Origin of the sequence: Psychrobacter cibarius (assembly GCF_904845955.1) — a bacterium.
Taxonomy (GTDB): Bacteria; Pseudomonadota; Gammaproteobacteria; order Pseudomonadales; family Moraxellaceae; genus Psychrobacter; species Psychrobacter cibarius_B.
Map to the genome: position 1 here is coordinate 749,728 of NZ_CAJGYX010000001.1, position 114,420 is coordinate 864,147.

The window sequence follows — 114,420 nt, forward strand, 5'->3', positions numbered from 1 at the left end:
GTTGGCTGATATTTTGTTGCGTAAATCTGCTAAGCGATCTCGTGCTTGTACCAATTGCTTTAGTGGCTCAATTTGATCAGCAACCGCTTCAGGACGAAAATCGTTGATACTATTAAATGCCAAATCAACCGCGAATTCGCCACCTTTATCACTTAAGTCATTGCCTACTCGAAAGGTCGCACGCGGTGCTAGACCTGACATCACCTCATCAAAGGTATCCAAGTCCACTTCGACAAACTTTTTGTCCTTAAAGCGTGGTTGTTCAAGGGTGGAATCTCCTGAAAACTCTCCCAAAACGCCAACGACAAAAGGAATTTCCTTGGTTTCGATCGCATCGCCTACTTCAACGTCATAAGTCAGATGCACCCGAGGCGCACGTACTTTTGCGAGTTTCTTTTGTACACTGTCTTGCTTTGCCATAATAAGTTACCTCAGCAATGTCTAGTTTGAACGCAATATACTGAATGGATCAGTCGATTCGGCGTTACTTTTTTTGGTAGGTGAAGGTTTAGTAACAGGCTTAACTTTTGGTGGTCGTGGCGGTTTTTTTACGGCTGGTTTTTTCTTAATAGGCTTCGATGCTTTTTTTACAGACACGTGGGGCTGAGGTTTTGATTTAGTGCCTGATCTACCGCTTCTAGGCTTGACGACTGGCGCTGGTGGTTTCGGCAAAGACTCATCGTAATTGAAACCATAGATATCACCATATATTTTACTTAAAGCGTACTGATACTCCTTCAAAAACGCTGCGTCCACTTCATCAGTGAGATAATCTGATTGCAGCTGGCTTTGGGAGACGATAGCGCTGCTATTGAGTAGTATCTTTTTTAGCTTAGCAGTGCCTTGACCCAGATCAATGGCTTCACTGGCTGCGTAAACAGCATAAGCATGATAGCCATTGTTAGAATAAATCTGCGCCAAAATCTCCCATGCTAGCGAGTCATTAGGATTACGAGATACTCTTTGATTCAAATCCGTGACCAGTTGATGCAGTTGCGGTGATTTTGCATCAGCATTTTTGAGTGCCGAAAATTGATTTATGATGCTAGAACCGGGGTCTTTTTCTTGTATGACAAGCTCACTATGGGCGGTAGTCATTGCTGAACCCATGATGAACAGACCTGCCAAAAACGCTTTGGATAGCGTAAAACTGACTCTAATATTGCTTCTGATACTGGTCATTGTAAGTCGGTGCTCGCCATTATTGGTGTGAGATAAATACATGTGCCTGCTCAACATTATTTTAATTAGACGCGTTAACTAAAGTGGTGATATTGGTGAGCGTTTCATTCAGTGTTGCCTTATCACCACTATTCATCAAACTATTATCGTGATAAGCATCAATATTACTTTCCATCACTTTAACTGCTGAAAGCATGGCAAGCTGACGTGCATCAAGCCTTTCATTATCAACGCTTAGAGCCTCATTAGCTGCTCTCAATGCCCGTGCATAGCGTTTTGCGTCGTAGTTATTTTTGGCAATAGTCATCCACGCTTCACTGCTAAGTTGATTGCCGTTTGACAAATAGGCAAGCGAAGGCTCACTCAACTGCTTCACTATTGGTTTGCTGACCGTGGTTTGTACATTTTTCTGAGCAGTGGTGCCACAACCCGCTGTCAATAAAGACGCGCTAAGTAAGACTGATAGCAGACCTGCGGTGGCAAGTTTAGTACGATAAATAGGAACCATAACAACAGGATCATCACTAAAAATATAAAAGGATAGATTTTTTAAAAGAAATAAATATAACTAAAGTTCATTAATCATAAAAAATCAATGAGGTTGATTATACATATACTTGACAATATTTCAATAAACTCTATACTTTTCTTAATAAATAATTTAGTAAATCACCCATTCAAGCCATTTTCTTGGTATAAAATACGCAGTAACGGTACCCTTCTTATGCCTTCTAAGACCAATCGTCTACATAATATTACCGTTCATACTGATAATCCAACGATAAACACCTTTTACCCTGTTTCGTTTTGCGGTGCAAGCGGCATTAATCAATCTGACAATATTGACATTCTAGTGTTTAGTTATAATTTTATCGAATCGAACGCTTGTTTATCATTAATCAATGCTCCGATATGCTTAACCACGTTTTCCGCTGATCGTACCGCTAGCTGTCGTACTGGGCTGATACGCGGCATCCGTTATCAGCAATCTGATGGCGCGATGCACTTTTATACTTTAGAAGTTGTTAGCCCCGATTGGCAGTTGGCACAGTCGATACATACCCGCAGTTTTATCAATCAATCGACGCTCGATATTGTTACCCTCATCCTTAGTGATTACGATTTAAATTGGCAAATATCTGAGTCTCTTTTGTCATCAGATGATGAATCATCCGCACGTTTATCGGCACCTTTATCCATGCGTATACAGTCGGATGTCAGCGACTATGAATTTGTTACTGGTCTGCTCGCTGATATTGGTATATCGACTTTATGGGTGTCAGGGAATTCCGTTGATGAGCTTGGCACGTGGTGGTTGGTTGATGGTTTAGACACAGGCGAGCTCATACCGCTGACCTATAGTTATGCTCAGTCATCCGTACAATCAGGTCAAGATAGTGTCAATACGCTACAAATGAGGTCGCAGCAACTTGGCAGTGATAGGGTAATAGTACGAGCAGATGGGTTGGCGGCAGATACCATTTATGAAGGTCAAGCAGTAGATGAGTCACTGCTTGCGATAGATGACACGACGGTATTAATTGGTGCACCCTCTCGCGTGAACAGCGAGGACGCCGCTACTTATATAGCAGAGCAATGGATATCTGCCAATCGCTGTCAGCGCGAAACTTATCAAGCGACGGGTGCCCTGCGTGGTCTGAGCGTCAGTAGTCCAGTGAGTATCAATAACCTACCCTCTATTGGTAGCTTATCCACGCATTGTATCGCGGTTACCTTAATCGGTATTGAGCCTGACAACGATAGCGTGTCATACCATCATCAAGTATTTATCAAACAGTGGTTACAGCGCACTGCTCAGCATATGCACTGTCATGCAATGAATCACAATCACTTTTCAATACCCGATCATGGCTTTGACATCGCCCGCGATACTGGGGTTTGGGTATTAGCGACGTTACTTGACGCTGCTATTCCTTATTGCCCTTATCCCAGTTCTTTATCCTTTGCCAGTAGCACTTACACGGGTCTCGCCCAAGCTCGTACTGGTGACACAGGTTTATCAGCTTCCCCCAGCTATGACTCAAGTGTCAGCACTGACAATCTACAGCAAACTATTACTACGTCTGTCTGGTCAGGTATCAGCCCTCATGATGATGGCACTACCCCGCCACTGCGCTCATTGCAGCTGTCATCGGGTAGCACGCATGGTTGGCAGTTTGCGCCAAGGCTTGGGCAGTCGGTGCTGCTTAACCATTGGTACGGTGATATAGACAGTCCTGTGATTAGCAGATCGCTTTATGACGGTATCGGTATGGGTGATGTCGATGAAAAAGACATCACCACTCGTGATAGCGGACTATCGAATAGACATAACTTACAAGGCGGCGCGTCCCCTAGATGGCATGGTGGTGGTTTGGGTCATTCGCAAATTAGTGAAGATGATGGGCACAGTGGTTGGATCTCTGGTATTGCTCAATATGGGCTGACTTCTGATTCTGAGGTGACCATGAGCTTTGATGACACGCCTAATAAAGTCGGTCTCCAGTGGACGGTGAATACGGACAGCAAAGCCAATGCTGAGACACCAACCATCACTTCTAGCGCCACCTTTGCCTCTGATGAGCATGTGCTTGAGCTTGGCATACTGCGTCATCGTTTTAGCAATCATCAATCATCAACCAGTGGTCAGGGGATTAATCTAGCCACCGATCATGGACTACAGATCAGTGGTGATACAGGCGTACTGCTCTCCACTTTTGGTGTCAGGCATAGTCAAAGCGAGCATGAGTCAGCGTGGGTCAATGATGCAGGACAGCGGCAATTAGGCTTAGGAGCTGAGCTGAGTGAGACATTAAAAGAAGCCAAACAAGCACACTTGCATTCTACGGCAGCCATGCAGACCGCCAATCAATCGATAGAAGTGTTTAAAACCAGCGCACAAATCATCGATGAGACGCTAAATACGGAAGTATTGGGCGCTGCTGATGTGATGCTGGTCAGTAAAGACAGTATCTTAGCGTCAGCAAGTAATACCCTGTGGACTGCGAAAACAATCGTCAGACAATCAGGCAGCACCCAGTCGGATGTGGTGGCATGCAATTATACGCTGACGGCAAATACGATTGACTCGCTCTCTGGGGTTGGTGGTCAAGTCGATCTATCAGGCTTACATATCAGTGCCAATAGAGAGCCACTAGCGATACAAGCACAGGGTGGTGAGTTGCAATTACACAGTCAACAAAGCATGACGATTGGTTGTGAGGCTGGACAGGTGAATGTGTCGAGTCCGAAGCGGATTAAGCTGCAAACCTCAGCAGGAGCATCCATTACGATTGATGACAGCGGGATTAAGCTGGTGTGCCCGGGGGTGATTAAGATAAAAGCGGTGAAGAAGGGTTTGGTGAGTGGGGCTAAAGTGAATGCGCCAGTGGTTGCTTTACCGACCTCGGGATTGTTTAGTAAAGCGTTTGATTTAAAAAAGCTTATTCCTCAAGATTTAATAGACCAAGGTATCAGCTATAAGATTATTAATCACACAAGAGGTACTGAGATTGAAGGTAAGCTTGATGAAGAGGGTCAGACACTAAGGGTGTTTGGTGATGAGGCTGAGAAGATAGAGTTAGAGCTTGATGCGATTACTGTTAGAGAAATAGATATCAATGATTTAGATCTTGACGACAATTTTGGGGATGAAGATGAAGATTGCGGTTGCTGAAGTCCAAACATGCTCGGTATCTGTTTTACTGAGTGTTCTATTAACTATGGCTGGATGTAATACTCAACAGTCTGTTAACGGATCAAAATTGGTTAAAGATGAGCCTTTGATTATAAATTCTGATTGTCAATATGAAACTGTGTTTGATGACAGCATACCAGCGCGAGTCAGTTATTTTGATTATATGGGGAAAAAAATTAAGTTTGTACCTGATCCTGATCATTTTTGGCAATCTACTGTTGCAGGCTGCTTTAACACTAATCAAGGCTTAATTATCATCGGATTAGACCGAAATCATCCAGCAGAGTCTGTTGCACAAATGACTTTATCTACTTATTTATATAAAGATAATAAGTTTATTTCAAAGAAATACTTAAATCAAGCTTGGAGCTGCATGCCTGATCATTCAAGGGGTGAGTTTTTAAATAAATTTAACTTAACTATAAATATCAAGTGTAAAGATAAGAAAGAAGGTAATGAAAACATAACTTCATCTTTTGATCAGAAATTTAGTATAGGTCTACTATGAGCTACACTTATGAAGATAAATTGAACTTTATCGTTGATATTTATTGTCCTATTAGAAAAGTATCGTTCGAGACAGGTATGTCATGGAAAACTATGCTGGCTCAAGCGGCCCAAGAGACAGGCTGGGGTGAGAAAGTACTGCCTGGTACTAACAATATTTTTAATATCAAGCTTGACAGCAAATGGAAAGGAAAAACTAAGGTTTTTAGAGTATGGGAAGGAAAGAAAAGCAGTGGTAGGTATGAAAACTCCAAATTTCCTGTTTTTGATACGCAAGAAGAAGCTATCTATGATAGAGTCGACTTCTTAAAAAGAAATCCTAGATATTCTAAAATATTTAGCAAAGATATATTAGGAAACTTTGAAAAGGAAGTCCAAGCTCTTGAAGATGCTGGATATGCTACACATGCAGACGAAAAGACTGGTGAGTTAATTTATGCTGAATTACTCATTGCAGTTTTTGGCCCAACAATGCGAAAAGCCATAGCACGTGCAGAAGAAAAAGCAAGTTGTGTCATTACTGCGGCTGTATTTAAAAAAGGTGTAAGCGGTGAGCCCCTAGCAAACACTAAAGTTCTCATAAAAACTGATCATAATAAATATATCGATAAAAAAACTAACGGCAAAGGTATTATAGAGGGAATAACCTCCAATCTTAATGGTTCAATAAACTTTAATCTTGATAGTAAAGAATTTTCATATTCTGTTGCTAATAAAAGAAAATTGGCAATTGAAGTAAATATTACCAATGATAAATTTGTGACGAAAACAGTCAATCATCTAACTGCTGATAATAAACCGATATATGAAAGTAAGAGTACCACAACTAATAATAGTGAATCATCTACTGCTGATTCAAAAAATTCTAATAATGTGACTTTCAACATAAAACTAGTAGAAGCAGACACAGGCAAACCCCTACCAAACACAACCTATCATCTTGAGTATAAAAACAACATCAAACCCCATAAAACTGACGGCTCAGGTATCGAATCAGGTATAACAGCTGATGTTAGCCAATCTATCAGCGTCTACCTTGATGATGACAGTGGCAAGAAACAATCTATTTATAGCATGGCATTTCCCGTTATAGGTGACCTAAACGGGCAAACCAAAATACTCAAAGTTCCTGTGGTAACCCTACAACTCATATTTGTTGATAAAAACAAAAAGCCTGTCCCTAACTATGAGTACAAAACAGTCTATCGCGGTCGCATCTCTGAGATTAAAAAAGCCAATGCTAGAGGCATAGCCACTGTCAAAGCGCTAGCGGGTCAGAAACTAAAAATCATTCATGTAGCAGTAAATAAATTTACCAGTAATATCGTCACTGATGGGTCAACTAAATGGACATACAATACTGACAAGCTGATAGGAGATCCTAGCAACTCTCCTAGCTCTACTAGTAATGTAGCTACCAGTACACCCTCCTCCTCGCAAAAACCGGATAATACGAAGCCAAGCGCTACTGACAAAGGTAACATTATACGTAATGACAAAATCACGCCAAAAGGCCCAACAAATGAAATTAAAACAGATAAAGCAAAAATTACTATTAAATTTCTAGATGAAGATACAAATAAGCCTTTGTCAGGATTAACCTATTGGACTCAATCAACTAAATACGGTAAGAATGCTTCTACTACTGGTAGTGATGGTACAAGAGGCCGTACGCATGATTCAGATGTGGGTGTTAGCATTGGAGTATTAGTCAATGAGAATGGGAAGGAAGTTAAAAAAGGTACTATCGTTGCTAATAGTGATAAAAATGGTACTGCTTACGTTTATAAGGCTAAGAAGCCTAAAATACCAAATATTGAAGTTAAATTTAAGACACAAAGAACAGATGTGGTTACTGAAAAATCTAAAAACATTTTGCGTGAGCTTGCCTCCCAATATGGAATGAAAACAATATATATAACAAGTACGTTGCGAACACCAGAAGAGCAAGCTAGTGCAATGTATAGTAATATTCCTAGTGGTAAAGTCATTAGATATGCTGCGCCAGGAGCAAAAGTAACTCGTATCTGCCAGAGCGGTATAAAAAAAGGACTGGGTAGGAATAAAACTATTAAGGATATGGTATCTAGGATTTTAGAATATGATAAAAAAGGCATGAGAGTATCTAAACATTGCGTCAGTTTTGAGACTTATGCTAAGAAAAATATCATTGACCTGGGTGTCAATAGTAATGGATTAACTACCAATGCACAAAAGCAAAGATTCCAAGATATTTGTGATGTAGCTTTAAATCAAGGTAAGCTTTCAAGCTTTATATCTCCTCTTAGAGATAAAGCTGAGCCAGCTTTTCATCTCGAAATACCTCAATAGATAAAGAAGTTATATTTTATGAAAAAAACACTAGTCTTATTGGTTATGTTAGCTCTACAAGCTTGTAGTGATACTACTGCTCAGCTTTCTGTAACCGATATCCATAATGACAATGACATAAACTCAAAGTTAGAGACGAATACTACTCAATCATCTTCAGATACAGATACAGATACAGATACAGATACAGATACAGATACAGATACAGATACAGATACAGATACAGATACAGATACAGATAGTAGTATTCCAGCAGGTATCTACTTTTCTCACAAGAAATGTAGTTCACAAAAAGACTGTAAAAACTTGAATCATGAAAAAATCGATGGGAAGTACTATCTATCTCGAAATCAGGGTTCAAATGGGGCTACGTACTACTTATTAGTTAAGGATAATGCTTACTACCTTTACAGTTTACAATTTTTAGATGAAGATTTAAGAGCAGTCGGCTCTTGGTCACAAATGAAAGAAATCAATGCAGTAGACTTATCTTTTGAAATAGAGTCTATTGAACAAGTCATGGGTTCAGACTACATGGGCAGATACGACGATGATAACCTAAACAATAAACTTAATACTTTAGCTAATCAGTCTGGTTTGCTAGAAATAGGTAGCCTATTAGAAGGTAGCAAAATATCTACTCATGAAACTATCAAATTTTTGCCTACAGAAAATGGGTATAAGGTTGACTGTAACGACTATATAAAAAATTATGAGAAAACAGTGGATCAGTTATTAAAGCAAGACATGGCTGCTGGTTATCACTTCTACTATGAATGTGCAAATGGAAATGAGATATATTTTAAAAATTTAAAATAATTAATAGAGATGCTTAACTATATTCTGATATAAGTATCAAAGTTGTATAGTATAACTAGTCTTATATAGAAGCCACTATTCCATACGCACCCTACCCCTGCCTTCAAATCCGTACGGTTAAACTTAGGATATTTAGTTACGCAGCTTGACGATAATAGTCAAACCACACCTGTCTTGGCGATTTATAGCCTAAACTCTTTTAAACTCTTGTTTGGTTTTGGTACAGCTCGATATATTGTGTGATATCGTTGACTGCTGTAAACCTTGTTTTATAGTCCTGATGATATACAAGTTCATTATTCCTTGCGGAGCAGTGCTCCTCACCCGATAAGCTTTCTATGGGTGCGTTGTCGAAACAGTTGCCTTCACCACTCATTGAGCCTTTGAAATGATGCGGTTTGATGATCTTGTAGTAGGCATGACTGAGTTATGCCGAAAAAACCGTATATATAGACTTGATAATAGACTTTTCTAGTTATCACTATTGAATAGTGAATGATATTTCACCTCGATAAACATACCAATATTCTACGCCAAGCGCATTAAAACCAAACCAAAAAAAATCCGACCACATTAAGTGATCGGATTTTTAATATTTGGTGGAGATGGCGGAAACTAAACTATAGACGTAAAGCATTGATTTAAATAAATATCCATCATTCAAAATAAGACAATACCAACCATAATACCAACAATCGTTTTTGATTTTGCTGTTATTCAATCTCCACTCTATCAACTAAAGATTATTTTGTAATTGATCGTAGTATTAACAATATATTGAACGTGCCAGCAACTTAGGAATAATTTTTTCTAATTGCAACTTTCTTTCATGGGGTTGTTTTGCTAATGACTGCACGCGCTCAATAATGGCGCTTAAATGTGTGCGTTTTCTTTGCATGAACTCGCACTTACTCCTTTTATAGCGCATGCTTTTAGGGTTTTCATGCCAATTCAAACGCTTTCTTATTGCTTGCATACTTGCATAAGGTCGCTGGCACCGCTGCATAAGATGTCGCTCAATGTGTGCTTAATTCCTTCAGCTCAAGCCTCTTGAATGATACCGCCCTATCTGCTTTTGCTTCTGCACTGGACTGTGCCCAAGCTGCGAGTGCTTTTGCGTACGCTTCTGCCCTAGCTGCTTCTACTTTTACCCTAGCTGCTTTTTCTTCTGTCCTAGCTATTTCTGCTTTTGCAATGGCTGCGTTTGCTTTTGCAATAGCTGCGTCTGCTTTCGCGTATGCTTCTGCCCTAGCTACTTTTCCTGCTGCTTGTGCTTTTGCGTATGCTTCTGCCCTAGCTACTTTTCCTGCTGCTTGTGCTTTTGCGTATGCTTCTGCACTAGATGGTTCGGCTGCAACCATGGCATATTCATTATTGGCACTTGCTACTCCCAAAGAACAAACTGTTAAAACTATAATGCCTGATAGGAATGTGGATAATTGGTTTAATAATCTCATGATATTTACTACCTTAAAGTTAGTTCAAACACGATCACTATATAAGTTATCTAAATCATTGGGCAAATTTGATTTTTCTACATACCGCTTTCTGATCTAAATTTCTCTAACCGCGCCTTTGTCTGCTTGCACCTATCTAGCCCCATTCTAATAACTTCGGATAAATCAGCATTAGGCTTGATAGCGTTTGATACGGTTGGCTTCATACCAATTTCATCTTGTCTTTTCTGAGCCAGTTTGTTCAGTGGTAAGCCTACTTGCGACTCATCATTGATCGTATCATCAGGATAATATGTTACTTCGTTCAAGCTGCAAGCAATGTGACCATACTTAGTAGTAAACGGGTATGGCTCAACATTGCCATAACTTGACCAATAAATATCAGTAACCTCTATAACATCATCAGTATCATTAACTGTATTGTCTATAGGCTGGCAAGCTGTCAGTGATAGTAAGATCATAGGGATTAATTTGTTCATCTATTCGCCTACTGGTGTTCATTCAATAAACTATACCTTAGCATGACTGACAAAAGGTGTGCTTTGATTTTTTAACATGACTTTAACCTACTACTGACCGCTGTAAATCATGCGCCTACGATACTTGTCCAAAAAGTCCCTTATGCAGCCCCTCGATACCTGTTAAGAAACTACCAATCATGGGCAAAATATGCCCCGTGCGCGTACTGTTCCATAAACTAGCCCTAACGTGTCCAACAATACATTTTTAGCCCTCTTACGGTGTCCGAAAAGTCCCTTACGATACCTGTGCATAAAGTCCCTTTTATGGACTCGCAAAATTACCCTTAGTCGATTTAGAACAGTCCGAAAACAGTCCCTTTTTATGGACTCCAAAAACTACCCTCTACGATGTCCGAAAATTACCCCAGTCCTTTTAAAACAGTCCGAAAAATACCCCTTTGTGGACTCGAAGAACTCCTTTTTATAATGTATGAAAACCTCTGTCATTGTTGCTTGCCTCGCGTGCGCGCGCGATACTTGTCCGTTAATTAGCTAAGTCCTTATGCTGTATGGCTTTGTGATACTAGCAATGATGGGTGGCTGCCTTACAAAATGTCAAGTTTTGTCATATTGGGGCGGCGTGTGATTTGGTTTTGAATGTAAGGTTTTATCAGGTTTTTGGCTGTGCAAAATGTTAAGTTCTGTCAAGTCGGTGGCTGTATTAATCGGTTTTGAATGTACGGTTTTATACGGTTCTAACCTTGTGGCAATCATGGGGTGGTAGGTGCTGCCAGTAATGAAATGAATGTGAGGTTCTAACGTGTCCGAAAACTAACCGTAACCTTACCGTTTTTCTCATGCTCGTACTTGTTAAGAAACTACCCTTTGAATGCGATACGTCCAAAACTGGACTTATCTAAAACCTTAGGGAAACCTTAGTTTCTTTACACTATAAAAAGGGCTTGGTCTGTCGAGTGAGTACCACTTATTTAGTTTTAAACCTTAACATAACTTAACATGCTGGCAGTCGGCAAACTGTTTTGAATATAAACAAATGACAACATGCTGCCCATGATTTGCAAGTGAGTATTGAGCGCCTAACCTTAGGTTTCCCTTAGGTTTTTGCAGTCCATAAAAAAAGGCAGACGATAAACGCCTACCAATTTCACTTTATACCTAAGAAAACGTGCCTAAACTGCCTAAATAGCTTGTAAGCCTTACCGCGCATAGCATTAAGTTAGTAATGCCCCCGTCCTAAGCGTGCCTAAATTGCCTTTATTGTGCCTAAATGAGCATGTTTTTAGTATGATTTAGGCAAAAAAGGCACGGTTAGGCAAATGCCTTTACTAAGCAAAAGCCCCTAGCTGTATGGGCTAAGGGCTGTTTAGGCAAAAAAGGCACGTTTTCAGGTACGCACGCTTATATAAATAACTTAGGGTTAATATAAATCACTTTCTTTTTACCGTCCTCCATCTGTCTTATGTGCCCCATACTTTCTAAATTATCTAACTCGTTTTGCAGCACCTTGTTATTTTTACGCATTGGCTTAGGTGCGCCATTGTAAGCATCAGTACGATTTAACATAGGCGGATTTTTACCCCTCGCTTTATCCACTAGCCAGCTGCTTAACTTCTCACTGTCGTTCTGCTCACCTGTAGGCGTTGCATCAAGGTAGCGCAAGCGTTCGGCTGTGGAATACTCAACCAACATAAAAGCGCGCGTTATGTCGTCAATGGTAATTACCTTGCGCCCATCAAAGAACGCCATTAACGAGGCTATGCGGCTCGCATTTTCTGCCATGCGTGAGGCATACGCTTTTAGATATTCTAATGTCTGCCCGTTGGCTTGGCGGTTCTCTATACTCTGCATGTGACTGCAAAATACTTGTTCTGCCCCGTCTGCCCATTGCATTTTGATGCGCTGGGGCTGCCCTTGTGCTGTTGTAGGCTCATTGGCTGGCAATGGATCAAGTAAGGCGTTACAGCGTGACCAGTATTCTATTAAGTGGGGATTATCATAGGGACTATCATTGCGGCGCTTAGCATCGTCCCATACTCGATGACCGCGCAAGTCAGGTGGGCAAGCAATCAATGCACGGGCTAAAAATCCTTGCCCATTCATCAAGGGGTCGGTTAATGCTTGCTCTAATACTACCCGTTGACCTTGTAGCAGTAGCGTCATGCGGACGCTGTGGGCATCGGTTTGCGGTGTGGCATAGGCAGACTTTTGCGATCTTAAACGTGATACTTCGCCATCACTCCATAACTTAGTGAGTGCTGATAAGGCGCTGCCAGCGGTGTCACCTGTCATGGTATGACCATTAAAAAATTGCCCTGCTTCGTCTGTTGTCCATGATGCGTTATTCATCTCTCCACTGATAAACCTATCGAGTATCGGCTCAATAGTGGCATCATCAAACAAGGTCTTAGGGTTTTGGGGCTTTGGATTGTCCTCTAAAAACTGGGCTAACTCTTTACCTTTTAACCCTGCCTTTTCGCTGTCCCATGCTGCTATATCGTCTAGGTAGTTGCTGTATTGCTGGCGCTCATACTCTTTGATTTTAAAGTGAGTTAAGCCCATCGCTTGTGTTTTACCGCTACCGCTTTCCCCCTCTGTGATTAGTATTAGGCTGGTTGGCATGTGACTGTGCCCCATCGGTGCATCAATAAACCGCTGCCCCATGTGTGCCAATGCCCCTAAAACGCATTGCCCTGCCATTGCATCAGGTACTTGCGAGTAGTGCGCTATTGCTTGAACAACATGCTTTAGCAGTCCTTTAAACGCCTCTATTGGGTATGGTGTCGGCTTGCTGGGGTCATTGGCTAAAGGTTCAGGTTCGCCCCATATTTCAGCTTGTAGGCCAATGATGGTTGTATCGTCATCGGCAAGAATATCTGCATAAGTAGAATGATTATCTAGCTGTAGCAGTACATCAAAAACAGTAATAACCGCTTTGACGTTGCAACCTGCCAGCGGCTTACATACCTTATCTTTCTTATCTATGGTGGTAAAGATAGTAACGGGCGCTACTTCGGCAAAATGCTTTACCATGCCATTGAATAGCAGACTATCAAGGCTTACCAGTATCGTAACATTGTCATTTATTAAGCATTGAGCAAGCATTACAGCGTTCTCAAGCGTGTCATCAATCGCTATTAGTTCGCGGTTGCCGTCCAATGTGCCAATGATTAAAGCAGACGGCTGCATACGGTCAATGATTAACGGCTTTTGACTACCATTAGGCGTGACGCTGGCAAGGGTGACGGGTTCATCTTGGTTATTGCTCTTTACTAGCCCTATCGTGCCAGCTGTAGGCGCTCTCAATCCTGTATCAAAGCCTGTGGTTATGGTAATATCACTATCAAGGTGCAATAGCTTATCTTGTATGCCTAACTGCTCACATAGGTTATATAAGTTTAGTAGTGTATTGTCATCTGCCAGCCCTTGCCGTGTGGCTGCATCAAAACTACTTATCATGTCTAAGCCTGTGCTGAATGCACGGGCTTTTTCATGGGCGGCGGTTTGTGGTGTGGTAGTCATCTAGTCCCCCTTGCTTGTGACTGGTTCGGCTTACGCGCTGCTCTATATTTTTTATAGTAGCTTTTGCGTTTGGCGTGCTTACGGCTTTGCTTTGGTGGGTAGCGTTTCATTGGCTGCCCTCCTTGCCGTAACCTGTCATTGCTAGGGTGTCGTTAATGCCCTCTAATTTCTCATATAGTAGGCTTGCCCATGTATCAGTAGCATCATGTGCGAGGCGTGCCAGTGCTGGCACTGTATGCGCTTCTATCTTGTTATAGTGCATGAGTGCTAATAGCTGTCCAACATCATATAAGGCAGTGGCTGCCCCATCAATATCACAAGCAATGTCCGATAAATCAAAAGCAGATATTAAAATCACTTGTTTATCGTCTGCTTCGGTGGTGTCTATTACTGTGCGTTGGCTGGTTTGGTTGCCACTGTATAGCGTTGTTATCGCTTGGCGGTTGGCTGGCGTGTCATGGAATAATGACGGTAAAGCATCATCAGGGTTTGAACGTCCATCAGTATCAAAAGAATACTCTATATTTGCATGACGGATAACAAGGCGGTTACTGCGCTTGTCGCTACTGGGTTGCAGCTTATAGGTGTCATTGCTTACGGCTGCCCATAGAACGCTGTCACCTGCCTTGAATGTGGCTGGTGTGCTGTTAGTAGTGGTTTGAGTGTTTGAGGTCGTACGGATTGATTTAGGCATGATAGCCTCCTTGTAGTTTTTGAGTTAATGCCACGCTATACAGTAAAGATATAGGGTGACGGGTCTTACTCTCGGTTCTACAAGAAACCGCCCTGCATATTCGCCTTACGGCTATTTTATTTTGCAGCGTCAACCCGTCATAGTCGGTTAGCAAGTGATTTGCTATAGATATGAGGGAATGCCCCCTTGATGCGCTTAAATGCGCTCTTAGGGTAGTGCTTGATGGCATAGTGACAGCTTGAGAGGCTGCGCTATTATCAGGCACAAAAAAAGCCAAAAAGTCACGGCTGGCTTGTCCGCTTGTAGAATTTGAGAGGTCTATATAGTAACCGCTGTTATCATCACTTGCAATCTGTTTTGCTTGTACTGGCTGGCAAGCGATCAATGCCAGTGCTAAGCCAATACCTCCTACCCATGCCATAAATATGATAAAGCTAAGTAGTAAGCCGCGCTTATGTGGCTCATTGCGATTGTTTTTAGTATTCCCACAGTTGGTGGGTATCTGTGTGCGATTGTGTGCCCCGTCACGGGCTTTTAGATTGGTTTTGGTATGATTATCACACATAGCGCGTAACCTCCATTTCAGGCATTGACAGAACGCTGTCCATCTGTTCGCTTGCATCGGTGGCAAACAGTGAGTCCCTAAACAATGCAGCGATGACGGCTTGAATAACGCCTTTAGATACGGGGTCGTTTGTCTGCACGGCTTGCAATGCCATAGCGTAATGTTCGGTATCAATTGATAATAAGATTAGCTGCTCGTTGATATGCTCGAGCATGTCCGCTATCTGTAATAGTCTGTCGTTTGATTGGCTCATGATTGCACCCCTGTAGCTTCATGATTGCCATCGGCTGGCGTGTCTATCCAGTAGATTTTGAATGTCTTACCATTGCGCTTGATGGTCTTATCTTGAATAACCACGCCTTGCGCCCTTAGTTCACTAATGCGCTGTAAAAAGCATGTGATTTGCCATAAATCAAAGGCTTCATAAGTGGATAGGCTATTACCTGCCAGTAGGTGATTATGGATAATCTGCTTATAGCTCTTTTTTGGTTGCCGTGTATTCATGGGTTACACCTCGCTAGTGGTTGAGGTGTGAGAATTAAGCCATTCGTGAATGTCTGCATAGCTCCATGCGGTCATCGTTGGTGATAGCTTTCTGCCAGCTGGGAAACGTCCATCTTTAGACCATTCAAAAAGGGTGGTTTTGCTAAAGGGCAAAAATGGAAGTATATCCTTTGCTCTGCCCATGCCAGTAGTAGGCAGTTGCATAGCTGGACTGTTTGCGGTGGTTGGTTCAGTGTCGTTCGAGGTGACACCAGTAAAGGGAATTACTGGGGTGTTTTGGGTGGCTTGTTGCTGTGTCATTTCTACTGCTCCATATCGTGTGATTTGTATCGCTGCGGTGTACTGCGATATGGATAGAATAGACAACAAAAAACCCTCTAAATAGAGGGCTTACGGGCTGTAAAAGGGCTTTTACGGGGTTTTTATTCCGTAACGGGTAATTGTTTTTTAAATAAAAGATCAATATTTACTTTTTTCTTATCATCATCGCTTTGTCTGCCTTGCTTAAATTCTAAACCTTGTAAGTGATTATCGTATAAAGTGTTATAACTTACGGTCAAGTTATCCGCTTTTTTCTTATCTTCATCGGCAAGTACAAATGCTAATTCTTTCATGTAAGGCATTATAAAGTTGACTATATCGCCTTTCCTTAATTTGGTTTGGTAATCTAGGTCAATCAATACCGTAGCTAGGCTTCTATTAAATTGTTTGATAGCTGCTTTCTTTAGGTTCTGTATATCAGTATTTGATTGTATGACGTTATCGGCTGGCTTGTATGCTAGTTCGGCTTTAGCTTGTGCTAGTTGGTTTTCAAGTTCTGCTATTTTTTCCTCTGCTTCTTTTAACTCATTACCGCTATTTTCTAACTGCTCACTAGGTTTGTTATCAATTAAAGGCTTAGCTGGTTCTATAGCAAGCCAGTCGTTAAAGCCCTTGATGATATAGCCAGCTTTGAATAAGTATTCTTTTAGATCAATAGATGCAATGAAATTATTATCATCAAGGCTTAGCTCATCGTTTTTTACTGCTAGTTCAAGCATTAATTTATAGCTAATATATTCGTAAAACACTTCAGTAAATTCAAGGTGATCTTGATATTTTTCGATCTCTTCTTCTTTTGATCCTGATATTAAACAAGCTGCTTGTAATATACTAAAACTATCTAGCTTAAATAGTTTCCCTAAAACTAGACCTCTTGCAAAAGTCAGATATTAAGCTCAAGATTTACCAGTCCTGCGAACAGCTTCATTCTTAAATCATAACGTTGACGTCGATTACGGTAGCGTTCAGCCACAATTTTGAATAGCTTAATCAGCCCTATTTTATGCTCAACCAGAATACGACATTTTGCCAAATATTGATTGGCCTGTTTGCAAAGCGCTAGCAACTCACCGCCTTTTGGTTTCTTAAAGGGAATAAAGGTCTGATCGTGTAGCTTGGCTATACCTTGATAACCGCTGTCTGCTAGATAGCTGGTGTTTTTAGGCAGCCAATCAGGACAAGTTTGTTTATAAAGACTAAAGTCATGTACTGAACCGTTGCAGGTTTGCACATCCAATATCAGTCCTGTTTGCCAATGTACGATGACTTGCGCTTTTAAGGTATGTTGTTTCTTTTTTCCACTGTAGTACTGTTTTTGGTTTTTTGGCCGTTCAATGGGCGTTTCGGTGGCATCAATGATGACTGCTGACCAATTGATATCCTCAGGCTTACCGTGTGGCAGTTTTCGTGGCAAATCAAATCTGCCTGAGTGGATAAGGATGTCTTCTACTCTTCTGACAATGCGACTGGCAGAGGACTCATGAACGTTGAAGTCCACACCAATATGATAAAGGGTTCGGTATTCACGCCAATAGGTCAGTGCGAGTAAAATCTGCGCCTCTAAGCTAAGTTCACTTGGACGACCTGATTTGGTCTTGGAAGCTTCATGCTCTTGCATGGCTTCTAGCATTTTCTCAAAAGTGGCTTTGTGGATGCCAGTATAACGTTTAAAACCTGCATCGCTCTGTTCAAGTAGTTTGGCTATATTTGGCATATCTTTTAAATATTTAGGGTTCAGTTATAGTCTTTGAGTCTTGAAACTACTTTTGCAAGAGGTCTACTAAATAACGAGTCTCAGGAGAGTCAAAAACTCCACTTAAGACTTTATGGATTGGTTTTTCAATCTGTTCATTCCAATCTACAGCTGCGTCCTCTGCTTTTTGAATGGTAAGGCGATCAAAATCTATTTCTAAATTTTTGATACACTCAATAGACTCTAAATCCTCTAACAGATAGTAAAAATCAGCTTCTAATTCTTCAAGTTCTCTAAATAAGAAATATTTAGATACTGCATATTTTATAGAGTCGCATTTTGTTAAAAATTCTCTAGTATTAAGATCAAAACCAAAATTATCTTTATGCAAGTCTTTACTATAACTCTTACCTTTATGTGAAAAGTAAGACGTTACTTGTTTATCGAAATCTTCATTTATGAGGTATGCAGCTATACGGTCGATTTTGATGTTCGGTTTAGTACTGTATGAAATTAAATGTATAAATTCAATAACATCGATATATTTTCGCATTTCTTGATATTGCTTTGTTGAAAAATCCACAATTCACACCCTTACACCCTTTAATCAAAGTAGGTGCAAGGCAGTGACAGCATAAGGGTGTGAATAGCTGTCGTTCGGGTAATTAGTCCTAGCCTTGCATAGTTGGTGCTAAGTCTTAACCTAGCTTTTGTTTTTGTTGTCTAAAGCTGGTATGTATAACGTTATCCAATTTGCCAGCATAAGCATCATCAATGAAGTTTGCCCATTGGTGCATCATGTCTATTCTATATGGCAAGTGCTGCGCCCCGTTATAAGCTGCACTGATCTTGTTTTCTCTATCATGTGCCAGCTGTAGCTCTATAGCTTCGTGCATAAACTCTTTTTCATGCAGTGTGGTACTGGCAAGCCCTCTAAACCCGTGCCCTGTCATCTTGCCTTTATAACCCATATTCCATAGGGCATTAATAAATGCGCTTTGACTGTACGGCTTACGGGTTGAGGTATTAAAGAAAACATACTGATCCGAAAAGCCTAGCTCTTTGATCTGCTTTAATATCGCTACTGCTTGCGGTGCTAGTGGCACGATATGCAAGCGCCTAGCTTTCATCTTTTCAGCTGGGACAGTCCATAAGCCGCGATTAAAATCTATGTCCTGCCATTCCATAAAGCGCAATTCATTAGTGCGTACAAACGTATAGCATAAAAACCATAAGCCTAGTTTCACCAATACATCACCTTGATAAGCATCAATGTCTTTGAGTAGCTTAGGTAATTGCTGGATAGTGATACGGCTATGATTGACGGTTTTGTGTGGCTTGATCGCTTCGGCTAGGTCGGTGGCTGGGTTGTGTGTGGCTAGTCCATTGCGTATGGCGTGTTTGAATATCTGCCCTACTTCTCTAATGGTACGCCTTGCCATTTCATTAGCGCCGCGACTCTCTACTGCTTTACCAATAGCCAATATGTCAGGTGCGGTAATGTCGTTTATGTTCTTTTGACCAATAGAGGGCTTAACATCGCGCATATAAGCGGAATAGTTACGGGAAAAGGTGCTTTCTGCTAGGTAGGTTTTACGCTCGCTATACCATGACTGGGCTATGTTATCGAAAACATTTAAACCATCTTGGCTGGCTTGCTGTTCTTTCTTATGATCTTTGGGGTTCACACCATCAGCTATTAAGCGTTTGATCTCAATATTGCGCTGGCGTGCATTTTGTAGGCTCATGACTGGATAAGTGCCAATAGTCAGGGTTTGCTGCTTACCTTGCCAGCGGTAGGCGCTGATCCATGACTTAACGCCCGTATAACGCACCCATAATTGCAGCCCGTTACCATCACTGTGTTTGTCAGGTCGCTTTGTATCAATCGAGGTGCTACTGGGCTGTAGCTTATTGATAACGGTATGAGTTAAGGGCATTGGACTATCCTTTGTTGGTATTGAGCGCGTGTATAAACTCTAATACCAACAATAATACCAACATTCTATATGGGACGCCATACCCCTATATAACCCTTAATCCTTGAAAAACGCCCAAAATAAAGGGCTAATCGTCTATGACGGTCAGCCCTTTATCGTTGTTTGGTGGAGATGGCGGGAGTTGAACCCGCGTCCGCCAGCATTACGCTCATGAATCTACATGTTTAGTTTCTGTCTTTAGATTTAATCCGCACCGATCCGACAGTCAGGATGGATTGGACGATTCTCTACTTTTGAACCCAAGCGATTGAGACAATCACTTGTGGCGAGCCTACATGCGGACGCTTCAACTTAGTTGACTAACTGTAGGTGATCAGCAACTAAGTAAACAGGTTTAAACCATGTAAACAGGATTTAAGCTGCTAGAGCGTAATTTTCGTCGTTTGCGACTATAACAATATATGTTTGATTAACGAGAGGACATATACTCTCGACATGCATCATTGAGTTTCATTACCAGCGTCGAAGCCAGAACATCCCCAATAAGGTCATCTATTATATAGGACTTATAGGTCGACTTTCAACATATATAATATCTATATTACATTACGTTACAGCTGAACTCTCTAAGCCAGTACTTTATTGAGCCATTTACCAATATTTTGAATCTGCGGCATGCAAACTTGATGTGCCATCGGATAAGTATGATAAGCAACATTATAGCCTTTAGCGGATAATAACTGCTGCGCCTGCTCGCCCAAAATTACAGGAACAACTGGATCATGCGTACCATGCTCAATCAATATTGGCATATCTTTATTAGCAGCGCTATAGCTAATATTATCATTAGTCGCTAGATAAGTAGAGAGTGTCATCAAGCCAGCTAAACGCTGCGGGTAGCCAAGTGCCACATGATATGCCACTGCACCGCCTTGCGAAAATCCTGCGATTACAATGTGTTCAGGCTTAACACCACGCTCTATCTCACGGCTGATCAAATCACGGATTTGCTGCGCAGACTCTTCAATCTGAGCGATATCGACTTTACGCTCTAGGCTCATCTCTAAGATGTCGTACCATGCTGGCATTATCATACCACCATTCACCGTCACTGGGCGCTTTGGTGCATGAGGGAAAATAAAACGCACTGCCATATCATCCGCTAAACCGAGCTGTGGTACCACTGGCTCAAAATCATGACCACTCGCGCCCAAACCATGTAGCCAAATAACGGCTCTATCTATCTTTTTTTGCGTTGGATTATGCTCAACGATGACCGCATCTAAATAGTCACTCATATTTTTAAATTCCTTTAAATAAAAATGGTAGGTACATCAAACTTATTTTTAGTAAAACTGAAATTCGCACTATATTTCAATATTTTTTATAATAATACTGATTATTTTACAGCCTTTCATCAGAACCGCTAGTCAAAAAAGTCTTCGCTAATAATGCCAATTTCCATCAACTTTTCACATCTTTTAAGGCCTGATAGCAAAAGCGAGTGCGACTTTTGTGCTACGATAAATTCGTCAACTTAGATAGCACTCTAGCTACTACTGTATGATGCCCTACACTCATTTTTCAATGTTCGTATCTCATTAGATATTAATACCCCCTTCATCTTAAATAGTTTTTCTTTATATAGCGATATAGAGCTTATGACCCATATTTTATTGGTAGAAGACGATCCTGCTATCGCGATGTCACTGAAAGTCACTTGCAAACGTGAAGGCTGGCAAATCACTTGGCTTGATAACGCCAGTAGCGTGTTGCCTTTTCTGCGCAATTTACATAATAGTGCTGAAGCGCAAGATCTATCGGCGATTATTTTGGATGTTGGGCTGCCAGATGGCGATGGTCTCAGTCTCTGTCAACAGATACGCCACACCCCTGATATTAACGGCTTAAAAGACATTCCTATCATCTTCTTGACGGCGCGTAGCGATGAGATCGATCGTATTTTGGGTTTAGAGATGGGCGGCGATGACTATTGTGCCAAGCCATTTAGCCCGCGAGAGTTGGTCGCCCGTCTAAAAGCCATTTGGCGACGTGAGCAATTATTGTCTCAGTCCTCCACCTCCCATACAACAGAAGCCAGCGATACAACCAATCCTGCATCTCCAAATACTATGTCAGGACAAGCGTTAACGTTTGAATGTCAGTCTGGCATCTGGCACTACCAACCACTCAATTACTCCTTGATATGGCAAGAGCAGAAGCTTGAGCTAAGTAACACAGAACGCAAAATCTTATTAACCTTGTTAAAAGCCCCTAATCAAGTCTTTAGCCGTGAGCAACTGCTGAGCGCGGTAAGCGACTATCCCGATCATCGCTTGGCGAGAACTATAGACAGTCATATCAAGTCCATTCGTAAGCAGCTGGCGACCGTCGACGCGAGCATTGATGTCATTCATACCCATCGCGGCTTGGGTTACGCCTTGTGTCCAGCATAGCTGCACTGCCGATAGCCATATTTTAATTAAAACCGATATTCTATAACGTCAAATAATACACCTAAAAATATGAATCCTAAAACCAACGATAGTGCTAATAGCCATCCTAATACTCATATTAATAAGGCTGATAACAGCGCGCATGTCAGCCAAAGTAATTGGTATGCAAAACTGCATCCTATCGGCACCGCGCAGCAAACGACTAAACCAAAACGACTACTGAATTTAAGTATATTTTTTAGGATTTGGCTCGCGTTGGCGTTAGTGCTGATTATCTGCGGTGTGGTCGCATTTACTCAGCTGTTTGGTTATGTCAAACCGACGGCACAGCAAGTCATCGAAGATACGTTGTTAGATACCAGCAAATTGCTGGCAGCAAGTTTGCAGATGCCGTTATCTTCAGGACAGCTATACGATGAGCAGTGTCAAACGAAACTCGATGCGGCATTTATCGGCACGCCCACGATAAGTAAAACAACAGATCCAGAATATAAAAATAAAAGTCCTAGCAGCTTTCGGATATATGTCACCGATGATAAAGGGATTGTCATATACGACTCACTACCCGAACCTGACAATGATGAAGGACAAGATTACAGCCGCTGGAATGATGTCTATCTAACGTTAAATGGTCAGTATGGCGCGAGAAGTACAACGCTAGATCATAATCAGCGAGATGGTACGGTGATGTATGTGGCACAGCCAATAAAGGATAACGCTGACAATCTCATTGGTATCATCAGCGTTGGCAAACCTGTCGCTAGCGTGTTGCCTTATTTAGACGATACACGCAATCGCATGCTTATCCCAGCGCTGCTCATGAGTATTGCTGCCCTTATATTAGCAGGACTGGTCGCCTGGTGGCTCAAGCAAAGCATCAGCCTTGTGACCCAATATACCAGTGCACTGGCAGAAGACACCAAAAAGCCCTATTTTTACTTAGGTCATGAGCTTAACAGCCTAACGGATACCATTGAGTCTATGAAACATCGATTGGAAAATCGCGCCTATGTCACCGACTATGTTCATACCCTGACCCATGAGCTCAAAAGCCCGTTAACCGCCATTCGTGCCAGTAGTGAGTTGCTAGAAGACGATGGGCTTGATAAAGAAGATCAACAGATGCTCATCCAGTCCATTGGTGAACAAAGCATCAAAATGCAACAATTGATTGATCGGCTGCTATTACTTGCCAAAGTTGAGCAACCGACTTTTAAGCTGAATCGCCAGCTGACCCCTCTACTACCGTTGTTGCAAACCCTTGCAAAAGACAATAGCGCTAAATTGCAACAGCAGCACCTAGCGCCTATCGACATCTATCTTAATGATAAACGGGTGACTGAAACAACAACTTTATCGCCAAATACCTTGGCAAATACCAACGTCTTCGCTGACCAGTTTTGGTTGGTACAAGTGCTGCAAAATGTATTGGACAATGCCATTCATTTTGCCGATAGCACAGTCGTTATTTATCTGCAAAGCATCGCGCAACATGGCTCAGCGCAAACTGTGACTATTGATATCTTTAATAATGGTAAATTGCTCCCTGAGTATGCCGTTGATAAAGCGTTTGACCGTTATTTTAGCTTATCGCATCAGAGTCAAGCTGCTGAAAAAACCTCAGATCATCTATCAGAATTTTCAGCAGAGAGTCACTCAACATCCGATACTACGCAAACACAGTCTAGCATGGCTAGCAATACCTTAAAAAAAGGCACTGGCCTTGGTTTAACCCTTGTGAAGCAAGTTATTGAGCATCATGGCGGTCAGGTAACTATTAATAACGTCCATGATGATAACGATAAAATTGGTACTGATAAGAATCAACGTTCTGGTGTCATGGTTAGCTTAACCCTACCATTGGCTTAAAAATAAGCATCTATGCCAGTCCATGAATTTTCCATCATTCCTACACAGGTTTTCTATCTGCTTGTTTTACGATAGCGTTATTCAAATTCGTAACCCCTATTAAGGATAGAAAGACCATGAAAGACGCTATTGAACAAAACCAAATTATAGAAAACTGTTTAGGCGGTAGTCGCCATTTTTGCCTACAAGCGCTGTCAGATGAAGGGATTGATAGTATCGCTTTTGGGCATTGGTTAGCCATTCCCAGTCAACAACTACTATTGGTATTTCGCCACCAGCAATGTGTGGCAGTTGACCACTATCAAGTAGCAGCTTAAGAATTCATTCAATTTACTGATTAAATCTTATCAACTAAGTTGCTGGCTTGTTAATTATTTATAAAAAATCAGTCAAAAAAACCCTCTATCATGTCTAGTTAGAAACACTAGTTAGAAATAATAGAGGGTTTATAATTTTACGGTAAACAATCTAAGTAATAGATGCTACTGGCGGCTTAACATCCGCATTTTGGCCGCGATGGCGCAAATAGTGATCGAGTAAAACAATGGCCAGCATGGCTTCTGCGATAGGCGTGGCACGTACCCCTACACAAGGATCATGACGACCTTTAGTCAACATATCAACCGACTCGCCTTGTGTATTGATACTCTTGCCAGCCGTCGTAATACTAGAGGTTGGCTTCAGGGCAATACTGACACGGATGTCTTGCCCTGAAGAGATACCGCCCAAAATACCACCAGCATGATTGGCAGTAAAACCGTCTGGTGTCAGCTCATCACGAGAGCTATGACCGAACTGTCCTGCCACTGCCATGCCGTCGCCGACCTCAACGCCTTTAACAGCATTGATGCTCATCATCGCATGGGCAATATCTGCATCCAAACGATCAAATACTGGCTCGCCAAGTCCGACTGGCACACCGCTAGCGATAATCTCTAGGCGTGCCCCGCAGCTAGTGCCTTCACGGCGTAAACTATCTATCAAGGTCTCAAAACGACTGACAGCATCGGCATCGGCGCAAAAAAACGGATTGCTATTCACAAAGTCCCAATCAATTTGGCTTGAGTCTAGGACATTGCTGTACTCACTGCCAATTTGGGTGACATGACCACGGACTTGCACACCTAAGCGCTCTTGTAGATATTTTTTAGCGATAGCACCTGCCGCCACGCGCATCGCAGTCTCGCGCGCTGAGGAACGCCCGCCGCCACGATAATCACGAAAGCCATATTTCATGCTATAGGTATAGTCGGCATGACCGGGGCGAAACGTGTCTTTAATCTCGCCATAGTCTTTGGACTTTTGATTGGTATTACGAATCAGCAGGCCAATAGAGGTGCCGGTCGTCTTACCCTCAAACACACCAGAAATAATCTCAACTTCATCGGACTCACGGCGCTGGGTAGAGTATTTAGACGTGCCCGGTTTGCGGCGATCTAAATCGATTTGCAAATCATCTGCGGATAAGGCTAAGCCAGGCGGCACGCCATCGACGATTGCCATAAGACCTGCACCATGCGACTCACCACAAGTCGTGACTGTAAAAACCTGTCCAATGCTATTGCCTGCCATATTTATCCTTAAACAAATGAAGTCGATTTTTAAGTAATGAAGTCGATTTTTAAGTAATGAAGTCGATTTTTAAGTATCGCGTAAATCTCGATGGTTTTATTGCTCAATAGTTCTCTTGCTTGATAGCTTTGTTACTTTATAGCTCTATTGAATGCTATCTAACAGTTGTACGTAAGCATTGAACAGCTCACGATGTGCCATAAGCTCATCATAAGTAATCGCAAAGACACCGTGACCACCGTGGGCAAATTTCAACCAATCAAACTGAATTTCAGGATAGGCTTGCTTTAATGCCCACTCACTATCACCTACTTCACAAACTAACAAGCCTTCAGGGCTCAGATAATCTGGCGCTTCAAACAAAATACGATGCACCAAATCCAGCCCATCTTGACCCGCGGCTAGCGCATGCTCTGGCTCATATAAAAATTCAGGTGGCAGCTCTGCCATAATAGCCGCATCAACATACGGCGGATTGGTGACTATCAACTCATACTGGTGTTCAGCAGGAATCTTAGCAAACAGATCGGACTCAATCACATTAACCTGATGCCCAAGATCATGATGATCGACGTTAACCATGGCTACTTCAAGCGCACTTTTATCGATATCAACAGCATCAACCAGCGCATCAACAAAACGCGTCGCAAGTGCAATAGCAATACAACCAGAGCCAGTGCATAAATCTAAAATACGCTCAGGCTGCGACAGCTGCTTGACCTCTAAACCGTGATCATAAAATGCAGCAGCCTGCTCGTTGACGCTCTTACCAAGTGGTTTGGCAAGCTCATTGACATCAAAATATGGATGGAACTGCTGACGAATCAATTCTGCGATAGGCGATCTTGGAATTAGCACCCGCTCATCGACATAAAAAGGCAAATCACAGAAGTATGATAAGTTGATCAAATAGCTTAATGGTTTACGCTCAGCGATACGCTCTTCTAACAAACTCAGTACCAACTGCTTCTCTGATGTGGTCAAGCGACAATCGAGAATCTGCTCATTGGCTGACCAGTCTAAAGCCAGAGAATGCAAAACAATGGCGGATGCTTCAGCAAACTCATCGGTGGTGCCTTGTGCAACGACCACATCATAATTACGAAGCTGGGTGACCGAAAAGCGAATAAAATCACGAATACTGACCAATTGCTCGCGGGCCTCTTCTAATTCTGCAGGCAAATTGGCAAATTGCTCGTCTTCACTCAGAATCCCACTCTCTAAATCAAACACCATTTCACTCTCTAGACCATCGTCATTGAAGTATTGATTTTGAAACTCTTCTGCGCTCATTGTTTGGTCTTCTGACATATCGCACCTTGCTGATTACATGTTCACTGACTACATGCGGATGGGTTAAAACGCCTTTTATTAAAAGCCGATCTATTAAATAAAAATTTATTCACCATTATAGACATAAACGCTAAGTTGCGCCAATTTTTGCAGTTTTATATTCATAAAAATGGTTCTAAAAACAATGTGAATAATGAGGATTGTAGGTAAGAATAGCGCATCATCTTATGCATACCCTCGCTCAGTTATTGCCCAACTGTAGTGAATACGTCAACGGTTGACGTTTGGCAAGACTTTAATGAAAAAAGATGTGTCAAAAGTTTGCGAAGCATTCAAATTATGCGCATAATAGCCCCAGTAGTTATAACCATAAGTATCCCAATATGATGAAAATGAAGCCTCTTATTACCGCTATATCAATTGCTATCGTTACTACCAGTGTCAGCGCCGTTGCCGCACCTGCTGATAATACGCGCACCCTGCCAGTACGAACTGCTGACTCAATGCCTAGCATTGCCAAAAAAGTTAGCCTTGATGTACAAGAGAACCGCAGTAGCTCAATCGATGGTCGTGCGCCTGTTGTAGCCACGCCTGCCTTGAAGCCTAATTCACCTGATCGTATGACTCAGCTGATTGACGAAAAGCAGGAAGTCGATGTAGAGACAGCGCAACAAGCAGTCAGTGCTGATAATATGACGGTAGAAGAGCTGGCTCGTAAAGATGTGCAGTCTGATAGCACTGACGATATTAGTGAAGGTCAAGCTGTCGCTGCCCCTACCGCAGCCATATCTGATGCTAGCCCAGCAGATACGTCTATCAAAAGCATCGAAGATGTTAATGGTAAAAAACATACTACGCTGAATTTGTCGAATTACGCCAAACAGGTAAACGGTGCCACATGGACACCGAATATGAAAGTTAACTCGGCAATGACGATCAAAATGCAGGCACTGCTTGATTGGAACCATGCTTCTCCTGGCGCCATCGATGGCGGCTGGGGCATGAACAGTAAAAAAGCCCTCATCAACTTCCAAACCATGAAAGGTCTACCAGCCACAGGTAAAATGGATCAAAAAACATGGGATGCGTTAAATAAAAATATCCCTGCCAACAAGCCTGTGCTCGTGACTTACACCATCACTGAAGATGATATCAAGACCAACTTTGCCAGCACACCTGCAGGTTCAGAAGCCAAGTCAAAAATGAAAGGCTTATACTATCAAGACATTAAAGAGATGCTTGGTGAGCGCTTCCATATGGATGTGCGTTATTTAGATAAGCTCAATAAAAATAAGCAGTATAAAGCCGGCGAAACCATCACTGTCTTAAATACCCGTGCACCACTTAAGCAGCGCATTAACCGTGTGGTTGCCAATAAAGCCGATAAGACATTATATGCTTATAACGGCGATAAGCTGGTGGCTACTTACCCAACGACAATCGGTAGCGATGCCACACCATCGCCACAAGGTTCGTTTAAAATCATTAACAAGGTGAAAATGCCTTGGTATAAAGCAACCGTTGGTAAAGGCGCAGACAAACAAATACATATGCTACCACCAGGACCAAATAGCCCTGTTGGCGTCGTATGGATGGGCTTGTCTAAGCCTTCATATGGTATTCATGGTTCACCCAAGCCTGAAGGCATCAGTCGCCAAGCCTCTGCAGGTTGTGTGCGTTTAACCAACTGGGATGTGTTAGAGGTTTATGCCAATATCGAAAATGGCGCGACCGTTGAGCTTAAATAATAAGTTATAAATGATCAATAAAAATAGACCTTGATAGCAAGGTCTTTTTTTATGGCTGATAATCGGATTTATTGATTTAAATTGACAACATTATTCATTTTTATGCTTTATAGCCTTCTTCATTACCAGTGATGCTACCAACTTTTTTGGTAAAAAACATGCCTGCAGGGATGGACACCAAAACGCCCAATGCTACTGCTATTTGGATATGAGGTATTTCATTAAAACCTGTGACTAAAGCGCCAATCATAAAAACGCCAATGGTAACGGTTGCTGCGATTGAATAGATAACAGAGAATAATGGCCAGTTCATAACTTATTCCTCATTTTTATTGTGGATATAGTACCTTTATACACTAAACCCACAAAGAAAGTAAGTATTTCCTATAAACCTGCGAGCCAGCTATAGTAGGTGACTAAGCATAAAAAACCCTGTTAAAGTTAAGGTTTTTATTGTTATAAGTTAGTGATGCATAATTTTACTATTTTAAGTATTACTACTTAATGACACTGCGCTCTATTTAGTGGTAAAAAACCCATACGTTGTCCTCTTTTTATCATTACAATAATGTCTTTCTTTTACTTTTTAAGAAAGCTATTTGCCATGACCTCACCTGAAAACAAACCCTCTAATGATTCTTCAGTTATAAAAGATGCCTCAAGCACGGCCAATTATTCAGACAAAAAAGTGGTGCTAACTGACGCAGATGATAGCTCTGTACTAGATAGCACTGTTGAACATACTGAGTCTTCAAAAAGCTCAGAGACTCATGATGACAATGACTGTGGCGAGGATATGGCTTGTGCGCAGCCTCCTGAAACAACGATAGCGATAAAGTCCATTGGTGCTGACGAGGTAGTGGCAACGTTAGAAACCGCCAAGCCCAACAATGAGTCTGAAATAACTGGGCTTGAGACACCACTACCCAATGAATCGTTAAAATCCACAACAGCGCCCAATCATAAAAATCTAGAAAATGCATCAGCAGAACATGCTCAAGCAAAAGAAGATGACGCTTCCGAGCAAACGTCTCAAGAAGATGCTGACGCTGAGGTAACGGTAGAGGCAGAGGGTATTGCCCCCGCTGATACACAGAGCACTTATCCTATCTCTGATAACCCTCAGCAAGAAAGCAAAGCAAATAGTGACAACACAAAACCGTCCTCAATTGATAAACAGCCAGACACACCGAAAAATAATGACACTATCGTAAAAAATACTGTGAAAGATAAAGTCGATAATCAGGAAGAGCTAGAAGACGAGATTAAAGAAAAAAAAGAAGCCAAGCTCGAATCTTATAAGCAATTTGTTGCCGAGCAATTTAGCAATCAAAAGGTAGACTATCCAGAGGTACGGGTCAGAATCGAGGCCAACGCTCTGCTTAGCAAAATGTATTTCATTATGAATATACTTTCTGCCATCATCGCCAGTTATGGGTTAGTGACCAATTCAGCTGCCGTCGTCATTGGCGCCATGTTGGTTGCCATGATGTTAGGTCCCATTACTGGCATAGCGTTAGCGATTATTGATCATCGTATGCCATTACTACGTAAATCACTGATTACGGTTATCGTCGGCGTATCATTGGTGGTATTGGTTGGTTTTATCGTCGGCTGGTTACACAAAGACCAGCCACTGACCGCAGAGATATTATCGCGCACTCAGCCAACCTCGATGGATTTAATGATTGCTCTAGCGGGTGGTACTGCTGGTGCTTATGCGATGGTTTCACCGCACCTATCAGTGGCAGTGGTCGGCGTGGCGGTAGCCACTGCATTGGTGCCACCTCTTGCCGCGAGTGGGATATTATTTGCCAATGGCGAGACGCAGCTTGGACTTGGGGCACTGCTACTGGCGCTAACCAATATTATTGCTATCCAGTTTACCAATGCTTTAGTACTCTGGTTATTAGGCTTTCGCCGTTTGGTCGATGACGATTATAAATCAAGCACCTATTTGACTTTTTTACGCCGTAATGCGGTGACGTTATTATTGTTAGGTGGATTGGGGACGTATTTGACCATCAACCTACAGACCAATGCCAAACAACAGGTTTTTGAGAGTAGCGTCAAAGAAGCCATCAATAGCTACTTTATCGACAAAGGCAACGTGCTGACCAATACTCAGTTTGATACCTCAGAAGAAAATAAAGTCGTACGTGCGGTCATTCGCGGAGAGACGACGCCTACTTCATACGATGTACGGCAAATCGAAACCGTCATTGCTCAAGATATGGCAGAGAATTTCCCTGAGTATCTACCCATTAAGCTACAGCTACGCTACTTGCCAGTACAAGTCATTGAGTCCAATCCATTGAGTCAAGATAAACTGGACGAGACTGATGCGGCGATTTTAACCAATTAGTTTTTTTGACCAACTGGCTTTGATGCGCTACAAATCCATCGAGCATCTGCATGCGCAGAATAACCTAGCCGTTGTAACTCTTGTACCAAGAGCTTGGGCGTTTGTGCTAAAATCGTTTGCAAAATTATTTTACTCAATTCTATTCGCCAGTAAGGAGCCGCTGTGAGCCAGCCATTTCGCTCAGCCGATATTCGTCAAGCTTTTATCGATTTTTTCATAAGCAAGCAGCACACCCCCGTCGCCTCATCGAGTTTGATTCCACACAATGACCCGACATTGCTATTTACCAATGCCGGTATGAATCAGTTTAAAGAAACGTTTTTGGGTATGGAGCCACGTGATTATACCCGTGCGGTGACCTCGCAGAAGTGCGTACGTGCTGGCGGCAAGCATAATGATTTGGATAATGTCGGTTATACGGCGCGCCATCATACGTTCTTTGAAATGCTTGGCAACTTCTCGTTTGGCGATTATTTTAAGCAAGCCGGTATTGGCTATATTTGGGAGTTTTTAACCTCGGACGAATGGCTTGCGATTGATAAAAATCGCTTGTATGTGACCATTTATGAGACCGATGACGAAGCCTTTGATATTTGGCATAAAGACATCGGTATTCCTAGCGAGCGCATTATTCGTATTGGCGATAATAAAGGCGCGCCTTACGCCTCAGACAACTTTTGGACGATGGGCGATACCGGTCCTTGTGGTCCTTGTACTGAAGTCTTTTATGATCATGGTGCCGATATCGAAGGCGGTCTACCGGGCACACCTGAAGAAGATGGCGACCGTTATATCGAGATTTGGAACTGCGTCTTTATGCAGTTTAATCGTCAAAAAGACGGCTCTATGCTACCGCTACCAGCGCCAAGCGTAGATACTGGCATGGGACTTGAGCGTATCAGCGCCATCATGCAAGGCGTCCATGGCAACTACGAGATAGATTTATTTGTACATTTGATGGATGCGGCGGCTGAGATTTTAGAGATTGAAAACCAGCAACAATCGTCATTAAAAGTCATCGCTGACCATATTCGCGCTGTTTCATTTTTGATTGCTGATGGCGTGACACCAAGCAACGAAGGTCGTGGTTATGTACTGCGCCGTATCATTCGTCGTGCGGTACGTCATGGCAATAAACTTGGTGCTGACAGTGAGTTTTTCTATAAAATGGTCGCGCCTTTGGTTGCTGAAATGGGTACGGCGTATCCTGAGCTAAAAGATAAGCAAAGCGTCATTGAAAATGCCATTCAAAAGGAAGAAGCACAGTTTGCCAAAACTTTGGCACAAGGCTTACGTCTACTTGCCAGCGAGCTGGAAGGTCTAAAAGATGGCGACACGTTATCTGGGGAAGCCGCATTTAAACTGTACGATACTTATGGTTTCCCGGTCGATTTGACTGCGGATATCACTCGTGAGCGCGGTATTGTTATTGATGAAGCTGAATTTGATGAGCATATGCAAGCGCAACGTGAGCGTGCTCGTGATGCTGGCAAATTCGACGTTGATTATAGCAGTGTCATTCAAGTAGAAAACCCAACGACCTTTATCGGTTATGAGCAGCTTGCAGAAGATGGCGTGACGATTGATGCGCTGTATCAAGATGGCAATCCAGCAGCCAGCTTAGCTGAGGGCATGGAAGGCGTCGTGGTACTTGACCGTACACCGTTTTATGCTGAAGGTGGTGGTCAAGTTGGTGAGCTTGGCGAAATCCGCACTGCAACTGGCGTTTTTGAAGTGCAAGATACCAAAAAATCTGGTCAAGCCATCATCCATTACGGTGTCGTGACCATGGGTGACATTAACACCAAACAAACAGCCGATGCGCAAGTCTTGTCCAGCATCCGTGCGGCTAGTGCCAAAAACCACTCTGCCACGCATTTATTGCATGCCGCATTAAGAGAAGTATTGGGTGATGAAGTCACACAGAAAGGCTCATTAGTATCAAGCGAAGTCTTACGTTTTGATTTCTCGTATGACAAGCCTGTCAGCACTGCTGAAATTACGCGTATCGAACGCTTAGTCAATGAGCAAATTCAAGCCAACACCCCTGCTCGCATCGAGAATATGTCTATTGACGAAGCGATGAAACAAGGCGCTATGGCATTGTTTGGCGAAAAATATGGCAGTGACGTTCGTGTCTTAACCATGGGCACTGACAGTATCGTCGATGGTCAGCGCAAGCCCTTCTCTATTGAGCTTTGTGGTGGTTTGCACGTTAAACGTACTGGTGATATCGGTGTGCTAAAAATTACCAGCGAATCAGGTATTGCTGCTGGCATCCGCCGTATTGAAGCTGTCACTGGCATGAATGCGATTAAAAACATTCAGCAAAGTGAGCAGCAGCTGAGCGAGCTTGCCAGTCAGCTAAAAGTGAAACGTCCTGAAGTGGCACAGCGCGTACGTACCATGGCGGATAAGCAGCGCGAACTTGAGAAACAACTGGAGCGCTTAGAGCAAAAAATTGCCAGCGCCCAAGCAGCCAATTTACTCGATGAAGTGCAGACCATCGCAGGCACGCCGGTGCTTATCAGTACCTTAAGCGGTATCGACGGCAAATCTATCCGCACCCTGATGGACGATATTAAATCTAAACTTCCTGATGGCGTGATTGTATTGATTGGTGATAAAGACGAACAGTTAGCCCTAGCTGCAAGCGTGGCAAAATCAGTCACCGCTAAAGTAAAAGCTGGTGATATCATTCGTCATTTGGCAGGTGAGCTGGGCGGTAAAGGTGGTGGTAAGCCAGATTACGCACAAGGCGGCGCGCCAAAGTCTGGCAACAGTACCGCGGTTATCAACGCCCTACCTGCTTGGATTGAAACTCAGCTTAGCTAGTCCTGAAAAAAACATGAATACAGCGCATCACTTGGGTCTACTACGCATAAGATACGCGATTGGTTATAACGGTTATAACCAATCGCCATGTATCTAAGCGCTACGGGCACTTAACGTTGTGACGTAGATATGATATAAAGGTCAACGTTTATATGCATCGTGCGTGCATTACCTAGTCAGCACTACTGAATACATAAACGAAAAGCATGGGCGCAATTCTTATAATACGGCTTTATCTATACAAGCATTGATTGAGCGTCACATCCGCATATTGGCTCTCATTGATGATAATAAAAGGCCATTAATGAATAATAGGTAGATTTTTATGGCGTTAATAGTACAGAAATACGGCGGCACCTCGATGGGCAGTATCGACCGCATCAAAAACGTCGCCAAACGAGTCAAACGCTGGCATGACAACGGTCATCAAATAGTTGTTGTCGTCTCTGCTATGAGCGGCGAAACCAACCGTTTGATTGATCTAGCACGCCAAATTAGCACTCAGCCTGATCCCCGTGAATACGACCAAATGGTCTCAACCGGTGAGCAAGTATCGATTTCATTGCTTGCTATGGCGATTAAAGAGCTTGGTGTAGGCGCTCGTTCATTTACTGGTCGTCAAGTCGCGATTAAAACGGACAATGCCCACAATAAAGCCCGTATCGAAAGCATCGATGACAAAAATATCCGTGAGCAACTTGATGCAGGCAATGTCGTCATCGTCGCAGGCTTTCAAGGTATTGATGACGAAGGCAACGCGACCACATTAGGGCGCGGCGGCTCTGATACCACAGGTGTCGCTATTGCTGCTGCCTTGGGTGCTGATGAATGTCAGATTTATACCGATGTTGATGGCGTTTATACCACTGACCCTCGTGTAACCTCAAAAGCCAAAAAACTTGAAAAAATTACCTTTGAAGAAATGCTGGAGATGGCAAGTCTTGGCTCTAAGATTTTACAGATTCGTTCGGTAGAATTCGCGGGTAAATATGGTGTACCACTGCGCGTATTATCTAGCTTTGATGAAAACAACGATGGTAGCTTCGACCAAGAATTTCAAGACAATGTCGGCACCTTAATTACGATAGACGAAGGAGACAATATGGAACAGGCAATCATCTCAGGTATCGCTTTTAATCGAGACGAAGCAAAAATAGTCGTGCGCGGTGTACCTGATCATCCTGGTATTGCCTCTGCTATCCTAAGCCCGATTGGTCGTGCCAATATTGAAATTGATATGATAGTGCAAAACCTCTCTACCAATGGCACCACCGACTTTACTTTTACTGTCAACCGTACTGACATGGACAAAACCATGAAAGTACTGGAAAATGAAGTCAAAGATGAGATCGGTGCTAAAGAGATATTGGCTAATGATGAAGTCGTTAAAGTCTCTTTAGTCGGCGTCGGCATGCGCTCTCATGCTGGTGTTGCGAGCCTCATGTTCCAAACGCTTGCTGAAAACAATATCAATATTCAAATGATATCAACCAGCGAAATCAAAGTGTCTGTCCTTATCCAAGAACAGTATTTAGAAAAAGCCGTTAAATCACTACATACCGCATTTGGTCTGGATCGTGAAGATGGCGAAAGTAAAATCGCTGGGCTATAACTTATTTTAAAACGCTTAGAATAATCGATTTAGCATTAACAGTTATGCATTAAGTCAGTATCAATTACTTTCAACAATGTATTAATTTAAATAGGGTCTTTTTAGATCCTATTTTTATTTTTTATTATTGCTAGGGTGAGTATTTACCCAATAGTTTTGTGAAAACCCGTGACAGTCTCTGTTATGCCCCCTATAATGGGGCTTTCATTTGGGCTAAATGAATCTACCTATCATTACCGCTATTGGCACAATAGTAAGCATTGTGGTTGTCATTGATACATTGTCTTTCTAGTGCTGCGGTAATGTCCTGCAATTGAGAAGTAATCTGATGAGTAATAATTTGTTGATGCGACATAAGGAGTGTGACGCATGTTAATTTTGACACGCCGCGTGGGCGAAACGCTAATGATTGGTGATGAGGTCAGTGTGACGGTCCTAGGTGTCAAAGGCAATCAAGTACGTATCGGTGTCAATGCACCGAAAGATATTGCCGTACACCGCGAAGAGATTTACCAACGTATTCAGCATGAGCGTTCTGTACAGTCGCAAATGCAACATCTTGAGCAGGGCAATTTTGCGCCTTCATTTGATGACGAAGACTATTTCAATCGCTAAGTTACATACTTTCACTTTTTAATCTGCTCTGAGGTCATTTATTTATGAGTATCCGCCAATCAGATGTATCGGCTCTACTTAATGGTTTGGATAAAAAAACCATTGGATTCAATGATGTCATCAGTTTTATTGATGATTTTTATCGCTACGCACCTGCCCCGTTTGTGAACGGTATGGTACACAATGCAGCTGGTGAAAATGAAGGTAGTGCGAAAATTTTTGGCTTTGCCAAGCACCATGGTCTGAATCAATTGGACACGCTAAAACTGTTTGGCGAGCATTATGCCAAGGTGCAAGCAACTCCTAACGGTACTGACCATGCCAATATCCGCAATTTTTTACATTGGGGCTGGCAAGGGTTTTTGATGCAAAAAAACCCATTAACGGTTCGCCCTAGTGTTGATACGACGGCGCTTTAAAAAATTATTAAATAAGAAAAGGCCACGCTGATTAGCGTGGCCTTTTTTATGTGCTTCATTTTTTATTAGAAAATTTAGCCATCAGCCTATTTATCACGAAACTTGACGGGTTGGACTGCGCCTTTCGGATTAGGCATGTTTGGATAATGATGCTCATGCTCGACATCACATTCTGCCCCGACGATAGAACCATCGTCTTTGACTGGCTTATGAATATAGCCTGTGCGCTCAGCAGGTGGTAGATGCTCGTGCTCCCACACCATCACCGCTTGCATACAGGTCTCGCGCTGCTCAGCGGTCAGCTTGCGACCATCAGGCCACTTACCCAACTCAATCGCCATGCGGAATTTATCCACCACTTCTGGCGTTAAACTTGCTAATATCGTTTGCTTATCCATCCTGCCTATTCTCCACTACTATTTTTTATAACATATTTTTTATAACGTTTTTATATAAAAGAGACACTTATTCGTCGTCCATAATATCATCATCCACGTCAAGACTGAATTCCTCAGCATGGACGTTCCAGTGCAATTTAGTGCGACAAGCTTCATAAAAATCAAACCCTGGCGGGTGCAATAAAGTAAGCTTATCTGGATGCTTACGAATATAGAGCCGTTGCTCCTGCTCAAGTGGCACGCTTGGCTTGCCGTCGGCACTGACCATCGGCTGAGTGCGATTGTCTTCATGAATGCGAATGCATACTTCGCTATTACCGCTCACCACAATCGGTCTGCTAGACAGCGTATGGGGATGCATGGGCACCAAACAGATAGCATCCATACTCGGATGAATAATGGGACCGCCGCCAGAGAGTGCATAGGCCGTTGAACCGGTAGGCGTTGCTGCAATCAAACCATCACTATGCTGACGATAGACATCTTGACCATCGATTTTCATCTGAAAATCAATCATATGAACCGATTTTCCCGCATGCAATACGATATCATTGAGCGCCATGTCTTCATGAATGATAGTACGCCCTTCTCGTATCTCCATCGTTAATAGAAAACGATGATCCAACTGATAATCACCCATCAGGACTTGGCGCAATTTAAACGCCGCTTCATCAGGTTTTACATCCGCCAAAAAACCAAGCCGACCACGGTTGACGCCAAATACAGGCACACGGTAGCGTGCCAACGCTTCAGCCGCGTGCAATATCGAGCCATCACCGCCAACAACGATGACCAAATCACAAATCTCACCAATCAAACTACGCTTAACGATTTTGACCTTTTCAATCTCAGTAAGGTTCAAAGTGGGCAAGTTCGCCGTTTGCACATCCATAATCAATGTGAGATTCATCTCATTGATAGTCTGGGCAATTTGTACCAAACTTTGAGTGACACTACGTTTACCAGCGCGGCCCATAAGCCCAATACGCCTAAAAGCAGGGTTTTTGATAGCGTGGAACAGCTCTGATTCATGTAAGTGCGGCAATCTTGCGGATTGCGCTGAGTTTTCCATAAAACGACTCGGCATAACGGTAAATTACTCGCCAATGATAGCGATAAACGAGCGTTTAGACTAGCATGTTTATGAATTATCGTTGTTAACTGTCGTAATCAACCCCATATAAAAGCCATCGCACGTTACTCTTAAACGTGTTTGTTTAGCTAGGCAATACGCCAAAATACATCAACTAATAATAGCTCTATAAGGTCGTGAAGCCTTGATGGCTGTCACGTAAACACAGTTGACAATAATGGCGGTTTTGCTAAAGTAGCTAGCATCATTATTATTTATATTTTATTAAGGACAACTTTATGGCCAATCCTATTGTCAGTCGCGCAGAACTTGCGATCGGCGGTAAGCCAATGACGGTCAAGGGCGTGATTCAAAAGACCAGTCTATTACTTGGATTATCTGCGATCACTGGTGTGGGCTTTTTCTTTTATGCCCTTATGGCAGGTTTGTCGCAAGGCTTTATCACGATGGCTGCCTTCGGCAGTATGTTTGCTGCTTTTGGTCTCGCGCTTTTTATCACTTTTAAACCTCATAAGGCCAAAACCTTTGCGGTGCCTTATGCACTGTTAGAAGGCATATTTTTAGGCGGCATCTCGCTGTTCTTTATGCGGATGTATCCGAGTGTACCAGTGACCGCTATGTGTGCCACTTTTGTGACGGCAGCCGTTATGCTAGGGCTATATCGCTCAGGTCTGGTCAAGGTGACTGAAAAGTTCCGCTCAATTGTGACTTCAGCATTGATTGCAATTATGCTGGTTTATGTGGCGCAATGGGTACTTTCTTTAGCGTTTGGTTCAAGCTTACCGTTCTTATTTGAAGGTGGTGCTATCGCTATCGGCTTTAGCTTATTTGTGATTATCATCGCTTCTTTCACGCTGTTATTAGACTTCGATAATATCGATCGCGGTGTGGCAATGGGTGTCTCTGAAGACTACGAATGGTTATTCAGTATTGGTATTCTTGCCACGCTCGTATGGATGTACATTGAATTTATGCGTTTGCTAAGCTACTTGCAAGACTAATCTAAATATTATTTAACAGTCATTTAAATAAAAAAACCGCCTTGGCTATTCATATAGTTAAAGGCGGTTTTTTTATGGGTAAAGTTAAATACTTATGATAGACATACTGTTTGGAAAAATGTGAGCAGCAAGGAAGATGAGTCTCAGTACTACATTAGTAGGCTAAGTAAGTATGGCGCAGCTAATCGTTTTTTTGAATAGGTATTAAGCACGCTTTAAGCGCAGCGCATTTAAGACCACAAACAATGAACTTAATGACATACCAATAGCAGCCAGCCAAGGTGGCACATAGCCTAACGCTGCTGGTATTAGCACACTGCCATTATAAATCAGTGCCCAGCGGAAGTTTTGTTTGATAATACGTTCCGTTTTATCAGAGATACGCTTAGCCGCAGTAATAGCGTCGATTTGACCATTTAAGATAATACTGTCACTCGATACTTGTGCCAAATCTGCCGCCCCCGCAATAGAAGTCGAGACATCTGCTGCGGCTAGCACTGGCGCATCATTAATACCGTCTCCCACCATCAACACTACGCCACCTTCCGCCTGTAGTTTTTGAATGTGAGTAACCTTGTCTGTTGGCGATAGACCATTGTAAGCAGAATGCATCCCTAAGCTTTCAGCCAATACCAGCGCTTGCGGGCTTGGGTCACCAGTCAACATAACTGTCTCAATACCCAACTCTTTAAGCGTATCGAGCATGGCTTTGGCACTATCACGCACCTTATCATTGAAATAGAAGCATGCCAGCGCTTGCCAAGTGACCGAGTCATTTTGTTGACAAGATAAAACCACTGCTGAGCTGGCGCGCTGTGATACTAAATCAATGACCATATCATTATCAGCATCGTTTAACGCAAAATCCACATGACCAATTCGATATAATACGCCATCAATCATTGCCTCGACACCGCCTGCTGGATAATGCTGTAAGGCCTGCGTCGATGGCAAATGCAACTGATAGGCAGCGGTAAGCAGCGCGTGTGCAATAGGATGACGGCTCCCTACTTCTAGAGCCGCAGCGATGGCTAATACCGTATCTTTTTGCTCATCTGTAGCCGTTGCAATATCATTATCTTTAAGCAGCTCAATATTTAATAAATTCGGCTTACCATAAGTTAAAGTGCCTGTTTTATCAAAGGCGACATGAGTGATTTCCGCTAAAGTTTGTAGCGTATGTCCACGCGTCGTCAAAAAGCCATAGCTTGCCAGTCGATTGGTCGCGACCGTCAGCGCAATCGGTGTCGCTAAAGACAGCGCACAAGGGCAAGTCGCGACCAATACCGCGACCGTAGCCCAAATCGCTTGACTTGGGTCAACGATATACCAACCAATGAATACCAAGACAGACAATACCAAAATACGCGCCACAAACCATCGTGCCAGCTTGTCTGCTTGCTGTGCCAGTTTGGGCTTTTCACTCATGGCACGGTTCATCAGCCGATCAATTAAGCCAATTTGGCTGTCTGCTGGCAATGCTGTGACCAGCATCTCAAACGGTTGGCTATCGTTTTGTGCACCGCCGACGATATAGTCACCTTGGCTCTTGATAATCAAGTCGCCCTCACCCGTCAATAGGCTTTGCGACACGGTAGCAGTCTGGCTCAGCAAAATACCATCGCTGATGATTTCAGAGCCAGCCTCAACTAAAATGATATCACCCACTTGCAAACTATGGGCGGTGACCATTTGTTTTTCTTTTGCCTCATCTGCTGTTGTTGATATGGCTGATTTTTGAGTACGCGTGCGTTGCCAGTCTTGTGCAATTTTTGATGTGAGCTGATGAACATTGGCATCCATGCTTTGCATAAAATTAGGCGTTGGATTAGCTGATGTGCTCGCCTCATTTGTATCCAAATTACTGACTTGATTGCTCACGTCTTCATTTATAGCTGTTTTCTTGAGCTCATTTTTCTTTAACTGCTGTAATATAAGCTCGGCGGCTTCTTTATCTTCCGCAATTTTTTGTACCAGTACTGGCTCAACCACAACCAAGTCATTGGCCATGGTGGCGGCTTTTAGGCGGGCATTATGCTCAATGTAACGCCCTGCCAGTAAAAAGAAAATAAACATACTGACCGAATCGTAATAGGTTTCCCCTTGACCAGTGATGGTGGCATATAGGCTCGCGAAAAAAGTCACAATCAGCGCGATGCTGACGGGCACGTCCATATTGACTTGACGGGCACGAATTGCCGACCACGCTGAGGTAAAGAACGGGACACCCGCATAGAAGAAAACGGGCGTACTGACAAATAAAGACACCCAGCGCAAAAAATCACGCTGAAATATTAGCATATCGCTGTATTCACCAAAATAGATGGCAACGGCATACATCATCGCTTGCATCGAGCCCAACGCGGCAATGCCAAGACGTATCAGCATTTGGTTGTTATGACGCGCCAGCATCGCCTCATGCGTATCTTGACGATAAGGCTTGGCTTCATAGCCGATTTCATTAATGGTGGCAAGAATACGGCTGATCGGCAGCTTATCCTCGTTCCAAATCACACGCATACGCTGATTGGTCAAATTCACCTGACATTTACTGATACCCTCTAACTCATCGAGACGCGACTCAATTAGCCAAGTACATGCCGCGCAGCGTAGGTTATTGACGGACAGCTCTGCAACCGACAGTCCGTCTTGAGCATAGACGAATTGTGATTTGATCTCGTCATGGTCATACGCCTCAAGGCGAGTCAACTGCGTCGGTAGACTTGCCGTACGATTAATCTCTGAGCGGTCCAAGTAATACTGCTCAAGCCCTGCCTCTACGATGCTTTGAGAGGCTAACTGACAGCCCATACAGCACATCTCACGCGGCTTACCCAATATCTTGGCATGGAACGGCGGCTGCGGTACAGGATCACCGCAGTGGAAACAGTGACCTGCGAGTGGCAGTACTAAACCTTCGATGATAGAGTTATCTTCATAATGCTGGCTGGTGGTCGATGCCATTGATGATGGGACATTGGACATAATCGCGCTTACTTCCTTTAGACAGGTTTGCTCGAACCTTATTCGCTTTAAGTAAACTTACTATCACTAACGAGACTCAACGCCTATGCAGAAGACTTATCTAAAACAGCTGTTTTAAATAACTTTCAGCACGGCTCACAAAAAATAAAACAATAACAGTAGCGGTTAATTCATAAAAAACACATCGTTGGCGCGTCTCTAAACTGCTATCGTGCATGGCTATGTGACATGGTTACATGGTGACATGAAGCTAATATGACACTTATATAACAATGATATTGCCAATCTAAAGCTTTTAATGCTTTGTTAGCAATGACCGTGTTTTAACAGAGATTATACTATAAGCAAGTGCTGTGAAGAGCATAACCACGCACAGCTTAAAATCAATGAATGCCTGCGTTGACGATGATAGATTGAAAAATTTGTCAATTTGCGTCATTATGAGGCAGTTTTTTATACCAAAATGGTGCGACATCAGTGCAAACATCCAATTCCAAGTTACCAAATACCAAGTTAACACAGTCCTCTAAATCTGTTAACCACACGCTCCCTTCACAGCAGCGTGGGTTGGTATTTAGTAGTCTTATCTTAATTGTCATTATTGCTGGCATGGTGCTCTTGGCGCTATATTTAATCAAACTTGATCGCACCATTACTCATAAGTTTGAAGGTAAGCGCTGGGATATCCCTGCTAAAGTGTATTCGCAGCCGCTTGAATTGTATCAAGGCGCGAGTGTCGACAAAGATACGATGAAGACATGGCTGGAGTTGCTGAACTATCAAAGCAACAAAGCTTATGATCGCACGGGAACCTATCATAGATCAGGTAATACCTACTTTATTCATACTCGCGGTTTTACTTATAGCGCCAATGATGTGGATAAAGAGCAAGTCATAAAAATGACCATTGCTGGTAATAAGATTGAGTCCGTACAAAGTACTTTACCTGCCAAAAGCGGCATCATTCGCTTAGAGCCGGTGAGTATCGGTGGTATTTATCCTGACAGTAATGAAGATCGTTTGGTCGTCTCGTTAGATGAAGTACCACAACCACTCATTGATGCGTTAATAGCCACGGAAGACCGTGCGTTTTATGAGCACAAAGGCGTCTCTATACGAGGCATTGCACGTGCCGTACTGAACAACTTCTCTGGTGGCTCTAGACAAGGCGGCTCGACCATCACTCAGCAGCTGATTAAAAACTTCTATCTCAATTCAGACCGTACGCTGAAGCGCAAAGCCAACGAAGCGTTAATGGCAGTATTGCTCGAGCTACATTATAGCAAAGATGAAATTCTACAAACGTACCTCAACGAGATTTATTTGGGTCAAAACGGCAACCGCTCTATTAATGGTTTTGGCTTGGCATCACAGTTTTACTTTGATAAACCACTGAATGAGCTGCGCTTGGATCAGCAAGCCCTGCTAGTCGGTATGGCAAAAGGCCCGAGTATCTACAACCCACGTCGCCATCCAAACGACTCAAAAGCGCGCCGTGACGTCGTGCTGGGCAACATGCTGGCCGTTGGCTCACTCAGTCAAGAAGACTATGAAAAAGCGCTAAAGCAGCCACTTGGTGTCGTGGACAAACCTGTCGAAGGCAAAAGTCAATTCCCTGACTTTTTGGATATCGTCAAGCGCGAGCTGAATACCGTGTACTATTCTGATGACCTCAAAAATGAAGGTCTTATCATTATCAGTACTTTAGACCCTATTGCACAATTAGCCGCAGACAAAGCGGTTGATAGAAAATTGGGTGAGCTGCGTCGTAATAGTAGCAAAACCAAAGACTTGCAAGGTGCCTTAGTGAGTGCCAATCCTGAGACTGGTGAGCTGGTATCTGTAGTGGGCAGTGGCAGTGAATTTACCGGCTTTAACCGTGCGGTCGATGCCAAGCGCCAAGTGGGTTCGTTATTGAAGCCTATTATTTATATGACAGCGCTTGAAAGTGGGCGCTATAATCTTGCAAGCTCAGTCGATGACTCACCGATTACCGTCAATCTAAGCGATGGTACTAAATGGAACCCCAAGAACTATGACAATCGTGACCATGGTTATGTGCCATTTACCACTGCTTTATCAAAGTCTTATAACCAAGCAACGGTACGCTTAGGTATGGAGTTTGGGGTCGATACCTTTGCCAAGCAGTTACAGCGCATGGGAATCAAAGAAAAAATACCACCTTATCCATCAGCATTGTTAGGTTCTGTTAATCTTAGCCCAATGGACATGCTTGGTGTCTATCAAGTCTTTGCAACTGGTGGCTTCCGTACGCCTATCCATAGTATTCGCACCGTCATTGATGACCGTGGTCGTATTTTACAACGTACTGGACTCAACACTCAGCGTAGTATTCCGCCTGAGACCAATTTCTTAATTAACTATGCTTTACAAGATGTGGTCAAAAACGGTACTGCCAAACGCGTGCAATCACTTGGTAGCAATCTAAATCTTGCTGGCAAAACAGGAACCACAAATGATTACCGCGATGCTTGGTTTGCAGGTTACAGTGGTAACTATGTCAGTGTGGTTTGGGTTGGCCGTGATGATAACAAGCCAATTGGTTTAAGCGGCGGTACTGGCGCATTGCCAGTTTGGGTTGACTATATGAATCGCTTGAAACTGACGCCTGTGGCACTACCAGAGCCTGAAGGTATTGAATGGTTGTGGTTAGAGAACAACTCAGGCAAGCTGTCTAATGAGCGCTGTGCAGATGCACGCTATCTGCCTGTCCTGTCGGCATATTTACCAGAAGAAGCCAGCAGTTGCGCTGTCGGCTTATATCAACAAGATCGTGCTCGTGAACAGAACCAGCAGCGCCGTAGTGAAGGTTTAGAGATTCCAAATGGCGAAGCTGTTGATAGCGACAACCAAGAAAACAGTGATGGCTCAAATGGTAATGATGCAGAAAGTCGTGCCGATACTTGGTATGATCGTGCCGTTGAATGGTTCTAAAGTTATTTGTGAAACTTAAAAAAGGTCTCAACTTAATGTTATCTCTCAAGCAAACTGTATCAGCTAGGTCAGCCGTCATAACGCGGTCTATCAAAATCAAGCCAGCCAATACGATGCTGGCAGTCAGTGCTCTAGCTGGCATGTTGAGTTTGAGCGCTTGCCAGACTGCGCCGACTGCATCTACCGCTATGAAAACCGTACCGACTCAAACGCTGCCATCATCGCAGACAGCTAAAGCCCCCATAGCGACTGTGACGCAAACGCCCATTGTCAGAACAGAGGACGAGGATGACTACCCCATTGAGCCTTATAATCCCTCTGAGCCAGCCGAATCAACCAATCCATTGACTCAAGAGACGCCTGTATTTACACCATCTAGTCCTGTGTTGACCCAACCTGATTCAGTTATAATCATTCCTTCGCGTGATGACTACATCATCTCTGAGCCGTCAGCACCGTCACACAACGAATTGCTAGAACAGGCAAGAAAAAACTCGCAGCAACGGACACAGCAAGCTACTACCAACAATAGCAACCTGCCAGCATTTCGCAATTTGATGCAAGCAGGTATCAGTCAACTAAAAGCTGGCAAACTGACCAATGCTGAAAACAGCTTTACCCGTGCACAGCGCCTAGCACCTAAATCTTCTGCGGTGTATTTCTATTTGGCACAAGTGGCATTAAAAAAGAACCAGCCGCGCAAGTCAGAAGCCATGGCACGCCGTGGCCTGAGTGTTTCTCAAGATACCAGTCGTCGTCGCGCGCTGTGGCAAATTATTTTGCAATCAGGACAAGCCCAAGGCAACACTCGCGTCATCAGTGAAGCGAAGCAAGCCTTACGCTAATATCAAGACATAGCGAAGTGAATAAATACCAAGTTTATCACTTGGTATCTATTCACTTTTTATATTGTACATACGCATCATTTATCCAAAATAGACATTTATTTTTAATTAAGGTTATCGTTATGGCATGGCAACAACTGCATTTACAATGTGAAAAAGCAAACGTCGATTTGGCTGAGGCACTGCTCCTAGAAGCAGGTGCATTATCCATCGCCTTAGACGACGCAGGTGACCAGCCTTTATTTGAGCCATTACCTGGCGAATCACCGCTATGGGATGAAGTTATCTTGACAGGGCTATTTGATGCGACCACCGATGCTGGCAGTCGTCAGGCAGTCGAGCAGCTCAGTCATGAAATCGCAGCACAAGTGCAAGCCACCCGTATCTGGCTCACGGCTGTCGATGATAAAGATTGGGAGCGCGAATGGATGAGCAATTACCATCCTATCGAATGTGCCAATAATTTATGGATTGTACCCAACTGGCTGACGCCGCCCAATCCTGAGGCGACTAACATTATTATGGACCCTGGCCTAGCCTTTGGTACAGGCTATCATGCCACTACCCGCTTATGTCTTGACTGGTTAACAGAACAAGATCTAAAAGACAAAGTGGTGATTGATTATGGTTGCGGTTCAGGTATTTTAGGCATTGCTGCTTTGTTATTAGGTGCGCGCCACGTGTATGCCGTCGATATCGACCCACAAGCAGTGCTAGCAACCAATCAAAATGCCGCACGCAATCACGTTGGGGATCGTCTGCAAGCGTTTTTGCCAGAAGACTTCACTGACTACTGCGCACAAAACGATGTATTACCTGTAGACGTAATCGTTGCAAACATTCTAGCCAAGCCGCTTATTGGCTTAGCGCCTTACTTTGCTACCTTAATCGCACCAAAAGGTCGCATTGTATTGGCCGGTCTAATAGAGTCACAAACCGAACAAGTAACGGCGGCTTATCAACCTTACTTTGCGCTTGATGCAAAGCATGCTTTTACAGCGCAAGAAGACCAACATTGGCAGCGTTTATCTGGTACATTTACAGGCTAGCAACATTTAATTACATCTGTTACGATAGAGGGCAGTCAAATGTCATGCATTTGACGCCACTCTGTCCTTACTCATGATTTATGGACATTTAAAGCTGCTATAAACAGCAGTATTAGCACTATAGGCAACTATTAGCGAGTGGCTAAGCGGTATTGATAACCATAATTTTTTGGATTCGACCCTATGACCACGCCCATAAAAACTCAGTGCCCTCATTGCCAAGCTTGCTTTAAAATACAGCAAACACAGTTGAATAAAGTAAACGCCACGGTTAGCTGTGATCAATGCCAACAGAGTTTTTTGGTCAATAAACATCTTATCCTCACTGCCGATGCTGTCAGTACTTCCGCGATTCAAAAAAATACAACGACTGACATCAATACGCTAGCCGATTCAAATCGACATTCTGCACAAACTGCTGACAATCATAATAAAAATCAACATGCAGCAGGCGCCACTAAGCCGTCACTCACTCCTCCACATTCAAAAAATATTTCCTCTGATACTTTAATTGAGGATGATTTGATTCATGACGGCTTAATCTATGATGATATGGATAGCGATGAACCAGAAGAAAGTGTTTTAGAGTATGATTCTCTAGATAGTATGGATGCTTGGCTGACTCAAGCAAGCAATATGAACAATAGCAGTTATACTTCTACAGCAGACAACCAACCACCAAGTAACCTCTCTAAAAAAACAGATAAAAACAACGGGTCATCAGCGAAAGTATCATCTGATGCTACAACAGAAAATCCCTCATCAGCACAAATGGCGCTCAGTTCAGCAGCCGCTAATGATATTCATGCCAATGTGGATGATACTGCGGACAATTCTTGGCTCGAAAAACTCCTAAAAGAACAAAATAAAAGCGAAGAGGTTCGACAAGACGATACCGATTTATCACAACTGTTGCTCGATATGGGTGTACCACTGAAAGATGAAGCGTTAACCTCCGAAGAGCGTGTGAGAAAAGCACAAGCAAAGTTTACACCTACGCCGCAGAGACGTTCTATCGCATCCTTATTATGGACACTAGGATGCTTAGTATTAGCACTGCTACTTTTTGCTCAATACGTCATTTTCAATCTAGAAACTTTGATGAAAAACCCAGTGCATGCAGAGCGCTTACAATCAGTATGTGCAGTCGCTGCCTGTAGTTTACCTAGTGCCGATCTAACAGCATTCACGATTACCAACCTTAATCATAAATCGAGTAAGATTAAGATGGATGGAAAGTCGAGCGATGTCAGTGCCACATTAAACAATCAAAGTGCCAAAGCACAGCTGTATCCGAATGTTAAAGTCAGCGTATACGGCGCAAATGATATGATTGGAGAATTCATCGCCACGCCAGCTGATTATCTATTAAGCAAGCAAAGCCAATTAGCGGCGAACAGTAGTCGAAACATATTATTTACCATCCCTGTTGCTAATAGACAAATTCGAGAAGTGACTATAAGTCCTCTGTATTGAATGGATAATTACCAACAAAATATTGTCTATCTATAAACAACCTTGTCTTTTAAAACTTCAATCGTCAGAAAAACGTAGACAGGTCGCAAGTTCAGTAGTGATGCAAGTGCGACCCAGCCAGTTATATTTTGTGGCAATGTTATAATAGTAAGCATATACCCTAGTCATACTGCTGCCAATATAAGGTTAATCTGTCAGCGCTAAACGATATTAATTTGATATAATACCCTGATATCTTATGGTTTGACTCTTTCCAATCCCAAGGACATTATCTTATGGCACCTCATGCACAGCATAATGCCAATCATTTTGCCACAAGCTCTGAGCATCCTGCCGATTATAGTACAGCTAACCATCATTCAACTCGTCATGTTGACTCCTCATTAGACAGCGATGCGAGCCAGCGTCATGAACCACTGCGCGTACATGTGGAGCGTGTGGTACGACAGTACTTCGCGATGCTAGGTGATGAGATGCCGACAGACTTGTATGAGCTTATTTTAAAACAAGTTGAAGAGCCGCTATTATCGGTTGTCCTTGAAAAAACGCGAGGCAATCAAACCAAGTGTGCACAAATCTTAGGTCTGAATCGTGGCACTTTACGCAAAAAACTCAAAACTTATGACTTAATGTAGCATCTGCTATATGCATTTCTCTGTCTTTATTACCAATCATTATGTATGGCAATTTAACGTTATTGACGCTATCCACCATGATATTGTCTGCAACAATTGTCATTGTCACCTTGCCAGACGTTTACGTCAGGCTTTTTTTATGGAAATTTTCTTATGAGTACAACCCCACTTGCTCTATTGTCAGTCTCTGATAAATCCAATATCGTTGAATTTGCGCAAGGCCTTATTAAGTCAGGCTTTGGCTTACTGTCTACTGGCGGTACTTATCGTTTACTCACAGAAAACAATGTTGCTGTGACCGAAGTATCCGATTACACAGGTTTTCCTGAAATGATGGATGGCCGTGTCAAAACGCTACATCCTAAAATTCATGGTGGCATCTTAGGACGCCGTGGTACAGACGATGCCGTCATGAGTGAGCACGCGATTGAGCGTATTGATTTGGTTGTCGTCAACCTTTATCCGTTTGCTGAAACCATTGCTCGTGCGGATGTCACCATGAACGATGCTATCGAAAACATCGACATCGGTGGTCCTACGATGGTGCGTTCTGCAGCGAAAAACCACGCTCATGTGGGTATCGTGACTGATCCAGCAGATTATGAGCGCATACTTGCCGCTTTAGGTGATGGCACCGAGCTGACACCTGCTTTGCGCTATGACTTAGCGGTTAAGGCTTTTGAGCATACTGCACAGTACGACGGAATGATTGCCAATTTCTTAGGTAGCCGTGTCAATGAAAGCCAGCAACCTGAGAATTTCTCACGTACCTTTAATGTGCAGCTCGAAAAAGCACAGGATCTACGCTACGGCGAAAACCCACATCAAAACGCCGCTTTTTATACAGAAAACCATCCGCTAAAAAGCCAACAAGCTTCTATAGCGACTGCTAAGCAACTGCAAGGCAAGGCGCTGTCTTATAACAATATCGCCGATACTGATGCTGCTCTTGAGTGCGTGAAAGCCTTTAGCGCCCCTGCTTGCGTAATCGTTAAGCATGCCAATCCTTGCGGTGTCGCTGTGGATAACGATCAAGTAACCGCGTATAACACTGCCTTCAGTACTGATCCTGAGTCTTCTTTTGGCGGCATCATTGCTTTTAACCGCCCATTGACGTTAGTAGCTGCTAAAGCCATTATCGACAATCAGTTTGTAGAAGTTATTATTGCACCAAGCATCGAAGATGGTGTGCTTGAAGCGACAGCTGCTAAGAAAAATGTCCGTGTATTGGTGTGCGGCGAACTGCCAGCGCCAGATCAACGCGATAGTCAGCTTGACTACAAGCGCGTCAACGGTGGACTGCTAGTACAAGAGCAAGATCTTGGTTTGATTACAGCCAATGACTTAAAGATTGTCACTGATGTACAACCAACAGAAGCGCAAATCGCCGATCTATTATTCAGCTGGAATGTAGCAAAATACGTCAAATCTAATGCCATTGTTTATGCCAAAGGTCAGCGTACTATCGGTGTTGGTGCTGGTCAGATGAGCCGTGTCAACTCAGCGCGTATCGCTGCTATCAAAGCTGAGCACGCTGGATTGGCTACTGAAGGTGCTGTTATGGCATCAGATGCCTTCTTCCCATTCCGTGATGGCATCGATAACGCTGCCCAAGTCGGTATTGCTGCTATTATCCAGCCAGGTGGGTCTATGCGTGATGACGAAACCATTGCTGCGGCAAATGAGCATGGCATCGCGATGGTATTCACTGGTATGCGTCATTTCCGCCATTAAATTGTTCCGTATCACTTTGAATAGTAGCATTGATAGCAGTATTGAATTTTGTATCGCCATTAATGCTAAATCTTTATGATAAAAGTAATACTCATTAAAAAAGCCACTGTAGACAGTGGCTTTTTTATGCTTAAAACTTGAAAAGGTTATTCAGAAAGAATGACTAAGTAAGTATCTCAAGTTTTCCTTAATAGCTTTATTTCTAACGCCCTTGCGCGTTTGCTATATTGGCGTCATTAACTTCAACTTTATATACCAAGCGGAGATAATCCAAGTAATCTTGTAGCTGATCTTGCCCCAAGTTATCACGAATGATGGCAGCTGTTTGTGCTCTTTGCACATCAGATAATGGCGACTGCTCCTCTGTTTTAATACGATCACCGACCAACAAAGTCGCACCCATCTCAGTCTCACTGGCAATGGCAACGACGCCATTATTAGCTGCTTGCTGACTAAAGGCTAATCCGCGTTCTTTCTCTGTCAATAGAGTGGTTTGGCGATTAACTTCACCTAATGATTGAAAACGTACTGGCTGTTTATTGATATCAGCAGGCGTTTTAATACCAGCGGCTAGTTTCTTCGCCTCTTTTAGCGCCAATGCCGTTGCCTTTTCTTGACGTAATATCTGAGTGATTTTTGGTGTAGCAGCAGCTAAGCTAAGCGTTTTCGTAGGACGATAGTTGCTTGGCTGCACCCATACCGTACCGTTACCGACTTCGATACCTGCGGTTACTGCCTGATCTTGAATGGTAAACTCATCAAAAGCCTGCTTAATCACTGCTGGTTGTGATAGCTCCGACTTGTTGTTTTCTTTACGATAATCCTTGATACGTTTTAGCGTTACGTTCTCTTGCTGAGCGATGTCTTCGATACTAAAGCCATCTGCTGCCAAGTCATTAATCGCTGTCACTTTATCTGCATAGATTTCTTGACGCTTATATTCTTTGGCTTTTGCTGTCAGCTCTGCACGCATGCTTTCTAGGCTTGGGATTTTACTACCGTTATCTTCGGTTACAGTAAATATCTGATAGCCAAAGCTAGTCTTAATAGGTGCTGTTACATCACCCACGCTTAAGCCCTCTAAAGCTTGCTCAACCGCTGCAGCATCATTACCAAATACAGAGGGATTAAAGGTACCAATATCGCCACCTGTTGCTCCTGATGGATCATCTGATTCAGTTTTAGCCAATGCGGCAAAAGACTCACCTTTATCCAAGCGAGCTTTGATTTTGGCCGCTCTGGTCTTCGCATCTTTACCCGTTAATAGGATTTGACTGATTTTACGTTCATCGACAACAGCTAGCCCTTGCTTATAAACTTCATATTGCTGCTGCAAATCTTCTTCCGTAACCTCATTCACTTGAATGGTTTTAGGACTTAATTGCAAATATGCCAAATCTACCATCGCCGCACTTTTTAGCGTGTCTTTATTGGCATCATAATAGGCTTGTATATCGCCTTTGCTTAACTTGACCTGATCTGCATAGTCTTGCCAATTAAATCGATGCAGCCAGATATTGCGCGACTCAAGTTGTAAGTCAATCAATTGACTGACCGCTTGCATGGGATATACTGCCGTGCCAACAATACTGGCATTGAGCTGGTCGAGGCTTAACTGGTTACGAAACTCAGCAAATAGCTGATCTTTGGTCATGCCGCGCTGGCGCAAGAAGTTTGAAAATTGGTCGTTAGAAAAATTGCCTTCTGCGTCCTTAAAAATTTCTTCTTCACGCAATAAACGATTAATCGTGTCATCAGAGACTGTCATACCAAGCTTGCCCGCTTGCTGCTCCAATAGCGTACGATCAATGAGACCTTTGAGCACCTGCTCGTGCAATACATCTTCATTTAATAGACTGGCATCATCAACTTGTTCTAGTATTTCAGTACGACGGTTATTTACGGCAGTCTGATACTCGGACAACCCTAGGCTTGCTTCACCCACCTGAGCGACTTGGTTGGGATCGACCCCGCCTCCAAAATAGCTTTCGACACCCAATAGAGCGAGCGGCGATAGGCATAAAATCAATAAAATGCGACCTGGCCAGCTTTTTAAGAAATCGCGCAATTTATCCATAGTTATCTCTGCTTTATAAACCTATATTGATGAAAAACCATTGTAATATTACTATTAATATCAATGCTATCTAAGCAGGCAATGGTAAGAATAAGAACGTGTGAATTTGATATAAAACAACAAGACTGAGTAAAACAGCCTTATTTAAACAACGCATCTATCGCGCGCCCTATGATACGTGATTTTTGATGCAGACTCAAAATATTCACGTGGTATGATACAAACTATAGCGATAAAAAAAGCACCTAATATTTAGGTGCTTTCTTATGATTCATATTATGACTTTTCAGCCATGCTATAAACCATATAGTGCTTTACTAAGTAAATGCTGTGTTCGTTCGTATATCACGTCGTTATACAGCATCCGTTTTTAATAAAACGGCTTAGTTTAAACGCTCTTTTAAGTTTTTACCCGCTTTAAAGCTTGGTACTTTACTTGCTGGAATGCTAAGCTCTTCACCCGTCTTAGGGTTACGGCCAGTACGTGCTTTACGGTCTTTTACGCTGAAAGTACCAAAACCAACCAATGAGATGCTATCGCCAGCTTCTAGCGCTTCACCAACACTTTCCATAACAGCATTCAATGCATCGCCAGCTTGGGTTTTGTTTAGGCCACTTTTGTCTGCGATGCTATCAATTAATTCTGACTTATTCATAAAATTTCCTTCAAGTTTAAGGGGGATAATAAACGCTCACGCCAAGCATTGTAACGCTCTCATAGCATTTAAGCAATAAAAACTGCCTGACTGGCGTATTAACAGGTTTCGCTTTGTTATCGTCTTTATATCAAGGCAGCATAAGGAGCGCAAGCGATTTTACATATTTTTGCCTACTGTACTACGTATTTGACACTCAATGTTACGCAAAGCCTCTGCAACTGTTATAACCGCTAGTAACCTTGGCTTTTCCTAACTTCGACTTAGCGAGTCAACCTCTATACTGCCTTATCGTTCAAAGAGATGTCATCTCATACTGAGGCATCGCCAGTCATAAATATCTGTGTCCTTGTTGATCACCAAATTGTAAAGTAATAATTTTCCAACTGACAGAAACTAGCGTTACTTTTTATTATAAAGGCGTTACTATAAGCAAAATATCACTGCACCTTTTGGGTCAATTTTGACTCTTGTTTGTCTTTTGCCTCTAATTTGCCAAATATAAAACGGATTATTTACATGAAGCGTTCTACGTTGTCTCACTCTTTTCTTAATATCATTCTGGTGTTCATCGAGTCGGCGCTGACACTATTGTTACGTTTAGATCCCGAACTACGTAAAGCCGCTTACCCACTTGCCAAGCAAGGTACTGTCGTGGCGCTACGCTTGTATCTACCGCATGTTGAAGTGTTTGCCACGTTTAGCACCAAAGGCGTATTATTAGACGCAGAGTTACCTATTGACCGCAGCGAACCTGACGTCATCATTAATGCTTATAGCATCCAAGTGATCAATGCGATCACCACTCATGACAGCGAAACCATCGAAAAACTACAAATGCGCGGTGAGTCTGTTCAAGTACAGTTGGTCAAGCAGTTTATTATGCAGCTCGGTCTTGGCAGCTTAATTCAAGGTCTTATTAAAAAGATAAAAGGTGGCAAAGGTAAGACCAAGCCTACTGAAGCTGAAATGGCTGACAAAAAGGACAGCTATAAATTACGCATCAAAGAGCAACAAACCCAAATAAACACCTTGACTATTAAAAACCGTGAGCTTGAAATCACGGTTAAAGAGTTACAGAGCAAACAAAAAACCCTGATAATCGTCACCGTGGCTGCTCTCGTTATTATGATCGCAGCCATTATCGCGCTATTAATGAATTAATGTCGCCAACGACGACTTACCAATGTCAGCTTACCAATGACAGCTTACCAATAACAAGCTACTTACTTTACCAAACGCGTTTGATGCCGATTAAGGCATATTAAGCGCTTAATATACTAAGCGCTTAGATGACTGGGGCGTATTGAACATTCAGCACGCCCTAATATAATTGATAGAAGTTAAAAAAACGTAATACTCGAACTTCAAGACTGTATTTTAGTATTTCAAAAATGCTAGGAATCAATGTTCTCAATCTTATAGTCCCTCCTTTTAATACCATTGTTTTTATCAATCATAGTGATAAGCTCGATTAACCATTCAACCACACTTTAATCTTGACTAAATTACTCAGGATTAAGTATAATTGGCTTAATCGTTGCACACATCGGGTTAATCATCTGCTGTTTAATAACGATAAGACACAACTTAGCGGTTATGTGATTCCATCAGTAGCTTTCATATTGCGCTACAAGCTACCACCACTATCATTTTGCTAAGGTCGTTGTTAAATAAAAATGACTTAAAAGTTTGGAGATAACACATGCGTTTGACTACTCGAGGCAGATATGCCGTTACTGCGTTACTGGATTTGGCATTACAGACCAGCCAACAAGACACTGCAGTCTCCTTATCTGATATCGCCAAGCGGCAATCGATTTCTATCTCTTACCTTGAACAACTGTTTTCCAAACTTCGTAAGCGTGGTCTGGTCACTAGCATCCGAGGTGCGGCCGGTGGCTATCATCTAGCCAAACCATTGCATGAAATAGACGTCATGAGCATCATATCTGCCGTCGATGAGTCGGTTAATGCGATGCAGTGCGAAGGACGCGGCGACTGTCAAGGTGGTACAATGTGCTTAACCCATGATTTATGGTGTGCACTGTCCAATCATATCGAACAGTACTTGAAAAATATAACATTAGCGCAATTATTAGACATGGAAAATGTGCAATCAGTGTCAGAGCGTCAGCACAGCTCTACCAAAGAGATTTCCATAAAAGATATCAACACTATTACCCTATCGAACAGCGAGGCAAACCCAGCATGAGCCAACATAACAACCTTATATACTTAGATTATGCCGCCACCACACCAGTTGCAAAATCAGTAGCTGCTAAGATGAGCGAGTATCTGACAGTAGATGGCATCTTTGGTAATCCAGCCTCGCGCTCGCATGGCTATGGCTGGCAAGCAGAAGAAGCGGTAGAAACAGCGCGTCAACAAGTGGCTGAAGTCATTAACGCTGATCCACGCGAGATTGTCTTTACCTCTGGTGCAACAGAATCAGATAACTTAGCCATTAAAGGTGCCGCCCACTTTTATCAATCTCGTGGTAAGCACATCATTACCAGTAAGATCGAACATAAAGCCGTATTAGATACGTGCCGTGAGCTTGAGCAAGAAGGTTTTGAGATTACTTATCTTGAGCCACAGCCAAGCACTGGGCTAATCTTACCAGAGCAAGTGAAAGAAGCATTACGTGACGATACTATCTTAGTATCACTCATGATGGTAAATAATGAGCTTGGTACGATTACTGATGTCGCTGCCATTGGTGAAATCACTCGTGAAGCAGGTGTGGTCTTCCACGTCGATGGCGCACAATCTGTTGGTAAAGTATTGATTGACCTTGAAACCACGAAGATCGATTTGATGAGCTTCTCAGGTCACAAAGCCTACGGTCCTAAAGGTATTGGTGCATTATTTGTTCGCCGTAAGCCACGTATCCGCTTGAAAGCAGAGCAGCATGGCGGTGGTCATGAGCGCGGTATGCGTTCAGGTACATTACCGACGCATCAAATCGTTGGTCTTGGGGCAGCATTTGCTTTAGCCAATGAGCGTTATGAAGAAGACCATGCACATGCAGCCAAGCTACGCCAAAAACTGTGGGACGGTCTACAAGATATCGAAGAGATTTACCTAAATGGTGATCTTGAGCACAGCGTACCTAACATTGTAAACATCAGCTTCAACTTCGTTGAGGGCGAGTCTCTCATGATGTCACTCAAAGACTTAGCCGTATCATCAGGCTCAGCCTGTACATCAGCGACGCTTGAACCATCATATGTATTACGCGCTATTGGTCGCCCAGATGAATTAGCACACAGCTCAATTCGTTTCAGCTTTGGTCGTTATACCACCGAAGAAGATATCGATACTGTCATCAAACAAATGCATGAAGCAGTCGATAAATTACGTGCCTTATCACCACTTTGGGATATGTACCAAGAAGGTGTTGATTTAGATTCAGTCGAATGGGCTGAGCACTAAAATTACCGAAAACAACGACACAGTTATCAAACAGAACCATTAAACGATTGATCAGACACTTATAAATCCAGTTTTTATAAATACCGTTTTTATAAATACCGTTTCTATTAACTAAATGTTTGACCCCAATTATCGATGAGTAGTTAGACATTTAAAGTCAGTAATTGACTGCTCGTCATCTAACTAGGAGAAAACCCCATGGCCTATAGTGACCAAGTTATTGATCATTACGAAAATCCACGCAACGTCGGCAATCTTGATAAAAATGCCAAAAACGTTGGTACTGGTATGGTTGGTGCCCCAGCTTGTGGCGATGTAATGCGCCTACAGATTCAAGTTGATGATAATGGCATCATTGAAGATGCACGCTTTAAAACTTATGGCTGTGGTTCGGCAATCGCTTCAAGCTCGCTCGTGACTGAGTGGCTAAAAGGCAAAAGCTTGGATCAAGCGGGCGAAATCAAAAACAACGATATCGCGAAAGAGTTGGCCTTACCACCAGTAAAAGTGCATTGCTCTGTACTTGCTGAAGACGCCATTAAAGCCGCTATTAGCGACTATAAAGGCAAGCATAGCGCAGCAGTAGAGACAGAAGAAGTGGCTAGCTAAACCTATTAGCGTAAGTATTGTACTTCTAAGTACACGGTCTTAATGAAAGTACTTTAGTAGTCGATGTATTGAACAGCTACTAACGCTAAAGAGGTGACAATAACGCTAATGTAATTGTCACCTTTTATTTTCTAGTGATTCTTAACTGGTCGTTATTAAGATTTTTTTGGCAAATGCGCTATTTTCATTGCCAGTTTATACAGATTTTTTTGATTGATATTTATTATTTATAGTCAATGGGAGTTGGCATGATTGAAATGACAGAACGCGCCGCTCAGCATGTTCGAGACTTTTTGGACAATCGCGGCAAAGGCGAAGGTATTCGAGTGGGTATCCGTACCGCGGGTTGCTCAGGCTTAGCTTACGTTTTAGAGTTTGTAGATACCCCTGATGAAAATGACACGCGTTACGAAAGCCGCGGCGTTAACATCTTTATTGATCCTAAAAGTTTGGTCTATTTAGATGGTTTGTTGATGGACTACGAAAAAGAAGGTCTTAACGAAGGCTTTAAGTTCACCAATCCCAATCAAAAAGGCGAATGTGGTTGCGGCGAGTCTTTTACCGTTTAATGGTTCAAAGGTTAAAAACCATTGAGTTTAGAGTTTCCTGACTCTATATTTAAGCCATAATAAATATGTTCTCAGCTAAAGAAAACTTTCAAAATAAATAATAAGCAAGGCGTATGATATGACAGACATTACTGCAGAAGCCCAGTTTGATAACTTCTTTGCCCTATTCGAGCAGCCTGTACAGTTTGAAGTCAATCAAGAGAGTCTCGATCAGCATCTACGTCTGCTACAAAAACGTTATCATCCTGATAATGTCACCAAGAATCTAGCCAATACTACGCAAGCGCAACAGCAGTCTGAGCAAGCCTCAGCGTTAATCAATCAAGCCTACCAAGCGTTAAGTGCGCCTGATAGTCGTGCTAGCTATCTACTAGACATGGCAGATCAAGCACAGAATCTAGAGCATTCAATTGCAGACTTGGACTTTTTAGAAGATGCGATGCAGATGCGCATGGATTTAGATGACGCTATCGAGGGTAAAGATCGTGCGACATTGCAACAACTACACCCTCAAATCACCGAGCGACTGGCAAAACAGTCTAAGCGTTTTAACGATGCTTATCAAAACCAAGATTGGCAAACGGCGATTGATGCGACACAAAAACTAAAATTCTTAGTCAAATTAAATGCTGACGTGACTACTGGTATCGATGAGTTAGCGACTGCTGAGCATTCAGATGATGATGATTTATACGTCTAACTAACTGATGTATAAGCCTGTTAATTTATTTTATATGCCAAATTTATTTATAAATGGTATTAGCTTATGACGCTTATTTGAAAACTATATTATAAGCGATGGTTAAAATAGTCACAGCGATGCCGTATAATCCCTTATTTTAAGCACTTTTAATCGCTAAGTATTTTCGTTTTCACGTGCATACAACGCAGTTAAACTACAATAGTGCGCTTATCATATTTGTTTCATTTCACTTATTAATTTTATCTCCTTCATTTTATCTTTGAGTTATCTTATGTCTTTATTGCAAATTGCCGAACCAAATCAAAGCGCCCAACCCCATCAGCATCGTTTTGGCCTAGGAATTGATCTTGGTACTACGCGCTCATTGGTCGCGGTAGTACGCTCAGGCAAGGCGCAAGTCTTAGAGGCAAGCGCAGCTACCGATACCTTATTACCTTCTGTGGTCTATTATCCAAGTATAGGTAAGCCGTTAGTTGGCTCTGCTGCATTAGCTCACTTAGCGGATGATCCAAAAAATACGATCGTCTCGGCTAAGCGTTTTATGGGGCGTAGTCAAGCTGATATTAAATTCTCTCATCCTTATGAGTTAAGCGGCAGCAAAGATGACATGCCAGCATTTGTGACGGCTCAAGGTGAAGTATCGCCTGTTGAAGTATCAGCACGTATTTTAGCAGCGCTTGAGCAACGGGCAGCGAGCGCATTGCCTGCAGACAGTATCGAGGGTGCGGTCATTACTGTCCCTGCTTATTTTGATGAAGCACAGCGGCAAGCGACTAAAGATGCAGCCCAAGCGGCTGGTATCAATGTGTTACGCCTGCTAAATGAGCCTACTGCTGCTGCCGTCGCCTATGGTCTCGACCAGTCAACGCAAAACAGCGATAAAGAAAGTTATTATTTAATTTACGATCTGGGTGGCGGTACTTTTGATGTTTCTATCTTAAAGCTGACTGATGGCGTCTTTGAAGTATTGGCAACTGGCGGTAATAGTGCATTAGGCGGTGATGACATCGATCGTCTAATGACCAATTGGCTTATCAAACAATTAAATATCGATCCTAAAGATGTGAGTCGTCATGATAAATCGATACTCGCCCAACAAGCCAAGGCTTATAAACAAGCCCTGACTGATGCTGAGCAAGTCAATATTGACATCACTGTCAATGAGCAATCTTACCAAGGTGTGCTTCGCCGTACAGATTTGCTGGCTATTGCAGAGCCAGTTAGCCGCCGTACACTGAGCGTATGCGAACAAGTACTGCGTGATGCCAAGCTTTTGAGTGCTGATCTAGACGAAGTGATTTTGGTCGGTGGCTCTACTCGTATGCCTGCTATACAACAAGTTGTGACAGAGTTTTTTGCCAAGCAACCACTTTGTCGTCTAAATCCAGATGAAGTCGTGGCTTTGGGTGCTGCCCAAACGGCGCATCAATTGGTCAATGGCGATAGTAATAACAACCTACTATTGTTAGACGTAACGCCGCTATCGCTTGGTCTTGAGACCATGGGTGGTTTAGTTGAAGTACTGATTCCACGTAATACGCCTATCCCTGTCAAAAAACGCCAAGTGTTTACCACCTATCAAGATGGTCAAACAGGCATGGTGATTCATGTGGTACAGGGCGAGCGCGAGACAGTAGATAACTGCCGTTCATTGGGTCGTTTTGAGCTATATGGTATCCCGCCGATGAAAGCTGGATTTGCTCGTATTGAAGTGACCTTTAGTATCGATGCGAATGGACAACTAACCGTCAGCGCACAGGAAACCACAACCAAGACAGAAAGTAAGATTGAGATTGTGCCTTCTTATGGGTTATCAGATGAGCAAAAAGAGCAATTGCTCGTCGCAGGATTCAAGCATGCAGAAGAAGATAAAAATACACGTTCTTTAATCGAAACCAAAGTAGAAGCGGAGCGTGAAGTATTAGCGCTACAATCTGCCCTTAAAGAATTTGCAGCTTTATTGTCGTCTGAGGAGCAACACTCATTGGCTGAGCAAATACAAGTGTTGCAGACAACGCTCAGTACTGATGATTTGGCACTTATCGAAGCACAGCAAGCAAAGCTCAAGCCTCACAGTGATGCTTTTGCTGCCCGTATTATGAATCAAAGCGTCAAAGCCAGCATGGCAGGCACGAATGCCCAAGATTGGTAGCAGATACATTTAAAATGTGACTTAGTCACCATACTAAGCTCATTTCTTATATTTTTATTCTTTTAATTGATTAGCACTGGAAAGACGATTTATGCCAAAAATTACCGTACTACCGCATCATGAAATTTGCCCTGAAGGCGCCGAAGTCGAGCTAGAAGCTGGCAGCAACTTATGTAAAGCGCTATTGGAAAAAGGCATTAAAATTGAACATGCATGTGAGATGTCAAAAGCCTGTACCACATGCCATGTGGTCGTCCGTAAAGGTTTTAATAGTTTAGATGAAATGGATGATATTGAAGCCGATTTATTAGATCGTGCTTGGGGGTTAGAGCCTGACTCACGCCTATCTTGTCAGGTCATGCTCGATGATGAAGACTTAACCATTGAGATTCCTAAATATACGCTCAACCATGCAAAAGAAAACCACTAAACGCTAGAACACGTCCTAATATTACAGTTTACTTCATTAGATAAAAAAGCCAGCTATCATAATAGTAGCTGGCTTTTTTGCGCTTGATTTTATAAACATTATTTTTGGACGATTGTCATTGATTGTCATTACGTTTGCTTGCTGCCGCTATGTCAGTTGCCACTTTTTCTTGCTCCTGCTCGACACGTTCAAGCGCAAAATTTAAGCGTGCTCTGATATCTTGATAATCATTATCCTTCATATCTTTAAAATTTAGATGCAAATTGAAACCTGGTAGTGTGTGATCAACCCACTTTGATAAATGACCTTTATACGTATCTGGATCCAGCACTTGCCATGCATTTACCTTGCTATCAAAACCTTTTAACTTGAACGCACCCGCATGCTGACAGTCATAGTTATGACAGATATAATCGTAAGTACTCTCACTGACCAGTATCTCATCTTTACCAGCGCTCGATTCAAGTCTTGCTGCTAGATTGGCCTCTTTACCAATAAGAGTATAGCTTAGACGATTATTACTACCAAAATTACCAACATGGCAATAACCTGTGCTAATACCGATGCGAATGTACAACCCCTCAAAGCCCATCAAGCGCCATTTTTGCCTCAAAGTTCGCATCTCGCGACGCATATCTATTGCCATTGCAATACAGTCTAAAGCATCTTGGCGCGCACCGCGACTATTTGGCTCACCAAAAAAACACACCATGCCATCACCAATAAATTTATCAAGTACGGCGCCATGCTTGTTTGCTATCAATGTCATACAATGCATATAAGTATTTAAGATATCAGCCAAATTGTCAGCGCTCAAACTATCTGACAACTCCGTAAAGCCAACGATATCTGAGAACATAATCGTCAGCTTAGCACGCTTATTAGCAACAGTAACTGGGCTATCAGATTTTACGATAGGCTCCCAAACTTGCGGAGGTATGAAGCGCGTCAACTTATTAATGACGGAGACCATCGTGCTTAAGCGCCCAACGGCCTGATGAGCACGAGTTTCATAACCAATATACTCTTGGTACACATGCCAAAACTGATACAGTATGACGATCATACTGGCTAATAATATTATTGGTGTGGTCCAGCCTTCATGGCAATCTATATCAGCACTGCTTAGGGTAACGCTAACATAATAGAAAACAATGACGGTGATTATAGAGACGGCAATCAGTTTTAAATGATTTTCAGGGCTACTGATAATAATTCTGAGTGCTATAAGCGCGGCTAAGCTAAGCGAAATAACCGTGCAAAACTGTATCGACCCAATAACTACCGATAGTAAAATGATAACAATGTTAGACGTCCAAAAGCTTTTTTGGCGGCGATAGTTATAAATCAAAATCATTAAACTTGGTAGACAAACAATAACGAGCAGTGCCATTGAAGTAGGTCTAAAATTAAAATGTACAGCGAGGAGTATGACCGTAAGCATTAAAACGAAGACTTCTGGATAGTCAAATCGATAAATCCCTTCATTTTTTGAAGAGTGATTTGGTCTCAGCGTGTCTAAAAAAGGCATATGAAGTATTCGCTTACGTAAAACAGGCTATGTAAAAAACTAAAAGGCTTGAGGATAGCACACGCGTACTACCTACCTCTATGCCAAGTTATGTATAAAATTAATCAATGATTACATTATACTTTTTAAATGCAACAAAACCCATGTCACTGATAGCCAAAAGCCTACCACTCATCACTCATCTTGTCTTAATATGCTACTAAATCGGGATTATAAGACATATCGTTTAAACCAAACACAAAAAATCCAGATAATATTTATCTGGATTTCAAATACTTAAAACCTATTAATATATAAAAATTAGGGGCTGTAATAACTGAGCATAACGTTGGCACATAACCGTAAAACGACTAAGACACCAAAATAAAGCCTAACTTTAAACGTTTAGCCATTTTTCCAGTTATTTTGATGGGTCAATCGATACCCAGTTAATCAATACCTCGCCAATAGAGTATCATTATCAATTTGCCAATCAACTTACCGACCTGTTACTAATCAGGTATTTATTACATTTGCCAGTCAAACGGCATTTGATGATGACCACGCAATGCCATCATTAACGTCTGCTGCATCTGCGCCAACACTTTTTTAGTATAAGGAATAGCAGGAACTCCCCATACTGGATTTGGCCATTGCATGTCGTTTTGATAGCGAACGATATGATGAAAATGTAGCTGTGGTACTTGATTACCGAGTGCAGCTACATTCATTTTATCAGCTTGAAAGGTCTTGGCTAGCTGACTCGACAACCAGCTTGACTCACGTAAAAACTGTGTTTGATCGGCTTCAGATAACTCATATAACTCTTTGATGCCTGATACGCGCGGCACTAATATTAACCAAGGAAATTGGCAATCATTGATTAAACGACAAGTCGATAATGGGAAATCACCCACTAAAAAACTATCGGCAGCAAGTTTATGATGAAGTTGGAACATAATGACGGTTCTCTTGTTATGACACTCAGATAAAAGGAATATAAATCTAGAAAAGCAGAATTTAATTTACTAAAAAACAATAGGCTAAATATAGGATGTTGCTATTTTATCAGTTATCCGACCGATAAAATAGCGCTATGACTCATTGTCTTGACGTCCTACTTGGGCACTGGCTAGCTGACTTATTGAGCTGATTGAATCTACCGAAAATCATTGCTAAGCTCTCAGAATGCCGAAATGCCAAAACAACTACGCTGACTCTGCCACCATATGCTCGCTAAAATAGCGTAATAACTCTTGAATCGCGGTGACGCGCTGTTGCGGCGTTGCCAGTTTATCAGCATCTTGATAACGAATACCAGAAGCACCGTTCATACGATAACGCTGACCATTTGATTGAATCAACTTAATAATCGCCAAGGCATCGACTGGGGTATCAGGCGCAAACTCTAATGTCATGCTATTACTATTGGCATCAATCTTATTAATCTTCAGCGGCTCAGCTTGTATACGCAGTCCGTGGATGGCGAACAACTGCTTAGTTTGCTCTGGTAATGTACCAAAACGGTCAATCATTTCGGTACGAATATCAATCAATGCCTCTTTATCATCGGCATTACTGATACGCTTATAAAATAACAAACGCTGATGGACATCATGTAGATATTCTTCTGGTATCAATGCTGAGCTATGCAGATTAATCTCACTAGTCAGCGACAACGGTGTGCTTAAATCAGGCTCTTTACCCGCTTTAATGGCTTTTGTCGCTCGCTCCAGCATGTCCATATATAAGCTAAAACCAATCGCCTGCATATTACCACTTTGCTGCTTACCAAGTATTTCGCCAGCACCGCGAATTTCTAAGTCTTCGCTAGCCAGCATAAAACCTGCACCTAAGGTATTGGCACGTTCAATCGCATGCAATCGGCGCTTAGCATCGCCTTTTAGACCTTTGATAGAAGGCACAAGTAGATAACAATACGCTTGATGATGACTACGACCGACACGACCACGCAGCTGATGTAATTGTGCCAAGCCAAACTTATCGGCGCGCTCAATGATGATAGTATTGGCATTGGGCACATCAATACCGGTTTCGATAATGGTAGAGCATATCAGGACGTTGAATTTTTTATGATAAAACTGCTGCATCACTTGCTCAAGTTGGCGCTCTTGCATTTGCCCATGAGCCACGCCTACTCGCGCTTCAGGCACCAATTCACGTATGGTTTCTGCCATACGCTCAATGCTCGCCACATCATTATGTAATAAATAAACCTGCCCACCGCGCAATAGCTCACGCAAGATAGCCTCTTTCATTAACGCATCCGTTTTTTGCATGACAAAGGTTTTAATCGCCAAACGTCGTGCTGGAGGTGTCGCGATAATTGACATGTCACGCATACCTGAGAGCGCCATATTGAGCGTTCTAGGGATGGGGGTTGCTGTCATCGACATACTATCCACATCAGTCTGAATCGCCTTGATACGCTCTTTATGGCGCACCCCGAAGCGATGTTCTTCGTCGACAATCATCAAACCTAGATTAGAAAACTTCACATCAGGTTGTAACAGTTTATGGGTACCGATGACGATATCGACTTTACCTGCTGCTAAATCTGTCAACACCGTTTCTTGATGCTTTTTGCCGCCAAAGCGCGATAGCGTCTCGATACGCACTGGCCAATCAGCAAAACGGTCGCGGAAATTGTCTTCATGCTGACCGGCCAGCAAGGTCGTCGGCACTAGCACCGCTACCTGATAACCGGCGCTGACGGCAATGAATGCTGCCCGCATAGCCACTTCTGTTTTACCAAAACCCACATCACCGCAGATGAGCCGATCCATTGGTTGGTTTTGTCGCATGTCTTCCATCACCGCATGAATGGCATTGGCTTGATCCGGCGTTTCTTCAAAGGCAAATTGACTGGCAAAGAGCTCATACTGTGACGCATCTATTTTAAAATGAATACCGACTTTAGCTTCACGACGCGCCTGCATATTAAGCAGTTCAGCCGCTACGTCATGGATTTGCTCAAGCGCTTTTTGCTTGGCTTTATCCCATTTTCCGCTACCGATTTTGTGCAATGGCGCAAGCGCTGGATCACCGCCACTATAACGGTTAATCATTTGCAAATTAGCAACGGGCACATAAATACTGGCATCATCGGCATATTTTAAGTGAATAAACTCTTGCTCGCCATCACCCACATCTAACGTAATCAGCCCATTGTAACGCCCAATACCATGCTCGATATGCACCACTGGGCTACCTTCGGTTATTTCAGTAACACTCTTAACCAAAAACTCTTCAGACACGCCACTTTGACGACGACGGCGTGTTTGCAGGACTTGCCGACCAAATAACTGCGTCTCACTAATCAGCACCAAACGCTCAGGAACATAAACCCCGCGCTCAATGGGCGCAACGGTTAAACCAACCTGCGGCAGCTTATTACCTTTAACGCTGTTGGTTTTGTCCGCTGCTAAAAACGCCTCAAAGCTGTCATAAGCCTTAATGTCAATCTTGCCTTTGAACAGCTCAATAAGAATCTCACGACGACCCGCTGTTTCAGCAACGATCAATACTGGCGTCGCTGTTTGTGCTTGCAGCTCTAAAAATTCTAATAGCTGGGTAAGAGGCTCAGCCTTTTGGTGGTTAACGGTCAATTGTGGCGGCTCTTGCGCACTGAGCGTCACCAAGCCTTGCTGCTTATTTGCCGTCAGCGGCAATTGTGGCTGTAAATCTGATTGGTGTTCAACTTGTAACAATGAGTCATCGCTGTCAATCGCAGCGACATCCGTCATGCTAGCCAGCTCATTGCGCGCACTGAGAATCACGCGTGGATAATGATTAAGGTGCCCATTTAAGGTATTCGATAGCAAATATAACCATTCAGGCGCGACAATAGGTTTATCGATATCATGACGACGCTCTTCATAACGGCGCTGAATTTGTGACCAGTAATCTACCTGTTTTTCATTAATCAGTTCATCAGTGATAAACAGCGCATCGCTTGGTAAGTAAGCAAACAAGCTACTCTCTGCTGTCCACGCCTTTAAATCAAAAAATAGCGGCTGACAATATTCAAGTCCGCTACTAGCGATACCTGCCATTACGTCTTTATGTAGCTCAAACTTACGGCTGCTCGCATTAGGGAACATCGTGGCGAAGTTGGTACGAAACGTCTCACGCCCTTCATCAAGCGGGAACTCTTTGGCGGGTAGTATTTGGAATTGTTCGATAGGTTTTGAGATATCTGGCAGCTTGTGTAGCAGTGATAGTGACTCTTTGCCCATACTGCTATCGTTGCCACTCATCATGGTTTTGAGGTCATCAACGGTCAATGTCCGCTGGGTTTGCGGATTAAAAAAACGAATGGTCTCAATCTCATCATCAAACAAATCTAAACGTAGTGGAAACGGCTGACCCATGGCAAAGATATCAATGATGCTGCCACGTACCGCGAATTCACCCGGCTCAAATACATTCTCAACGGCGCGGTAGCCTGCCTTTGCCAGCAATCCGCGCTGGGTATTGATATCAAATCGATCACCAACGCTCAAATCAAAATGCTGCCCAATCAACCAGCTTGGCGGTGCGACACGATGCATCAACGCCTGAACCGAGATGAGCAGCACGCCTGACGTTGGCATATCGGTTAATAGATTGATACGCTCACTAACAATGTCTTGATGCGGTGACAGCTCATCATAGGTCAACGTCTCCCAATCGGGGAACACGTAAGCATCGACGCCGCAAAATGCCAATTCCGTCTCTATCTGATTGAGCTGGTTTTGGTCACGCGTCACCACAACTTTTAATCGGTCGGCAACATTCCATAGCGGTGTTTGCACAAGACTTGCTAGCCACAAGCTGCTGACTGCACCATGCACAGGTGCCAGCCAACGCCGCTCGGCATTCTGGATAGGAAACAACTGCTGGTTAATTGGTTCAAAGGCGTCAGTCAAAGCAATGATAGGCATAAAGAGTAGGATCAATGTTAAGAGTCAGAGAGCTATTATACGAATATTTCAGCAATTACCAAAATTTATGCCGTAACGGTTTGTCACTTAGCATTTTTATTAAAAAACCAATAGCCAAATAGCTGATCAAGATTATATTCGTATATAAAGACAGGATGATTAAATGTAAAAACCTCAACGGCTAAGCTGAGGTTTTAGAGTGCTATTTATTAAGCTAGTGTTAAATGACAAGCCATTTTTAAATTAATGGCTTGTCGCTAGCGATAATGCCATTGTTATCGGCATAGACAAACATACCAGAATTTAGTGTTAAATCACCAAAGCTAATTTCAATATCGGTTTGACCTTCATCGCGGCGATTCGATTTACGCGGAATGCAACCAAGCGCCATAACACCGATGTCCATTGCTGCCATATCATCAACGTCACGGACGCAGCCGTATACGATAACCCCCGCCCAGCCATTATCAATCGCTGACTGCGCAATCATGTCGCCTAGCAGCGCACAACGCATCGAACCGCCGCCGTCAACGACCAATACCTTACCGTTACCATCTTTGTCTTTACCATCGCTATTTAGCAATGATTTGACGCGACTATTGTCTTCGAAGCATTTCACCGTCACAATTTCACCGCAGAATTTCTTTTTGCCTCCAAAGCTATGAAAAGACTTACCTTCGATATTAGGCAAACATACCTGCGACTCAGGATTGGCATCCAATAAATCACAGGTCACAAAGTTCTCTTTATCCATTGTTATTGATTCTGGCATGTCTGACATAGTGACGCTCCTTGTTATGTATGATTGGTTATTTATGACTGGGGCTTAATTTTAATCGTTCCCTTAACTTAATACTTAGGCTCTTTTTTAACTTTAGTCATCGCTAGCATTTGCTTATTTTCGATGATATCAGTGGTTTGGATAGCTGGTTCATTACGGTATTTATTACGCTGATAAACATCATGCGCACTCATCGCCATGGCACTGGCAACGCGTTTGGCGGAAATGGGATGCAGTGACAATGATTCCGAAACTAAGGGCGATATCAGCTGAAAGGCTTTTTGACCAATACTTTCAAGCGGACGACCTTTATGCTTGCCAAGTAACAAGGACGGACGGAAAATGACTAGCTGCGTAAAACCTAGCGCCATAATAGACTGCTCAGTTTCAGCTTTTACGCGATTGTATAAAAACCGACTATGAATATCAGCATTCATGGATGATAACAAAAAGAAATTTTCAACACCTTTTTCTTGGCACAGTTTGGCAAAATTGACATTATAATCATGATCAACCTTTCGAAAGGCCTCATCGCTACCAGCCTGCTTCTTAGTCGTACCAAGACAGCTAAAAGCGTCCGTCTTTCGATCAACACCAACACTGGCAAATATTTCAGCCAAATTATCAAAATCATTAACCTGATAAAAACGCATGCTGGTATTGATATAGCGTGGCGGACGCCTTGCAATCACAATTAACGTGTCATAAAGCTCACTAAGCTGTTTGACAAGATGCTGTCCGACCAATCCTGTCGCGCCAATTACAATTGCTTTTCGCTGCATAGCCTATCCATTTATAGTGTGTTGGAAAATAGATGATAATGAAAAATCTGATTTTAAAGCCTATCACCAAAGCTTTTCATCTTAGGGGTTACCCTCATTTTGAAAATGGTGATAAAAATGAGATAAATCATAGTCAAATGAGGAAAATAGCGCAGATACTATCAGAATGTTAAATACTATCAGAATGTTAAATACTATCGGAATATTAACCAGCTATTTGACATTGTTTTTTAACATTGTTTGGCAAGATTCAGCCACTTTTAGCCCATTTAGATGTCCATCGATTGAATTGAGGACATGCCCTAGTATCATACCTAAATTAACGCATAACTGAGGGTATTCTATAGAATTTATTGTAAGAGATTTTATCGGCTAAGCGATTTATTCACTCATAAGCGGTTTTTAGTGCAACAATATTGATAAATATTTCAAGAAACAGTTGAGCGGAGACACAAAAAACTGTCGTATATATGATCACACAACTTCTTTAAGCATTAATCATCAAATATATTGTTCTAAGGGCGATAATTTGCTAAGATAACCGGCTTTACACGTTAACGCTGTTTAATTATTCCAAACAGTTTTGGCGCTTGCGATGCTCTATTGCTAATTTAGGTGCCTTTAATAACAAATAGGTACTTTAATGTTAGACATCGACATCATGTTTGGCGAGACGGCTGCTCGTTACCGATGATGGTTAAACCCTTTTTTATTGTAATCCACATTCATATTTTTATCTGTCTTTATCAAGGAGATTCGCGTGGCTAATACTGCACAAGCTCGTAAACGCGCCCGTCAAAACACCAAACGTCGTCAGAACTCTGCGTCACAACGCTCTATGGTTCGTACTTACTTAAAACGTGTTGATGCGGCTATCGCAGCTAAAGATTATGACGCGGCTACCGAAGCTTACAAAAAAGCGGTACCAGTTCTTGATCGTATGGCTGACAAAGGTATTATTCATAAGAATAAAGCTGCTCGTCGTAAGAGCCGCCTGAACAAAACTATCAAAGGCCTACAAGCTTAAGATTGTTAACGTTTAGACCACATCTCGCCTTTATAGCGTGATGACTAAAACCTTGTCACTGGTTCTAATACTGGGGCAAGGTTTTTTTATGTCTGATCAAAAAATGAGTAGTAATCTTTTAAATAGTATTTAGATTAAATAGTATTTAGATTAAATAGTATTTAGATTAAATAGTATTTAGATCCATTTCAATTCTGGTGGTAAGAGCAATGTATTAGGATGAAAGCCGGCAGCACGGTAGTCTTCTAATAAAGTATGAATCGGGCGCACATACACTTCACCGCGCCAAACGAAGTGTGCACTGGCTTGTTCAAACGGCTTATCATCAAACCACAAAAACACGCCTTCCATCATCTTTGGCCAATCATTCCAATCAATCTCGACCACATCAAACATCACTGCTAAAAAAGCAGACAACAAAGTATCATGACTAACAGCAAGCATGAGATGCCCTTGCTGCGGCTGATATTGATAAAACAGCGATAAAATATCGAGACCGCCTTGGTAAGCGTTTTTGGTACCTTCAAGATTGCCTTGCAAAAATCGATTGATAAAGTTGAGCACGCCAATTTCTTTAAATACTGGATTTGCTATTTCAGGCTCAGTCACTAGGCTACCAGGCTCGACCAACAATGACTGATGCGTAATATCACGTTGTAGTCCCGCACCTGCTTGCATCAGCTGCGCCGTGTCAATACAGCGTCCAATCGGACTTGAGATACTGTCTACATCAAGCGAGTACGGTAAATGCCCTGCCAACCAACGCCCCCAAGACTTCGCTAGTACTCGACCTTTAGGTGTTAGGGGTAATTGATAACTGGCAAAACCATTGCCATCAGAGCGTTCACGTAAGGAATGTCTGGTAAATAAAATCAGCCGTTTATCTTCAGGCAATAAGCTGACTGAGGAAATCATACTATCAGGCAAGTGCGAAGGCGCCGGAGCACTTGGAGTATGACTCGCAAGTTTTTCAGCCGACAGTTTTGAGGGAGTGTTATTGAGATATTTGCTCATGGTAGCAAGCGTAGCAGATTTTTTGATATGAATGAACAAAATATCAGTTCGATTGTAATATTGCTTACGAGTCTAGGCGGTTAGACTTTAAAATAAGCGTTATTTTAAAAAGACAGATCAAGGCGACAAATAACTAAAAAGATATTTACTTTTGAATGATTAAAATTACTTAGCCGATATCAATGACTTTGTCCCACGCGAACGCTAATGCAGTGCTGCTCACTTCATTTGGATACGCACGTGGATTGACAATGACTCGTGTATTACCAATACGGTAGTCAAATGCTTCGTGTGTATGTCCATGTACCCATAGTATTGGTGCCCACTCTTCATGCATCCAGCCAGATAAATCACTGACAAAAGCTGCGTTACTTGGTAGATTCGCATACTTCTCAGACACCGATAATGGGCTAATACTATGATGACTCATTACAACAGTTTTTTTGCCAAGTGTTTTGGCGGTGATCAATGCTTGCTTTAACCATTGACGCTGCTTAGCATGGATTTGCATCGATACTTCAGGTGAAAAAAGCTCGCCTCCAGCATAGATTTGTTTATAGTCACGCATAAAGCGCATAGCAGCAGCTATAGTATCTTCATTGGCCTGATATTGGTAATCTGTCCATAAAGTACAACCTAGGATACGTATGTCACCAATATCAATATGTTGACACTGTAGAAAACGGACGCCTTGCTGCGACTGGGCATTATAATTATCCCAAGTCGCAAGCTTTTTATCAAAATGTAGCACATCTTCATTAAAGTATTCATGATTACCAGCTATCGTAATCACAGGCACTTGCAAACGTGCTGCCTGCTCTTGTAGCCATGGCATACCACTATCACTGTTAGCAGTATCGCCCGCGACTAATACCACGTCTGCATCAGTTTTGGGAATATGCCCTAGCGGATGTGACTGACGCGCATAACTGTCAATATGTAAGTCACTTAAAATCTGTAATTTCATAAGTTCTAATATCATTAAATAAACGTAAATAGTTTAGCACTTTTTGATATACCCGCAAAAATTAAAAAAAGACAGCGGATTAGGCTGTCTTTTTTATCATGCTGACACTATAAAATGCTAAACGCTTTGTAAATATCCAAATATTTTATAAGTATCTAAATACCTCGGAGTATCTTTTGTAATTTAGCCGCAGGATCTGCTGCCTGAGTAATTGAACGACCAATCACCAAATAATCAGAACCATCATCTAACGCCTGTTTCGGCGTACAAATACGTTTTTGATCATCTGCATTGTCGTCTAGCAAGCGAATACCAGGGGTAATCAATTTAAAATCTTGACCACATAGTGTCTTGAGCGTTTTAGCTTCTTGCGCTGAACAGACCACACCATCCAGACCCGCTTGCTTGGTTAATTGTGCCAATCGACTCACTTGCGCATCTAGACCATCGGTAATACCTGTTTGCATCAATGCTTGATTATCCATAGAGGTCAGCACGGTGACGGCTATCAGCAAGGTATCAAAATTACCGTCTAACAAGCGCTGTTTAGCCAATGACATCGCCTCTAAGCCCGCGCTGGCATGCACATTCACCATCCATACGCCAAGCTCAGCTGCCGCTAGTACCGCTTGAGCGGTAGTATTAGGAATATCATGGAATTTCAAGTCTAGAAATACGTCAAAATTACGCTGATGTAGCGCCTTAACTATCTCAGGACCACAGCGAGTAAATAGCTCTTTACCCACTTTTAAGCGGCATGATGTTGGATCTAACTGATCAGCTAATGCTACCGATGCCTCCATCGTCATATTATCTAAGGCAACGATGACTGGGGAATTCATTGTATTATTCATGGTTTTACCATATCTATATCAGAATTATCAAAACACTATATATGGACTGCTCATAGATCAGTACAAAATATAATTTATTCTCGCTTTTGTTTGGTAAGTGCCGCGCCTTCATCTACAGTAAGTACTTCTGCGTCTTGCAGTTGCACATTGGTCGCTGTCGAACCATAAACAGCTTCTTCCACCGTTGGCGCACTTGCTTGGCGATCAATGACGGCATTGGCTTGTGTCGGTTGCGCTTGCAAGTTCGCATTCGCTTTTTGCAAACGCGAGATTTCCCACTTATTCTGTAAGACACGGAAGATAAGCAGTGCCAACAAGATGCCAATAACAATACCAAGCATAAGGCATAAAATCAGCAGCAATCCTAGATTCATCGTCGGTGCTTGAGAGAATAATAAATTTACGCCAACTTCGGTATTGTTTGCCAACACTAAACCAAGTGAATAAGCAAAGCTCAAAAACAGCAATACAAATAGTAAAAAGCGCATGAGACGTCTACCTCGATTTGGAATGTCGTTAGTGTTTTAAAAATAGCACTCTAAAACCTTCATCAACCCATACATTTATATGCTTATAAACTCACTAGTGATAAGTTCTAGCAAAAGTGGCTGGCAAGCACTCTTGTTGGCAATTTTACCCAATAAATACTTTATAACACACTTAGCTATTTGCTACTGTATCATTGACTGCTTCACGTAATGCTTTACCTGGTTTAAAGTGCGGTATCGCTTTGGCAGGTACAGGTACGCTTTCTCCTGTTTTAGGATTTCGACCCATACGGGCACGACGATGGTGCAGACAAAAACTGCCAAAACCACGAACTTCTACGCGTCCATCATTGGCTAACGTATCGGTCATCAAGTTTAATATTTCACGTACTGCATCATCGACTACAGTATCAGTCATATTGTCACAGTTCGCACTTAAATTACTAATAAATTCGGACTTGTTAATCGCTTGCTGCATTATTACGCTTGCCTTGTTGATTAATGGATAAGATGACTGTGAATTGAACCATCATTTTCGATAGCTGGTTACTTTTAAGACAAGCTATACATCAAGATCATAAGGATAAATAGCCATCCACTAAAATAATCTCAGTGTCTTAAATAAGTAATAATTCACATCTCGTTACTCAATGTTGCAAATGATAGCGGATATTACGGTAAATGGAAATAAGAGTTTGCCCGTTTAAGAAAAAACCTCATTGATTAATAGTGCACTTAAAATTTAAGCAAAAAAAAAGCGACCATAGTCGCTTCTTTTATAATCTTATATCAATAACGTGCAGCTTACTGCATTTGCTCTTTGATCAAATCACCAATTGTTTTTGGCTGTGCATCAGAACTGGCAGTAGTACTAGTCGTGCTAGTGCTGCTTAGCTCTTTAATCGCTTGACGCTCTTCAGCTTCGTCTTTCGCTTTAATAGACAAGTTGATGTTGCGAGTTTTACGATCAACACTGATGATTTTCGCTTCAACGTCATCACCAACGCTCAAATGCTTAGTCGCATCTTCAACACGGTCACGTTGAATTTCAGAGGCACGTAGATACGCTTCAACTTCGTCAGCAAGCTCGATAGTAGCGCCTTTAGCATCTACTTCTTTTACTTTACCATTAACGATAGCACCGCGGTCATTGTTGACTAGGTATTCGTTGAATGGATCGGAGCTTAACTGCTTCACGCCTAGGCTGATACGGTTTGCTTCTGCATCTACTGACAATACCATTGCTTCAACGGTGTCGCCTTTATTGTAGTTACGGATAGCGTCTTCGCCAGTTTCGTTCCAAGAAATATCAGATAGATGAACAAGACCATCAATACCACCGTCTAGACAGATAAAGATACCGAAGTCAGTGATTGATTTGATCGTACCAGTGATTTTATCACCACGCTCATGTTTCTTATCAAACTCATCCCATGGGTTAGCTAGAGTTTGTTTGATACCTAGGCTGATACGACGACGTTCTTCATCGATATCAAGAATCATTACTTCAACTTCATCGCCCACTTGAACAACTTTTGATGGGTGGATGTTTTTGTTGGTATGATCCATTTCTGACACGTGTACTAAACCTTCAATACCTTCAGAAATCTCAGCGAAACAACCATAATCAGTTAAGTTGGTTACGCGTGCTTTAACCACACTACCTACTGGGTAAGTGCCGCCAACGTTATCCCAAGGATCAGTACCAAGTTGTTTTAGACCTAGGCTAACGCGATTGCGCTCACGGTCAAACTTCAATACTTTAACTTTTAGGTCTTGACCAACTTCAACAACATCAGATGGATGCTTGATACGGCGCCATGCCATGTCAGTGATGTGCAATAGACCATCGATACCACCTAGATCAACGAATGCGCCGTAATCAGTAAGGTTCTTAACGATACCTTCGATTTCGATGCCTTCTTCAAGCTTGTTCAATAGCTCTTCGCGCTCAGCTGAATTTTCAGCTTCCATAACTGCACGACGGCTAACAACAACGTTGTTGCGTTTTTGATCAAGTTTGATGACTTTGAACTCTAGCTCTTTGCCTTCAAGATGCGTGGTGTCACGGATAGGACGAACATCTACCAATGAACCTGGTAGGAACGCACGTACTGAACCGATATCTACAGTGAAACCGCCTTTAACTTTGCTTGAGATGATACCTTTTACGATTTCATCATTATCAGCGATTTTTTCAAGGAAGTTCCAAGTTTCAACACGTTTGGCTTTTTCACGTGACAACAAGGTTTGACCCATGCCGTTATCAACCGCTTCAACCACGACATCAACGCTATCGCCAACTTCAACTTCAAGTTCGCCTTCTTCGCTTAAAAACTCTTCACGAGCGACGATACCTTCAGATTTCAGACCAGTATCAACAGTGATCCAGTCGTTATCAATGGCCACAACAGTACCAGTGATAACCGAGCCACGCTCGATATCCAGACCTGTTTCTTCGATGCTCGCTTCAAATAGTTCAGCAAATGATTCCATTATGTCTACCTTTGTATAGCCGTATCCTGTCCAGCACAGTACGGATCAAATTTATGATTGCATAAAACGAGAATACTGGTTTTATATCCCATACAATCATATATAAAAACGTTTGTTGTTAGTAAGCACATAACTTATTAAACTCACTAGCAACAACTGTCTTGTGTTGCAATTTCTTATACTTTTACTTTTCTATCACTTAGAAAGAATATTTTTATCACTCTCTACATATTATTAGCGTCTACTACTGTGATTTTATACTAAAATCAAGCGTATAGGAAACTTTTTCATACTTACTAACTTGTTTTTATTAACTATTAAAGAAAATACCTTTATCCTGACAATGTCTTTTCACTTGTGCATAAACTGCATCAGCATCTAAGTTAGAGCTATCTAGTAGTAGAGCATCTTCTGCAGGCTTTGATGGTGCAGTCGACCGATTCTCATCACGATCATCACGAGCTTTAATCGTCGCTAAAATCGCGTCAAAATCTGCCGTCTGACCAGCATTTATTAACTGTGTTACGCGGCGCTCGGCACGCGCTTCAGCACTGGCAGTCAAATACACTTTTACATCCGCATCTGGGAACACCACCGTTCCCATATCGCGACCATCAGCGACCAATCCAGAACGAGTTGCCATATCTTGTTGCAACTTTAGTAATGCTTGACGAACTTTTGGAAATACTGCTATTTGTGATGCATAGCCGCCTACGGTTTCATTACGAACTTGCTCACCAACCGCTTCATCATTCACTAAGATATCAACACGTCCTGACACATTGTTAGGTACAAAAGCAATCTCTAGGCGCTGCGTTAATACTAATACAGCCATCTCGTCAATGGCTTGGCTTCCGTCTGCCCCAACTAATCCCGCTTCAAATGCTTTGAGTCCAACGATACGATACAGAGCACCTGAATCTAGCAGTTGATAATTCAATGCTTGGGCCAAACGCCACGTCACCGTACCTTTACCTGCCCCACTTGGTCCATCAATGCAGATAACTGGATAGCGCAACACTGGCGCTTGGTTATCATTACTGCCAGAACTAAAGTTATCAAGTATAGCGTTATCAGCTGTAGAAACGGTCATAATACTCACTTAATAGTAGACGATACTGATACGACTTAGTGCATGCTAGCTGCAGAACAATATTTACTTATTTATCAAACGCTTGACAATTAATTCATCATTTCGTCATCAAATAGGGCGATATTATAGCAAAGAAACCTACCCATCACTAGCAGCAAGACCGATATCTTGTTAATTGCTTATATTGTCTTTCTTTTTTGCCGCTTTTCGTCGTTCACGGAAAAAGGTCTTAAGCATCTGGCTGCTATGCTCACGACATAAGCCATTATGTACTTCGATAGCATGATTATAAAAAGGCTGTATCGGTAAATTTATCTGACTACCAACCATACCCGCTCGTGGCTCGCTTGCTGCATAAACCAATCTATCTACCCGCGCATGAATGAGCGCTCCGATACACATCGTACAAGGCTCTAAGGTAACGTATAACGTTGTCTGTAATGGTAAACGATAGTTTTTTAAGCGCGCACACGCCTCTCTTAATGCAACAATCTCGGCATGAGCGGTCGCATCGTGACGCCCAATCGGTTCATTGAATCCTTGACCAATAATCTGCTGATCGTGTACCAGTATCGCTCCTACCGGCACTTCTCCACGCTCAGCACCTTGTCTAGCAAGTTTAAGAGCTAGGTTCATCCAGCTCATATCTTGAAGTGACCAAAATGCGCTGGCTTGCATATCTTCAATAACTAACTGACTATTTGCGGTTGGATATGGCTTCAAGCTTATATTTTGTTTATGTTTCATTTATTTTGACAACTATTGCGGTAATTGCCAATCGATAGGCGTTTGCCCATACTGTACTAGATAATCATTGGTCTTAGAAAACGGCTTGGAACCAAAGAATCCACCACGATTGGCAGCAAGTGGTGATGGATGTACAGCGGTCAGAATAAGATGCTTATCAGTATTGATATATTTGCCTTTTTTCTGGGCTTTACTGCCCCACAATATGAATACGGTATGTTCTGTTTGTTCATTAACCACATCAATCACCGCATCGGTAAACTGCTCCCAGCCTTTATTTTGATGACTATTTGGCTCACTTTCTCGCACGGTCAGAGAGCTATTTAATAGCAAAACTCCTTGCTGTGCCCAGTAAGTCAGGTCGCCATGTTTTGAGGGTGCGATACCAATATCACTCGCCATCTCTTTTAACAAATTATTGAGTGAGGGTGGCTTTGGAATGGCTTTGGGCACTGAAAACGATAAGCCCATTGCCTGCCCTGGTCCATGATATGGATCTTGACCTAGTATCACGACTTTAACTTGTGATAAAGGGGTCAGGTTTAACGCGTTAAATATTAAGGGTGCTGGCGGATAGATACTACTTTCTGATTGATAGGCTTCTTTTAAAAACGCACGCAAGTTGTCCATATTGTTAGAAGTTAACTCGTCTGCTAATGCCGTTTTCCAATCTTCTGGCAAGCGCACATTGTCTAAAATTGCTTGTTTTTGCGCTGGCGTTTTTGGCGTTTGTTCATCGAATAATTCCATAGTATGTCCTATTATATTTGTTATCGATTAGATAAATATCGGGTAATGATGCGTAAACCAATCCCGCACATGAATGGGAGCTCGCGATTTCATACGTTGGTTTTGTTATGAATTATAGCAATAAAAAAACGGCTACCACAGTAACATGGTAACCGTTGTTATTACATTAGTAGCAAAAACTTAGCTGGCGAGTGACTCAGAGTCTGGATGTGGCTCATGAGTCTCAACGACCGTCAAGATAATACGACTATCTGCTGATCCTTTATCTGTAGACTTATAATCCGTCTTACCACTGTACTTATCAAGCTTAACAGAATCACCATCTTGTTCATCATTAGCTTCAGGCGCTAAGGTAAGATGTACTACCCCACCATTGACCAAATCACCAAACAAAATCATACTTGCCAATGACTTTTTGATCTCATCTTGAATCAGACGCTGCATTGGGCGTGCACCCATTAGGCGATCATAGCCTTTGTTAGCCAAGTAATCGCGTACTTCGTCATCAATCTCTAAGGTGACTTGTTTATCATCAAGCTGGGCTTGTAGCTCAACCAAGAATTTATCAACCACAGATACCACCACGGAGGTATCTAATGGGTTAAATTGAATGATGGCATCTAAACGGTTACGGAACTCTGGCGTAAAGACACGTTTGAGCGACTCCGTATTATCACGGCTATGGTCTTGCTGAGTAAAGCCCATTGAAGAGCGGCTAATACTATCAGCACCGACGTTGGTCGTCATAATCACAATGACTTGCTTAAAGATAGCCACACGACCATTGTTATCAGTCAACGTACCATGATCCATGACTTGCAGTAACAAGTTGAAGACATCAGGGTGCGCTTTTTCAATCTCATCAAGCAATAACACACAATGTGGATGTTGATTGATTTTTTCAGTCAACAAACCACCTTGATCATAACCGACATAGCCAGGAGGCGCACCAATCAGACGTGAAGCAGTATGAGCTTCCATATATTCCGACATATCAAAACGAACCAGTTCTACGCCTAACAAATTTGCTAACTGACGTGAAACTTCGGTTTTACCCACCCCAGTAGGACCGGCAAACATGAAGGAACCAATTGGCTTATCTGGTGCTTTAAGACCAGCACGCGATAGCTTAATCGCATCCGCTAATGTTTCAATTGCCTCATCTTGACCAAACACTAAGTGTTTAAGATCACGATCTAAGTGCTGAAGAATACTCTTATCATCACTCGATACTGACTTGGGGGGAATACGTGCAAGCTTGGCAACAATCGCTTCAATATCTGCCACATCGATTTTCATCGGTGGGTTTTTCTTAGCTTTGGCACTTCTTGTTTCACTGAACGATTTGGCACGATCATTGGCTTTTGCAGTTTCCGCTTCATCCTGCATTTCGCTATCGCTATACGTGTCGCCATCGAGACCCTCAACATCAGCATCAATTTGAGCATCAAAATCTTGCTCTATATCCGCAATGAAGCTTTCTTCTGCATCAATATCATCAGCATCAGGAATCACGCCTAAACGCTTATAGGCACCTGCTTCGTCAATCACATCAATCGCTTTATCTGGTAAAAAACGCTCGTGAATATGCTTAGCAGATAACTGAACGGCGGTGACCAACGCTTCATCGGTATATTCGACGTTATGAAATTCCTCATAACGAGGCCTCAGACCGCGTAAAATATCAATTGTATCGTCGACACTCGGCTCTTTGACATCAATCTTCTGGAAACGACGTGACAGTGCATGGTCTTTTTCAAATACTTGACGGTATTCGGTAAAGGTAGTTGAGCCGATACAGCGCAGCTCACCATTAGCAAGTGCTGGCTTAATCAAGTTTGATACATCCATATTGCTGCTCATTGACGACCCTGCGCCAATAATCATATGAATCTCATCAATAAACAAGATTGCATTGGGCTTTTTCTTTAGCGCATCAAGCAGTGACTTCATGCGTTTTTCGAAATCACCACGGTATTTAGTACCAGCGATTAATGAGCCGATATCAAGGCTATAAATCACGCAGCCATTCAATGGTTTCGGTGCTTTATCATTAATAATCAACCACGCCAAACCTTCAGCGATAGAGGTCTTACCGACGCCAGGCTCACCAACCAATAACGGGTTATTTTTACGGCGACGACACAGTACTTGCGCGGCTCGCTCAATTTCGGGGCCACGTCCAATTAACGGATCGGTCTTACCTTCAGCCGCACGCTGGTTTAGGTTGGTCGCAAACTCAACCAAGGGATCTTTACTGGTTTTTTCTGAGGCACTACGGCGTTCACCCGTCATAGAAGCACGTGGCTCGGATGGCTCGTCTTTATCTTGACCATGTGATAAGTATTGGGTTAACTCAAGACGACTAATACCCTGTTTTTTGAGCAAATAAACCGCATAAGTATCGTGCTCTGAAAACATAGATACTAAAATGTCTGAGCCTTCAACAAGGCGACCACCACCAATAGATTGTACATGGAAAATAGCACGCTGCAGAATACGATCAAAGCTTTGGGTTGGCTGCGGTGACTGCTCGGTGTCTGCGTCTACCGTTGGCGTGTGCTTATTGATATAAGCTTCTAACTCGGTACGCAGTGTTGAAACATTGGCATTACAGGCAGTTAATGTATTGGCAGCGTGAGTATTCTCTAATAACGCTAATAATAGATGCTCAACAGTGAGGTACTCATGCGATTTTTGGCGCGCAAGTGTCATTGCTAAACGCAAAGAAACTTCAAGATGACGACTTAACATAACGACTTCCTACGGTTATACCTATCTTTATAATTGATAGCTTTATGAATGAGTTAGTAAGTAAATCAGGGCGACAGATGGATTGTTCAAGGGCTAAATCTGTATTATCAAAAGACAGCGCTAAATGATATTGACCATGTATTACTCAAGTAGCAGTGCTATCTACTTATCACCAATTAAGCGTTTTGATCACTCATACTTGCTTTTCTTTATCTCAACACGATACTTAAGAAGAGTCAATCTATTAACACAGACTAAAATGTATCAAGGCGTACTGCGCATCAATATTTATAGTAACGAAATAGTATGAAAGCTTCAAAAACTGAGCAAATAAAGGAGAAATCAGTAATAGAATAATAAATGAGAGAGTGAAGGATACAAGTGACTTTTTTAAGCCATCAGCTGATTAAATTATAGAAAAATTCAAGTTAATAAAATGACTAGAAAATGATACGAGTGCAGCAATCATTTCTATAAAATTTAGACAGCTGTTTGATGTGATTGCTTAATATAGATAAGGGTATATTAAAGAAAAATCAAGGTTAGGAAATTTTTATAATAAGGAATTTATGAGTGACTGCTTGGATACAGAGTACCTATCAAGCTCACAATGAGCAGTTTTTAGAGCGTGACAGGGTTTCTAAACGATAAAACCATTGGAAATAATAAGATAGAAACACGAAAAGAAGATAGAACTTCAAATCCATATTTACGCTATTTTCTTATTCGCCTTGATGTGGCTCAATCTGGGTCAATAAGGGATAGCCTTCACGATGTGCCAGACTGTTTACTTTTTTGGCTTTGGTCTCAGCAATATCTTTAGGATAGATACCAGCAATGCCTTTGCTACTGTTATGAATCGTTAGCATAACTTCGACTGCCGAATCCATACTATGACGAAATTCAGACTGCAAAATATAAACGACGAACTCCATCGGCGTATAATTATCATTATACATAACGACGGCATACATAGGCGGCTTAGCCACTTCTGGCTCTGCAACCAGTACATCTGCTTGTGGCGAGGTTTCGCCGTCCGTATCACCATCTTGTGCACGATGAGCAGGTATAGTTGGAAAGTGCCAATCAGCAACAGTTGGCAACGCTTGCAATAGGGTTTGTTTTATCATAATTGGCATACAAATTAATGGTTATATTTATAACAGAATAAAGAGCGCTAACAGAGGTTGGCAAATGCAATGCTTATTATAGCGCTCTTAAATATGAATAGATTAAGGCTCAATCGGACTTTCGTCGACTTCAGGTAAATCTAAAAGTGATAGCGGCATATTATCAACTCGCTCGCCAAGCTTCCAATCATAGAGCTGCTCTACTTGTTGTCCGCCAGCTTGTAAGCTAAGTTTGACTTGTAACGGTTTAAAGCCTGATGGCATCATGAAACGACCACGAATACGAACGATACCTTCAATAGTATAAACTGGAGGATCTAGCGGCACCTCCACAAAATCATCGTCATTGAGCAACGTCAACGTTGGCTTTAGGCGTTTGGCTTTGCCATCGCTAGCAAGCATGCCTATATCGAAACCATATTCGAAGGCATTTTCAGGTAACGGTTCAATCTTTGCTGCTATTACTTGTAAAGGCATGCCGCCTTTGTCACGAAGGACATCAGCATATAACTCATTCAGTTGAGAAACTTGTCTATTCTCAACCGTTAATTCTTGCTGGTTTTCACGCAACTCTTTGATGTTAGCCAAGCTAATCGCCAACTCCTGCTTAGCAGTAGCCGCTTGATTGGCCGCTATTTTATGACTAAGACGTAAATCTTCAAGCGCTTCTGTTGCCTCAGTGCTATTGATCATCGCTTGCTTGGTTTCAGTTTGCATAGAATGAAAGCCACGCTGATATCCTAATTTATGACCGAATATCAATCCAACAATGGCAGTCACCAATATGACAACGACAAAGAGAGCCAACACCAATGTGGATGCCCCTTGTTGGGTACCACCTACCTTAGTTACTGAACTAGCATTGGTTTTAAGAGAATGCGGACTACGCTCTAAATGATAAAAATCAGAGTCTTTGCACGATGAAAGTGCGGGCTGTGAGCAAAAGCGTCGTACAAGCTTGACACGCATTTAGACAATATCTCTTAACAGTAATGGCAATATTATAGCGGAATTTATAATCAATACCTAGCACCATAAATGTGAATGATTTGACCACAGCTAAACATCTGCTACGGAACAATAGGTGCAAAGTTTAGACCCATTGTTTCATCGAATCCGAACATGACATTCATGTTTTGTACCGCTTGTCCTGCGGCACCTTTTACCAAATTGTCTTGTACGACAATCACTGTCAATTCCGCACGTTCATTGTCTTGATGCACAGCAATGCGTAAACGGTTGCTGGCGCGGACACTACGGGTATCTGGATAAATACCTTTTGGCATGACATCAATAAACGCTTCTGATTCATAGCATGTTTCAAATATCTGCTGCCAATCAATAGCAGCACCCGCATCCGTCAGCTCAAGATGAATAGAGCTCAGCATGCCACGTATCATCGGCACAAGATGCGGTAAAAAACGAATGCGATGGGTGAACTGGCTGTCTAATAACTGCGCCACGCCTTGCTCAATCTCGGGCAGGTGACGATGTCCTTCAACGCTATAAGCTTTAAAGTTATCAGTAGTTTCAGCATAATTAAGCGCAAGTGAAGCTTGGCGACCAGCGCCAGAAACACCAGACTTTGCATCGATAACGATGCGTGATTCCACCAATCTCTCTGCTTGCTTATTTTGCATATCGATTATTGGTTTCAAACCCAAAATAGCAGTGGTCGGATAACAACCCGGATTACCGACGACTAAAGCAGTGGCAAGTTTATCGCGATTCACTTCAGGTAAACCATAAACAGCTGTCTTTAGTAGCTCAGGACAAGCATGCGACTGCTGATACCAGTGTTCAAAATCGGACAGTGACTGCAAACGAAAATCAGCAGCCAAATCAATGACTTTCACACCAGCTTGCGTTAGCGCCTCTGCTTGCTTCATCGCTACGCCATGTGGAGTGGCAAAAAAGACCACATCACACTTCTGCAGCGTTGCAAGCGTCTCGTCACCCAAGTCGCTAAAGACAATATCCGATATACCGCGTAAGCTTGGAAATATCTCATCAGCGCGTGTACCAGCTTCGCTACGCGAGGTTAGCAAATCAATAGATACTTCAGGATGCGCAGATAACAAGCGAATCAGCTCAATACCCGTATAACCTGTGCCACCAACAATCGCTGCTGAAATCATAAGATATTCCTTTTTCTTTTACTTGATAAATATCAGTGTTTGTTAAACAAATCTTAGATAGAAAACTCGCTTATATGCCTGAACTTTGTCATTTTTAGATTCTAGCGGCTTTAGATTTTATAATCGTGCACCGCATCGATAAATACTTTGGCATTGTCAGGATTGACCCACTGCGTAATACCATGACCTAAGTTTGCTATATAACCCGTTTTTTCGCCGCTTGCATAAGCACTATCAAGCATTGCATTTACTTCAGCACGAATCGTCGCAGGTGAACCATACAATGTTGCTGGATCCAAATTGCCTTGAATGGCTTTACTACTCTGTAGTTTTTTATGCTGTTTGGTCAATTGACGCTGACTCTCAGCCAATACTTGGCGTGCACGATCAATGGGCATCGTCCAATCTAATCCTAAAACATCGGCTTGACTATCTGCTTGCAAATCCAACCATAACCCACCGCCTTTGGTAAATAATACCACTGGTATCTGCGGATGGCGTACTTTTAATTCAGCGACGATACGCTTATTATAAGCATGAGAAAAATCGATAAACTGACGATGACCAAGCGCCCCACCCCAACTATCAAAGATCTGTAAAATTTGAGCGCCAGCGACTACCTGTGCATCTAGATAATCAATGACAGAAGTGGCTAATTTATCTAATAATTGATGCAAAAAATCAGCGTTGCTATACAAAAAGCCTTTAGTATAACGATAGTCTTTTGAGCTGCCGCCTTCGATCATGTAGGTGGCCAATGTCCATGGACTACCAGAGAAACCAAATAACGGCACTTGACCATTTAATGCTTTGCGGATGCTCGTCACCGCACGCATGACATAATCAAGAGAATCATTGGGTTCAAGTACTGGCAATCTATCTAAGTCTGCTTGCGTACGAATAGGATGTTTAAACTTAGGGCCTTCGCCCGCCTCAAAGTATAAGCCCAATCCCATAGCGTCAGGTATGGTCAAAATATCACTAAATAAGATAGCAGCATCTAAATCATAACGGCGTAGTGGCTGTAAAGTAACTTCAGTGGCGCGGTCCGTATCTTTGCACAGGCTCATAAAGTCGCCGGCTTCTGTACGAGTGGCTTTATATTCTGGTAAATAACGACCAGCTTGACGCATCATCCAGACTGGCGTGGTGTCTATTGATTCAAAGCGTAATGCCCGTAACAATCTGTCGTTCTTTAAAGGCGCAAACTCTTGCTGAATCGAGTTACTATTGTCTGAAGCACTCATGTACAAATCTCCAAAACAACACCGCATTCATGATCATCAATGAATACGGTGCTGGATAAAATAAGTTGAATAAAAGAATATTAAAACGTTTAGATAGCGACAATCTATGCTAAAAAACCACAAATAATGAGATATTCGCTAATAACAATTTATTGGTTAATATCTCTCGTGTTAACAATCATAAAAACAATAATCATTAAAAGTATTTGTGTTTCTTAGAGCGTTATTTGCCGTTAGTCTTTAATCAATAATATCGTGCTCATATTTGAAATCGGATGTATACCATCAATGGTCTACATGGTCAACGCTAAATTATCACGGTGTACCATGACCACACGCTCTTCATTATTACCAAGAATTCTATCAAACTGCTCAGTACGCTCACGGGCCACTCGGCAAGCATCACGAGAGGAGAAGTTCACTTGTCCAACCGCTAAACGCTCGCCCGTATCTTGATGCACCACCTCAACCACGTCGCCTTCGTCGAAATCACCGCGTACTTCCACAACGCCGACCGGTAGCAAGCTCTTGTGATGCTCAACTACAGCTTTTGCTGCGCCTGCATCGACTATTAGAGTGCCTGACATACGTAAATGTGCGGCAAGCCATTGTTTACGTGCAATGATTTTGTCTTGATCATTGGTGGTCAATAAAGTACCAACCGCCTCGCCTGATACCACACGAGTGATAACATCATCGATAGCACCGCTCACGATAACGGTTGGACAACCACCCATCGCTGCAAGACGACCAGCACGAATTTTTGTCAGCATACCGCCGCGACCAAGCTTGCCACCATCCCCTGCAATATCAAATAAGTAATCCGCCATCGCACGCTCTTGGCGAATCATTTTTGCATTAGGATTGTCACGTGGGTTGTCCGTAAACACCCCCTCTTGATCGGTTAAAATGATATATAAATCGGCATTGACCATCGCCGCTGCCATCGCGCCCAAAGTATCATTATCACCAAATTTAATTTCATCAATGGTAATAGTGTCGTTTTCATTAATCACTGGTAGCACGCGCCATTCTAATAATTGTGTCAACGCGCCCGTCGTATTGAGATAACGGCTACGATTAGACAAATCATCATGCGTCAGTAGCAACTGCGAGCTTTGAATACCATGTTGGATTAATGCTGACCACCACGTTTCAATCAAACCCATTTGACCAATAGAAGCACAGGCCTGTAGTGCTGCTAGTTTCTTCGGGCGCTCCTCAAGGTTCATTCGTACTACACCTTCGGCAACAGCACCTGACGATACTAGCAGTACTTCAACGCCTTGCTTATGCAGCTTGGCAATCTGTTTGGCCCACTCATATATGGCAGTTCGATCCAGCCCTCGACCGTTATTGGTTAACAACGATGAGCCAATCTTGACAATAACGCGCTGAATATCAAAGTTGCGAGTTTGTTTAATAAACCTTGCTTCTTCGGTCGTGTTTTCTATGTCACCTGCCATATAAACTCCTGTCTCTCATGTGAATTGATTACGGGGATTAATCTAAAAAATTCAAGTATATCAGCTCAAGCGTGTTAGCTTAAGGAACATAAATGACCTCAACACCATCTTCGTCGTCATCGTCAAAATCAGCATCGTCGTCGCTTAAATCTACACCTTCGCGAGCCGCTTTGCGGGCCGCACGATAGGCTTCACGCTGCGCCTCAGTATTTAGACGTACTTCTACTTCTAAGCGCTCAAAACGGGTTCTTTGTGCTTCAGCGAAGATAGGATCTTCTAGTTCACGCTCACGCTCTAGTTCAATCTCATTCATTAAATGATATTTAACTGCATCAGTCCCTTCACCCATTAAGGTTGACGTGCGAAATACATCGCCTGTCCAATCAAGCTCGGTGACAATATGAGTACAAAGCTCATCTAACTCTTCGTCAGGCACCTGATCAATTTTGTTTAATATCAAAATCTGGGGCAAGTTGGATAACTCAGGCGAAAAACGCTCAAGTTCATTCAAGATAACACGAGCGTTGGCTACCGGATCGCTGCCATCAATTGGCTTTACATCAACCACATGTAATAGACGACGAGTACGAGCCACATGTTTTAAGAAACGAATGCCAAGTCCAGCACCTTCTGAAGCACCTTCGATCAAACCTGGAATATCTGCCATCACAAATGAGCGATGACGACCGATATCAACCACACCTAGATTCGGAACGAGGGTGGTAAACGGATAGTCAGCAACTTTTGGTCTAGCAGCAGAGACTTGACGAATAAAGGTAGATTTACCAGCATTAGGCAAACCAATCAAGCCAACATCAGCCACAACTTTTAGCTCAAATTTAAGAACTTTTAACTCACCTTCAAAACCAGACGTCGATTTACGCGGTGCTTGGTTGGTAGAGCTCTTAGAATGGGTATTGCCCAAACCACCATCACCACCTTTGGCAATCAGTAACGTCTGACCTAGTTCAATCAAGTCACCCAACACTTCGTCAGTTTCGGTATCAACTACCGTGGTACCGATAGGTACTGGTAAAAACAAATCATCAGAGCCCTTGCCTGAACAGTTTCTACTGTGGCCATTCTCGGCTCGCATAGCATCATGACGACGGGTATAACGATAGTCCACTAGGGTGTTGGTGTTATCCTCTGCAATGACATAAATATCTCCGCCCTTGCCACCATCGCCACCATCAGGTCCACCACGTGGGACATACTTTTCTCGGCGAAAACTGGCGATTCCGTTACCACCGTCACCTGCTTTTACCGTTACGACGGCTTCATCAATAAATCGCATCTTACGTTCCTTTATTTACACTCTAGTTTATAGACTCAATAGCAGTCATATACTGCTTCTTTTGCCTATAGGTATCTTTTAAAAAATAGGAGACTTACGTCTATGTTGCTATATATCATTATATCATTGCTTTATTTATGACAATAACACCCGATAACCAATTGGACTATCGGGTGCGGTATATATTAACTTAAAAAATCACATCTATTTGTCCATGCTAAAAGTGACTATTAAAGTACTTTCTTATAAAGAGTACCTCAATATTAAAAACTCACTACTGCTGTACAAATGTATTAAGCTGGAATCTGTGTATAACTGATGCCTGCCATTTGTGTGGCTAAACGTAATACTTGCGTACTATAGCCAACTTCATTGTCATACCAGATATACACGATAGCATGATTGTCGGTCAAAATAGTCGCTTGGGCATCAACGATACCAACGTGGGTATCACCAACAAAATCCGTCGATACCGCTTCGGTAGAATCTGTATAAGCAATCTGTGTTTGCCACTGACTGCTATTAGATACTTTACGCATGAATTCATTTAACGCATCAGCATTTTCTGGTGCTGTTTTAAGATTCAAGTTTAAAATCGCTAAGCTGACGTTTGGCGTTGGTACACGGATGGCATTACCCGTTAGTTTACCACTAAGCTCTGGCAGTGCTTTACCAACCGCTTTAGCTGCACCCGTACTGGTAATAACCATATTCAATACAGCACTACGACCACGGCGATCCGCTTTATGATAATTATCAATCAAGTTCTGATCGTTAGTGAATGAGTGAATCGTTTCAACGTGACCGTTTTCGATACCGTATTCATCGTTCAATACTTTTAACGTTGGGGTGATTGCGTTGGTGGTACAGCTCGCCGCACTGACGATGGTGTCTTCACCGACTGTATCGTTGTTTACACCATAAACAACGTTTTTAATCTCACCGCCAGCAGGGGCAGTTAATAGGACTTTTTTCACACCAGTCGATTGCAAGTGCTTACCAAGACCCGCTTCATCTTTCCAAATGCCCGTGTTGTCAATCACTAACGCATCATTAATACCGTAAGCCGTATAATCGATCTCGCTTGGATCTTTGGCGTAGATAACCTGAACAAAGCGACCATTGATAATCAAGCCGTTGTTTTCATCATCAACCACCACGCCACCAGCAAAGCTACCATGGATCGAATCACGCTCTAGCAATGAGGCGCGCTTGGCCAAATCGCCAGATGCCGCAGGACGTACAACGATGGCTTTTAACTGCATACCTTTAGCACTTGACGCTTGTGATAATAGCAGGCGAGTTAAAATACGGCCAATACGACCAAAACCGTATAGCACGACATCAGTCGCAGGATTAACCGTAGTGTCATCAACATTAACGGCTTGAAGTGCTGTTTGTAAATCACTGTCATTAGCGATTAATTGACCAACATCCACCTGTGCAGACTGAAGCTTATTATTGGCCGCTAGCGCTTTAACCATGGCTAAAGTGTCAGCGATATCAATAGATTTAGCGTCTTGGTTACGCAAGGCTACTTTTTGATGCAATGCCAATATTTGACCAACTGACGTCGTATTTAACGTGTCACCGAACAAGGTTACTTGTACGTCTTGCTCATTATAGAGCTTATTCAATAGCCCCATCAGCTCAATCGCTTGTTGCTCTTGATTGTTGTAGTTGCTTAAGTGGTCTTGATGTAATTGGCGTAAGGTATCAGCGTTGCTCACGAGAAACATCCTTATGGTCAGTAATGTGTGATCAGTAAATGATAGAGAATACAGATTAGATAGATTATGTGTGGTCTACGCAATCACTCTAGTATGGCAACCGCACGATATCGGTGTCAGTTATTGATGTAGAGTATTGAGATCGCCTAGATTTTAGCCTAAAACGGCCTATTTTGCCAGTGATAACCGATCTGCTAGCGCTTATAAAGCATTTTATTGAGTTGTGCAGGTTATTATGAAAATAAAGGCAGCCAATTATGCTGCCTTTTTGTTTATTATTGCCAGTATCAAATAGTGGATGATAAAGCGACATTACGATTTAACACAGTATCTAGTAAGTGATGCTCGTTATGGAACGAGGCTAACTGTTTGATTGGTCTGCGAGGTTAACTTAAATTCTTTTAAGTCATAGCCTTGCTGTTGAGCGATTTGACGATATTTGGCATAAGTTTCTTGAGTGACGTTTGGCGAACGTGCCAATAACCATAAATATTTTTTATCAGGTGTTCCTACTAAAGCAGTCTTGTAATCAGCATCACGTGCTAGTACCCAATAGTCGGCACGACCAACTGGCAACCAACGAATCCACGATGGTAAAAATGTGACCTTTAACTTACTGCCTGACTCATCAACAGGTTTAGCGATACCCTCAGAAGTAATACCAGAACCGTCTTTCTGTACGCATTTATTAGTGACTATGATACCTGAACCGTCGGTTTTTTCAGTGTAGTTGGCGGTGACATCACTGGCACAATTGCGCTGAAAATACATGGGTAAACGACCTATCTCATACCATGTCCCTGCATACTTTTTTAGATCAACGCTATCGACTGTGGTCGGTGTACTTGCAGACTTATGAATGATAGCGCTTGGCTTGATTGACAATGTCTCTGTAGTGGTTCTATCAGTAGTGGCGTTAGCAGTCATGTCAGCGGTAGCATTAACTGGTGGCGTCGCCGCATACGCTGAAAATGCAGCTAATGGGATGATAATTGCTAGAGCTATGCCCGTATGCTTGATAAGTCCATTCATAAATATACGCTCCGGTATTTCTTTGTATGATGAGTAAGTAGAGGTTGATGATGAATCAGCATTTTGCTTTGAATGGTGGTTCTGTCCAGATTCTTTTTCGCTCAACTCTTGTGACCATTTATAATCGTTAGTGCAGTGACCACTATCCTTGGTACAGTAATCACTAACGAAATCACTGCTTTCGCTATGTTTTGAATCGCCGTCTTTGTTATTGTTGCTGTTAATCATAGCAGACTCTTTTGCCCGTAGTGGGCTCTTATCGGCGCTTTTATATCCAAAATAGTGATCTTGCGAAGACGTTTTTTTTGCCAGATGGGTAGAATATTGGTCATTTAGATTATCATGGTTGTAGCTAGCATCGTTGCTGGCGTGACCTGTCTGCCGTGTACTATCCTCATTCAGATGATAGTGGCGCGACTGGGTAGTCTGCTTAGATTGAGAACCAGCTTCCTTTGTATCAGACCATGCTGATTGAGGTAACTTATTGGTTTTCATAGAGGTACCATTATTGATAGTGACTGTTAACTATTCTTCTTATATGCCCTATATGTACTCTCATCTTCTGTGCGTCTTCAACTTTTAAAAATATATTGAATGTAAAAGCTGGCGCTGCAAAAACCAAATATTATGAGAGCAGTTAAGAGATATGTTGATAAGCAATTCGCCTATAAGAATATAGAGTAAGTACTCTTTGTTTAGGTGATATATATTAATGGCAGCTCGACTATTAAAACAGTGTCGCAATGTAGGAAAAAGCAACGGTTTGTAAGTAACTATGCGTTTATGCAGTAGAATAAATACCGAATAAACACATAGTTACTGATTGGATAAATATATTAAAAATCAATTATTTGCCCTGATAGATGCCAATTAATGGCAATTCTGGTTCAGAACTGGTCAGCATTGGTGCCAACACTCCCTCTATTAGTTTTTTACTATTCAAAGAACTGTCGAATACCAGCAACACTGATACCACCATGCTCTAATACTTGATGAATCATCACAGGTGATAAACCACCCAAACCGATAATCGGTATGTCGGCCAATTGGGCCAATGCTGACCATGATTCCCAACCAAGTCGCACAGTATCAGGATGTGTATAGGTGACTAGTACAGGAGACAAAAAGGCGCCAATGACGGGCGGTAATTGCTGTTGTAACCGAGCATGAGCCAGTTTATTGGCAGCATCAATACTGGCGGCATCATGACAACTGACTATTAACGGATAATTTTTAGACAGCACTCTATCTTGTGTATCCTCCGACCATTGTAACAATGCGGTATGAGACAGCTGATTGGCAACGATTGAATTGGCAGTGGTTGTATCTTTCATTGCTAGCGGCGCTTCAATGGTTAGGGTCTGTCCATTGACATCACAAGGGACAATCGCCTTAATATCTGGACGCATATGCATCAACTGCGCTGCTATACTTGCTGAGCCAGCTACCTTTATTCGAATATATACCCAAGCATTGGCTGTTAGATTGTTTTGATGAAAAGTCAGCCATGCGGCCACTGGATCAGGAGTGGCATCAAAATGCGTCAATGGATAGGTAATTGCTATCGTTGTTGGCACACTCAGCCATTCGAGAATCGTCTGGTTAGCAGCGGGTAAGTGATACTTTCCTGCTAATAAATCTGCCTTATTTACCCACGTTAGCGCCTGACCTTCTAGCCCATATTGGCGATGCTTATGCTGCTCATACTGCTGCGCGGTCAGCTCAACCTTATAAATCTGTAAACTGACCTGCTTATCACCATAATCATGATGCAGACGTCCAAGCTTGACCATCGTATTGTCACAAATTTCAATGCCTGTCTCTTCAGCGACTTCCCGAATCAATGCCTGCTCGGCATTTTCATTGGTTTCTATTTTGCCACCTACAAATTCATAGCGGTTGCCTTGATGCTGGGCGGCGTTTCTAAATCCAAGTAAATATTGGGCTTTATGATGAATGACCGCAACTGCCACGTTTACGATAAGTACTTTTTCGCTGTTATATGAGCCATCAATGTGGTTATCTGCTTCATTTGGCATCGGCGTCTCCTTTATTACTGTTTTTTTAAAGTGCGATTTAATTGGTTTATACTTTCAAAAAACCAAGTCGATTTAAAACCAACCTATTGATTTATAATAATAATTAGCTAATTTTTATTTATTTAAATCTCATTTACGAAAATTACTTTAGATAAGTTTACACAATGACTGCATTTTATTTTATCAATTACCTTGCAAAATTCTTCAATGTAAATGATAATTATTATCGTTAAAGATAGTTACTGTATCGCCATTACTATTCAGCCATTTTTTATCAAAAGGAATTTACTATGAGCATGGTTATCTCTCGTTACTTGAATTGTCGTGAAAACCGTTTACCAACTTTGCAATCACAACACTTATTTGCACTCACTAAAGAAGTGCGTATCGAGCATGAGGGTGAAGAGTATCGATTACGTTTGACACGTAATAATCGCTTAATCCTGACTAAATAGATTAATAGCATTCATCATCAATATTAGGGCGTGTCCTCATTCTAAAAATGAGATAAATTGCAGTCAAACAAGGAAAATAGCGCCGATAATATCGAGATATTAGTCAGCTATTTGACGCCGTTCAGCAAGATTTAGCCATTTTAAACCCATTTAGATGACTATCGATTGCATTAAGGACACGCCCTAGCCTACCTATAAAAAAACGCCTTCATTCAAAGGCGTTTTTTATTGGATAAAACGATGCGATTTAGAACTGCCAACTGTAAACCACATCCACCGCGTTTTCTGCCGCTGAGGTTGCCTCTACATAAATACGTCGAGTTAACTGATAACGAATAGATAAGCTATTTTGAGCATTAAACACCCCTACTCCGTAGCGTATATACAAGTCAGGCGTCACGTAACCGGTGACGTTGACGTTGGTGTCTTCACTACTGCCTGAGGCATCAACGGTCAAACTCTGAAAACCAAAAATCTGACCGATTTGATTGGTTAGATTGCGCGTGCCACTCAGTCCAAAGCTTAAGCCCGCGGCGGCTAGGTTATTCGTCACTTGCGATTTAAAGCCTTGCTCACTGATTTGAGTGGCGCCCTTGTTATTAATTCGACCTGTCACCAAAGCATTCATCGCCTGCTGCTGGGTCAAGCCTGCATTATTAAAGACAATAATATTGGGGCTTTCTGTATTGCCTTTGACACGCACACCTACCGTTTTGCCACTGATCGTTTTAACCGCCTCAATACTGAGGTTAGGTTTCATCACATCACCGTTGAAGCGCACTTGTCCATAGTTAAGCTCTAGGTTCTGACCAAAAGCGTTGATATTGGTACGACGTGATACTTGCACCACCCCTTTTGCACGCATGACACCCGTGCCATTTTGAGTGATATTAATCGCACCAGCTAAAGGAATAACGGCACCAAAACCACGGAAGTTGATATCATCACCCAAGTCGACACCGATATCCGCATTGATTGACCAAGGTTTCGATATTGCCAATACCTCGTCAATATTGCCAATGAGACGACGATCAAGAACCACAGCATCCTCGGTTTGAGTAATGATATCTTCGCTGGCTTCTGGCGGACGAATGGTCGCTGACGGTACGCTGACCGCTCCCTTAATATCGACATAACGATCGCCTGGACGCACGATGATATCAATATCAGGGTTGATTTCTGCCACTAACAATGGTGGCTGGGTAATCACCAAACGCTCGCCGCTGACGCTAAGCTTGGCTTGGAGTTTTTGTTGCCAATTAACTGTCCCAGTCAAAACCCCTTTACCCGTACCACTGCTAAAGGTTCCATCAATAGTCGCTTGCGTGCCACGAATTTTGGCGTCAGTATTTACATTGGTTAAATTAATGGGCAAATCAAGCATCGCAATACGGCCATTAGCAAGTTTCACATCGCCATAGAATTGCGGCTTATCTAATGTACCGCCCAATCCTCCTGCCATCGTGACATTGCCCTCTAGCACTCGCATACCTGGGAAGAAAGGCTTGAATATCGCAAGGTTAAGCTCATTCAATACCAAAGCACCCGAAATTGGCTTAGGCGTCTTATAAGGATCAACGACCACTTCAGCATAGCCACGCGCACCGCCACCAGTATTGATATCGGTACGTAGTTTGATGCCCTCAGGGACGGACAATGCAATCAGTGAGACCCGCTTATAAGGCAGAGTGACGGGTAAACTATCACCATCTTGAATCAAGCCGATTTTGCCGTTGTCTGAATACAGCGTGGTATTAATCGTCGGTGGACGACCACGTTGCCAGCCAACAATCGCCTTACCATTAATTTTGCCATGCCAGTCGATATCTTTAGGTAAAAAGACCGAGAGTAATGACGTATCTAGATTTTGCAAGGCGATATTCACCTCACCTTTATCAGGTGACGCGATTAAGTTTTCACGTAAGCACACCTTGCCCGTTTGATCGGTGGCTTGCCAGCAGTGCGCTGCCAACTGTACTTTTAAATCGTTATTATTGCCATTTTGATTGTTGGGTAAATTAACAATTAACTGCGCTGGCTGTAACTGATTTAAGGTCGCATATTTGGATTGAACACGGCCCTTGCCGATGACGCCAGACCAGCTCAGTTTATCCCGATTGAAGCCGCCTTTAAGCCTTGCGCCAATCGTGAGCTGCTCATTGGCAACGTCAAGGTTGACCACATGCGCCTGCTCAGTACCATTAAAAGTCGCTTTAACGCTTTTAAAACTCTGTCCAGCTGCATCTAAACCTTCAGCGGTGATAATAAGCTGACTTGGGCTGTTTGCTAAATTGACCAGCTTACCGAGCACGCGACCTTGGCGCAAAATAAAGCCCGGCAGCGCAATGCGCTCACCAACCAAATCGATATAAATAGTTGGCAGCGCTTGTCCTACTGGCTGTGATAAGGTCGCACCGCCAGTGACTTTGCCAGCCAATTTATCTGACAACTGATCCAGACTGGTGATATTAATTTTGGTTTGTAATTGCTTAGCATTGCCATTAGCAGTGACATAATTATCACCCCAACGTAGCACTAAATTATCCGCGTTTAAGCTGTCTATCAAGGCATTTACTTGCTTATATTGCGCCTGTGCGTCTTGCGTTTGTAGACGCTTGAAACAGCTTGCCAAATCTTTTGGCAGACGCATCTTCGCCGCTAAGCTGCCCTTGGCACTAAGCGGTTGACCTTTTAGCATACCTCTTAAATCAATTTTTTTGATATTAATGATTTGCTGCGAGTCACTCCAGCGCCCATCCGTATCGATAGTGCCAGTGATAAGGCTTGGGGTATCTTTGAGGAAATAACCAATATTAAAACGATCCATCACTGCGTCAATATCCCACGCAATGCCTTGACGTACATCAACCGTCCCTTTGGCATCAATACTGCCTGCCGCGCCCATATGACGGAAACGCTTGATACGAATCAGCTGATCATCACCACTGGCATCAATGGTCAGCTTGCCCGCTGGCAGTTGCTCAGCATCTAGTACCCCATCAAAATTCACCGCAAAACGTTGCAGTTTGCCTGCGGTATTGGCATTGTTTTTGGGTGCCGTTTGCCACTCGCCGCTGGTCTTCAAGTCACCGGTGATAATCGCTGGATTGTTGGGTAAAAAATAACCCAAATTAAATTTATCAAAGCGACCATCTATCGTCCAGCCGATATTTTTACGCAAATCGATGACGCCCTTGGCATTCACTGCGCCCGCTTCACCATTGTAATTGAGCTTACGAATACTGATAAACTTTGGCGTGCCAGCCGCATCAATAGATAGGCGTCCTTTTGGTACATCTACAGTATCGACTTGCCCATTGAAGCGCGCATTGAACATAGATAGCTCGCCACCAACGATATCGATTTTGGCATCACCCGCACCCGTTATGCCAATAGCACGACCATCTTGAGTCGCATCAAGTTGCGCCTGCAAGTCGGTATCGTTTAAGGTAATAATATGACGCTGACCACTAACGCCACCTTTAGTAATAGTCAATAAACGACCACGCGCGCTGACACTACCGGTTAGGCGCTCAAGCGGCAAATCACTGCGATACTGTTTGGGTAATAGTCCATTGGTACGCGCATCTATCTGCCATGTGAGCGGACGCTTTTTATTTGCCAATTGAATCTGCCCAGTACCTGATAAGTCGCCCACGACCCCTTTATAGTTCAGGCGATTGATGTCGATGACATCCCCAGCTTTGCGCACGCGCACATCATAGTTGCCTTTAGGAGCGGCATTCAATTCATTAATGACCGCATTGGCATCTACTGATAACCGTGAGCCACGAATGATGACATCCGCCTGTCCACGCGGACTATCAATATTACCGATATTAGGCACATCGCGGCGGATTAGGTTTTGCCATTTGGCATCGATATACCAAGGCGCTACCTGTGTCGACTTCGCTGACGTTTTGCCTTGGACGATATTAGCATTCACATGCTCGCCATCACGTTGACGCAAATCTGCATCAAGCTCTATGTTACCAGCGCTGTTTTGCTGCTGATAATGTAATGACAGTCGACCATTCAGCTTTTGCGGTGCATATGCTTTGAAATCAGCATAGTCATCAGGAATAACGCGGCGAATATCAAAATTGCTCCCTGTCGCTCGTACTTTTGCATCAAAGCTGTCTTGCCAATCTAAAATACCTTGCAGAATTAAATTTCCAGCTGGCACCTGAGCATCTAAGCGATCAATACGTAACTGACTGTTTGCAATAACGGCGCGACCTTGATAGTGACCGGACGGAATGTCTTTAGCCGTCAGCTCAGTATTGATACGCAGACGTATTTCAGAGATAACCCCTGTCGCGGTAGCAGTACCACTTTTTAAACGAATTTTTTGGCTTTCCGCATAAGGGATCAAAATATCATCCCATTGCAATTTTGCCTGAAAAGGCGAATCCTGATCCAAACCTTGGACAACAAAATCACCGCTCACATCGCTATCATTGTAGCGACTACGAACCTTACCAACCGTACGTTTTAGCGTCCCTGTTGCCGTGATATTCAATGGGTCAACATAGGCTTTTTCTAGCGCGCTGACTTCTGCAATCGCGCTTAAATCTAGCGGATAGTCGCCTTGTAAATCAATTTCACCTTGTAAGGCACTGATTTTGACGATATCAGCATATTGTAAATCACCGCGACCAACCGTTACCATGCTACCGACCCATGTCAAATCACGGGCAACAATATCCTGCACAACAATGGGCTCTTTGGTCACTTGTTTATAAGTAATATTTTTTATTTTAGCGTGATCAAAGCGTAAGTTCACTGGCAGCTGTAACGTTTTATAATCGAACGGCTCACCCGTTGGTGGCTTGTTATTGATAATCTCAATGGTTTGTATGTCTGCATCACGCAGATGCACTTCTTTGGCAAATATGGCACGCCAGCCTATCTTGACATAAGCTTTATCAACCAATACTTCAAGGTCTTCAGTCGCCTTGATATCGATATCAGTGACCCAGATACCATCACGTAAATTACCGCGACCATATTTAAAATCAATGCCCGTCTCAGCACTGACTTTCTCTAATATAAACTTCGTACCCGACTCTGTGCCCATTGCGTAAAAAAACACGGCAAACATGATGGTCAGCACAATTAAAATAAGCACGAGTAATTTGAGCAAAAATGACAGCGGATACCAACGTCTGACGGCACGAGCGTCGCGCTGTGCTGGATCTTCATCTGGGGCGTTATTAGGCGGGGTATTTTTTGTCAGCATGACACTCAACTACGTTAAAGAATGGTCACCGGCAATCGGCACGATAAATAAGAAATACAACGGATATTGCTAATAGCGCGTGTTGAACCTGTCTCAATTTCACTAACTGAGACAACTTAATAATGTTCAATACGCGCTAAATGATGTCACTACTGGATTACATGGCTATAAAGGCGAGCCAATAAAGAAATGCAGTCTAACGGGTATGCTTTCTTCTGTCACCCCAGCCGCCACATCAACTCTTACCACACCGACTGGCGATGCCCAGCGGATACCAACACCGACGCCGACCTTTGTTTCAGTCTCGAAGTTTTTGTCGTAAGCATTACCCACATCAGTGAAGAATGCCCCGCGGAATCCTGGTTTAAATTCATAATTATACTCTGCACTACCAACCGCAAGCACTTGCCCACCAGTCAAATAGCCCTTGTCGAGCGGTGACAAGCTCTCATAGTCATAACCACGAATACTTTGGTCACCACCCGCAAAGAAGCGTAATTTATAAGGCACATCATAAAAATCATCTGCCCAGATGTAGCCTGTATTCAGACTGCCCAGCACTTGATGCTTTTGCTCATCGCCAAAACTATAAATGCCGCTGACACCCGCGCGAATGATTGCCATATTAGTGTCGCTAAGGGCTTTATCAGCCCCTGCTTCAAGCGAGTAATACTGACGCATACCGCGAGTCGGATTGGTCACACTGTCTACATCGGTTTTGTTCATACCATAACCGAATAGCAGCGCTTGCTGCTTAGGCTTAGAGGAAGTAAAGCGAATTGGTAGATCGTCCAACTCCGTTTCATCGACCCCAGTCTCTAGCTCATCTAAACGGTAATTCACAGAGTAGCTGCGATTCCAGCCACTGTCACGGCGAATATTACGTGCCAATGCTGCTTTTAGCGTCGTAGTAGATAGGTCGAAGTTGCCTTCACCTTGGTCGATGACCTCTTCTTCATAGGTAAGACGCGCATCTAATTTATCGTTAAGTGGATGTTTCCAAGGTCGACTGGCATAAACAGCGACGTTTTTAGTAATTCTGGAAACTTCGGTCTCTGCACCAGCTTGGTAGCCTTTACGATTGAGCAAATTATAGTCTACTTTTGCCGTCGCTCGCACGCCCGTATCTGTGCCGTAACCAAGACCTACTTGGGCATCGCGCGGCTTACTTGAAGAGACAAAAACATACAACGGTACTTTTTTACTTTCTGCCACTTGTCGCGGTGTTTTTCGACCAGCCAGCGTTGGTGGTACAAAGTTTTCATCAGTGATTAAGCTTTCTTCATCAGGGAATATTTTTTGCGCAATATTACTGATGCCGTCGCTTATTTTACCCAAAAGATTGTCCGCCTCTTGGTCTTTTTCATCCAATACACGGTCATTTGGTAAGCGGCTCAAACGCTCTGCTTTTTGTTTGATAGCTTGTAGTTTATCAAGTGTTGCTGCATCAGCTTCAAAATCGATCGCCGCAATGTCGGCGGGATTGACTGTTTCACCACTATTGGCAGTCGTATTGTCTTCACTCTCTGCGTTATTTTCATCACCATCATCAGCGTTATTGTCTTGATTAACACGGCTACTATTAGAAGTAGCTGAGCTTTCAGCACCATTATTACCCGCAATGTCTAAGGCGCCATCACTATTGATATCGTCGTCGAGTGTGCCGCTATTATTGGTGGGTGTGTTATCAAAAGCCAAAGTACTGGCTTCACTGCGTTCATCTGGCGGCAATATCGACTCAACGTTGACCGTATTAAAATAACGAGTCGCTGATAAGTCATTGCTAAACTCGGTCACCGCTGGACGATAAAAAGGATCGCCGGACTTAAAGTCGAACAACTGTTGTAATAGTGACAACTCAACAGGTAGCTTGTCAGGATCTTGGGTTAAGGTGTTGGTTTCTTCATCGTATGTAAAAAACACAACGTCATCAAACTCATAACGATCACCAGTGTTGTAGACCAGCGACACATCTGCTGTATTATCTGGCAAGATAATATCAACGGATTTGTTGAGCCAATATTGATCAAAATAGCCATAAGTATTACTCAGCGACTCAAGGGCCGCCTTGCTATCTTTATAAACACGGTGATTGAAGATATCACCGACTTGTGGCGGCAAGTCTTTTTCAAGTGCTATATATTCTGGTTGTTCACTGCCTTCACCGCGAATCTCAACAATACGGCTATCCACACGTACCGGCTCGCCCAGCTCTTCGATAATGACATCGATCGTGTCAGCATTGCGCTGACGTAGGCGTAACGTAATATCATAGTAACCCACTGCTTGGGCTGCCTCTAATGCTGTTTGGCGCAGGCGTGGCAAGGCGGCCGTAAAGTCGGTAACTGACTGAACCGTCGTATCATCAAGGGCGGCTTTGATGTTTTTCATGGGCTGAACGTCATTATCCGCTTTGGTGAGCTTTGGCTTACCATTGACAGTACCTTCAGCGGTCGCCTGCCGTAGATAAATTGTGGTATCTACATGTGGTAATGCCATCACACCTGCATTGAACAAACGATTATAAAGGCGTTTCACGATATTGCCTTTATTACGCGCCATTGGCTTGGGCTTACTAGCTTGTTCGATACTCTGGTTTATTCCCTGAGAGTCCGCTTGATAGTCTGGCAAGTAGTCATCAGGATTGATGATATCTGACGTTGTACCATCTTCATTGGCCTCATCACTGGCATTGGCGACAATCTCATTATCGAAAGTACCGGTTCCATCCACGCGCCCACTACTGACAGAGTCGCTAACATCGATCGGACGCGACATAACTTCAGCCGTCTGTGCACTTTCAGCGGCGCTCTCATTCCTACCTAATGTCTCAAGATTGTTAGGAGTTGGCAGATTGGTCGCATCCAAATCCACATCTAAACCAATAGGTGGGGTTATATCATCTAATGTAGCAATTGGCGCGTCAAAATCGCGATCGTTATTGCTGATATTATTATTGTTGTTACTGTAATTGTTATTAACGCTGGTACTATTAACGTTACTGCTATTAACGTCTGTACTATTATTGATGTCATCAATATCTTGGGCATTCTGCATATCCATCGCAGCGAGCTCACGATCAATCTCCTCGGGCGTCATCATCTGATAACCCTGCTGCTGTATGGCTGCGGCTTGTTGCAATAAGTCATCATTGGCGCTATTGGAAAGATCGAGCTGAGCATCATTTGCGCCAGCCATATTATCCATGGCATTTGCCTGAGAATTGGCCATACCCTGAGACTGAGCAGCTGGTTTTTTAGCGCTTTTATCTTGAGCATCAGACTTTTTAATGCCTAGGCTTTGTTCGCTGTACTCATCCAATACTGACTGATCGATAATGCCCTGCTCTACTGCCTTTTTTAGGCGCAATGCATCCAAAGCGATATCGAGCTGAGTATCATCATCTGACAGTGTAGTCGATTGAGTGTTTATTGGTTGAATGTTTGATTGATCGACAGCTATTTGATTGCTCGTAGGTTGTTTAGGAGAACTGACATTATTTGTGGTATCAGCCAATGCAGCAGGTGCCATACCGAAACCCACTAGGCTGGTCGCTAGCGCAGTGAAAAGTGCTGAACGCGTAAAATGAATGCGCGGCGCATTGCCATGAGTTGTCACAGCTGCTGCACGACGTGTTTTTTGAAGACGGTTACTCTGAAAATCTTGAATTTTAATATCCTCTCGAACATTATCCGTATCACACTGCATCATCGATACATTGCGCGCGAGCGTTGAAGGCTGGTGTTTCATGTGTATTTCCTATCACCTCACGCGGCACAATATTATGAACGATAACAATCGCCTAGTCTTACCGGTGAATAAACTTATAGCAGTTGGCTGAATTATGGTTTACTGTCTTGCTTTGGATAATGACCGTTTATAACGCAAACCTTGGTGTCAGATTAGCACCACGTTTTTATCAAGATATGGACATGCGTGAGTGGTAGCAAGCCTTTGCCATTACTCACACCTCGCGACGCAACCATGCAAAATTTACAAATCATAACTTAGATAATTATGAAATCATAGCGTCGCGCGCATGTATTTTTACCAAAGCCTTGCTATTATACGGCTTAATATTGATAAAACCTATGCTATATTTCGATAAGTTTTTGATACTGTTAATAATTATATCGATAATTACTTTCACTTTAAACGTGGTATTCAACGCTTTTCTTTGATCTAGCAACCGCGACCCGTCTGTAGGAATTTTCATGGCCAATCAGTTTCAATTATTTAAGCACCGCCGTTTTAGTGCCATGTTTTTTACCCAGTTTTTGGGCGCGTTTAATGACAATATTTTTAAGCAAGCACTCATACTGGTTTTGACTTACACCGCTGCGAGTCAGTTGGGCATGGAAGTCAGTATTTTGAATAACTTGGCCGCGATGTTGTTTATTTTGCCTTACTTTTTGTTTTCTGCACTGGCAGGACAAATCGCGGATAAATTTGAAAAATCAAAACTCACACGATTGATTAAATTGCTTGAATTCGTGATTATGGTGATTGCGGCAGTAGGGTTCGTGTTTGAGTGGTATGCATTGTTATTTGTTGCGTTGTTTCTCATGGGTACTCAATCTACTTTTTTCGGGCCTATTAAATACGCCTACTTACCACAAGCGATGAAAGAAGATGAATTGGTTGGTGCTAATGGTTTGTTTCAAATGGGAACATCGTTAGCGATCTTGCTCGGTATGATTATCGCGGGCGTTTTAACCCAGATAGCACAGCCGCTCTATTGGATAAGTGTGACCGTATTGGTCATCGCCGTCTTGGGTTATTTTGTCGCACGATTGATACCCCACATGCCAGCGATGCAGCCAAACCTAAAAATCAATTGGAACATTGTGACCACTAGTGTGGCGACGGTGCGCTACTTATATTCATTGCCTTTTTTGTTCTTTGTCATCCTTGGTAATAGCTGGTTTTGGTTTTATGGCGCAACGTTTTTGACCCAAACGCCAGAATTCAGCAAGGTCATCTTACATGGTGATGAATCAGTGGTTATTTTCCTATTAACCTTGTTTTCTGTTGGTGTGTCGATTGGCTCATTATTATGCAAATCACTAACCAAAAACCAAGTCAGCTTACGTCTTTTGCCCTTTGGTATCGCCGGCTTAAGTATTTTTGCGATTGATTTGTATTTTTCACTGTCAAGTCTCAACATCAATGCAAATAATGCAACTCTGTTTGGCATCAGTGAGTTATTTGTGGTGAGTGGCAGCTGGCGCGTGTTTGCTGATTTATTCTTTTTGGGCTTTAGCGGCGGTTTATACATCGTACCATTATATGCCTCTATGCAGGCCTATGCACCCAAGAGCCACCGCGCGCGCGTCGTTGGTGCCAACAATATCTTTAACGCGATATTTATGGTCACCTCAGCGATTTTCTCTATCGTGATCTTGAACGCTTTGGGATTCAATTTACCTCAGCTATTTTTGGTGACAGGACTCATAAACATTGCCTTCGGTGCCTTTTTATACAGTAAACTCAATAAACATATTAAAAATGCAGTCATCCAAACGCACGATGAAGTGGCTCCATAAGTAAGATTGACATGCTGCTATAGCAATCGGTGTGTTGTCAAATGGATAATATTGGTGCTGATAATTTGGATTGTTTGCTATAGTAATGTCTATGCGTTAATCACTATCATTATTTTAGAAAAACAGATAATGTTTTTAGAAGAACAGATAAGTTTAATTTTTTGATCGTATTTAAGCCATCAGGAGTGAATCATGGCCCTGCTTCCCTTATCCAAAGTCGACCAATTGTTACTTGGGGTCGATAAGGCATTACGAGCTGTCGTACCACATTCAAACCCTAGCACTCGTCCACTACCAGTCAGCAGTGACGAGATTCCTGAGCTCACTATCACCGAGGCGCGACATGTCGCCGGATTGATGCGTATCAATCATACTGGTGAAGTATGTGCGCAAGGTCTGTATCATGGTCAAGCATTTGCCGCCAAAGACAGTGGCGTCAAGCAAGCCATGCAGCAATCAGCCGAAGAAGAAGTCGATCATCTGGTCTGGTGCGAGACGCGATTAGACGAGCTTGGCAGTCATGCCAGTATCTTTACGCCATTATGGTATGGCATGTCTTTCGGTCTTGGCGCAGTCGCGGGTGCCATCTCTAATGAATTTAGTTTGGGATTCGTCGCAGAGACAGAAGCTCAAGTCAGCGAACATTTACAAGAGCATATCACCCAATTACCAGAGCACGATAAACGCTCAAAAGAGATACTGGCACAAATGGATATTGAAGAGTTGCATCATCGTGAGCTAGCATTAGCAAATGGCGGCGCAGCGTTATCACCACCTGTACGTCATACTATGCGCTGGATGGCCAATCGCATGAAAGCCACGGCATATCACTTATAATTGCCATCTGTGATAGCAGGTTTTGAGCGATAGGTTGTGATGGCAAGTTCGTTGTGAGGGTAATTACAGTGCGCTTTATTATTGATATTGCTCTCATTTACCCTGCTGTCGCTGGCATGACGTACACGCTATCGCGTTACTATTAACAATCCTACTACTGATAGCGCTCAGTTGAATTTGTTAGGGTATTAAAAATTTGTATGATTTTGCCGCAAAGACATGAGCTAATAACCATTCAATTGCTAAATAACAACTAAATAAATTAAGGTAACGATTTTTATGAAAGCCATCAACCAATCGACTTTCTCTGCCCGTTCGTCTAGCAAGTCGCCTAAACTGGCAACTCTGACAGCACTGGCAACAGCTTGTGCCATGCTATTATCAGCGCCTGTCAATGCGGCAGAAACTAATGCAGCAACAGATGCTGCAAAGACCGATACTACTGCCACATCGGTGCCTAGCGCTATGGATTCTAGCAAACGTGTGATTCGTCTTGCTCGACCGACTGCGGCTAGTACAGCACAATCAGGTACTTTACCGACTGCGGCGGTGACAGCCAATACTCAACCAACTGACCTTCAAAGCAATAGCGTTCCACAAAGCGCTCCTTTGCCAAATAATGCTCAGCCGTATCGTGCGCCAATGAGTACATTGCAACCACAAGATGTTGTACCAGCACCAAAAATACCTGAGTTCACTGGCACCACTCGAGTTTATGAGCCTGGTCCTTTGACCGCTACTGGTATCGACCTGCGTAGTGGTCAGCTTGCCAATGTTCCAACGCCGCAAGTGCAATTGTCAGACGTAAGCTTTGTACCGACTGTGTTGATTCCTCAGCAAAACGGTAATAACAACGATCAGCTAGACGTGAGCTTGCTTGATGACTTCATCGAAGACGTCTCACCTAATGCTCGTCATTACCCACCAAACTTCCCTAATCGCTCACAGCGCCATTATACGCGTGAAAAAATCAAAGTATTGGCTGAATGGATACAGCCTTATGCTGAATCACCAAACGCCTCTTATGATGTATTGATTCGTGCTGCTAAACTCAATGGCATGGGACGTAACTTAGATTTGGGATCAGACTATACGATACGTGGTGGAAAATATGTTGACCGTGCCATTAAACTGCAACCTGATAGCGGCGAAGCCAACTTCTTATATGGCATGATGTTGTCAGAAGGCGGCGGCTTCAAAGAAGGTCAAAAATACCTAGACCGCGCAGTGTCTCTTGGCTATACCGAAGCAGAGCAAAGCTTGGCACAGTCAGACTTATTAAGTGATCGCCGCGATAACGCACTAGAGCGCTTGCGTCGTCTTGAACAGAAAAATCCTAACAATGACATCATTCGTCAGCAAATCAAACTTATTGAAGAGGGTAAATTCTACATTTGGGATATACCTGCGCCTGACATCAATGTTAAGCCTAGTGCTTAACATTGATTAGGTATTTGAATGTCATTAAGTAAGTTCACCAAATACTATGATTGCTCCATAAGCTAGATTGACTCGACTAAGCCCCTGACTTTATATCGAAATTACTTCAATATAGAGTCAGGGGCTTTTTTATGTCTAGCAAAACTCCATTGAATCCAACTTGCTGTCTATCTTATTTAAATGCGTGTTCAATTCAATTATCGAAGTTTAAACCGTATTTTTGAAATTTAAATAAAATAGTTTAATGCGAAAAGTTACGCTACACTTCTTCTTATAAATTACTGACTCAATCATGCTTTTACGACTAACTGGACTCACCTATGACTTTCGCTAGCCCTATCAAAAATATGGTGACGCATGCTAAGAAAACCCCATTTTCGATCACATCAGTCGCCTTGATAGCCGCGGTAGCATTACTACCTGCGTGCAGTACGGTATCAGTGAATAAGCAAGCGTCAGCGAAGACGATTACTGCGCAGCGCGGTAATATCGTCACTACCAAAAAATTAAGCAGTGACACGGCATCAGCGCTCTTATCGGCAGGGCTCAATGAGCAAGCCTGTATGCAGCAGTTTGATTTATGCCTCACTCAGCTTACTGACAGTATTTTGAATGAACACTACCGTCCTGCTTTGGCAGTTTTTGCAGAGTTACACTACGCAAAAGCGCGACAGCTTTCTGCCTCTCAAGACTGCCGCAATGCGCTGGCTCGCCCGCCACTTGATCCTTATTATGCCAACGCACCTTTAGAAGATACAGAAGCTAAAGTCCAGCAAGAAAACACCAATCGCTGTCTAACAGGTTATCAAGAGCGGCTATTCGATGCTATCAAATCCAGTTATACCTATTTATTTTATGACAGTTTGACGCATGATTTTGAGGGCGCAGATCAAGATAAAAGTCCCTCTCAGGCACAGAACCGTATTCCAAATGACACCGATATTCAAACCCAAGACATCTATAATGCCGCCAGTAATGATGTGATAACCCAGCTTTATAGATCAACCAACGGCTCAAATAAATTGATGGGCGGCACCAAAGTAGACTATTTGCCCACATCCGCTAGCAATCTTAATGACAGTAGCCAAGCCGCGATTGCCAATTATTCACCGCTCAAGGGCAAACCTACTGATCAAGTCAACGTCATGAAAATACAAATTGATGATTATGATCTTGGTGTTTATTTGCCTAACGAAAATAACTATTTGCAAAATGCACATAAGCAGACCTCTGCACTAGCAGACTTGGTTTCCACTTACGAATTACGCCTCTCTGGGCTTAACTCAATTAGCAAACGTCCAGGCTTAGGAATCAGCTTGGTGGCATCACTGGATGACCGCTATACCACCACGATTCGCCAATTATTAGTGTCATCATTGTCAGGTCGATTGACCAATGAAAAAGATGGAGACACAGATGAGAGCAAGCCAAGTTCGCGTATCTACCCTACTGGACATTTGCTATTAACAGGATTGATTGAACCAAGCGGCGATAGCGTACTGGATGTACTAAGCAGTCGCAAACTCGATATTCATTTATACAACCCATACCAAAGCGAAAGCGTTAATATCCTTAATAGTGACTATCCACTGGCGGCTAACTTTTCTGCAGGTTATGGCTTGTGGCTGTCAGAGAACCAGCTAGATGGCGTCGGTTATCTCAATTTAATCACTCGCCAGCCAGAGGCCAGACTGCCCAAATTATTCATGCTTGAGCCTTATGATCCCAACAAGCGCGTCCTGATTATGCTGCATGGTTTGGCTTCTAGCCCTGCCACTTGGGTCAATTTAACCAACGATATTCTCAACGACGATAAGTTGCGTGATAACTATCAAGTGTGGCAGATATTCTATCCAACCAATTTGCCCATTTTAGAAAACCGTTATCAAATACAACAGTTAATCAACAGCACCTATGAGCAAACTGATCCTAAAGGACAAAATCGCGCCAGCAAAAACAGCGTGATTATCAGTCATAGTATGGGTGCCATTATCGCTCGCATGATGCTATCTGATGAAAACTTGGTCGATGACCTAGATAGACTAGACGATCAAAATGTGCTGTCTGACAGTGAAAAACGTAAGATTCGTGACGCACTTAAAGCATCATTTGGCGAAGATCAGCTAAAAGAACGCTTTGAGCTAAAAGCCTTACCACAAGTAGATACGGCTGTCTTTTTATCAGCGCCTTTTCGTGGAACTGACTATGCAGATCGCTGGTTCACTCGGGCACTGCGCCGTATTGTCTATTTGCCAGTTGGTTTGGTAAAAACTGTCACGGACAACTTAGCCACCATTGCCACGCAAGGTGATTTGGCACAAAATCCTTTGGGTGCGTTATATTTACAAAATGGCGCAAGTCAGCTGAGCGACAAATCCTCTTTTATACAGCTGACGAAAGACATCACCATCAATGATCGTGTGACCTATCACTCTATCATTGCCAATAATGATGCCGATATTACTAAAGGACTGGCGCAAATGCAGCCAGCTGGTGCAAAGGTTGATTTATCACAAGCAGTAGAAGAAGACAGCAAAGATGAGACAGGCGGTACCAGTAGCCCTTCTGATAGCTCAAAGCTCTCTGCCCAACCACTGGTTGCAGCCGTCACCGTCACCGTCAATGAAGATATCAGCCAAGCACTAACTGAACGTTTATCAGATGGTATTGTTCCTTATACCAGCGCTCATCTTGATGGCGCGGCCTCTGAGACGATTATCAGCGGTGGTCATAGCATTCAAACTAACCCGCAAACTATTTTGACATTACGCCAGATTCTACATAAACAATTGCAGGAATAATGATTGCTAGTGTCATATATCACTGCACTGGTCTTTGCGCTTTAAAATTAAGAGTAAAGCAGATGGCTTTGCAACTTTGTACTCTGTTGGATATTTGTGCCTATACTAGGACACAAATAAAACATTACTGTTATTAAGGTAAACTTGATAACACCTTGTTTTCCCAAGCGATTAGTCTGATATCTCTGGGTTTATCTCAGCAGTTTTTAATGACTATCAGGTATGCGACCAATCTGTTGCGCAGCTTGCGTGTGCATCGAGGGAAGCGCATAATATATTGACAGCACCTGACAGTAATGTATTAATTTATAGGGATATAAATTACTTAATTCAGCTAAACAGTCGATAGCTTAGCCGCACTCTATCCCTAAGATTGCTCGCTAATCAACACTGAGCCATTGCCCGTACTATTTTTTACCTTAATCTATAGACGATTGCGGGCAGTTACTTGAGCGTTTTATGGAAGCCAGCGCTATTCAGCTAACAGATAAGGGTAACCGTTTATGTTCGCTACGTTTATGATTGACCAGCTCGATGCGCTGATGCTCGCGCGTATCCAATTCGCTTTTGTTATCTCGTTTCATATTGTCTTTCCCGCCTTTTCTATCGGACTTGCCAGCTGGTTAACGGTGCTTGAATTCCGTTGGCTCAAAACAGGCGAGCCAATTTATGCTGAAGTTTATAAACACTGGGTCAAGATATTTGCCGTTGTTTTCGGCTTAGGCGTGGTATCTGGTGTAGTAATGTCCTACCAGTTCGGTACTAACTGGGCGGTCTTTTCTGACAAAGCCGGTAACGTCTTGGGGCCACTACTCGCCTACGAAGTATTGACCGCGTTTTTCTTAGAAGCATCCTTTTTAGGTATTATGCTATTTGGTTGGGGGCGCGTGAGCAAGCGTATGCATTTCGCTTCCACTGCCATTGTCGCCATTGGTACACTGATTTCAGGCTTTTGGATTTTAGCCGCCAACAGCTTTATGCAGACGCCACAAGGCTTTATGATGGGCGCAGATGGACTTTTATATCCTACCAACTGGCTTGAGATCATTTTTAGCCCTTCATTCCCTTACCGCTATGCTCATATGATGACAGCGGCATTCTTGACGACTGCCTTTGTCATTGGCGGGGTTGGTGCTTATTATATTCAATCTAAAAAGCATACCGAACACCGTCAACATGGTCGTGTCATGCTAGGTATGGCCATGATTATGGCCATATTTGTCGCACCCGCTCAAGTATTAATTGGCGATGAGCATGGTCTAAATACTTTAGAGCATCAGCCAGCCAAAGTCGCAGCGATGGAAGGTATTTGGGAGGATGAGCGCGGCGCAGCGTTACGCTTATTCGCTATTCCTGACCAAGAAAACCAAACCAATAAATATGAAATAAGCATCCCCTATGTTTCAGGCTTGATTCTTACCCATTCGTTAGATGGCGAAGTAAAAGGCCTAAAAAACTGGGCACCTGAAGACCAACCACCGGTGATGATTGTATTCTGGGCATTTCGCATCATGGTTGGTATTGGCATGTTAATGGTGCTGGTCGGCTTATTTAGTCTCTATAAATACTTTAAAAAACAACAATATAGCCCCGAAAGTGTCTGGTTCCACCGTGCTTGGATGATGATGACGCCACTTGGCTTTATCGCATTACTGGCTGGCTGGTTTGTGACCGAGACAGGTCGTCAACCATGGACTGTATATGGTGTGATACGCACCGCAGAAAGCATGTCACCGCTCGCAGCACAGCAAGTGGCAACCACGTTGATTGGTTTTATTGTCCTCTATATATTTGTCTTCGGTGCAGGCAGTTTTTATATTCTACGCTTGATCGCTCAAGGGCCAAAACCGTACGAAGATCCTGCCGATGATAACTTCTATGAGCACTCAGTGACCGAAAGCCAAGGTCGTGCGCTCAGTGGCGATAGCAATCCTGCTAAGAGCACTGAAGAAGATATAGATACTCCTGCAAACGACGTCGATGATGGAGGGTTACGCTAATGTTTAACTACGGTGATGTATTAGACTTACCTTTAATTTGGGGCGGACTGATCGCTCTATCCGTCTTTATCTATGTATTGCTTGATGGCTTTGATTTGGGCTGCGGTATCTTGTTTCCCTTTGCTGGCTCAGATAAAAACCGTAGCCGCATTATGAACTCTATTGCCCCGTTTTGGGATGGTAACGAGACTTGGCTAGTATTGGGCGGTGGCGGCTTGTTCGCTGCTTTCCCAGTGGCTTATGGCATCATTATGACGGGGCTTTATCTGCCTGTTACTTTTATGCTATTCGGTCTAATAATGCGCGGTGTGGCATTTGAATTTCGCTTCAAAGCATCTTCACGTCGTCACGTATGGGACACTTTCTTTTTTGTTGGTTCAGTCGTTGCTACATTCTCTCAAGGTATTATGCTTGGGGCGCTTGTACAAGGTCTTGAGGCAAGCAACCGCCTATATACTGGTGGGCCGTTTGACTGGCTCACACCTTTCTCGATTGTCTGCGGCTTTGCCATGATTATTGGTTACGCCTTACTTGGCTCTACATGGCTCATTATCAAAACTGAGCATACCCTACAAGTCTGGGCACGCAAAGTGTCTGGCTGGATGCTGTCTGCTTTGGTAGTGGCAATGACCGTCGTCACAGCATTTATGTATTTTTCAGACATTAATGCCCTCGAAGGCTGGTTTGGCTTCCCAGGTCTATTATATCTAGCGCCTATGCCAATTATAGTTTTACTATTATTTTTCTTGATGCGTAAAGACTTAAGTGGCGAGCGCGAATATCGTCCTTTCTTGTTGACTGTGGCACTGTTTTTGATGGGCTATATCGGGGTTTGTTTCGCCATGTTCCCATACATCGTACCGTATCAGATGACGATTTATGAGGCAGCCGCAGCTGACACCTCACTATCCTTTATGTTAGTTGGTGCCGTCATAATGCTACCGATTATCCTGAGTTATACCGCTTTTGCCTATTACACCTTTAAGGGTAAAACTGGACATGAGCATATGTACTAAGGGTAAACAAAGGATATAAAAATGTGGCTACTGCAAATATTAGCAGTGGCTACACTTTTTAAAGCGCATTAACACGTAGTAGGAGGCGAGCATGAAGAAGCTCAGTAAGAAACAGTCACAATGGGCATGGTTCATTGGGCTATATATAGCAGGGTTTGCAGTTATTTTTACGATTGCTCAATTAATCAAGTTGGCTATGGGTATCTAGCAGTCATTTGCAGCCCACTTAGCCATGGCTATATCACATAAAAAAGCAGCGCCGATTCATCGACGCTGCTTTTTTATGTAATTACTTATACAAGATTAATAAGAATTAGGCATCTTAATCTAAGCCCTTTATTATAAATCCCATAGTCTAAACGCCTTGATGGTGATCAACACCGTTACTTTTGATAAATTCATTTACCTGCGCCAAGCGTTCAGCCGTGCCCACATCTATCCAATTATCAGAAATAATTTCAGCCGTGATTTGAAACTTTATCATCGCTTGCTTGAGCAATGGTGCCAACGCTGCTGGCTGACCTGATACCAGCCCATCGACCAATCGTGGTGACATCACACTAATGCCAGCAAAGGTGTATTTGTCTGCATCACCAATCGGCTGCTCGCTGGCTAAACCATTATTGATCGCAAAATCACCGCCGTTATTATGCTCTGGATTATCAATCAATAACAGATATGCGCGCTGATCTGCGCCAAGCTTATAATCTCGCAACTGCGCAAAATCATAGGTCGTCCATACATCTGAGTTCACTAAGATAAATGGCTCATCGCGCAGCTTGCCAGTTTGTAACGCTTGAAAAATACCACCTGCGGTCTCTAGAGGCTCATCATCCTCTACTGACCAATGCAATTTAACACCGTATTGACTGCCATCACCCAGTGTATCCATCAGCTTATCAGCCAGCCATGACGCATTAATGGTGATATCAGTGATACCAGACGCTTGTAGCGCTTTAATATGCCAGACTATAAGCGGTTGCCCACCCACCTCCACCAGAGGTTTGGGTGTATCCAGTGTTAACGGACGCAGACGCGTGCCCTTACCAGCAGCCAAAATCATTGCTTGGGTAATCATTGCTCGGTCAATCTCAGACATGTGCGCTCCTTTTTTTATTTTATGGGATTATACATTCAGATTAAAGCTTGCTAATGTTTTAACGTAACTTATCAAATGAGCATTACTTATCAGATGAGCATTCGCGTCAAATAAAGCTCGCAAGTGTTTCGTTCTAAATATATTGCTGTACGAACTTATTTTGATAAGCTGGCAGTATATTATCCCTAAGACTCTCATTAAACGGCGCTACTGCTTGTTGCATATGCGGTCTACCGTGCGCCTCTAACCATTCTAACTCGAACATTAAATCACGCATCACCTTAGGAATATCCGCCAAATAGCGGTCTTTGCCATCTCGCTCAGACAAGCGAATAAAAATCCCCAACACTTTTAAATGTCGCTGCACGCCCATGACATTCATATCGTTTTCGAGCT

87 protein-coding genes, 1 other RNA gene and 3 pseudogenes (1 of these 91 only partly in view) are annotated in these 114,420 nt (G+C 42.8%); 37 read left to right on the forward strand and 54 right to left on the reverse strand.

Features of this window, described 5'->3' with window-relative positions:
• The 3 genes in view from tssB to JMV76_RS02970 are tightly spaced (at most 21 nt apart) and all read right to left on the reverse strand, a layout consistent with a single transcriptional unit that may run on beyond the window.
• Positions 1 to 420, reverse strand: the 5' portion of a protein-coding gene (tssB, locus tag JMV76_RS02960; protein WP_045451928.1) for a type VI secretion system contractile sheath small subunit. It extends 93 nt beyond the left edge of the window; only the first 420 of its 513 coding nucleotides appear in the window; its start codon is at positions 418 to 420; its stop codon lies off the left edge, out of view.
• 21 nt (positions 421 to 441) lie between these two features.
• Positions 442 to 1,224 (reverse strand): hypothetical protein, encoded by a 783-nt coding sequence (locus JMV76_RS02965; protein WP_193009441.1) that lies wholly within the window; start codon positions 1,222 to 1,224, stop codon positions 442 to 444.
• A gap of 19 nt (positions 1,225 to 1,243) precedes the next feature.
• Positions 1,244 to 1,690 (reverse strand): hypothetical protein, encoded by a 447-nt coding sequence (locus JMV76_RS02970; RefSeq protein ID WP_201501552.1) that lies wholly within the window; start codon positions 1,688 to 1,690, stop codon positions 1,244 to 1,246.
• 216 nt (positions 1,691 to 1,906) lie between these two features.
• Between JMV76_RS02970 and JMV76_RS02975 the strand changes: the two genes are divergently transcribed.
• From JMV76_RS02975 to JMV76_RS02990, 4 genes are read left to right on the forward strand one after another with little or no spacing between them, the layout of a single operon-like run.
• Positions 1,907 to 4,858, forward strand: coding sequence for a contractile injection system protein, VgrG/Pvc8 family (locus JMV76_RS02975; protein ID WP_201501553.1), 2,952 nt, complete (start codon positions 1,907 to 1,909; stop codon positions 4,856 to 4,858).
• The gene (locus tag JMV76_RS02980) at positions 4,839 to 5,387 is read left to right on the forward strand and encodes a hypothetical protein (protein WP_201501554.1); all 549 of its coding nucleotides are present in this window, start codon (positions 4,839 to 4,841) and stop codon (positions 5,385 to 5,387) included. Before JMV76_RS02975 ends, JMV76_RS02980 begins: the two co-directional genes overlap by 20 nt.
• Positions 5,384 to 7,717, forward strand: a complete 2,334-nt coding sequence (locus JMV76_RS02985; RefSeq protein WP_201501555.1) for a glycoside hydrolase family 73 protein — start codon at positions 5,384 to 5,386, stop codon at positions 7,715 to 7,717. Before JMV76_RS02980 ends, JMV76_RS02985 begins: the two co-directional genes overlap by 4 nt.
• An 18-nt stretch (positions 7,718 to 7,735) precedes the next feature.
• Positions 7,736 to 8,536: a hypothetical protein gene (locus tag JMV76_RS02990; RefSeq protein ID WP_193216824.1), complete on the forward strand. Its 801-nt coding sequence runs from the start codon at positions 7,736 to 7,738 to the stop codon at positions 8,534 to 8,536.
• Positions 8,537 to 8,672: 136 nt separating this feature from the next.
• On the opposite strand, the pseudogene JMV76_RS02995 reads toward JMV76_RS02990, so the two are convergent.
• From JMV76_RS02995 to JMV76_RS03065, 15 genes and pseudogenes are all read right to left on the reverse strand, one after another.
• Positions 8,673 to 8,960: pseudogene (locus JMV76_RS02995) on the reverse strand (IS3 family transposase); the annotation flags it as partial.
• 592 nt (positions 8,961 to 9,552) lie between these two features.
• Positions 9,553 to 9,993, reverse strand: a complete 441-nt coding sequence (locus JMV76_RS03000) for a hypothetical protein (protein WP_201501556.1) — start codon at positions 9,991 to 9,993, stop codon at positions 9,553 to 9,555.
• A 77-nt stretch (positions 9,994 to 10,070) separates the two neighbouring features.
• Positions 10,071 to 10,472 carry a hypothetical protein gene (locus JMV76_RS03005; RefSeq protein WP_201501557.1) on the reverse strand — a complete coding sequence of 134 codons (402 nt, stop codon included), beginning with the start codon at positions 10,470 to 10,472 and terminating at the stop codon, positions 10,071 to 10,073.
• A 1,401-nt stretch (positions 10,473 to 11,873) separates the two neighbouring features.
• Positions 11,874 to 13,994, reverse strand: a complete 2,121-nt coding sequence (locus JMV76_RS03010; protein ID WP_201501558.1) for a DUF3987 domain-containing protein — start codon at positions 13,992 to 13,994, stop codon at positions 11,874 to 11,876.
• A 106-nt stretch (positions 13,995 to 14,100) separates the two neighbouring features.
• Positions 14,101 to 14,688, reverse strand: coding sequence for a hypothetical protein (locus tag JMV76_RS03015; protein ID WP_201501559.1), 588 nt, complete (start codon positions 14,686 to 14,688; stop codon positions 14,101 to 14,103).
• On the reverse strand, positions 14,681 to 15,253 hold the full coding sequence (locus tag JMV76_RS03020) for a hypothetical protein (RefSeq protein WP_201501560.1): 573 nt from the start codon (positions 15,251 to 15,253) through the stop codon (positions 14,681 to 14,683). Before JMV76_RS03020 ends, JMV76_RS03015 begins: the two co-directional genes overlap by 8 nt.
• The gene (locus JMV76_RS03025) at positions 15,246 to 15,506 is read right to left on the reverse strand and encodes a hypothetical protein (protein WP_201501561.1); all 261 of its coding nucleotides are present in this window, start codon (positions 15,504 to 15,506) and stop codon (positions 15,246 to 15,248) included. The genes JMV76_RS03020 and JMV76_RS03025 overlap by 8 nt, the downstream gene beginning before the upstream one ends.
• Positions 15,503 to 15,757, reverse strand: coding sequence for a helix-turn-helix domain-containing protein (locus JMV76_RS03030; protein ID WP_201501562.1), 255 nt, complete (start codon positions 15,755 to 15,757; stop codon positions 15,503 to 15,505). Before JMV76_RS03030 ends, JMV76_RS03025 begins: the two co-directional genes overlap by 4 nt.
• A 3-nt stretch (positions 15,758 to 15,760) precedes the next feature.
• Positions 15,761 to 16,057 (reverse strand): helix-turn-helix transcriptional regulator, encoded by a 297-nt coding sequence (locus tag JMV76_RS03035; protein WP_227690042.1) that lies wholly within the window; start codon positions 16,055 to 16,057, stop codon positions 15,761 to 15,763.
• Between the two features lie 122 nt (positions 16,058 to 16,179).
• Entirely contained in the window at positions 16,180 to 16,797 is a 618-nt protein-coding gene (locus tag JMV76_RS03040; protein ID WP_201501563.1) for a hypothetical protein, read from the reverse strand.
• A gap of 164 nt (positions 16,798 to 16,961) precedes the next feature.
• Positions 16,962 to 17,792, reverse strand: coding sequence for an IS5 family transposase (locus JMV76_RS03045; RefSeq protein WP_201501564.1), 831 nt, complete (start codon positions 17,790 to 17,792; stop codon positions 16,962 to 16,964).
• Between the two features lie 46 nt (positions 17,793 to 17,838).
• A complete protein-coding gene (locus JMV76_RS03050) occupies positions 17,839 to 18,354 on the reverse strand; it encodes a hypothetical protein (protein WP_201501565.1) in 516 nt (171 codons plus the stop codon).
• A gap of 115 nt (positions 18,355 to 18,469) precedes the next feature.
• The gene (locus JMV76_RS03055) at positions 18,470 to 19,711 is read right to left on the reverse strand and encodes a tyrosine-type recombinase/integrase (RefSeq protein ID WP_201501566.1); all 1,242 of its coding nucleotides are present in this window, start codon (positions 19,709 to 19,711) and stop codon (positions 18,470 to 18,472) included.
• A 163-nt stretch (positions 19,712 to 19,874) separates the two neighbouring features.
• Positions 19,875 to 20,252: a transfer-messenger RNA gene (gene ssrA / locus JMV76_RS03060) on the reverse strand.
• An 85-nt stretch (positions 20,253 to 20,337) separates the two neighbouring features.
• On the reverse strand, positions 20,338 to 21,009 hold the full coding sequence (locus JMV76_RS03065; RefSeq protein WP_193009455.1) for an alpha/beta hydrolase: 672 nt from the start codon (positions 21,007 to 21,009) through the stop codon (positions 20,338 to 20,340).
• Positions 21,010 to 21,372: 363 nt separating this feature from the next.
• Between JMV76_RS03065 and JMV76_RS03070 the strand changes: the two genes are divergently transcribed.
• The 3 genes from JMV76_RS03070 to JMV76_RS03080 all read left to right on the forward strand — a co-directional run bounded on the left by JMV76_RS03070 (position 21,373) and on the right by JMV76_RS03080 (position 24,353).
• Positions 21,373 to 22,167, forward strand: a complete 795-nt coding sequence (locus tag JMV76_RS03070; RefSeq protein ID WP_201501567.1) for a response regulator — start codon at positions 21,373 to 21,375, stop codon at positions 22,165 to 22,167.
• Between the two features lie 69 nt (positions 22,168 to 22,236).
• Positions 22,237 to 24,036, forward strand: a complete 1,800-nt coding sequence (gene creC, locus JMV76_RS03075) for a two-component system sensor histidine kinase CreC (protein ID WP_201501568.1) — start codon at positions 22,237 to 22,239, stop codon at positions 24,034 to 24,036.
• 116 nt (positions 24,037 to 24,152) lie between these two features.
• Positions 24,153 to 24,353: a hypothetical protein gene (locus JMV76_RS03080; RefSeq protein ID WP_193009458.1), complete on the forward strand. Its 201-nt coding sequence runs from the start codon at positions 24,153 to 24,155 to the stop codon at positions 24,351 to 24,353.
• A 151-nt stretch (positions 24,354 to 24,504) separates the two neighbouring features.
• On the opposite strand, the gene aroC is transcribed toward JMV76_RS03080, so the two are convergent.
• Positions 24,505 to 25,608, reverse strand: a complete 1,104-nt coding sequence (gene aroC / locus JMV76_RS03085; protein WP_201501569.1) for a chorismate synthase — start codon at positions 25,606 to 25,608, stop codon at positions 24,505 to 24,507.
• Positions 25,609 to 25,752: 144 nt separating this feature from the next.
• Entirely contained in the window at positions 25,753 to 26,919 is a 1,167-nt protein-coding gene (gene prmB / locus JMV76_RS03090) for a 50S ribosomal protein L3 N(5)-glutamine methyltransferase (protein WP_201501570.1), read from the reverse strand.
• A gap of 290 nt (positions 26,920 to 27,209) precedes the next feature.
• On the opposite strand from prmB, the gene JMV76_RS03095 reads away from it, so the two are divergent.
• The gene (locus JMV76_RS03095; RefSeq protein ID WP_201501571.1) at positions 27,210 to 28,649 is read left to right on the forward strand and encodes a L,D-transpeptidase family protein; all 1,440 of its coding nucleotides are present in this window, start codon (positions 27,210 to 27,212) and stop codon (positions 28,647 to 28,649) included.
• Between the two features lie 100 nt (positions 28,650 to 28,749).
• Here JMV76_RS03095 and JMV76_RS03100 read toward each other — a convergent pair whose 3' ends face one another.
• On the reverse strand, positions 28,750 to 28,962 hold the full coding sequence (locus JMV76_RS03100) for a hypothetical protein (protein WP_087814154.1): 213 nt from the start codon (positions 28,960 to 28,962) through the stop codon (positions 28,750 to 28,752).
• A 291-nt stretch (positions 28,963 to 29,253) separates the two neighbouring features.
• Here JMV76_RS03100 and JMV76_RS03105 point away from each other — a divergent pair, with 291 nt between their 5' ends.
• The 5 genes and pseudogenes from JMV76_RS03105 to JMV76_RS03125 all read left to right on the forward strand — a co-directional run bounded on the left by JMV76_RS03105 (position 29,254) and on the right by JMV76_RS03125 (position 36,495).
• Positions 29,254 to 31,014, forward strand: coding sequence for a TIGR00341 family protein (locus JMV76_RS03105; RefSeq protein ID WP_201501572.1), 1,761 nt, complete (start codon positions 29,254 to 29,256; stop codon positions 31,012 to 31,014).
• A gap of 162 nt (positions 31,015 to 31,176) precedes the next feature.
• Positions 31,177 to 33,849, forward strand: a complete 2,673-nt coding sequence (alaS, locus tag JMV76_RS03110) for an alanine--tRNA ligase (protein WP_193009460.1) — start codon at positions 31,177 to 31,179, stop codon at positions 33,847 to 33,849.
• Positions 33,850 to 34,174: 325 nt separating this feature from the next.
• The gene (locus JMV76_RS03115) at positions 34,175 to 35,461 is read left to right on the forward strand and encodes an aspartate kinase (protein WP_055124395.1); all 1,287 of its coding nucleotides are present in this window, start codon (positions 34,175 to 34,177) and stop codon (positions 35,459 to 35,461) included.
• 369 nt (positions 35,462 to 35,830) lie between these two features.
• Positions 35,831 to 35,998 (forward strand): annotated as a pseudogene (csrA, locus tag JMV76_RS03120) (carbon storage regulator CsrA); the annotation flags it as partial.
• Between the two features lie 122 nt (positions 35,999 to 36,120).
• The gene (locus JMV76_RS03125; protein WP_227690044.1) at positions 36,121 to 36,495 is read left to right on the forward strand and encodes a HopJ type III effector protein; all 375 of its coding nucleotides are present in this window, start codon (positions 36,121 to 36,123) and stop codon (positions 36,493 to 36,495) included.
• Between the two features lie 86 nt (positions 36,496 to 36,581).
• Here the strand turns inward: JMV76_RS03125 and JMV76_RS03130 are convergent, their stop codons facing one another.
• Together JMV76_RS03130 and JMV76_RS03135 are read right to left on the reverse strand one after the other, a co-directional pair.
• Positions 36,582 to 36,893 (reverse strand): YeaC family protein, encoded by a 312-nt coding sequence (locus JMV76_RS03130; protein WP_045451872.1) that lies wholly within the window; start codon positions 36,891 to 36,893, stop codon positions 36,582 to 36,584.
• Positions 36,894 to 36,960: 67 nt separating this feature from the next.
• Positions 36,961 to 37,965 carry an NAD(+) kinase gene (locus tag JMV76_RS03135; RefSeq protein WP_226950210.1) on the reverse strand — a complete coding sequence of 335 codons (1,005 nt, stop codon included), beginning with the start codon at positions 37,963 to 37,965 and terminating at the stop codon, positions 36,961 to 36,963.
• A gap of 299 nt (positions 37,966 to 38,264) precedes the next feature.
• Between JMV76_RS03135 and JMV76_RS03140 the strand changes: the two genes are divergently transcribed.
• Positions 38,265 to 38,987 (forward strand): Bax inhibitor-1/YccA family protein, encoded by a 723-nt coding sequence (locus JMV76_RS03140; RefSeq protein WP_045445091.1) that lies wholly within the window; start codon positions 38,265 to 38,267, stop codon positions 38,985 to 38,987.
• A gap of 204 nt (positions 38,988 to 39,191) precedes the next feature.
• On the opposite strand, the gene JMV76_RS03145 is transcribed toward JMV76_RS03140, so the two are convergent.
• Positions 39,192 to 41,972 (reverse strand): heavy metal translocating P-type ATPase, encoded by a 2,781-nt coding sequence (locus JMV76_RS03145; protein WP_193009462.1) that lies wholly within the window; start codon positions 41,970 to 41,972, stop codon positions 39,192 to 39,194.
• 477 nt (positions 41,973 to 42,449) lie between these two features.
• Between JMV76_RS03145 and mrcB the strand changes: the two genes are divergently transcribed.
• From mrcB to purH, 6 genes are all read left to right on the forward strand, one after another.
• Positions 42,450 to 44,927, forward strand: coding sequence for a penicillin-binding protein 1B (gene mrcB, locus JMV76_RS03150; RefSeq protein ID WP_060490725.1), 2,478 nt, complete (start codon positions 42,450 to 42,452; stop codon positions 44,925 to 44,927).
• A gap of 35 nt (positions 44,928 to 44,962) precedes the next feature.
• The gene (locus tag JMV76_RS03155; protein ID WP_201501573.1) at positions 44,963 to 45,772 is read left to right on the forward strand and encodes a tetratricopeptide repeat protein; all 810 of its coding nucleotides are present in this window, start codon (positions 44,963 to 44,965) and stop codon (positions 45,770 to 45,772) included.
• Positions 45,773 to 45,894: 122 nt separating this feature from the next.
• Positions 45,895 to 46,821, forward strand: coding sequence for a 50S ribosomal protein L11 methyltransferase (prmA, locus tag JMV76_RS03160; RefSeq protein WP_201501574.1), 927 nt, complete (start codon positions 45,895 to 45,897; stop codon positions 46,819 to 46,821).
• A gap of 183 nt (positions 46,822 to 47,004) precedes the next feature.
• Positions 47,005 to 48,297 (forward strand): DUF3426 domain-containing protein, encoded by a 1,293-nt coding sequence (locus JMV76_RS03165; RefSeq protein WP_201501575.1) that lies wholly within the window; start codon positions 47,005 to 47,007, stop codon positions 48,295 to 48,297.
• 275 nt (positions 48,298 to 48,572) lie between these two features.
• A complete protein-coding gene (gene fis / locus JMV76_RS15050) occupies positions 48,573 to 48,932 on the forward strand; it encodes a DNA-binding transcriptional regulator Fis (RefSeq protein WP_087816165.1) in 360 nt (119 codons plus the stop codon).
• Positions 48,933 to 49,085: 153 nt separating this feature from the next.
• A complete protein-coding gene (gene purH, locus JMV76_RS03175) occupies positions 49,086 to 50,666 on the forward strand; it encodes a bifunctional phosphoribosylaminoimidazolecarboxamide formyltransferase/IMP cyclohydrolase (protein ID WP_201501576.1) in 1,581 nt (526 codons plus the stop codon).
• A gap of 202 nt (positions 50,667 to 50,868) precedes the next feature.
• On the opposite strand, the gene JMV76_RS03180 is transcribed toward purH, so the two are convergent.
• Together JMV76_RS03180 and JMV76_RS03185 are read right to left on the reverse strand one after the other, a co-directional pair.
• Positions 50,869 to 52,743 (reverse strand): SurA N-terminal domain-containing protein, encoded by a 1,875-nt coding sequence (locus JMV76_RS03180; RefSeq protein ID WP_201501577.1) that lies wholly within the window; start codon positions 52,741 to 52,743, stop codon positions 50,869 to 50,871.
• A 383-nt stretch (positions 52,744 to 53,126) separates the two neighbouring features.
• Positions 53,127 to 53,399, reverse strand: coding sequence for an HU family DNA-binding protein (locus JMV76_RS03185; protein WP_045445077.1), 273 nt, complete (start codon positions 53,397 to 53,399; stop codon positions 53,127 to 53,129).
• A gap of 519 nt (positions 53,400 to 53,918) precedes the next feature.
• Between JMV76_RS03185 and JMV76_RS03190 the strand changes: the two genes are divergently transcribed.
• The 8 genes from JMV76_RS03190 (at position 53,919) to fdx (ending at position 61,300) form a co-directional block, all read left to right on the forward strand.
• Positions 53,919 to 54,563: a hypothetical protein gene (locus tag JMV76_RS03190; protein WP_201501578.1), complete on the forward strand. Its 645-nt coding sequence runs from the start codon at positions 53,919 to 53,921 to the stop codon at positions 54,561 to 54,563.
• Positions 54,564 to 55,104: 541 nt separating this feature from the next.
• Positions 55,105 to 55,614 carry an Rrf2 family transcriptional regulator gene (locus JMV76_RS03195; protein WP_045451863.1) on the forward strand — a complete coding sequence of 170 codons (510 nt, stop codon included), beginning with the start codon at positions 55,105 to 55,107 and terminating at the stop codon, positions 55,612 to 55,614.
• Positions 55,611 to 56,837 carry an IscS subfamily cysteine desulfurase gene (locus tag JMV76_RS03200; protein WP_201501579.1) on the forward strand — a complete coding sequence of 409 codons (1,227 nt, stop codon included), beginning with the start codon at positions 55,611 to 55,613 and terminating at the stop codon, positions 56,835 to 56,837. The genes JMV76_RS03195 and JMV76_RS03200 overlap by 4 nt, the downstream gene beginning before the upstream one ends.
• Positions 56,838 to 57,035: 198 nt before the next feature.
• A complete protein-coding gene (iscU, locus tag JMV76_RS03205; protein ID WP_201501580.1) occupies positions 57,036 to 57,446 on the forward strand; it encodes a Fe-S cluster assembly scaffold IscU in 411 nt (136 codons plus the stop codon).
• A gap of 248 nt (positions 57,447 to 57,694) precedes the next feature.
• A complete protein-coding gene (gene iscA / locus JMV76_RS03210) occupies positions 57,695 to 58,015 on the forward strand; it encodes an iron-sulfur cluster assembly protein IscA (RefSeq protein WP_045445072.1) in 321 nt (106 codons plus the stop codon).
• 118 nt (positions 58,016 to 58,133) lie between these two features.
• Positions 58,134 to 58,715, forward strand: a complete 582-nt coding sequence (hscB, locus tag JMV76_RS03215) for a Fe-S protein assembly co-chaperone HscB (protein ID WP_055124405.1) — start codon at positions 58,134 to 58,136, stop codon at positions 58,713 to 58,715.
• A gap of 274 nt (positions 58,716 to 58,989) precedes the next feature.
• Positions 58,990 to 60,870: a Fe-S protein assembly chaperone HscA gene (gene hscA, locus JMV76_RS03220; RefSeq protein WP_201501581.1), complete on the forward strand. Its 1,881-nt coding sequence runs from the start codon at positions 58,990 to 58,992 to the stop codon at positions 60,868 to 60,870.
• A gap of 91 nt (positions 60,871 to 60,961) precedes the next feature.
• Positions 60,962 to 61,300 carry an ISC system 2Fe-2S type ferredoxin gene (gene fdx / locus JMV76_RS03225; RefSeq protein ID WP_045445066.1) on the forward strand — a complete coding sequence of 113 codons (339 nt, stop codon included), beginning with the start codon at positions 60,962 to 60,964 and terminating at the stop codon, positions 61,298 to 61,300.
• A 115-nt stretch (positions 61,301 to 61,415) separates the two neighbouring features.
• Here fdx and JMV76_RS03230 read toward each other — a convergent pair whose 3' ends face one another.
• The 5 genes from JMV76_RS03230 to JMV76_RS03250 all read right to left on the reverse strand — a co-directional run bounded on the left by JMV76_RS03230 (position 61,416) and on the right by JMV76_RS03250 (position 69,319).
• Entirely contained in the window at positions 61,416 to 62,693 is a 1,278-nt protein-coding gene (locus tag JMV76_RS03230) for an adenylate/guanylate cyclase domain-containing protein (RefSeq protein WP_227681671.1), read from the reverse strand.
• A gap of 644 nt (positions 62,694 to 63,337) precedes the next feature.
• The gene (locus JMV76_RS03235) at positions 63,338 to 63,769 is read right to left on the reverse strand and encodes an HIT domain-containing protein (RefSeq protein WP_201501583.1); all 432 of its coding nucleotides are present in this window, start codon (positions 63,767 to 63,769) and stop codon (positions 63,338 to 63,340) included.
• A gap of 249 nt (positions 63,770 to 64,018) precedes the next feature.
• On the reverse strand, positions 64,019 to 67,756 hold the full coding sequence (gene mfd, locus JMV76_RS03240; RefSeq protein ID WP_201501584.1) for a transcription-repair coupling factor: 3,738 nt from the start codon (positions 67,754 to 67,756) through the stop codon (positions 64,019 to 64,021).
• A gap of 238 nt (positions 67,757 to 67,994) precedes the next feature.
• A complete protein-coding gene (gene rraA / locus JMV76_RS03245) occupies positions 67,995 to 68,528 on the reverse strand; it encodes a ribonuclease E activity regulator RraA (protein ID WP_045445213.1) in 534 nt (177 codons plus the stop codon).
• Positions 68,529 to 68,605: 77 nt separating this feature from the next.
• A complete protein-coding gene (locus tag JMV76_RS03250; RefSeq protein WP_201501585.1) occupies positions 68,606 to 69,319 on the reverse strand; it encodes an NAD-dependent epimerase/dehydratase family protein in 714 nt (237 codons plus the stop codon).
• Positions 69,320 to 70,079: 760 nt separating this feature from the next.
• On the opposite strand from JMV76_RS03250, the gene rpsT reads away from it, so the two are divergent.
• On the forward strand, positions 70,080 to 70,346 hold the full coding sequence (rpsT, locus tag JMV76_RS03255; RefSeq protein WP_010200097.1) for a 30S ribosomal protein S20: 267 nt from the start codon (positions 70,080 to 70,082) through the stop codon (positions 70,344 to 70,346).
• Positions 70,347 to 70,523: 177 nt separating this feature from the next.
• Here rpsT and JMV76_RS03260 read toward each other — a convergent pair whose 3' ends face one another.
• From JMV76_RS03260 to JMV76_RS03350, 19 genes are all read right to left on the reverse strand, one after another.
• Positions 70,524 to 71,360, reverse strand: a complete 837-nt coding sequence (locus JMV76_RS03260) for a histidine phosphatase family protein (RefSeq protein ID WP_201501586.1) — start codon at positions 71,358 to 71,360, stop codon at positions 70,524 to 70,526.
• 169 nt (positions 71,361 to 71,529) lie between these two features.
• Positions 71,530 to 72,327, reverse strand: a complete 798-nt coding sequence (locus JMV76_RS03265) for a metallophosphoesterase (RefSeq protein ID WP_227690046.1) — start codon at positions 72,325 to 72,327, stop codon at positions 71,530 to 71,532.
• 155 nt (positions 72,328 to 72,482) lie between these two features.
• Complete coding sequence (pyrF, locus tag JMV76_RS03270; protein ID WP_201501588.1) at positions 72,483 to 73,181, reverse strand: orotidine-5'-phosphate decarboxylase; 699 nt, start codon at positions 73,179 to 73,181, stop codon at positions 72,483 to 72,485.
• A gap of 74 nt (positions 73,182 to 73,255) precedes the next feature.
• Positions 73,256 to 73,669 carry a lipopolysaccharide assembly protein LapA domain-containing protein gene (locus JMV76_RS03275; protein ID WP_201501589.1) on the reverse strand — a complete coding sequence of 138 codons (414 nt, stop codon included), beginning with the start codon at positions 73,667 to 73,669 and terminating at the stop codon, positions 73,256 to 73,258.
• Positions 73,670 to 73,841: 172 nt separating this feature from the next.
• Positions 73,842 to 74,147 carry an integration host factor subunit beta gene (locus JMV76_RS03280; RefSeq protein ID WP_045445047.1) on the reverse strand — a complete coding sequence of 102 codons (306 nt, stop codon included), beginning with the start codon at positions 74,145 to 74,147 and terminating at the stop codon, positions 73,842 to 73,844.
• A gap of 326 nt (positions 74,148 to 74,473) precedes the next feature.
• A complete protein-coding gene (gene rpsA, locus JMV76_RS03285) occupies positions 74,474 to 76,165 on the reverse strand; it encodes a 30S ribosomal protein S1 (RefSeq protein WP_201501590.1) in 1,692 nt (563 codons plus the stop codon).
• Positions 76,166 to 76,475: 310 nt separating this feature from the next.
• Positions 76,476 to 77,258: a (d)CMP kinase gene (cmk, locus tag JMV76_RS03290; protein ID WP_201501591.1), complete on the reverse strand. Its 783-nt coding sequence runs from the start codon at positions 77,256 to 77,258 to the stop codon at positions 76,476 to 76,478.
• A 171-nt stretch (positions 77,259 to 77,429) separates the two neighbouring features.
• Entirely contained in the window at positions 77,430 to 78,005 is a 576-nt protein-coding gene (tadA, locus tag JMV76_RS03295) for a tRNA adenosine(34) deaminase TadA (RefSeq protein ID WP_201501592.1), read from the reverse strand.
• A 12-nt stretch (positions 78,006 to 78,017) separates the two neighbouring features.
• On the reverse strand, positions 78,018 to 78,755 hold the full coding sequence (locus tag JMV76_RS03300; protein WP_193009480.1) for a uracil-DNA glycosylase: 738 nt from the start codon (positions 78,753 to 78,755) through the stop codon (positions 78,018 to 78,020).
• A gap of 180 nt (positions 78,756 to 78,935) precedes the next feature.
• Positions 78,936 to 81,509, reverse strand: coding sequence for an ATP-dependent Clp protease ATP-binding subunit ClpA (clpA, locus tag JMV76_RS03305; RefSeq protein WP_201501593.1), 2,574 nt, complete (start codon positions 81,507 to 81,509; stop codon positions 78,936 to 78,938).
• Positions 81,510 to 82,231: 722 nt separating this feature from the next.
• Positions 82,232 to 82,639, reverse strand: coding sequence for an ATP-dependent Clp protease adaptor ClpS (locus tag JMV76_RS03310; RefSeq protein WP_087814601.1), 408 nt, complete (start codon positions 82,637 to 82,639; stop codon positions 82,232 to 82,234).
• A gap of 102 nt (positions 82,640 to 82,741) precedes the next feature.
• On the reverse strand, positions 82,742 to 83,608 hold the full coding sequence (locus JMV76_RS03315; protein WP_201501594.1) for a hypothetical protein: 867 nt from the start codon (positions 83,606 to 83,608) through the stop codon (positions 82,742 to 82,744).
• A 101-nt stretch (positions 83,609 to 83,709) separates the two neighbouring features.
• A complete protein-coding gene (argC, locus tag JMV76_RS03320) occupies positions 83,710 to 84,777 on the reverse strand; it encodes an N-acetyl-gamma-glutamyl-phosphate reductase (RefSeq protein WP_055124420.1) in 1,068 nt (355 codons plus the stop codon).
• Positions 84,778 to 84,887: 110 nt separating this feature from the next.
• Entirely contained in the window at positions 84,888 to 86,024 is a 1,137-nt protein-coding gene (gene hemE, locus JMV76_RS03325; RefSeq protein ID WP_201501595.1) for a uroporphyrinogen decarboxylase, read from the reverse strand.
• Positions 86,025 to 86,317: 293 nt separating this feature from the next.
• The gene (gene proB, locus JMV76_RS03330; RefSeq protein WP_201501596.1) at positions 86,318 to 87,490 is read right to left on the reverse strand and encodes a glutamate 5-kinase; all 1,173 of its coding nucleotides are present in this window, start codon (positions 87,488 to 87,490) and stop codon (positions 86,318 to 86,320) included.
• A 79-nt stretch (positions 87,491 to 87,569) separates the two neighbouring features.
• On the reverse strand, positions 87,570 to 88,787 hold the full coding sequence (gene cgtA, locus JMV76_RS03335; RefSeq protein ID WP_201501597.1) for an Obg family GTPase CgtA: 1,218 nt from the start codon (positions 88,785 to 88,787) through the stop codon (positions 87,570 to 87,572).
• Positions 88,788 to 89,080: 293 nt separating this feature from the next.
• Positions 89,081 to 90,526, reverse strand: a complete 1,446-nt coding sequence (locus JMV76_RS03340) for a glyceraldehyde-3-phosphate dehydrogenase (protein ID WP_201501598.1) — start codon at positions 90,524 to 90,526, stop codon at positions 89,081 to 89,083.
• Between the two features lie 339 nt (positions 90,527 to 90,865).
• Positions 90,866 to 92,044 carry a lipocalin family protein gene (locus JMV76_RS03345; RefSeq protein WP_201501599.1) on the reverse strand — a complete coding sequence of 393 codons (1,179 nt, stop codon included), beginning with the start codon at positions 92,042 to 92,044 and terminating at the stop codon, positions 90,866 to 90,868.
• A 440-nt stretch (positions 92,045 to 92,484) separates the two neighbouring features.
• Positions 92,485 to 93,588, reverse strand: a complete 1,104-nt coding sequence (locus tag JMV76_RS03350; RefSeq protein WP_201501600.1) for an NUDIX domain-containing protein — start codon at positions 93,586 to 93,588, stop codon at positions 92,485 to 92,487.
• Between the two features lie 296 nt (positions 93,589 to 93,884).
• On the opposite strand from JMV76_RS03350, the gene hemP reads away from it, so the two are divergent.
• The gene (hemP, locus tag JMV76_RS03355) at positions 93,885 to 94,043 is read left to right on the forward strand and encodes a hemin uptake protein HemP (RefSeq protein ID WP_227672156.1); all 159 of its coding nucleotides are present in this window, start codon (positions 93,885 to 93,887) and stop codon (positions 94,041 to 94,043) included.
• Positions 94,044 to 94,290: 247 nt separating this feature from the next.
• Here hemP and JMV76_RS03360 read toward each other — a convergent pair whose 3' ends face one another.
• Together JMV76_RS03360 and JMV76_RS03365 are read right to left on the reverse strand one after the other, a co-directional pair.
• Complete coding sequence (locus JMV76_RS03360; protein WP_201501601.1) at positions 94,291 to 99,285, reverse strand: translocation/assembly module TamB domain-containing protein; 4,995 nt, start codon at positions 99,283 to 99,285, stop codon at positions 94,291 to 94,293.
• Positions 99,286 to 99,450: 165 nt separating this feature from the next.
• The gene (locus JMV76_RS03365) at positions 99,451 to 103,035 is read right to left on the reverse strand and encodes an autotransporter assembly complex protein TamA (RefSeq protein WP_201501602.1); all 3,585 of its coding nucleotides are present in this window, start codon (positions 103,033 to 103,035) and stop codon (positions 99,451 to 99,453) included.
• A gap of 464 nt (positions 103,036 to 103,499) precedes the next feature.
• On the opposite strand from JMV76_RS03365, the gene JMV76_RS03370 reads away from it, so the two are divergent.
• From JMV76_RS03370 to JMV76_RS15230, 7 genes are all read left to right on the forward strand, one after another.
• Positions 103,500 to 104,831, forward strand: coding sequence for an MFS transporter (locus JMV76_RS03370; protein ID WP_201501603.1), 1,332 nt, complete (start codon positions 103,500 to 103,502; stop codon positions 104,829 to 104,831).
• 192 nt (positions 104,832 to 105,023) lie between these two features.
• A complete protein-coding gene (coq7, locus tag JMV76_RS03375) occupies positions 105,024 to 105,668 on the forward strand; it encodes a 2-polyprenyl-3-methyl-6-methoxy-1,4-benzoquinone monooxygenase (protein WP_227690048.1) in 645 nt (214 codons plus the stop codon).
• 279 nt (positions 105,669 to 105,947) lie between these two features.
• A complete protein-coding gene (locus tag JMV76_RS03380; protein WP_201501604.1) occupies positions 105,948 to 107,108 on the forward strand; it encodes a hypothetical protein in 1,161 nt (386 codons plus the stop codon).
• Between the two features lie 320 nt (positions 107,109 to 107,428).
• A complete protein-coding gene (locus JMV76_RS03385; protein ID WP_201501605.1) occupies positions 107,429 to 109,909 on the forward strand; it encodes an esterase/lipase family protein in 2,481 nt (826 codons plus the stop codon).
• A gap of 503 nt (positions 109,910 to 110,412) precedes the next feature.
• The gene (locus tag JMV76_RS03390; protein WP_227690051.1) at positions 110,413 to 111,909 is read left to right on the forward strand and encodes a cytochrome ubiquinol oxidase subunit I; all 1,497 of its coding nucleotides are present in this window, start codon (positions 110,413 to 110,415) and stop codon (positions 111,907 to 111,909) included.
• Complete coding sequence (cydB, locus tag JMV76_RS03395; protein ID WP_201501606.1) at positions 111,909 to 112,925, forward strand: cytochrome d ubiquinol oxidase subunit II; 1,017 nt, start codon at positions 111,909 to 111,911, stop codon at positions 112,923 to 112,925. Before JMV76_RS03390 ends, cydB begins: the two co-directional genes overlap by 1 nt.
• Before the next feature lie 91 nt (positions 112,926 to 113,016).
• Positions 113,017 to 113,133 (forward strand): DUF2474 domain-containing protein, encoded by a 117-nt coding sequence (locus tag JMV76_RS15230; protein ID WP_372815413.1) that lies wholly within the window; start codon positions 113,017 to 113,019, stop codon positions 113,131 to 113,133.
• Positions 113,134 to 113,280: 147 nt separating this feature from the next.
• On the opposite strand, the gene murU is transcribed toward JMV76_RS15230, so the two are convergent.
• Positions 113,281 to 114,024 (reverse strand): N-acetylmuramate alpha-1-phosphate uridylyltransferase MurU, encoded by a 744-nt coding sequence (murU, locus tag JMV76_RS03400; RefSeq protein ID WP_307783608.1) that lies wholly within the window; start codon positions 114,022 to 114,024, stop codon positions 113,281 to 113,283.
• Between the two features lie 133 nt (positions 114,025 to 114,157).
• Positions 114,158 to 114,420: pseudogene (locus JMV76_RS03405) on the reverse strand (aminoglycoside phosphotransferase); the annotation flags it as partial.

What these genes read in the sequence shown, in the direction of transcription:
- JMV76_RS03350 (WP_201501600.1), bottom strand. Translation starts at nt 93,588, where the DNA reads ATGCCAAATGAAGCAGATAACCACATTGATGGCTCATATAACAGCGAA.
- JMV76_RS03180 (WP_201501577.1), bottom strand. Translation starts at nt 52,743, where the DNA reads ATGGATAAATTGCGCGATTTCTTAAAAAGCTGGCCAGGTCGCATTTTA.
- JMV76_RS03015 (WP_201501559.1), bottom strand. Translation starts at nt 14,688, where the DNA reads ATGCCTAAATCAATCCGTACGACCTCAAACACTCAAACCACTACTAAC.
- JMV76_RS03250 (WP_201501585.1), bottom strand. Translation starts at nt 69,319, where the DNA reads ATGCAGCGAAAAGCAATTGTAATTGGCGCGACAGGATTGGTCGGACAG.
- coq7 (WP_227690048.1), top strand. Translation starts at nt 105,024, where the DNA reads ATGGCCCTGCTTCCCTTATCCAAAGTCGACCAATTGTTACTTGGGGTC.
- JMV76_RS03040 (WP_201501563.1), bottom strand. Translation starts at nt 16,797, where the DNA reads ATGCTTGAACTAGCAGTAAAAAACGATGAGCTAAGCCTTGATGATAAT.
- JMV76_RS03390 (WP_227690051.1), top strand. Translation starts at nt 110,413, where the DNA reads ATGTTCGCTACGTTTATGATTGACCAGCTCGATGCGCTGATGCTCGCG.
- fdx (WP_045445066.1), top strand. Translation starts at nt 60,962, where the DNA reads ATGCCAAAAATTACCGTACTACCGCATCATGAAATTTGCCCTGAAGGC.
- JMV76_RS03235 (WP_201501583.1), bottom strand. Translation starts at nt 63,769, where the DNA reads ATGTTCCAACTTCATCATAAACTTGCTGCCGATAGTTTTTTAGTGGGT.
- JMV76_RS03100 (WP_087814154.1), bottom strand. Translation starts at nt 28,962, where the DNA reads ATGAACTGGCCATTATTCTCTGTTATCTATTCAATCGCAGCAACCGTT.
- JMV76_RS03135 (WP_226950210.1), bottom strand. Translation starts at nt 37,965, where the DNA reads ATGGAAAACTCAGCGCAATCCGCAAGATTGCCGCACTTACATGAATCA.
- JMV76_RS02965 (WP_193009441.1), bottom strand. Translation starts at nt 1,224, where the DNA reads ATGTATTTATCTCACACCAATAATGGCGAGCACCGACTTACAATGACC.
- pyrF (WP_201501588.1), bottom strand. Translation starts at nt 73,181, where the DNA reads ATGAATAATACAATGAATTCCCCAGTCATCGTTGCCTTAGATAATATG.
- JMV76_RS03045 (WP_201501564.1), bottom strand. Translation starts at nt 17,792, where the DNA reads ATGCCAAATATAGCCAAACTACTTGAACAGAGCGATGCAGGTTTTAAA.
- JMV76_RS03200 (WP_201501579.1), top strand. Translation starts at nt 55,611, where the DNA reads ATGAGCCAACATAACAACCTTATATACTTAGATTATGCCGCCACCACA.
- JMV76_RS03345 (WP_201501599.1), bottom strand. Translation starts at nt 92,044, where the DNA reads ATGAAAACCAATAAGTTACCTCAATCAGCATGGTCTGATACAAAGGAA.
- JMV76_RS03035 (WP_227690042.1), bottom strand. Translation starts at nt 16,057, where the DNA reads ATGACACAGCAACAAGCCACCCAAAACACCCCAGTAATTCCCTTTACT.
- JMV76_RS03365 (WP_201501602.1), bottom strand. Translation starts at nt 103,035, where the DNA reads ATGAAACACCAGCCTTCAACGCTCGCGCGCAATGTATCGATGATGCAG.
- JMV76_RS03055 (WP_201501566.1), bottom strand. Translation starts at nt 19,711, where the DNA reads ATGCCCTTAACTCATACCGTTATCAATAAGCTACAGCCCAGTAGCACC.
- JMV76_RS03280 (WP_045445047.1), bottom strand. Translation starts at nt 74,147, where the DNA reads ATGCAGCAAGCGATTAACAAGTCCGAATTTATTAGTAATTTAAGTGCG.
- JMV76_RS03385 (WP_201501605.1), top strand. Translation starts at nt 107,429, where the DNA reads ATGACTTTCGCTAGCCCTATCAAAAATATGGTGACGCATGCTAAGAAA.
- mfd (WP_201501584.1), bottom strand. Translation starts at nt 67,756, where the DNA reads ATGCCTATCATTGCTTTGACTGACGCCTTTGAACCAATTAACCAGCAG.
- JMV76_RS03275 (WP_201501589.1), bottom strand. Translation starts at nt 73,669, where the DNA reads ATGCGCTTTTTACTATTTGTATTGCTGTTTTTGAGCTTTGCTTATTCA.
- purH (WP_201501576.1), top strand. Translation starts at nt 49,086, where the DNA reads ATGAGTACAACCCCACTTGCTCTATTGTCAGTCTCTGATAAATCCAAT.
- hscB (WP_055124405.1), top strand. Translation starts at nt 58,134, where the DNA reads ATGACAGACATTACTGCAGAAGCCCAGTTTGATAACTTCTTTGCCCTA.
- JMV76_RS03070 (WP_201501567.1), top strand. Translation starts at nt 21,373, where the DNA reads ATGACCCATATTTTATTGGTAGAAGACGATCCTGCTATCGCGATGTCA.
- JMV76_RS03030 (WP_201501562.1), bottom strand. Translation starts at nt 15,757, where the DNA reads ATGAATACACGGCAACCAAAAAAGAGCTATAAGCAGATTATCCATAAT.
- rraA (WP_045445213.1), bottom strand. Translation starts at nt 68,528, where the DNA reads ATGCCAGAATCAATAACAATGGATAAAGAGAACTTTGTGACCTGTGAT.
- JMV76_RS03310 (WP_087814601.1), bottom strand. Translation starts at nt 82,639, where the DNA reads ATGATAAAACAAACCCTATTGCAAGCGTTGCCAACTGTTGCTGATTGG.
- JMV76_RS03300 (WP_193009480.1), bottom strand. Translation starts at nt 78,755, where the DNA reads ATGGAATTATTCGATGAACAAACGCCAAAAACGCCAGCGCAAAAACAA.
- proB (WP_201501596.1), bottom strand. Translation starts at nt 87,490, where the DNA reads ATGGCAGGTGACATAGAAAACACGACCGAAGAAGCAAGGTTTATTAAA.
- JMV76_RS03025 (WP_201501561.1), bottom strand. Translation starts at nt 15,506, where the DNA reads ATGAGCCAATCAAACGACAGACTATTACAGATAGCGGACATGCTCGAG.
- JMV76_RS03080 (WP_193009458.1), top strand. Translation starts at nt 24,153, where the DNA reads ATGAAAGACGCTATTGAACAAAACCAAATTATAGAAAACTGTTTAGGC.
- iscU (WP_201501580.1), top strand. Translation starts at nt 57,036, where the DNA reads ATGGCCTATAGTGACCAAGTTATTGATCATTACGAAAATCCACGCAAC.
- creC (WP_201501568.1), top strand. Translation starts at nt 22,237, where the DNA reads ATGAATCCTAAAACCAACGATAGTGCTAATAGCCATCCTAATACTCAT.
- JMV76_RS03265 (WP_227690046.1), bottom strand. Translation starts at nt 72,327, where the DNA reads ATGAAATTACAGATTTTAAGTGACTTACATATTGACAGTTATGCGCGT.
- JMV76_RS03315 (WP_201501594.1), bottom strand. Translation starts at nt 83,608, where the DNA reads ATGCGTGTCAAGCTTGTACGACGCTTTTGCTCACAGCCCGCACTTTCA.
- JMV76_RS03105 (WP_201501572.1), top strand. Translation starts at nt 29,254, where the DNA reads ATGACCTCACCTGAAAACAAACCCTCTAATGATTCTTCAGTTATAAAA.
- cmk (WP_201501591.1), bottom strand. Translation starts at nt 77,258, where the DNA reads ATGACCGTTTCTACAGCTGATAACGCTATACTTGATAACTTTAGTTCT.
- JMV76_RS03380 (WP_201501604.1), top strand. Translation starts at nt 105,948, where the DNA reads ATGAAAGCCATCAACCAATCGACTTTCTCTGCCCGTTCGTCTAGCAAG.
- JMV76_RS03130 (WP_045451872.1), bottom strand. Translation starts at nt 36,893, where the DNA reads ATGGATAAGCAAACGATATTAGCAAGTTTAACGCCAGAAGTGGTGGAT.
- aroC (WP_201501569.1), bottom strand. Translation starts at nt 25,608, where the DNA reads ATGGCAGGCAATAGCATTGGACAGGTTTTTACAGTCACGACTTGTGGT.
- JMV76_RS03140 (WP_045445091.1), top strand. Translation starts at nt 38,265, where the DNA reads ATGGCCAATCCTATTGTCAGTCGCGCAGAACTTGCGATCGGCGGTAAG.
- hemE (WP_201501595.1), bottom strand. Translation starts at nt 86,024, where the DNA reads ATGAGTGCTTCAGACAATAGTAACTCGATTCAGCAAGAGTTTGCGCCT.
- JMV76_RS03065 (WP_193009455.1), bottom strand. Translation starts at nt 21,009, where the DNA reads ATGAGTGACTATTTAGATGCGGTCATCGTTGAGCATAATCCAACGCAA.
- JMV76_RS03340 (WP_201501598.1), bottom strand. Translation starts at nt 90,526, where the DNA reads ATGTTTCTCGTGAGCAACGCTGATACCTTACGCCAATTACATCAAGAC.
- iscA (WP_045445072.1), top strand. Translation starts at nt 57,695, where the DNA reads ATGATTGAAATGACAGAACGCGCCGCTCAGCATGTTCGAGACTTTTTG.
- JMV76_RS03195 (WP_045451863.1), top strand. Translation starts at nt 55,105, where the DNA reads ATGCGTTTGACTACTCGAGGCAGATATGCCGTTACTGCGTTACTGGAT.
- JMV76_RS03125 (WP_227690044.1), top strand. Translation starts at nt 36,121, where the DNA reads ATGAGTATCCGCCAATCAGATGTATCGGCTCTACTTAATGGTTTGGAT.
- JMV76_RS03190 (WP_201501578.1), top strand. Translation starts at nt 53,919, where the DNA reads ATGAAGCGTTCTACGTTGTCTCACTCTTTTCTTAATATCATTCTGGTG.
- JMV76_RS02975 (WP_201501553.1), top strand. Translation starts at nt 1,907, where the DNA reads ATGCCTTCTAAGACCAATCGTCTACATAATATTACCGTTCATACTGAT.
- JMV76_RS03260 (WP_201501586.1), bottom strand. Translation starts at nt 71,360, where the DNA reads ATGAGCAAATATCTCAATAACACTCCCTCAAAACTGTCGGCTGAAAAA.
- JMV76_RS03230 (WP_227681671.1), bottom strand. Translation starts at nt 62,693, where the DNA reads ATGGCACTGCTCGTTATTGTTTGTCTACCAAGTTTAATGATTTTGATT.
- prmB (WP_201501570.1), bottom strand. Translation starts at nt 26,919, where the DNA reads ATGTCAGAAGACCAAACAATGAGCGCAGAAGAGTTTCAAAATCAATAC.
- JMV76_RS03370 (WP_201501603.1), top strand. Translation starts at nt 103,500, where the DNA reads ATGGCCAATCAGTTTCAATTATTTAAGCACCGCCGTTTTAGTGCCATG.
- hemP (WP_227672156.1), top strand. Translation starts at nt 93,885, where the DNA reads ATGGTTATCTCTCGTTACTTGAATTGTCGTGAAAACCGTTTACCAACT.
- JMV76_RS03115 (WP_055124395.1), top strand. Translation starts at nt 34,175, where the DNA reads ATGGCGTTAATAGTACAGAAATACGGCGGCACCTCGATGGGCAGTATC.
- rpsA (WP_201501590.1), bottom strand. Translation starts at nt 76,165, where the DNA reads ATGGAATCATTTGCTGAACTATTTGAAGCGAGCATCGAAGAAACAGGT.
- JMV76_RS03145 (WP_193009462.1), bottom strand. Translation starts at nt 41,972, where the DNA reads ATGTCCAATGTCCCATCATCAATGGCATCGACCACCAGCCAGCATTAT.
- JMV76_RS03020 (WP_201501560.1), bottom strand. Translation starts at nt 15,253, where the DNA reads ATGTGTGATAATCATACCAAAACCAATCTAAAAGCCCGTGACGGGGCA.
- JMV76_RS03000 (WP_201501556.1), bottom strand. Translation starts at nt 9,993, where the DNA reads ATGAGATTATTAAACCAATTATCCACATTCCTATCAGGCATTATAGTT.
- JMV76_RS02970 (WP_201501552.1), bottom strand. Translation starts at nt 1,690, where the DNA reads ATGGTTCCTATTTATCGTACTAAACTTGCCACCGCAGGTCTGCTATCA.
- cgtA (WP_201501597.1), bottom strand. Translation starts at nt 88,787, where the DNA reads ATGCGATTTATTGATGAAGCCGTCGTAACGGTAAAAGCAGGTGACGGT.
- JMV76_RS03005 (WP_201501557.1), bottom strand. Translation starts at nt 10,472, where the DNA reads ATGAACAAATTAATCCCTATGATCTTACTATCACTGACAGCTTGCCAG.
- JMV76_RS03165 (WP_201501575.1), top strand. Translation starts at nt 47,005, where the DNA reads ATGACCACGCCCATAAAAACTCAGTGCCCTCATTGCCAAGCTTGCTTT.
- JMV76_RS15230 (WP_372815413.1), top strand. Translation starts at nt 113,017, where the DNA reads ATGAAGAAGCTCAGTAAGAAACAGTCACAATGGGCATGGTTCATTGGG.
- prmA (WP_201501574.1), top strand. Translation starts at nt 45,895, where the DNA reads ATGGCATGGCAACAACTGCATTTACAATGTGAAAAAGCAAACGTCGAT.
- JMV76_RS02980 (WP_201501554.1), top strand. Translation starts at nt 4,839, where the DNA reads ATGAAGATTGCGGTTGCTGAAGTCCAAACATGCTCGGTATCTGTTTTA.
- JMV76_RS03010 (WP_201501558.1), bottom strand. Translation starts at nt 13,994, where the DNA reads ATGACTACCACACCACAAACCGCCGCCCATGAAAAAGCCCGTGCATTC.
- murU (WP_307783608.1), bottom strand. Translation starts at nt 114,024, where the DNA reads ATGTCTGAGATTGACCGAGCAATGATTACCCAAGCAATGATTTTGGCT.
- clpA (WP_201501593.1), bottom strand. Translation starts at nt 81,509, where the DNA reads ATGTTAAGTCGTCATCTTGAAGTTTCTTTGCGTTTAGCAATGACACTT.
- JMV76_RS02990 (WP_193216824.1), top strand. Translation starts at nt 7,736, where the DNA reads ATGAAAAAAACACTAGTCTTATTGGTTATGTTAGCTCTACAAGCTTGT.
- tadA (WP_201501592.1), bottom strand. Translation starts at nt 78,005, where the DNA reads ATGAAACATAAACAAAATATAAGCTTGAAGCCATATCCAACCGCAAAT.
- JMV76_RS03185 (WP_045445077.1), bottom strand. Translation starts at nt 53,399, where the DNA reads ATGAATAAGTCAGAATTAATTGATAGCATCGCAGACAAAAGTGGCCTA.
- JMV76_RS03095 (WP_201501571.1), top strand. Translation starts at nt 27,210, where the DNA reads ATGTGTCAAAAGTTTGCGAAGCATTCAAATTATGCGCATAATAGCCCC.
- argC (WP_055124420.1), bottom strand. Translation starts at nt 84,777, where the DNA reads ATGATTTCAGCAGCGATTGTTGGTGGCACAGGTTATACGGGTATTGAG.
- cydB (WP_201501606.1), top strand. Translation starts at nt 111,909, where the DNA reads ATGTTTAACTACGGTGATGTATTAGACTTACCTTTAATTTGGGGCGGA.
- JMV76_RS03155 (WP_201501573.1), top strand. Translation starts at nt 44,963, where the DNA reads ATGTTATCTCTCAAGCAAACTGTATCAGCTAGGTCAGCCGTCATAACG.
- JMV76_RS02985 (WP_201501555.1), top strand. Translation starts at nt 5,384, where the DNA reads ATGAGCTACACTTATGAAGATAAATTGAACTTTATCGTTGATATTTAT.
- hscA (WP_201501581.1), top strand. Translation starts at nt 58,990, where the DNA reads ATGTCTTTATTGCAAATTGCCGAACCAAATCAAAGCGCCCAACCCCAT.
- fis (WP_087816165.1), top strand. Translation starts at nt 48,573, where the DNA reads ATGGCACCTCATGCACAGCATAATGCCAATCATTTTGCCACAAGCTCT.
- JMV76_RS03360 (WP_201501601.1), bottom strand. Translation starts at nt 99,285, where the DNA reads ATGCTGACAAAAAATACCCCGCCTAATAACGCCCCAGATGAAGATCCA.